Annotated in this window: 75 protein-coding genes and 2 pseudogenes (1 of these 77 only partly in view); 43 read left to right on the top strand and 34 right to left on the bottom strand. The window is 62.6% G+C overall.

The window, feature by feature from the left end; genetic code table 11:
• The 6 genes and pseudogenes from K288_RS49470 to K288_RS0106235 all read right to left on the bottom strand — a co-directional run.
• Positions 1–233 (bottom strand): annotated as a pseudogene (locus K288_RS49470) (IS110 family transposase); the annotation flags it as partial.
• A 49-nt stretch (positions 234–282) separates the two neighbouring features.
• Positions 283–456 carry a hypothetical protein gene (locus K288_RS53535; protein ID WP_160168941.1) on the bottom strand — a complete coding sequence of 58 codons (174 nt, stop codon included), beginning with the start codon at positions 454–456 and terminating at the stop codon, positions 283–285.
• Positions 457–548: 92 nt separating this feature from the next.
• On the bottom strand, positions 549–1,529 hold the full coding sequence (locus K288_RS0106250) for a tripartite tricarboxylate transporter substrate binding protein (protein WP_027578752.1): 981 nt from the start codon (positions 1,527–1,529) through the stop codon (positions 549–551).
• A 92-nt stretch (positions 1,530–1,621) separates the two neighbouring features.
• Positions 1,622–2,572 (bottom strand): DMT family transporter, encoded by a 951-nt coding sequence (locus tag K288_RS0106245; protein WP_027578751.1) that lies wholly within the window; start codon positions 2,570–2,572, stop codon positions 1,622–1,624.
• Positions 2,573–2,664: 92 nt separating this feature from the next.
• A complete protein-coding gene (locus K288_RS0106240; RefSeq protein ID WP_027578750.1) occupies positions 2,665–3,510 on the bottom strand; it encodes a hypothetical protein in 846 nt (281 codons plus the stop codon).
• A 213-nt stretch (positions 3,511–3,723) separates the two neighbouring features.
• On the bottom strand, positions 3,724–4,530 hold the full coding sequence (locus K288_RS0106235; protein WP_027578749.1) for an MlaD family protein: 807 nt from the start codon (positions 4,528–4,530) through the stop codon (positions 3,724–3,726).
• A gap of 288 nt (positions 4,531–4,818) precedes the next feature.
• On the opposite strand from K288_RS0106235, the gene K288_RS44860 reads away from it, so the two are divergent.
• Positions 4,819–6,462, top strand: coding sequence for a GMC family oxidoreductase N-terminal domain-containing protein (locus K288_RS44860; protein WP_051334384.1), 1,644 nt, complete (start codon positions 4,819–4,821; stop codon positions 6,460–6,462).
• Between the two features lie 148 nt (positions 6,463–6,610).
• Positions 6,611–7,972, top strand: a complete 1,362-nt coding sequence (locus K288_RS44855; protein WP_152535413.1) for an FAD-binding protein — start codon at positions 6,611–6,613, stop codon at positions 7,970–7,972.
• 51 nt (positions 7,973–8,023) lie between these two features.
• On the opposite strand, the gene K288_RS0106220 is transcribed toward K288_RS44855, so the two are convergent.
• From K288_RS0106220 to K288_RS44850, 3 genes are all read right to left on the bottom strand, one after another.
• A complete protein-coding gene (locus tag K288_RS0106220) occupies positions 8,024–11,392 on the bottom strand; it encodes an adenylate/guanylate cyclase domain-containing protein (RefSeq protein WP_027578748.1) in 3,369 nt (1,122 codons plus the stop codon).
• A gap of 417 nt (positions 11,393–11,809) precedes the next feature.
• The gene (locus tag K288_RS0106215) at positions 11,810–12,664 is read right to left on the bottom strand and encodes a DUF2066 domain-containing protein (protein ID WP_244443075.1); all 855 of its coding nucleotides are present in this window, start codon (positions 12,662–12,664) and stop codon (positions 11,810–11,812) included.
• A 24-nt stretch (positions 12,665–12,688) separates the two neighbouring features.
• Complete coding sequence (locus tag K288_RS44850; RefSeq protein ID WP_244443074.1) at positions 12,689–13,567, bottom strand: IclR family transcriptional regulator; 879 nt, start codon at positions 13,565–13,567, stop codon at positions 12,689–12,691.
• Between the two features lie 216 nt (positions 13,568–13,783).
• Here K288_RS44850 and K288_RS0106205 point away from each other — a divergent pair, with 216 nt between their 5' ends.
• Positions 13,784–14,518, top strand: coding sequence for a response regulator (locus K288_RS0106205; protein WP_027578746.1), 735 nt, complete (start codon positions 13,784–13,786; stop codon positions 14,516–14,518).
• A gap of 53 nt (positions 14,519–14,571) precedes the next feature.
• On the opposite strand, the gene K288_RS0106200 is transcribed toward K288_RS0106205, so the two are convergent.
• The 3 genes from K288_RS0106200 to K288_RS0106190 form a co-directional block, all read right to left on the bottom strand.
• The gene (locus tag K288_RS0106200; RefSeq protein ID WP_027578745.1) at positions 14,572–15,501 is read right to left on the bottom strand and encodes a DMT family transporter; all 930 of its coding nucleotides are present in this window, start codon (positions 15,499–15,501) and stop codon (positions 14,572–14,574) included.
• Between the two features lie 204 nt (positions 15,502–15,705).
• Complete coding sequence (locus K288_RS0106195) at positions 15,706–16,110, bottom strand: helix-turn-helix transcriptional regulator (RefSeq protein ID WP_027578744.1); 405 nt, start codon at positions 16,108–16,110, stop codon at positions 15,706–15,708.
• A gap of 6 nt (positions 16,111–16,116) precedes the next feature.
• Positions 16,117–17,166 (bottom strand): LysR family transcriptional regulator, encoded by a 1,050-nt coding sequence (locus K288_RS0106190; RefSeq protein WP_027578743.1) that lies wholly within the window; start codon positions 17,164–17,166, stop codon positions 16,117–16,119.
• Between the two features lie 94 nt (positions 17,167–17,260).
• On the opposite strand from K288_RS0106190, the gene K288_RS54620 reads away from it, so the two are divergent.
• From K288_RS54620 to K288_RS0106170, 4 genes are read left to right on the top strand one after another with little or no spacing between them, the layout of a single operon-like run.
• Positions 17,261–18,478 carry a GNAT family N-acetyltransferase gene (locus K288_RS54620; protein ID WP_244443073.1) on the top strand — a complete coding sequence of 406 codons (1,218 nt, stop codon included), beginning with the start codon at positions 17,261–17,263 and terminating at the stop codon, positions 18,476–18,478.
• A 5-nt stretch (positions 18,479–18,483) separates the two neighbouring features.
• The gene (locus K288_RS44840; protein ID WP_051334382.1) at positions 18,484–19,092 is read left to right on the top strand and encodes an isochorismatase family protein; all 609 of its coding nucleotides are present in this window, start codon (positions 18,484–18,486) and stop codon (positions 19,090–19,092) included.
• The gene (locus K288_RS44835) at positions 19,085–19,303 is read left to right on the top strand and encodes a hypothetical protein (protein ID WP_051334381.1); all 219 of its coding nucleotides are present in this window, start codon (positions 19,085–19,087) and stop codon (positions 19,301–19,303) included. Before K288_RS44840 ends, K288_RS44835 begins: the two co-directional genes overlap by 8 nt.
• Positions 19,304–19,308: 5 nt before the next feature.
• On the top strand, positions 19,309–20,490 hold the full coding sequence (locus K288_RS0106170) for an MFS transporter (protein WP_027578742.1): 1,182 nt from the start codon (positions 19,309–19,311) through the stop codon (positions 20,488–20,490).
• A gap of 90 nt (positions 20,491–20,580) precedes the next feature.
• Here K288_RS0106170 and ybaK read toward each other — a convergent pair whose 3' ends face one another.
• The gene (ybaK, locus tag K288_RS0106165) at positions 20,581–21,054 is read right to left on the bottom strand and encodes a Cys-tRNA(Pro) deacylase (protein WP_027578741.1); all 474 of its coding nucleotides are present in this window, start codon (positions 21,052–21,054) and stop codon (positions 20,581–20,583) included.
• A gap of 287 nt (positions 21,055–21,341) precedes the next feature.
• Here ybaK and K288_RS0106160 point away from each other — a divergent pair, with 287 nt between their 5' ends.
• The 3 genes from K288_RS0106160 (at position 21,342) to K288_RS0106150 (ending at position 24,871) form a co-directional block, all read left to right on the top strand.
• Complete coding sequence (locus tag K288_RS0106160) at positions 21,342–22,634, top strand: adenylosuccinate synthase (RefSeq protein ID WP_027578740.1); 1,293 nt, start codon at positions 21,342–21,344, stop codon at positions 22,632–22,634.
• A 36-nt stretch (positions 22,635–22,670) separates the two neighbouring features.
• Positions 22,671–24,248: a hypothetical protein gene (locus K288_RS0106155; RefSeq protein ID WP_027578739.1), complete on the top strand. Its 1,578-nt coding sequence runs from the start codon at positions 22,671–22,673 to the stop codon at positions 24,246–24,248.
• Between the two features lie 203 nt (positions 24,249–24,451).
• The gene (locus K288_RS0106150; RefSeq protein WP_027578738.1) at positions 24,452–24,871 is read left to right on the top strand and encodes a DUF5413 family protein; all 420 of its coding nucleotides are present in this window, start codon (positions 24,452–24,454) and stop codon (positions 24,869–24,871) included.
• Between the two features lie 59 nt (positions 24,872–24,930).
• On the opposite strand, the gene K288_RS0106145 is transcribed toward K288_RS0106150, so the two are convergent.
• On the bottom strand, positions 24,931–25,209 hold the full coding sequence (locus K288_RS0106145) for a hypothetical protein (protein ID WP_027578737.1): 279 nt from the start codon (positions 25,207–25,209) through the stop codon (positions 24,931–24,933).
• 111 nt (positions 25,210–25,320) lie between these two features.
• Between K288_RS0106145 and K288_RS0106140 the strand changes: the two genes are divergently transcribed.
• Entirely contained in the window at positions 25,321–25,848 is a 528-nt protein-coding gene (locus tag K288_RS0106140) for a DUF4112 domain-containing protein (RefSeq protein ID WP_027578736.1), read from the top strand.
• 148 nt (positions 25,849–25,996) lie between these two features.
• Here K288_RS0106140 and K288_RS0106135 read toward each other — a convergent pair whose 3' ends face one another.
• A complete protein-coding gene (locus K288_RS0106135; protein WP_027578735.1) occupies positions 25,997–26,287 on the bottom strand; it encodes a hypothetical protein in 291 nt (96 codons plus the stop codon).
• 271 nt (positions 26,288–26,558) lie between these two features.
• Here K288_RS0106135 and K288_RS53530 point away from each other — a divergent pair, with 271 nt between their 5' ends.
• Entirely contained in the window at positions 26,559–26,711 is a 153-nt protein-coding gene (locus tag K288_RS53530) for a hypothetical protein (protein WP_160168940.1), read from the top strand.
• Between the two features lie 125 nt (positions 26,712–26,836).
• Entirely contained in the window at positions 26,837–28,447 is a 1,611-nt protein-coding gene (locus tag K288_RS0106125; protein WP_027578734.1) for an acyl-CoA synthetase, read from the top strand.
• 108 nt (positions 28,448–28,555) lie between these two features.
• Here the strand turns inward: K288_RS0106125 and K288_RS0106120 are convergent, their stop codons facing one another.
• Genes K288_RS0106120 through K288_RS0106105 form a run of 4 tightly spaced genes read right to left on the bottom strand, consistent with a single transcriptional unit; the run spans position 28,556 to position 30,355 of the window.
• Complete coding sequence (locus K288_RS0106120) at positions 28,556–29,068, bottom strand: SRPBCC family protein (RefSeq protein WP_027578733.1); 513 nt, start codon at positions 29,066–29,068, stop codon at positions 28,556–28,558.
• A 32-nt stretch (positions 29,069–29,100) separates the two neighbouring features.
• Positions 29,101–29,568, bottom strand: a complete 468-nt coding sequence (locus K288_RS0106115; RefSeq protein ID WP_027578732.1) for an SRPBCC family protein — start codon at positions 29,566–29,568, stop codon at positions 29,101–29,103.
• 18 nt (positions 29,569–29,586) lie between these two features.
• A complete protein-coding gene (locus K288_RS0106110; protein WP_027578731.1) occupies positions 29,587–30,048 on the bottom strand; it encodes an SRPBCC family protein in 462 nt (153 codons plus the stop codon).
• A complete protein-coding gene (locus K288_RS0106105; RefSeq protein WP_027578730.1) occupies positions 30,041–30,355 on the bottom strand; it encodes a metalloregulator ArsR/SmtB family transcription factor in 315 nt (104 codons plus the stop codon). The genes K288_RS0106110 and K288_RS0106105 overlap by 8 nt, the downstream gene beginning before the upstream one ends.
• 227 nt (positions 30,356–30,582) lie before the next feature.
• Here K288_RS0106105 and K288_RS0106100 point away from each other — a divergent pair, with 227 nt between their 5' ends.
• The 9 genes from K288_RS0106100 to K288_RS0106060 all read left to right on the top strand — a co-directional run bounded on the left by K288_RS0106100 (position 30,583) and on the right by K288_RS0106060 (position 44,685).
• Complete coding sequence (locus K288_RS0106100; protein ID WP_244443072.1) at positions 30,583–31,917, top strand: hypothetical protein; 1,335 nt, start codon at positions 30,583–30,585, stop codon at positions 31,915–31,917.
• A gap of 7 nt (positions 31,918–31,924) precedes the next feature.
• Complete coding sequence (locus K288_RS0106095) at positions 31,925–32,464, top strand: hypothetical protein (protein WP_027578728.1); 540 nt, start codon at positions 31,925–31,927, stop codon at positions 32,462–32,464.
• Positions 32,465–32,539: 75 nt separating this feature from the next.
• Complete coding sequence (locus K288_RS0106090; protein WP_027578727.1) at positions 32,540–33,157, top strand: LysE family translocator; 618 nt, start codon at positions 32,540–32,542, stop codon at positions 33,155–33,157.
• Between the two features lie 231 nt (positions 33,158–33,388).
• A complete protein-coding gene (locus K288_RS0106085) occupies positions 33,389–36,247 on the top strand; it encodes a winged helix-turn-helix domain-containing protein (protein ID WP_027578726.1) in 2,859 nt (952 codons plus the stop codon).
• A 187-nt stretch (positions 36,248–36,434) separates the two neighbouring features.
• Positions 36,435–36,902 carry a DUF1348 family protein gene (locus K288_RS0106080; RefSeq protein WP_027578725.1) on the top strand — a complete coding sequence of 156 codons (468 nt, stop codon included), beginning with the start codon at positions 36,435–36,437 and terminating at the stop codon, positions 36,900–36,902.
• Positions 36,903–36,981: 79 nt separating this feature from the next.
• Entirely contained in the window at positions 36,982–38,037 is a 1,056-nt protein-coding gene (locus K288_RS44830; protein ID WP_084799489.1) for a LysR family transcriptional regulator, read from the top strand.
• Between the two features lie 227 nt (positions 38,038–38,264).
• Positions 38,265–40,448 carry an alkaline phosphatase family protein gene (locus K288_RS0106070; RefSeq protein ID WP_244443071.1) on the top strand — a complete coding sequence of 728 codons (2,184 nt, stop codon included), beginning with the start codon at positions 38,265–38,267 and terminating at the stop codon, positions 40,446–40,448.
• Positions 40,449–41,186: 738 nt separating this feature from the next.
• Positions 41,187–43,370: an ATP-binding protein gene (locus K288_RS0106065; protein ID WP_027578723.1), complete on the top strand. Its 2,184-nt coding sequence runs from the start codon at positions 41,187–41,189 to the stop codon at positions 43,368–43,370.
• Positions 43,371–43,485: 115 nt separating this feature from the next.
• Positions 43,486–44,685: an adenylate/guanylate cyclase domain-containing protein gene (locus K288_RS0106060; protein ID WP_027578722.1), complete on the top strand. Its 1,200-nt coding sequence runs from the start codon at positions 43,486–43,488 to the stop codon at positions 44,683–44,685.
• A gap of 209 nt (positions 44,686–44,894) precedes the next feature.
• Here K288_RS0106060 and K288_RS53525 read toward each other — a convergent pair whose 3' ends face one another.
• Entirely contained in the window at positions 44,895–45,263 is a 369-nt protein-coding gene (locus tag K288_RS53525; protein WP_027578721.1) for a hypothetical protein, read from the bottom strand.
• 1,077 nt (positions 45,264–46,340) lie between these two features.
• Here K288_RS53525 and K288_RS0106050 point away from each other — a divergent pair.
• Positions 46,341–51,536, top strand: a complete 5,196-nt coding sequence (locus tag K288_RS0106050; protein ID WP_244443070.1) for a DUF4082 domain-containing protein — start codon at positions 46,341–46,343, stop codon at positions 51,534–51,536.
• Positions 51,537–51,545: 9 nt separating this feature from the next.
• Here K288_RS0106050 and K288_RS44825 read toward each other — a convergent pair whose 3' ends face one another.
• From K288_RS44825 to K288_RS0106035, 3 genes are all read right to left on the bottom strand, one after another.
• Positions 51,546–52,880: a DUF5107 domain-containing protein gene (locus K288_RS44825; RefSeq protein WP_160168939.1), complete on the bottom strand. Its 1,335-nt coding sequence runs from the start codon at positions 52,878–52,880 to the stop codon at positions 51,546–51,548.
• A gap of 332 nt (positions 52,881–53,212) precedes the next feature.
• Complete coding sequence (locus tag K288_RS50395; protein WP_084799486.1) at positions 53,213–53,428, bottom strand: hypothetical protein; 216 nt, start codon at positions 53,426–53,428, stop codon at positions 53,213–53,215.
• Between the two features lie 453 nt (positions 53,429–53,881).
• Positions 53,882–54,724, bottom strand: coding sequence for an alpha/beta hydrolase (locus tag K288_RS0106035; RefSeq protein ID WP_027578718.1), 843 nt, complete (start codon positions 54,722–54,724; stop codon positions 53,882–53,884).
• A 322-nt stretch (positions 54,725–55,046) separates the two neighbouring features.
• Between K288_RS0106035 and K288_RS0106030 the strand changes: the two genes are divergently transcribed.
• Both K288_RS0106030 and K288_RS0106025 read left to right on the top strand, forming a co-directional pair.
• Complete coding sequence (locus K288_RS0106030; protein WP_027578717.1) at positions 55,047–56,660, top strand: B12-binding domain-containing radical SAM protein; 1,614 nt, start codon at positions 55,047–55,049, stop codon at positions 56,658–56,660.
• 334 nt (positions 56,661–56,994) lie between these two features.
• Positions 56,995–58,272, top strand: a complete 1,278-nt coding sequence (locus K288_RS0106025; RefSeq protein ID WP_244443069.1) for a patatin-like phospholipase family protein — start codon at positions 56,995–56,997, stop codon at positions 58,270–58,272.
• Positions 58,273–58,340: 68 nt separating this feature from the next.
• Here the strand turns inward: K288_RS0106025 and K288_RS0106020 are convergent, their stop codons facing one another.
• The 3 genes from K288_RS0106020 to K288_RS0106010 all read right to left on the bottom strand — a co-directional run bounded on the left by K288_RS0106020 (position 58,341) and on the right by K288_RS0106010 (position 64,241).
• On the bottom strand, positions 58,341–61,700 hold the full coding sequence (locus K288_RS0106020) for an adenylate/guanylate cyclase domain-containing protein (RefSeq protein WP_027578715.1): 3,360 nt from the start codon (positions 61,698–61,700) through the stop codon (positions 58,341–58,343).
• A gap of 359 nt (positions 61,701–62,059) precedes the next feature.
• Entirely contained in the window at positions 62,060–62,389 is a 330-nt protein-coding gene (locus K288_RS0106015) for a hypothetical protein (protein WP_027578714.1), read from the bottom strand.
• Between the two features lie 190 nt (positions 62,390–62,579).
• Positions 62,580–64,241, bottom strand: a complete 1,662-nt coding sequence (locus K288_RS0106010; protein WP_043159384.1) for an arylsulfatase — start codon at positions 64,239–64,241, stop codon at positions 62,580–62,582.
• A gap of 457 nt (positions 64,242–64,698) precedes the next feature.
• Between K288_RS0106010 and K288_RS0106005 the strand changes: the two genes are divergently transcribed.
• Positions 64,699–65,325 (top strand): nucleoside deaminase, encoded by a 627-nt coding sequence (locus K288_RS0106005; RefSeq protein ID WP_027578712.1) that lies wholly within the window; start codon positions 64,699–64,701, stop codon positions 65,323–65,325.
• A 9-nt stretch (positions 65,326–65,334) separates the two neighbouring features.
• Here K288_RS0106005 and K288_RS0106000 read toward each other — a convergent pair whose 3' ends face one another.
• Positions 65,335–66,132, bottom strand: coding sequence for an N-formylglutamate amidohydrolase (locus tag K288_RS0106000; RefSeq protein WP_027578711.1), 798 nt, complete (start codon positions 66,130–66,132; stop codon positions 65,335–65,337).
• Positions 66,133–66,235: 103 nt separating this feature from the next.
• Between K288_RS0106000 and K288_RS0105995 the strand changes: the two genes are divergently transcribed.
• From K288_RS0105995 to K288_RS0105985, 3 genes are read left to right on the top strand one after another with little or no spacing between them, the layout of a single operon-like run.
• Positions 66,236–67,132: a transglutaminase family protein gene (locus K288_RS0105995; RefSeq protein WP_027578710.1), complete on the top strand. Its 897-nt coding sequence runs from the start codon at positions 66,236–66,238 to the stop codon at positions 67,130–67,132.
• Entirely contained in the window at positions 67,132–67,944 is an 813-nt protein-coding gene (locus tag K288_RS0105990) for a transglutaminase family protein (RefSeq protein ID WP_027578709.1), read from the top strand. The genes K288_RS0105995 and K288_RS0105990 overlap by 1 nt, the downstream gene beginning before the upstream one ends.
• Positions 67,945–67,976: 32 nt before the next feature.
• Positions 67,977–68,375: a gamma-glutamylcyclotransferase family protein gene (locus K288_RS0105985; RefSeq protein ID WP_027578708.1), complete on the top strand. Its 399-nt coding sequence runs from the start codon at positions 67,977–67,979 to the stop codon at positions 68,373–68,375.
• A gap of 6 nt (positions 68,376–68,381) precedes the next feature.
• Here K288_RS0105985 and K288_RS0105980 read toward each other — a convergent pair whose 3' ends face one another.
• Positions 68,382–68,936, bottom strand: coding sequence for a chlorite dismutase family protein (locus K288_RS0105980; RefSeq protein WP_027578707.1), 555 nt, complete (start codon positions 68,934–68,936; stop codon positions 68,382–68,384).
• 168 nt (positions 68,937–69,104) lie between these two features.
• Here K288_RS0105980 and dnaG point away from each other — a divergent pair, with 168 nt between their 5' ends.
• The 3 genes from dnaG to K288_RS0105965 all read left to right on the top strand — a co-directional run bounded on the left by dnaG (position 69,105) and on the right by K288_RS0105965 (position 73,967).
• Entirely contained in the window at positions 69,105–71,096 is a 1,992-nt protein-coding gene (dnaG, locus tag K288_RS0105975; RefSeq protein ID WP_027578706.1) for a DNA primase, read from the top strand.
• A 350-nt stretch (positions 71,097–71,446) separates the two neighbouring features.
• Entirely contained in the window at positions 71,447–73,579 is a 2,133-nt protein-coding gene (gene rpoD / locus K288_RS0105970; protein ID WP_027578705.1) for an RNA polymerase sigma factor RpoD, read from the top strand.
• Positions 73,580–73,586: 7 nt separating this feature from the next.
• Complete coding sequence (locus tag K288_RS0105965) at positions 73,587–73,967, top strand: DCC1-like thiol-disulfide oxidoreductase family protein (protein ID WP_027578704.1); 381 nt, start codon at positions 73,587–73,589, stop codon at positions 73,965–73,967.
• Between the two features lie 106 nt (positions 73,968–74,073).
• Here the strand turns inward: K288_RS0105965 and K288_RS0105960 are convergent, their stop codons facing one another.
• Positions 74,074–74,310 (bottom strand): hypothetical protein, encoded by a 237-nt coding sequence (locus tag K288_RS0105960; RefSeq protein WP_027578703.1) that lies wholly within the window; start codon positions 74,308–74,310, stop codon positions 74,074–74,076.
• A 219-nt stretch (positions 74,311–74,529) separates the two neighbouring features.
• On the opposite strand from K288_RS0105960, the gene K288_RS49465 reads away from it, so the two are divergent.
• Positions 74,530–75,003, top strand: coding sequence for a hypothetical protein (locus K288_RS49465; protein ID WP_152535411.1), 474 nt, complete (start codon positions 74,530–74,532; stop codon positions 75,001–75,003).
• 122 nt (positions 75,004–75,125) lie between these two features.
• Here K288_RS49465 and K288_RS44810 read toward each other — a convergent pair whose 3' ends face one another.
• Both K288_RS44810 and K288_RS0105945 read right to left on the bottom strand, forming a co-directional pair.
• On the bottom strand, positions 75,126–75,497 hold the full coding sequence (locus K288_RS44810; protein ID WP_043159381.1) for a hypothetical protein: 372 nt from the start codon (positions 75,495–75,497) through the stop codon (positions 75,126–75,128).
• Positions 75,498–75,774: 277 nt separating this feature from the next.
• On the bottom strand, positions 75,775–76,290 hold the full coding sequence (locus K288_RS0105945) for a hypothetical protein (protein WP_027578701.1): 516 nt from the start codon (positions 76,288–76,290) through the stop codon (positions 75,775–75,777).
• 156 nt (positions 76,291–76,446) lie between these two features.
• On the opposite strand from K288_RS0105945, the gene K288_RS0105940 reads away from it, so the two are divergent.
• The gene (locus tag K288_RS0105940; protein ID WP_027578700.1) at positions 76,447–77,253 is read left to right on the top strand and encodes a lytic murein transglycosylase; all 807 of its coding nucleotides are present in this window, start codon (positions 76,447–76,449) and stop codon (positions 77,251–77,253) included.
• Between the two features lie 804 nt (positions 77,254–78,057).
• On the opposite strand, the gene K288_RS44805 is transcribed toward K288_RS0105940, so the two are convergent.
• The 3 genes and pseudogenes from K288_RS44805 to K288_RS44800 all read right to left on the bottom strand — a co-directional run bounded on the left by K288_RS44805 (position 78,058) and on the right by K288_RS44800 (position 81,698).
• The gene (locus K288_RS44805; protein WP_244443068.1) at positions 78,058–78,996 is read right to left on the bottom strand and encodes a hypothetical protein; all 939 of its coding nucleotides are present in this window, start codon (positions 78,994–78,996) and stop codon (positions 78,058–78,060) included.
• A 146-nt stretch (positions 78,997–79,142) separates the two neighbouring features.
• The gene (locus K288_RS0105930; protein WP_084799484.1) at positions 79,143–79,676 is read right to left on the bottom strand and encodes a tetratricopeptide repeat protein; all 534 of its coding nucleotides are present in this window, start codon (positions 79,674–79,676) and stop codon (positions 79,143–79,145) included.
• 13 nt (positions 79,677–79,689) lie between these two features.
• A pseudogene (locus K288_RS44800) lies at positions 79,690–81,698 on the bottom strand (secretin N-terminal domain-containing protein).
• A 210-nt stretch (positions 81,699–81,908) separates the two neighbouring features.
• Between K288_RS44800 and K288_RS0105920 the strand changes: the two are divergent.
• The 9 genes in view from K288_RS0105920 to gspM are tightly spaced (at most 16 nt apart) and all read left to right on the top strand, a layout consistent with a single transcriptional unit that may run on beyond the window.
• The gene (locus K288_RS0105920) at positions 81,909–83,588 is read left to right on the top strand and encodes a GspE/PulE family protein (protein WP_027578698.1); all 1,680 of its coding nucleotides are present in this window, start codon (positions 81,909–81,911) and stop codon (positions 83,586–83,588) included.
• Between the two features lie 4 nt (positions 83,589–83,592).
• Positions 83,593–84,804 (top strand): type II secretion system F family protein, encoded by a 1,212-nt coding sequence (locus K288_RS0105915; RefSeq protein ID WP_027578697.1) that lies wholly within the window; start codon positions 83,593–83,595, stop codon positions 84,802–84,804.
• 16 nt (positions 84,805–84,820) lie between these two features.
• On the top strand, positions 84,821–85,336 hold the full coding sequence (gene gspG / locus K288_RS0105910; RefSeq protein WP_027578696.1) for a type II secretion system major pseudopilin GspG: 516 nt from the start codon (positions 84,821–84,823) through the stop codon (positions 85,334–85,336).
• On the top strand, positions 85,329–85,793 hold the full coding sequence (locus K288_RS0105905; protein WP_027578695.1) for a prepilin-type N-terminal cleavage/methylation domain-containing protein: 465 nt from the start codon (positions 85,329–85,331) through the stop codon (positions 85,791–85,793). Before gspG ends, K288_RS0105905 begins: the two co-directional genes overlap by 8 nt.
• A complete protein-coding gene (locus K288_RS0105900) occupies positions 85,774–86,178 on the top strand; it encodes a prepilin-type N-terminal cleavage/methylation domain-containing protein (protein ID WP_244443067.1) in 405 nt (134 codons plus the stop codon). The genes K288_RS0105905 and K288_RS0105900 overlap by 20 nt, the downstream gene beginning before the upstream one ends.
• Positions 86,175–86,885 (top strand): prepilin-type N-terminal cleavage/methylation domain-containing protein, encoded by a 711-nt coding sequence (locus K288_RS0105895; protein ID WP_027578693.1) that lies wholly within the window; start codon positions 86,175–86,177, stop codon positions 86,883–86,885. The genes K288_RS0105900 and K288_RS0105895 overlap by 4 nt, the downstream gene beginning before the upstream one ends.
• Complete coding sequence (locus tag K288_RS0105890; protein WP_027578692.1) at positions 86,885–87,799, top strand: type II secretion system protein GspK; 915 nt, start codon at positions 86,885–86,887, stop codon at positions 87,797–87,799. The genes K288_RS0105895 and K288_RS0105890 overlap by 1 nt, the downstream gene beginning before the upstream one ends.
• Positions 87,799–88,872: a PilN domain-containing protein gene (locus tag K288_RS0105885; RefSeq protein WP_027578691.1), complete on the top strand. Its 1,074-nt coding sequence runs from the start codon at positions 87,799–87,801 to the stop codon at positions 88,870–88,872. Before K288_RS0105890 ends, K288_RS0105885 begins: the two co-directional genes overlap by 1 nt.
• A protein-coding gene (gene gspM, locus K288_RS0105880) for a type II secretion system protein GspM (protein WP_027578690.1) crosses the window boundary here: on the top strand, positions 88,869–88,966 show its 5' end (the start). The gene runs 466 nt beyond the window's last position; the window shows 98 of its 564 coding nt (coding positions 1–98); the start codon lies at positions 88,869–88,871; the stop codon falls past the right edge of the window. The genes K288_RS0105885 and gspM overlap by 4 nt, the downstream gene beginning before the upstream one ends.

Genomic DNA, 88,966 nt, shown 5'->3' with positions numbered 1-88,966 from the left:
TCCTCCGCGGCCTCGCTCGGCACCCGGACGATCCGCACCACCCGCGGCTCGCCCCGCAAATAGGCCATCAAGGTGCGCAGCAGAAGCTCGCCGTCGATCCGGTCCGTCTTCGCCCGCCGCGACCGTTGCTCCACCGCGATGCTTGCAGGATCGAAGATGACGTTTGTGATCCCAACCGCCTCGAGCAGCCGGTGCAGCCAGAAGCCGTCATAGCCGGCCTCGTAGCAGCTCACCACACGCGGCGCCGAGCCAAGCTTCGAAGTCGCCCGTGCCTTGACCTTCTCAATCAGCGCCAGCAGCCCGGCCTGATCGCCCCCCTTCCAGCTTGTAGCGCGATATCCGATCCAGGTCCGGGCTGTGCAGCGTCACCAGCCACGTCTTCTGACTGAGTTCGATCGCAACGAAAATTGTGCCATTATGGCCGGTGGTGGGCGTGTCTACGGTCGATGCTTGCATCTGACTCTCCGAGGGTTCGAGTGTGGAAACCCAAACCTATCGGAAAGGCCACGCTCACCGCCCCATGGAATCTACAACGACGGAATACACCGCTACTGCTTCTCGATCCCGGCGTCCGTGATCAGCTTTTCCCAGAGCACGAGCTGTTCTTTCAGGAAGGCGTCGAATTCCTCGGGCGTGCCGGAGAACGCTTCCATGCCGCGTTCGGCGAGCTGGCTCTTGATGTCCGGCCGCTCGACGACCTTGCGGATCTCGGCGTTCAGCTTCACGACGATATCCTTCGGCATATTGGCCGGGCCGAGATAGCCCTGCCACGAGGTGATGTCGAAGCCCTTCACCGTGTCATCCATGGTCGGCAGCTCCGGCAGCAGTGCCGAACGCCGCTTGGTGGTGACGGCCAGCGCCTTCAGCGCCTTGGCGTTGACGTGCGGCAGCCCGGTCGGGACGTCGACGAACATCATGGAGACGCGGCCGGCGATGACGTCGGTCAGCGCAGGCGGCGAGCTCTTGTAGGGCACGTGCAACAGATCGATGCCGGCGAGGCGGGCAAAGGTCGCGCCCGACACGATCGCCGACGAGCTGCCGCTGGCGTAGGAGTATTTGCCCGGCTCCTTCTTGGCGAGCGCGATCAGCTCGGCCACCGAATTCGCCGGGATTTCCGGATTGATCACCAGCATGAACGGCAGGTCGCCGGTTCGCGCGATCGGCGTGAAGTCCTTGACCGGGTCGTAGCTCATGGTCTTGAGCAGGTAGGGATTGGCCGAATGCGTGGTGTTGGTCGTCACGAACAGGGTGTAGCCGTCGGGCGCGGAGCGCGCGACGTAACTCGCCGCGATCGAACCGTTGGCGCCCGCTTTGTTGTCGACCACCATGGTGACGCCGAGTGCGGTGCCGACCTCTTTCGAGATCAGGCGCGTTGTGGTGTCGGTGCCGCTGCCGGCGGCAAACGGCAGCACCAGCGTGATGTTGCGGTTCGGGTAGCCCGGCGTCTGCGCAGTCGCCGCGCCGGACAGCAGCGCGAGTCCCACGCATGCCGCCGCGATGCGCCAATGGTGTCTCAGTCCCGAAATCATGTCGTCGTTTCCCCCGCTATGTGTTTGGGCAGTTGGTTTCCGGGGAAACTAGCTGGTCACGGCTGAAAGCGGAAGGCGTTGCCGTGCCGCATTCACCGTTTGGCCGAGCCCTGCCGTGATGCGATCACGACGCCGGCCAGCACGAGCCCGTAACCGATCAGGTGAAACGGCTGCAGTGCCTCGCCGAGCAGGAAGATCGCCATCGCCGAGCCGAACACCGGCACCAAATGGAAGAATGGCGCGGCCCGGTTCGGTCCGATCAGCGCGATGCCGCGGTTGAAGAACAGATACGCCAGTGCCGAGGGGAAGATGAGGACGTAGCCCACCGCTCCCAGCGTCAGCGCGTCGAACTTGAGCGTGGCGCCCGTCAGATATTCCCAGATCGAGCCGGGCACCAGCATCAAGGCGCCGCAACCGGTGGTGAACGCGATCAGCGAGAGCTGGTGCGTCACCGGGCGCCGCATCATCAGCGCGGAATAGAGCCCGAACGACAACAGCGCGGAGGTAAGCATCACATCACCGCGGTTGAAGCTGATGGAGGCGAGCGCGCCGAGATTGCCGCGCAGGATGATGGTGAGAACGCCGGCCAGCGAGAGCGTGATGCCGGCGAGTTGCGCTCCGGTCAGCCGCACGCCGAACAGCACCAGGGCCCAGAGCGCCACGAACAGCGGCCCCGCCGACTGGATCAGAAGCGCGTTGAGCGCCTCGGTGTATTGCAGCCCCCAATACGAGATCGCGTTGTTGAAGGCGAAGCCGGTCAGCGAGAGCAACAGCAGCAGTGGCAGACGGGCACGCAGCGCCGGCCAGTCCTTGCGCAGGTGCGGCCAGGCAAACGGTAGCAAGATCAGGCAGGTGCCGGACCAGCGCAGGCAGGACAGCGTCAGCGGCGGCACGTGATTGCCGACATATCGCCCGATCACGATATTGCCGGCCCAGAACAGCGATGTCAGGCTGAGCAGCAGATAAGGCTGGTTGTTGAGCCAGGCGATCGCGGAGCGGCGTGTGGGAGCTGATGCGGACGGCAAGGCACGGAGGTCGGTCATGGCTGCCCGACCTTTTTGCCGGATTCTCCCCGAGCGACAAGACGCTCCGGAAGAATGCAGCCATGCGCCGCTCGGCGGCGCATATGAGAAGGCTATTTCTGCGGTCCCGACAGCGAGATGTCGCGCTCGGCGCGGAAGACGTTGCTGTAGAGATTGGCAATCCACTGACGCCCGCTGGAGGTGACGTTCAGGTAACGGATCGCCGTCTGCACATGCGGCGCCACGCTATTCCAGTAGAATTGCGGATACAGGTTGATGAGATCGGCCGGCGAATTGTAACCGAGCTGCCGGTTGAGCCCGGTCTCCTCGAACTCGTGATAGAGCGCATTGGCCTTGCGGATATAATGGGGGTCGCCGAGTTGCCCGATCAGGTCGGCCGCGCGCAACAGCGCGGCTTCCTCGTCGACTTCCTCGTCCTCGCTTGGAAAGCTCGACGGGAAGCGTGTGCCCTCGACGGCGCGCGCGATGCGGCGCTTGTCGAGCTGCGCCATGCCATCGATCCGCTCCATCACATACATTTTCGAGCGATCGACGTGATAGGGCATCAGCGCCGCGTCGGAGGAGCCGCGCGGCAGCGTGACCTTGCGGCCGCTGGGGTCGACGAGATAGCCGTCATTGTCGTCCTCGCGAAACAGACCGCGGACATAGCCGATGTCATGGGTCACGCAGGCGATGATGATATGCGCATAGTCCTCCGCGGGCATGTGGGTATGCAGCGCGCGTCCGCGCATGATGTCATGTCCGGCGAGCGTGACCAGCATGGTGTGCTCGATATTGTGGTAGAGCGCGTCGCTGTTGCCGATGCATTCGATGGCGATCCGCGCGATCGAGGGCACCATTTCCACCAGATGCGCCTGCGAGGAGCCGAACCGGCGCCGCATGTAGTTCGCGATGAATTTGCCCAGCGCGTCGGCCGCAAGCTCCGGAACGGTAATCATGCCTCTGTCCCAATCCGCAAGACCAGCCGGAAATATGCCAGCTTCGCCGGCTCGAACACAATATACCAGCTTAGCCCCGGCATGTGACGCAGTCGTTGCAGATCGACGCCTCGTAGCCCGGGTGGAGCGCCAGCGTAACCCGGGACCGCTCGCAGATGTTGGGGCAGAGATCCCGGGTTGCGCTTCCGTTCCACCCGGGCTACGAGGCGCTGCCTAGCGGCCGCCAGTTCCGCCAAATTTCCGGTTCGCCTGGTTCACGGACTGGCTGATATCGCCGAGCATCTTCCTTGTATCGGCCATCAGCGCGCCGGACTTCTTGTCGAAGCTCTCGATCAGTTCGCGCAGCGAGATGACGGTCGGCAGCAATTCGCCGCCATATTTGTCGCTGCCGAGGCTCTTCAGGAACGCTTCGGTCCGGCTCATGCCGTCGTCAACGGCATTGACGCTCGCTTCAGCCGTGCTGATGACGCTGCTGATCTTCTCGCCATTGCTCGACAGCGAGGCGGTGAAGGTCTCGAATCCCCGCAGCGTGTCCTTGATCGCATCCTCATTGTCGTTGATCACCGTGTCGACATTGCGCAGCACGACTCGGATCTTTTCCTGGATGCCCATCGTGCCCAACGGGTCGGCGGTCAGTTCCGGAATGCCGTCGGGGCCGGTCGGCGGAGGCGGCGCCGCGTCGGTGCCGCCGGTGAACGAGATCGCGGCAATGCCGGTCAGGCCCTGGAATTCGAGGCCGACCTGGGTGTCCTTCTTGATCGGCGTTGTTTTCTCGATCCAAATCATCGCGATCACGCGGTGACGGTCGAGCCTGATGGACTCCACCTCGCCGATGCGCACACCGGCGAAATTCACGCTGCCGCCTCGGCGCAGGCCCGAGGCCGGGCCCTCGAAGATCACCCGGAACGGCACCTGTCGCTGGATTCCGGCATATTTGCGGTAGCCGAGCCAGCCGCCGAGCGCGCCGGCGATCAGCGCCAGCGCCAACGTCCCGATCATTACATTGCTGGCGCGCACCATGTTTCGACCTTCGCGAAGCGGACGGCGAAAATAGCGGATTTGCGGCGGCCAGTCACCGCGGCGATCGAGCAATTCGGCAAAATGGTCGCGGCGATTTGAACTCGTAAACCCCTAGGCGTTGGCGTACTTCCGCTCTTATGCATCTTGCGGCCTCGCGGATATCGAGGAGCGTCATCAGCCCAGCGCGTGTTACGTCGGGAACCACTTTGCGCCGGCGGGAAAGAAAAGCGTAATATAGAAGCGCAACCAAGCGATCTGTGAAGGTCAACTGGCAGTGGGGGGTGACCAATGATCTCCGGCGATCGCAGGGGCGGCTTCACAAGCGGGCAGGTCGATCGCCGCAGGGCCCTGGCGGCAACGGTTGGCGGCGGCTTGGCGTTGTCGAGTCTGGCTCGGTCCGCCGGTGCCGCATCCGGCGTCCGCACGCTCCAATCGCCCGAGCAGCTTCGTTCGTCCTACGACTACGTCATTGTCGGTGCGGGCTCATCCGGTTGCGTTGTGGCGCACCGGCTCGCTCTTGCTGGACGACGGGTGCTTCTTGTCGAGGCCGGCGGCGAAGGGACGCTGGCGGCCATCAGAGATCCGCAGCAATGGCCCAAGCTGCAGGGCAGTGAGTTTGATTGGCGCTATTTGACAACCCCTCAACCGGGGTTGGGAGGCCGCATCATCCGCTGTCCGCGCGGCAAGGTCGTGGGCGGCTCAAGTACGATCAATGCTCTGGCCTATCAGCGGGGCCACCCGGCTGCTTACGATCGCTGGGCCGAGGGGTGGCGCGCGGCCGACCTCCTGCCGTACTTCAAGCGCGCCGAAACTTTTTCCGGCGGTGCCAGCGCATGGCGGGGTGGCGGTGGTCCGCTCCACGTCCTGTCGCTCGCGGACGTCCCGGATCGCAATCCGGTGGCAACGGCCTTCGTCGAGGCCTCGCAAGACCTCGGATACCGGATGTCATCAGATATCGGAGGGGAGGTCACGACCGGCGTCGGCTGGAATCAGCTCAGCATCAAGGAAGGATCTCGCGACGATGCGGCGACGGCCTATCTCGGAAGTCTGGAGGCCGTGACCCTTGATCTGCTGACGAACACCGAAGTGCTGGGTCTCGTGATCGAAGGTGGACGGTGCATCGGCGTGCGGCTTGCCGAACGCTCGGTGCGCGCTGAGAGCGAGGTCCTGCTTTGTGCCGGTGCGATCGATTCGCCACGCCTTCTGATGCTCTCGGGAATCGGCCCGGCCGATCAACTCCGGTCGTTCGGCATTCCCGTTGTCGTGGACCAGCCGGATGTGGGCCGCCATCTTGAAGACCACCTATTGGTCGCGGGCGTGGCGTATGCCGCTCGGCGCGAGGTGCCGCGCTCCCACTACAATCATGCCGACGCTCTGCTGTACGCGCCGCACACCGATCCGGGTGACAGCCCGGATCACCTCGTGATGTGTCTTTCGTTGCCGTTCGTCCTGCCGAGTGTTGGCCCGTTGCCTCCACCGGCTTACGTTCTGGTGTCTTGCCTGATGCGCCCCCGGAGCCGCGGCAACGTGAAACTTGCCTCGGGCAATCCGCGGGTTCCTGCTCTGATTGATCCGAACTACCTCTCCGATCCGGCCGATCTGGACCTTCTTGTCGAGGGCGTTTCGCTCGCCCGCGAGATCGGGGCCGGTGCTGCCTTTGCCGACTGGCGCGCGCACGAAGTCTATCCGGGGCCCGAGGCAAAGACCGCCAGCGACCTGCGCACGTTCGCCATTAGCGCGGCGGATTCATTCCATCACCCTGTTGGCACTTGCCGCATCGGGGCGGTCGTCGACGAGGCTTTGCGCGTCAAGGGCGTGGCAGGTCTGCGCGTCATCGATGCCTCGGTGTTCCCCGGGATCCCGCAGGCGATGACCAATGCGGCCACAATCGCGGTCGCCGAGAAGGCGAGCGATCTGGTGCTCGCGGGGTAAAGCAATCTCAGATGGACACTTGTGTTCGGATCAGGCGGTCATCGCTTGCACTACGATCGTAACGCGCTTGTTCCGCGCTGAAATCACGCTGTAACCCGTTCGTCTCTTCATAGCGCGAGACCGCTGCGTGGACGAGGAGAGGACTGCGATGGTAGGCAGAGTGATCGGTAAACAGGTCGTAGTGATCGGTGCGGGCATGGCCGGCTTGGCCGCAGCGGGCGCGCTGGCCGATCACTTCGAACGGGTGATCGTGCTTGAGCGCGACCGCCTGCCGGATCAGGCGGTGCCGCGACTGGGCACGGCACAAGCCCGGCATCTGCACGCTTTGCTGCCAGGCGGCCAGCGGGCGCTGAGCGATCTGTTTCCGCATTTCGAGCGAGATCTGGTAGAGGCCGGCTCGGTGCCGCTTCGAATGTCGCGCGACATACGCATGGAGATCCCGGGTCTCGGTCCACTTCCGTCACGCGATTTCGGCTGGTTCCTCTACTGCGCATCCCGTCCGCTGATCGAGTTGATCACGCGCCGACAGGTCGGGCGGCTGACCAATGTGACGATGCGGCCGGGATGCCGCGTGCTCGAGATCACCGCTTCGCCCGATGGCACCATGGTCACAGGCGTCGTGTGTGAAACCGCGGATGGGCGGCAGGAAACCCTCACAGCCGATCTCGTTGTCGACGCTTCCGGACGCGCTGCGCCAACCTTGGCACTTCTCCGTTCGTCTGGCCTGCCGACCCCGGATGAAATCGCCATTGGTATTGATCTCCACTATACGACCACCACCTTCGCCATTCCCGAGGATGCACCCACCGATTGGAGAGGCATAGCCACTCACCCGCACGCGCCGGAACGCAACCGCGGCGGCTTTATGTTGCCGGCCGAAGGCAACCGTTGGGTTCTAACGCTCTCGGGACGGCTCGGCGAACGGCCGCCGGACGAGCCGGAAGGATTCATGGACTATGCGCGGGGGCTTGAGACGCAGACGATCTACAACGCCATCAAGCACGCCAAGCGAGAGAGCGGATTCGAACGCTATGCTTTCCCGGCCAGTGTATGGCGTCGTTTCGACCGGCTCGGCGAATTCCCGCGCGGCTTGCTGCCGATCGGCGATTCACTCTGCCGCTTCAACCCCGTCTATGGCCAGGGCATGAGCGCGGCGGCGCAGCAAGCTCGCCTTCTGAAGCAGCTTCTGCAGGGGCGCGTGACCAAGGCCGATCCACTTGCCCGACTGGCGCCCGCGTTCTTTTCCGAAAGCCTGCCGTTGGTCGAGGCTCCCTGGAACATGTCGGCGATCCCGGATCTGGTCTATCCCGAGACGCGCGGCGACCGCCCGGCAGATTTCGAGAGCCGGCTCCAATACAACGGAGCCCTGCTTCGGGCCGCGATGCACGATCCCGCTGTCCACCGCCTGCTCGCGGAGGTTCAGCAATTGCTCAAGCCGCCAAGCGCACTCCAGGATCCGGCCGTCGATCGGCTCGTTCAGCTTGAACTGTCCCAAATGGCTGCTGAATAACTCAGACCTCGCGAGGTCTGAAAACGGCGAAGCTTCGTTGCGGCAGGGTCGTCAACGAAGCTCGCCAAGCAGGGCGCTGGCGTTTCGCAAATCGCGTGTGTCGAAACCTTCGGTGAACCAATCGTAGACCGGGGCGAGAACGTCACGGGCCGCCTGTCGGTTGCCCTGTTCAGCCAAGAGCCCTGCCAGGCTCATGGCTGCGCGCAGTTCCCACGATTTGGCGTGCTGGGCTCGCGCAACGGTCAGGGATCGCTCGAAATGCGCTTGCGCTTTCGCCACATCCCGCTGCGGCGATTTGAGCGCGATTTCGCCGGCAACGCGATGCGCCTCGGCTTCGCACCACCTTTCCTTGGTAGCTTTCATCGCCGTCATTGCCTTGTCGATGCAGCGCCAGGCATCATCGAATTGGCCAGCATCCGCATGCGCGATTGCCAACATGAACTGGTGCTCCGGCGTGAATATGGTCGATCCGGCCGACCGCCATAGATCAATACCGCACGTGACCGTATTGACTGCCTCCGTGGCCTTCCCCATGAGGGTGAGGATATAGCCCCGCCGCAATACCCCTTCCGCCTTTCGGAATGGGGCACGCTTCTCCTCCGCCAGGATGACGAGTTCCTTGAGATGCTCGTTCGCCACGTCGTAATTCCCACAATAGGTGTTGACGAGGATCGGGAAATTCAGCGTGAACATCAAAGTGGCGGCATGTTCAATCTGGCGTGCTTCCATCAGCGCGCAGTCTGCATCTTTCAGCGCGGCGTCGGGATAGCCAAGCAGCCACAAGGCCATTGAACGAAAGCCCAGGCACGTCACCCGGAGGTCCTGGCCAAATCGCGTCATCAATCGCCGGTGCTCGGCCGGGCGGTAAAGCGCCAGCGCCTCGTTGTAGTGCGCCAGAGCCTTGACCGGGTCCCCCATGAACGCAAGCGTGCTCGCCATGGTGCGGTGGCCGACCATGAGCGGTACCGTCGTCCCCTCCTTCTCGCCGAGCGCAAGAAACCGCGCGGCGAGCTCTCGCGCAACCTCGCCATCGAAGCTGATGAAATTGACCAGCCACTGCCCGAACAGCGCCGAGAGCAGCAATGACGCGTCGTCGGGAGATTCTCCGAGCCGCTCCGCCTGCTCGATCAGCGCTCTCACCTGAGCCACGGCCGCCTTGGTCTCGGGCGCGCCATATCCTTTGACATGCATCAGCGTGTTCACGAGCGCAGTTTGCCAAACGATCTGCTCGCGCCGCAGGTCGGGCGTGCTGGGCAAGGTCGCGGCTTGCGCCAGGGCGTGGGTCAGTTGTTCTGCGGCTTCGGCCAGCGCCGAGCGCTCCTGTGAGCGCTGACCCGCCTTGCCCCACAGGCGCGCCGATTTCTCGATCAGGTCGGCGTTCATGTAATGGCGCGCCAGCAGCTCGGGCTGGCTCTCGGAGATTTCCGGGAACTCGTTTTCGAGGACCTGGGCGATACGCGCATGCAGCGCGCGCCGCGGCTCGCGCAACAGCGTGCTGTAGGCTGCGTCCTGCACCAGCGCGTGCTTGAACAAATAGCTTGCATGCGGCGGGTTGCCCTCTCGAAACAACAAACCCGCCGCCACGAGCCGGTCAAGCTCGGCGTCCAATTCCGCCGGCGGCTTTCGCGCCACGGCGGCCAGCAGCAGGTGAGGAAATTCCCGGCCGATTGCCGCGCCAACCTGCGCTATGTCTTTCGCCGAGCCGAGCCGGTCGAGCCGCGACATCAGCGAGGCCTGCAGGCTCGCCGGGACCGGCACCACCGACTTCGGCTTTCCTGCGGCAGCCCGGCGCGCTTCGTTCTCACCCTCCGCATCCAGCACCGCCTTGGTCATTTCCTCGGCGAACAGTGGAACGCCGTCGCTGCGCTCGATGATGTCCTGACGGATGCCTGCCGGCAGCGACCGGATGCCGACGACTTCCTTGATGAGGCAATCGATGTCGCACCGCGTCAGCCGATTGAGCGTCAGCGCAGCCACATGTGAGCGCCCGGTCCAGGGCGGGCTGAATTCCGGCCTGAAAGTGACGAGCATCAAGAGCCGGTGTCTTGCGGCCAGATCCACCACCCGGGTGAACAATTCGAGGCTGGTCGGATCGGTCCAATGCGCATCTTCGACAATCATCAGCACGGGACTGATCTGTGCCAGCGCCTCAAGCTGCGAACAGAGAGCGGCCAGCGTCTTCTGACGACGCAACTGCGGCTCGACCTCAACCGGAGGGTAGCGCCCATCGTTGGGCAGCGACAGCAACTCGGCGATCAGGGACGCATCCTCAGGCGAGGTCGAGTTCTGCGCCAGCAGCGCATCGAGCTTGTCCAATTTCGATTGCGGGCCGTCATCGTCTTCCAATGCAGCGACGCGCATCAACTGGCTGATGATCGGATGAAGCGCGCTATCGGTATGCTGCGGCGAACAGACGTAACGCAGGCGTATGTGCGGCTCGCGGGCAAGCGGCTCCGACAGGCCGAAGGTGAGCCGTGATTTGCCGATCCCTGCTTCACCGGAAATCAGCACCACCTGACCTTCTCCGGCCTTGGCCTTTGACCAGTGCCGAAGCAGCAACTCGATTTCCTCTTCCCGGCCCACCAGCGGCGTCAGCGCGCCCGCGTGCAGCGCCTCGAAGCGGCTCGCGACCGAGCTGGGGCGCAGCGCCGCCCACACGCGCACGTCGCCTTGTATGCCCTTGAGGTCTCTTCTCCCGAGATCCTGCAGCTCGAACAGATTGCCGACCAGCCTCCGGGTGCCGTCAGCAATGACCACCATGTTGGGCAACGCGATCTGTTGCAGCCGCGAGGCCAGGTTTGGAGTTTCACCGACGATGCCGCGTTCCTCGGCGTCGCCCGACCCGTTGAAATCTCCCACGATCACCACCCCGGTCGCGATGCCGACGCGGATTTGCAGCGTGGCCGGAACCTTGATGGCGGATACTGCCGGGATCAGCTCCAGTCCGGCCCGCACCGCGCGCTCCGGGTCATCCTCGTGAGCCTCGGGATAACCGAAATAGATGAGAACGCCGTCGCCCATATATTTGGCCACGAAGCCGTCGAAGCGCCGCACGGTTTCCGTGACACGCTTCAGGTAGGTCGAAATGATGGCCAGCAAGTCCTCAGGATCCATGCGCGCTGAAAGTTCCGTCGAACCGACCAGGTCGGCAAACATAACGGTGACCTGACGGCGCTCCGCAGTATCCGGTGTCTTCGGCTCGATCGGCGCCGCGGGGCGTTCGGAGGCGCCTTGGGCGAGGGCTGCAGGCTCGTTGATGGCTGCAAGGATTTTCCGTCGGTGCCCGAGCGGAACCGCGATGTCCTTCAGGTCTTCATCTGTCAGGTGGGGCAGAACGGAGACGTCGATCTCGTGTTCGGCAAAACGCTGCGCGTATTGCCCGAGACCAATTCGATCAAGCCACTCGGCAATCTCCTGCACGTCGCCTCCCGGCTTAGCTGCTGTCGATCATGGCCTTGCCGGCCGACCTGTGTTCCCGCACGGCAACGGGACAAAAAGCTGCGCGCTTGCCACGCCGCTATCGATCGGAACGGTGCACTTGCGGGGCAGGCGGCCCATTCGCCGCGCCTCCGAAAGGAAAATGTGCTCTGCATCCGGGCTCATCAGAGCCCAGGCTGGATTACCGCAGATTACATCGATTGAGAGTGAAATGCCGCACAGATCAGACGCGCCAACGGCGATTGCGCCGAATATTCGGCTAGCGGTCAAAAGCGGCGTCTTGACCTATGACGGGTCGCTTCCGGTTCTTTCCGGGCACCAGAGGCCAGCGGCGGCGTCCAACACTTGGCGTTTGGGCCAGAACCCTGACCGCACCATCGCGCAGACTACCGCGCCCGCCTATCCTGGGTCGCCGTTACCCGACAGGATTCGAGCTGCGCCGCCGATGCCGCGGCGGAAGGCTTCGTCAAATGTGACGCCGCGAAGCTGCCATCGGTGCATCCGGCCATTCCAGTCCATGCGCCACTCGGTCGCCCATCCGAGTTCCGATTCGTCCCATGCCAGCCGTCCGACCAAGGCGACTTCGCCACCCCGATCGGCCGCCACGGACGCCAATGTCGCGGACGGTGTCGTCAGGAGCTCTGCGGCATTGATGCTGGCTTTCGTCAATGCTGCGACATCAGGCAGCACGATCATCATGCCTCGCTTCAAGGCAGCGGCGAGGAGTGAGTCACGTTGCAGGTCGGACTGCTTTGCGTCTGATGTGACGACATATTGTCTTGAGCCCTGCTCCATCTCGACAAGAACGCCAAGGATCGGGCGGCGTGCAAGCCAGGGTTTGACGCCGAGCGAGTTAAGAACATCGTTGATCTTCTTGTCGTTGAAATCGACGATCAAATCGTACGGCCGATCGCGGGTGCCCTGCTCGTCGTGCTTCGGCTTGCCGGACATCTGGTCGTGGTAGCGATAGGCGCTAACGAAATCAGCCGAATGCGATTTGTAGGCGTCTAGTCGAGGATCGCTCTGAAGTTCGAGAGCTCCGGACACCTTGATGAGAACGTCCTCGAGACAGTCGGCGAAGCCGATGATGCGATTGGCTTCGCCCTGTCCAGTGACGATTGTCTGTGCCTGATAGAGATTCTCCGCCGCGGCCGCAAACGTACTGGGCCAGTTCGCCAAGGCAGCAATCAGCGATATCCTGATGATGACAGCGACCACACCCGGACATCGCTTTGTCAGGTGCCGAGTAAGCACGATCGTCTCTCCCGATTGTCCGGATCAGATTTCGTGGGGGTGAAACTGGTGCGGTGAAACGGCGTCCTTCATTGCGGCGGGCTGCTCCTTCTCAAACCCCAGCAGAGCCGAAATTTGCTGTCCGGCTTTGCGGACCAGCTCCGAATATTCGAGAAGCTTCTGTTCGTCGACGCGCGCGCTTGGGCCGAAGATGGCCACCGAGCCGACGACGCTCCCGTGATGATCGAAGTAGGGCGCGGAGACAGCGACCGCGCCGACGATGATCTCACCGCTGCTCGTCGCATAGCCGCGCTCTCGGGCCAGTCTGATCTCTTCTTCCAATCGCGAACGCTCGGCGCCTCTGGGGATCGTCGAGAGAATTTCAGATTGGCATTGTGGCTCCATGAACCCCAGCAGGACTTTGCCGCTCGAGCCCTTCGTGAGGCTCAGGGAGTCGCCGACGCCACGGCTGATCGAGAGCACGTGCCGGCTTTGGCATTCCAGGATGCAGATGCCGCGATCGCCCTGCAATTTGAAGAGGGCCGCGGTCTCGCCGGTGAGATCACGAAGGCCTTCGACGATGGGCCGCGCCAGCGTGACGACATCAACGCCCTTCAGCCACACGTGCGACAGCTTCATCACGCCGTGCGAAAGCCGGAAACGTTGGGGATCGCCCTCGGCAAGAATGAGATCGCGCTGCGCCAGCGTTTGTAGGAGCCGGTAGAGGGTAGGTCGGCTTAGGCCGACGCGCTTCTGGATCTCTATGACGCTCAGCGCTGGCTGATCCGGCGTGAAACATTGCAGGATGGCGATGGCGCGGTCGACCGCGCGCACACTGGCGGCACCGCTCTCCGCGCCCGTCGGTTCGGCCGTCGTGGCTGCCGTCGCGGTTCCCGTCATAGTTCCCTTGGGCTTCTTCCTCATCAATATGCATCCGATTTTTGCATAGCAAGCTGCGTCCAGCGCGCTTGACCCTCTTGGGGTTAGGGACGAAATACTACGCAGAAATGAAAACGATGTCCACCTAATGGACACGATCACTCTTCGAGCTCGGGGACTTTGATGAGATCAGCGCGCTCTCTGGCGAGAGTCGTGGTGGATGAGTTCTTTGCTTCTGATGCCCTCGACGCTCCTCGCGGCGTGAACGGCAACTCAAGCAAGAAGGAACACATCATCGTTGTCGATGATGACGAGGGGATCCGGTTCACGGTCACGGATTTTCTCGTGGAACGGGATCTCTCTGCCAGTGCTGCGTCCAATCGCAGCGAATTCAATCGTCAGTTCGCAAGAATACGGCCCAGTTTGATCCTGCTCGACTTGCAGTTGGGGCGCGACGACGGGCTCGATCTCTTGAGGGAGATCCGGTCGTATTCGGATGTTCCGATCATCATTATGACCGGTCACCGGCTCGATGAAATCGATCGCGTTCTGGGTCTTGAACTCGGCGCGGACGACTATATCGCCAAGCCTTTCAGCCTCAGGGAATTGCTCGCGCGGGTCCGCGCCGTGCTGCGGCGACACGAGATGGGGCGCGCCGCGCGCGTCCATGATCTCGAGCACGGCGGATACCGGTTCGGCGGCTGGCAGCTTGAGCGTCGCAAGCGACGGCTCGTCGCCCCCAGCGGGAAGCAGGTCCTGCTGAGCAAAGGCGAGTATGCGCTGCTGCTCGCTTTTCTCGAAGCGCCGCAGCGCCCGCTGACACGCGAGTTCTTGCTGCAAGCGACCCGCATTCACGAGGACATCTTCGATCGCAGTATCGATGTCCAGGTTTTGCGGCTGCGACGCAAACTGGACGGCGATCCGAACGCGCCAGACATGATCCAGACGGAACGAGGTGTCGGCTACGTATTTGCGCTGCCGGTCGAACCATATTGACGGCCCGCGTCACTTTGGCGGCGATGCCGAACTCTGCAACGGAGCACTATGCCCTACGCCGGTTTCGGCTTGCGCGATGCGACGAACACGCCTGACAGCACCAGCGCAAAGCCGATGAAGTGGAACGGTTGCGGGTGCTCGCCAAGGAAGATGATCGACAGCACGGTTCCGAACACCGGCACCACATGGAAGAACGGCGCGGCGCGGTTGGCGCCGATCAACTGGACGCCGCGGTTGAAGCAGAGATAGGCCAGCGTCGAGGGGAACACCGCGACATAGATCAGCGAGAGCAGGTTGCTCACGTTAAGCTGCATCACCGGGCGCGTCAGCAATTCCCAGATCAGGAACGGCGTCAGCCATGCCGCGCCGCAGCCGAAGGTGAAGGCGACGAACGATAGGCCATGGATGTCCGGCCGCTTCAGCGACAGCACCGAATAGATCCCGAAGATCGTGAGCGCAGTGAGGAAGATCAGGTCGCCCTTGTTGAACTCGACCTTCGACAGCGCGGTGAGGTCGCCATGCAGGATGATCACCAGCACGCCCACAAGCGACAGCAGGACGCCGAAGGCCTGCGCCACAGTCAGCCGCACGCCGAGCAGGGCCAGGGACCACACCGCGATGATCAGCGGTGCCGCCGATTGCAGCAGCAGCGTATTCAGCGCCTGGGTATATTCGAGCGCCCAGTACTGCATGGTGTTGAAGACGCCGATCCCCGTCAGCGAGAGCAGCACCATGAGGCCGAAACGGCTGCGGATCGCCGGCCAGTCCTGCTTCAGATGCGGCCAGGCCCAGGGCAGGATCAGCAGGAACGCCAGCGACCAGCGCAGGAAGGAGAGCGTCACCGGCGGAATATGGCCGGCGGCGAGGCGGCCGACGATGGCGTTACCCGCCCAGAAGAGCGCGGTGAAGCTGAGCAGGAGGTAGGGCTGGTTGGCCAGCCAGTTGCCGGAGCCGGCAGGGGAGGTGGTGTCGGAAGCAGACATTCGTCGGGCCCGGTTCATGGCGCCGTGGCCCGCCCGGCGGGGTTCACGCGCCGGGCCGGAATGTGAGAGGACCCGGCAGAGGTGACAGACACGGATTCTGCGGCGACGGCAATGGTGTTGGCTGCATCGCGACCATGCGCCGGCCCGGTCGCGACCAACGTGTCACCTGCGCCGGCGACTGCTTCGCGCGGCGCCGGCGTGGTGTCAGCCGGCCTCGCCGGAAGGTTCGTCCTGGCGCTTGACGATTTGTGCGGTCAGGTCGATGAGGATCCGTTTCGTATCGACGTCGTGCAATTCGCGAAACAACCGCAACAGGCGCAGTTCGAGCAACGACTGCAACGATGCGGAGCCCGGCTCCGGCAGCCGCCGTGCCCGGGCGGCAGCGCTGCTGGCGCGGCCGTTGAAGAGGTCGACGGAGACGCCGAGCGCGCTCGCCACCTGGCGCAAGCGCTCGATATCAACCCCATCCCGGCCGTTTGTGCGTTCCGTCCGTTGTGGGGGTGGGGGCGTTGCTCCCAGTACTTCTGCAAGGTCGGACTGCGATAATCCGATCTCGCGCCACTTGGCCTGCACCAATTGATCGATGTGCCCGTCGGTCGATTTGCTCATTGTTGCTCAGCCGATCTTGGAGCGTGTTTCGTTCACGAAACCTGCAAACAGATTTACCAGTGGCTCCCCCTTGTAGGTTTTCTGCAAATCATTGGGATGCACGAACTCGTCGCGGAACCACGGATACTTCCGGCCGTCGAAGGCCTGGATGGTCCAGTCGATCAACTGCTTGACGCGCGGAATCCGCTTGGCGTCGGGGTGATAGGCAAGCCAGATGTCCAGTGAGAAGTTGATGCCGATGTCGAGTGGGATCAAAGGCCCCGCGACCGCAGGCACGTAGGTCGGCAGCCAGCCGATGCCGGCGCCCTTGGCAACCGCCCAGACATGGGCGCTGCTGACATTGTTGCGCATGGCGACGAAGCCGACCTGCTCGCGGCCGGCATATTGCTCGTACATCTGCTGCGCGCGGGTCTGGTCGGCGTCCTGCAGCACGATGCGGTGGTTCTGCCGGATGTCGTCCTGGTCCTTGGGCATGCCGTAAATCTCGACATAGGACGGGCTGACGAACGGCATGACGTGGAGGCGGCCGATCTTGACGCGCTTCAGGTCGGGCTTGTCGGGCTCCTCGAGCTGCACCGCAACGTCCGCCTCGAGCCTGAGCACGTCGGCCGAACGCATCTCGCATTTGAGATCGACCAAGAGCCCCGGATAGACGCGCTGGAACTCGATCAGCCGCGGCGCGACCCAGAAGGTGCCGAGACCTTCGGTGATGGCAAAGCGGACCTCGCCCGAGAGCTCCGGCGTGGTCTGGCTCAGCGCGCGGTCGAGGCCGAAGGCGGCTTCTTCCATCCGCCGCGCCGCCTCCAGCACCTTTTCGCCTTCCGGCGTCAGCCGCACGCCATCGACATGGCGGGTAATCAATGTCGTTTTATAGGCACTCTCTAGTTGCAATATCTGCTTCCGCAGGAAGTTGGCCGAAGCGTTCAGCTCGAGGGCTGCAGCGCGGAAGCTGCCGATCCGTGCAACCTCAAGGAATATCCGCACCGAATCCCATTGGGCGATGCGGCCCGGGGGGTGTGCACGGTGGTGAACACCCCTGCGCTCAGGTGAGTGCATACAAATCGCCTCGTTTGTCGCCTTTTACCTTAACGGGAACACTCGTCTATTCTTGGCAGAAACGCGGCGAAACCACAACCGCGAGAGATGATCGATGACTGCTCTGGATCTCGATTTAATTCGCAAGGCCGCCACCAGGCGTCAGGGGGCGGGTCCCGCCCGTTCGCTCGACAAGATGACCATGCTGCAACTGGCGAAACGCACGGTGATTTTCACCGTCGATGCCGCCGGGATTGCGGCGCTGATGGATGCGGCCAGGGAAGATATTCCCGGGCTGACCACCAACCGTATCGTTCAGACCGTCGCCAACCATAATCCGGATGCGTTCTGGGCGATCGCGCGACGGGACCAATTCGACATTGCTGCGCCCAAGGGCGAGGGGTTCCTCGCGGTGCTGCCGCTGACGCATGAAGGTACGCGTCGCCTGATCGACGGTCGGCTCGACACCAAGAATCCCGATCTCGCCTTCGTCACGCGGCAATCGGAGCGGCCGGCGGGCATCTACGTCTGGTGCATCCACGCCAAGGGGCCGACAGTTGCCGCGATCCCGCTGGTGCTGCAGAAATTCTCGAGTCCGCTGTACCAGGGCATCAACATCTATTCGCGCCCGATCACCAAGGAAGGGCTGCGCGTGCTCGAGCCGCTCGGGTTCACACCCGGCGCCCGCTACGACGGATTGCTCGCGCCGCACCTGCAGATGCTCGATCGCTCGCACGAGATGCCGCCGCCGAAGCCGGTGCCGCCGGACCCGATCTCGGTGCGGGTGGTGCGCTCGATGGACGAGATGGCGCGCGTGATGGCGATCCGCAGTGCTGTCTACATGGGCGAGCAGCATTGCCCGTTCGAGGAAGAATTCGACGGCAATGATTTCTCCGCGACCCATCTGATCTGTCATCAGGGCCGCGAGCCGGTCGGCTGCATGCGAATCCGCTACTTCGCCGATTTCGCCAAGCTGGAGCGGCTGGCGGTGCGCAGCGAAAGCCGCAGCGCCGGCATTGCCGGCCGCATCGTCGACTCCGCGATCGAGCTCTGCTGCAAGAAGGGTTACAACGTTCTCTATGCGCATGCGCAGAAGCGATTGCTCGGCTTCTGGGAGCAGCGCGGCTTCGAGCGCATGCAGGGCTCGCGCGAATTCGTGTTCTCCGATTTCGACTATGTCGAGGTCAAGCTGGAGGCCGAACGGCATCCGCAGCGCATCACCCTTGGCGAGGATCCTTACGTCCTGATCCGCCCGGAGGGACAGTGGGACGTTCCCGGCATCCTCGAAATGTCCGCTGGCCGCGGCCCCGCGGCACAGCCGGCCGCGATGTGATCGCCATGGCCCCGGTGATCGACCTCAAACCCTATGTTGGCGCTTCCAACAGCCGACTGCTGGTCATGGTCGACCTGCAGGAGGAGGCTTATTACCGCGCGGCGTCCGGTTGCGCTGACGACATCGAGCGCTCGCTGGAAAGCTGCCGGGCGGCGATCCAGCACGCCCGCAGTGCCGGGATGCCGATCGCCTTCACGCGGCGGGCCGAAGGCCTGGATATCGCAGGCTTCGATCTCGCCGACAGGAAGGCGCAGTCGCCCTGGATCATGGGCCTCGAGCCGAAGCGTGCGGACATGGTGTTCGAGCGCAGGCAGCCCTCCTGCTACGCCAATCCGCTGTTCGAGGACGTCGTCTCGAGGTTCGGCAGCTTCGCGATCGGCGGTCTGGCGGCGGAAGAGGTCTGCCTCGCCACCGCCATCGACGCTTCACACCGCGGCCATCGCGTCACCTTCCTCACCGATGCAGCCGCGAGCCGGCAGCGGCGCGATGCCGATCCTGGCTCGGTGCACCTTGTTGCGACCAAGGCGATCGAATTGTTCGCCGACGTCGCCACCACCGCCCACTGGCTGGTCGCGACCGCGCAGCGGCCTCTGAGAGGGCATCGATATGGATGAATTGAGGGCCCGTCGCTTGCGTAACGTGATTCCGGTACTGACCGAGCAACGTAATATTCTGGTTTCCGGCGGGCTGTCCTTTGCGGGCCACCTTGTCGACCTGGCGATCATGCAGCTTCAGCTGTCGTTGCACGAGATTTCCGAGGATGAACTGTCCGAATTCTCCAACGCGGTCAGCCTCCATCTCGTTGGTAGCGACCTCCAGGATTGATCGGGATGCCCCGCAGATGGATCGTCCTCGCTGTGCTGTTCGCGGCGCGCGCGGTGACCGGGTTTCAGTTCCAGTCGGTCGGATCCACGACCAGCTTCCTGATGCATGATCTGGCGCTCGGCTACGCCCAACTCGGCATGCTGCTCGGTGCTTATCTGTTGCCCGGTATCGTCGTCGCCTTTCCGGCCGGCCTGATCGGCCAGCGTGTGCGTGAGACGACGCTCGGGCTCGGCGGGCTGGCGCTGATGGTGGTGTCGGGCATCGCTCTGTCCTATTGCGATGGCTTCGCCGCCGCGCTGGTCGCGCGCGTGATCGGTGGCATCGGCGCCACCATCGTGATCCTGGTCGCCACCAAGATGACGACCGACTGGTTCGCCGGCCGCGAGATCGTGCTGGCGATGTCGCTGTTGCAGATGAGCTGGCCGTTCGGCGCGATGGTCGCGCTGCCGGCACAGACGTACCTCGCACAATCGCTGGGGTGGCCGGCGGTGATGGCGTCGAGCGCGATGTTGGCCCTGGTCGTGCTCGGCGCCTTCGCATTCCTGCCGCGGAGTCCTGTTCAGGCAGAGGCCGCGGCGGCAGTGCGCACCAGCCTGCCGGTCAGGATCCTGGTCCCGGTCTTGGTCGCGGGTGCCATCTGGGGCGCGATGAATCTCGCCTGCGTGCTGTTCTTCAGCTATGCGCCGCCATTGATGGTGGCGCAGGGATCGAGCCCGACGGGCGCGGCCTCGCTGGTCAGCCTCGCAATCTGGTTCACCATCATTGCCATTCCCGTCGGCGGCTATCTGGTCGAGCGGTCGGGGCGGCCGGTCGCGGCGATCATCGCTTGCGGGCTCATGGCGGCGCTGGCGCTGGCTCTGTTCGTCGCAAACATCCATCCAACGATCGCCTGCCTCGTCTTCGGCGTCGCCATCGGCCCATTGTCGGGCGCGATCCTGTCGCTGCCGACGCGCGTGCTCGAGCCGCGCAACCGCTCGCTCGGCTTCGGCCTGTTCTTCACCTGCTTCTACATCCTGATGGCGATCGGGCCTTCCGCCGCCGGCCGGCTGCAGGATGCCTGGGGCAATCCGTCGGCCGCGCTGATCGCGGGCGCCGTGCTGCTGGCCGCGATGGCGCCGCTGTCGCTGGCGTTCTCGCTGCTTTCGAAGCGTGGCGAAGTGCTGGCGCTCAAGCCCGCGACGGTCTGAGCCTCACCTCTTTGTTTGAGCATGACCTCCGCGCAAACGCTTCGCGTTTGTCGCGAGGGAAAACCGGTTTCCACTTTTCCGGATCATGCTCTACGCCGTCAGCGGTCGCATGATCGCGCCGACGGCCTTCACCGCATCGTCGGGCGCGAGCTCGATCTGCAGGCCGCGCTGGCCGCCATTGACGAACACGCTCGCCTCGTTGAGCGCCGCCTGCTCGATCGCGACAGGCACGCGCTTCTTCTGCCCGAACGGACTGATGCCGCCGACATGGTAGCCGGTTAGCCGCTCGGCATCGGCTGGCCGCATCATCTTTGCGGTCTTGCCGCCGAAGGCGGCGGCCAGCTTCTTCATGCTGACCTCGCAGTCAGATGGCACCACGGCGCAGACCGCCTTGCCGTCGACCTCCGCCATCAGCGTCTTCAGCATCCGTTTTGGCGCCACCCCCAGCGCCTCGGCGGCCTGCAGGCCGATGCTCTCGGCGTCAGGATCATAGTCATAAGCGTGCAGGGTGAACTTTACGCCGAGCTTTGCCAGTGTCTCGGTGGCGCGCGTGGTCTTGGACATCTGGCTGCCTGTTCCCCTTAAACCTTGTCCATGATCAGCCCCTGCCTTTCCGCGGCCACAAATTTTCCGGGGATATCAAAGGCTTGGAGATCATCGAAACGAAGCAAAAACTACCCTTCTTGCTTGCTTAAGCGTAGCGCTTCCTTTATCGGGTTAGCGACCTGTGTGCGAGCGGCCATCGCCGTGATATCGGCCGGGCGGCTTAAACCATGATCCGGAAAGTGCGGCACCGCTTTTCCGCTGTGATCATGATCGAACCTTGAAGTGTTGCAGGGAACGCTTGCGAAATGGCCAATGTTGTCGTGGTCGGCGCCCAATGGGGCGACGAAGGGAAGGGCAAGATCGTCGACTGGTTGTCGGAGCAGGCCGACATCGTCGTGCGCTTCCAGGGCGGCCACAATGCCGGCCATACGCTTGTGATCAACGGCGCAACCTACAAGCTCGCGCTGTTGCCTTCGGGCGTGCTGCGGCCGTCCAAACTGGCCGTGATCGGCAATGGCGTCGTGTTCGATCCGCAGGCTTTCCTGGACGAGGTCGAGCGGCTGAGAGGGCAGGGCGTCGCGGTCAGCCCGGACAATCTGCGGATCGCCGAGAACGTCACGCTGATCCTGCCCCTGCATCGCGATCTCGATGCGCTTCGCGAATCATCCAATGCGGTGACCGCGATCGGCACCACCCGCCGCGGCATCGGCCCGGCCTATGAGGACAAGGTCGGCCGCCGCGCCATCCGTCTGATGGACCTCGCCGATCTCGACACCTTGCCGCACAAGATCGACCGCCTGCTGGCGCACCACAATGCGCTGCGCCGCGGCCTCAATCTCGAGGAGGTCGACGGCAAGGGCATCCTGAAGGAGCTGACGGCGCTGGCGCCGAAGATCCTGCCCTATGCGGAAACCGTCTGGCGGCTGCTCGATCTCAAGCGCCGCGAGGGCAAGCGCATCCTGTTCGAGGGCGCGCAAGGAGCGCTCCTGGACGTCGACCACGGCACCTATCCCTACGTTACCTCGTCCAACACGGTGGCGGCGCAGGCGGCGACCGGCGCAGGGCTGGGCCCCGGTGCGGTCGGCTACGTCCTGGGGATCTGCAAGGCCTACACCACACGCGTCGGGCAGGGCCCGTTTCCGACCGAGCTGACGGACGAGATCGGCGAGGAAATCGGCCGCCGCGGCAAGGAATTCGGCGTCAACACCGGCCGCAAGCGCCGCACCGGCTGGTTCGACGCGGTGCTGGTGCGGCAGACGGTGCGCACCTGTGGCATCGCGGGACTGGCGCTGACAAAGCTCGATATTCTGGATGGATTCGATACCATAAAGGTCTGCACCGGCTACAAGCTTGACGGCAAGGAAATCGATCACCTGCCGGCGGGCGAGGGTGCACAGGCCCGCGTGGTGCCGATCTATGAGACTATCGAAGGGTGGAAGCAGCCGACGGCGAACGCCCGCTCCTGGGCCGACCTGCCGGCGCAGGCCATCAAGTATGTCCGCCGGGTGGAAGAATTGGTAGGCTGTCCGATCGCGCTTCTTTCCACCAGCCCGGAACGCGAAGATACTATTCTGGTACAAAATCCGTTCGAGGCTTAACGGGATATTACCTATATCCCAGCAATTTGACTGGAAATGGCTGATTACTACCCGCTGATTGCCCGCGCCATCGCCGGATTGGATCCCAATGCTCCCGGTGAGAGCCGCCGCGCGCTTTACGAGCGCGCGCGGGCCGCACTGATTCAGCAGCTCCGCAGCGTCCAGCCGCCGCTTTCCGAGTCCGAGATCACCCGTGAGCGGCTGGCGCTCGAAGAGGCCGTTCGCAAGGTCGAATCGGAGGCCGCCCAGCGCGCCCGCGATGCCAGCCGTCCCAGCGGCGGTTCCCGCAGTGGCGACGCCTTCCGCCGCGCCACTGCCAACGCCACCGCCCGCCCGCCGGAAGGCGCTCCGGCCCCAGCCACCCCGCCGCGTCCGCGCACTCCGGCGCCGCCGGCGCGTCCTCCCGGTGGCGAGGACCGCCCGGCGCGCAACCTTCGTGGCGAGGCGCCGCCGGTTACCCCGCGTCCCTCGGCGCCACCGCCGCCCGATCAGCAGCGGCCTCCCGCCGCGCGCCGCGGGCCGGACAACAATGGTGGCGCGGATAATGGCGCGCAGCCGCCGGCACCGCCACCGCCGGCCCTGCGCGGCTTCCGCGATCTCGCCGCCGACGCCGACGATCTCGGCCGCGCCGCCGCGCAGGCGAACCGCAACGCGCGCAAGACCTACGCCAACGTGCCGTCGCCCTCGCCGGAATTCGACCGGCTCGAGCCGAACATGGAGAACCGCGGCGCCGATCCGGACGCTCCCTATGACGAGTCGAGCGAGGAGGCCGAGCGCTACGAGGCGCAGGGGTCTCAGCCGCGGGCGCGGATCGGCAATGGCGGCGATCGCGACGTCAAGAAGAGCGCGCGGCTCGGCTCGGCATTCCCGTTCAAGACCGCGATCGCGGTCGGTATCGTCCTGATCCTGATCGGTGCCGGCATCCTCTGGGGCAAGCAGGGCGTCACGGTCGTGAGTGGCCTGCTCAAGTCGTCACCCTCGGTAGAGGCGCCAAAGGATGCTGCGGCGCCGGCGACCAAGCCGAAGATCCCGGACCGCGTCGGCCAGCCGTCGTCCACCGAGCCGGTCGCGCCGGTGGCGCAGCGTGTCGTGCTCTATGACGAGGATCCCAGCGATCCCAAGGGCAAGCAATATGTGGGCTCGGTGATCTGGCGCACCGAACCGATCAAGGGTTCCGGCAACGCGGCGCCCGACATCGCCGTGCGCGCCGACATCGAGATTCCCGACCGCAAGTTCAAGATGACGATGTCGTTCCGCCGCAACACCGACTCGTCCTTGCCGGCGAGCCACACCGCCGAGCTGACCTTCATCCTGCCGCAGGATTTCCCGAACGGCGGTGTCGGCAATGTGCCGGGCATCCTGATGAAGTCCAACGAGCAGGCCCGCGGCACTCCGCTTGCGGGGCTCGCGGTGAAGGTCACCGACGGCTTCTTCCTGGTCGGCCTCTCCAACGTCGATGCCGACCGCTCGCGCAACCTGCAGCTCCTGAAGGAGCGCTCCTGGTTCGACCTGCCGCTCGTCTACACCAACCAGCGCCGCGCCATCATCGCGATCGAAAAGGGCGCCCCAGGCGAGCGCGCCTTCAACGAAGCCTTCGCGGCGTGGGGGGAGTGAGGGGAGTTCTTTCCTCTCGTCGGCAATTGCCGCCGTCGTAAGACAGCAGCGGCATCGCTGAGCGTGATCCGGAAAAGTGGATCCCGGTTTTGCCTTGCGACAAACGCGAAGCGTTTGCGCGGAGATCATGGTCAAACAGGAAAAATGAGATCATGATCCGGATTCATCTGATCGGCTCATGATCCCATGCAGTGACAGGCGCTATGAAACGCTATTTGATCTTCGCCGCTATCGGCCCGCTCATCGGTGGTTTCATTCTGCTGTTCGCGACCAGTTATCAGTCCGGCTATTGGAACGAGACAGGCGCGCACGAGGTCGGAAAATTCTTCCTGGCCTTCGCCAAGACGCTGCAATACGCCTATCTGTTCGGCATCGTGCCGTCGCTGATGCTGGCGGCGATCGACGATATCCTGATGCATGTGCGGAAGATCAATCCGTTCACGCGGACGCTGATCATCGGCGTCATCGCATTCATCGCGTCCGAACTGCTCTACGGCTCGCGCGGTCCGGACTCCGGCGTGGTGCAGTTCATCCTCTATGGACTCGTCGGCTTCGTGCCGACGACACTGTCGTCCTGGCTGGCGCACAAATACGCGGAAGAGCCGGAGCCGGCGACGACCTAGAAACGTCGGGTGCGCCTTTGCCCACCTACAGCTCTGTCGTCCTGGCCGGCGCACATGCTTTATTGCAGGCCGTGCTTATGCAGGGTGACGATCATGACGCGGATGATGCAGTCTGAGATCGTTTCACCTCGCAGCCGCATTTGCTGCAGCCGCTCCAGGGTTATTTCGTTGATCGGTATGAGCCAGTTGCCGTTTGGCAAGCGCCGTCCGGTGGGGGGCTCGATCGCGCTCTCAATCAGGGCGCGGCACTCCTCAGTGATCTCAATGTTCGGCATTGCTTTGATGGAAGCCTCGCGGGATTGAAGTGCCCGGTGTTGGCGCGAGCCGACGAGATCCACCAGTTAAATCGCGGCAATGCTTCTCTTGCCCAATCTGCGAGGCGGACGGTCGCGAGGTGACAGAGCGGTAATGTGACGCAACTTGTACCGCGCGCCTGCGTTACCATCTCAATGCGCATGCCCGACGACATCATCACGCCCAACCGCGCCCGCTCGCAAGGCCCGTTCCGCGACGCCAGGCCGCAGGGGAAAATCATCGATCAGGACGGACGCGAGATTCCGGAGGCCGCGCTGCACCCGCAGTTCGAGGCGTTCCGGTTCGATTTCGACAGCGCCAAGCCGTTCGGCAAGCTCAGCCGCGAGCAGCGGTTGGCACGGCTCGAGGTGATCGCCAAACTGCTCGACGTCGCCTTCATCGTGCCCGGCACCAAGATCCGCTACGGCATCGACGGTCTGATCGGCCTGATCCCCGTGGTCGGCGACATCATCACCACGGCGATCTCGCTGTGGCTGGTGCGGGAAGCGCGTGCGCTGGGCGCGCCCTGGCACATCACCGCGCGGATGCTTGCCAACGTTGCGCTCGATGGCGCGGTCGGCATGGTCCCGCTCGCGGGCGACGCGTTCGACGTCATGTTCCGCGCCAATGTCCGGAACGTGCGCATGCTCAAGCGCTGGCTGGACAAGCAGCCGCCGCTATGAGCGCTGCCTTGTTTGAGCATGATCTCCGCGCAAACGCTTCGCGCTTGTCGCAAGGGAAAACCGGTTCCCACTTTCCCGGATCATGCTCCAAAAGAGAAGGCCCCCGGAATCATCCGAAGGGCCTTTCGCTTGGTAGGGACGGATTGTTCTAGGCGGCGTCGGCGTCGGTATTAGCCTGTACCGGGCGCGGGCGACGCGGCAGCGGGAACGCCTCGCTCTCATAGAGCGAGCGGATGCCGTTCTGGTCGAAACGGGCCTCCTCGACCTGCAGGTAGGCGCCGTTCAGGGAATCCGCCGGCAACTCTTCCATGGCATACCGCACGGCTTCCGCCGCGGTGCCAAAGCGCCGATAAGCGAAACCGGCCCGCTTCTTCTTGCGAATGGCGGCGGGAAACAGTTCGGCGGAGGTGTTAAAGTTGAACGGACGCATAGGACGCATGGTCGACGACCTCTTACTCTTCTCGGCGATATAGCGCGATTGGGGGTTGGGGACGGCGGGCCACAACCGGCGGCGCGCCGCACATGTCATTTCGCTCCCTAATATAGGCTTATTTGACAAAATTGCGACCCCTGAACGGCGCCGACAGACCTCATGCTGAATCCGCGCATGGCAGTAAGGAAATCGGAATAAGTTAAGTTGAATCAATTGGTTGCCTGAGTTCCTGTCGGCCCGGGCTTGCCGGAAAGGAAGAATCCGGGGTGATCGGCCGATGTCTCGTCCGCGCATCATTCCGCGGCGCGGCGAAGTCAGGGACGGAATGACGGCCGGGAAGGATTTCACGCATCGCGACGTGTTGACGCGGCTTGCGCCGTATCAATTTCTGCCCTCGTCGATCAGCCGTGCGCGCAGCGGCAGCGCATAAGGCCCGAGGCGCAGCGGCGCGAAGGCTTGTACGGGGCGCGCGGGGCTTTAAAACTGACGGCAACAACAGAGCAACCGGTCATCGCGAGCCGGTTCGTGAGGAAACGTCAGGAACGCCCGAGGATCATGCTCAAGGAAGCCGCAACCTACGACGAGCTCTACCGCAACTTCCGCTGGGACGTTCCGGCGCGCTTCAACATGGCGACCGCCTGCTGCGACCGCCACGCCGACGGCACCAAGCGGCTCGCGCTTGTCTATGTCGACGAAGACGGCACCGAGAGACGCACGACCTTTGACGAGGTCGCGGAGATGTCGCGCCGCTTCGCCAATGTGCTGAAGGCGGACGGCCTTAAGCGCGGGGACCGCGTCGCAGTGTTCCTGTCGCAATCGCTGGAATTGCCGATCGCGCACCTTGCCGCCTTCCGCTCCGGGATGATTTCGATCCCGCTGTTCGCGCTGTTCGGCGAGGATGCGCTGGAGTTTCGCCTGTCGAACTCCGAAGCGAAGGCGATCGTGACCGACGCTGCCGGATGGGAGAAGCTCGCGAAGATCCGCGACCGCCTGCCGGAATTGAAGAACGTCTATGTGGTCGGCGACGAAGCGCCGGCAGGCACCAGGCCGTTCCGGCCCTCGCTGCAAGCGGCCTCGCCGGAGTTCACGAGCGTCGACACTTCGGCCGATGATCCCGCGCTCATCATCTATACGTCTGGCACCACAGGAAATCCAAAGGGCGCGCTGCACGCGCACCGCGTCGTGCTCGGCCACCTGCCCAATGTCGAGATGTGCCACAATTTCCTGCCGCGGCCGGGCGACCTCATGTGGACGCCGGCGGATTGGGCCTGGATCGGCGGCCTGATCAACGGCCTGTTCGCGTTCTGGTACCACGGCATTCCGATGGTCGGCCATCGCGCGCGCAAGTTCGAGCCGCAGGCGGCGATGCAGATGATGGCCGACCTTGGAATCCGCAACGTGTTCCTGCCGCCGACCGCGTTGAAACTGATGCGGCAGGCGGGCGTCAAGAACCCTGGCGTGAAGCTGCGCAGCATCTTCACCGGCGGCGAGTCGCTCGGCGGTGAATTGCTGGGCTGGGTGCGTGACACCTTCGGCGTCGACGCCCATGAGGTGTTCGGCCAGACCGAATGCAACCTCGTGATCGGCAGCAATTCGAACCTGTTTCAGATCCGCCCGGGTTCGATGGGCCGGGCGACACCCGGCTTCGACGTGCGCATCGTCAACGACAGAGGCGAGGAACTGCCGCGGGGCACGCGCGGCATCATCGGCGTGCGGCAGCCGTGCCCGTGCACCATGATCGAATATTGGCGCAATCCGGAAGCGACGGCGAAGAAATATGCCGGTGATTTCCTCCTGACGGGCGATCTCGGCGTGCAGGATGAAGACGGCTATTTCTGGTACGTCAGCCGCGAGGACGACGTCATCACCACCGCCGGCTATCGCGTCGGCCCCTCCGAGATCGAGCACACGCTGATGAAGCATCCCGCGGTAGCGATGTCAGCCGTGGTCGGCATACCCGATCCGATCAGGACCGAGTCGATCAAGGCCTGGATCGTGCTCCGCCCCGGCTATGCCCCGAGCGACACGCTCGCTCGCGAGATCCAGGATTTTGTGAAAGTGCAACTCGCTGCCCACGAATACCCGCGCTTCGTTGAGTTCGCGGACGCGTTGCCGATGACCGCGACCGGCAAGGTGCTGCGGCGCGAGTTGAGGGCGCGGGGATAAAGGTTCGTAGCCCGGGTGGAGCGAAGCGCAACCCGGGACTCCTGCTTCGGCCTTGCGAGTGGCCCCGGGTTACGCTGGCGCTTCACCCGGGCTACGGGACCGTCGCCTTTACGGCGTCGCGATACCCAGCTCCTTCAGCGCCGCCATCATTCGCGCCGGCGGCTGCATCTTGATGACCATCGCCTCGCCGGTCTCCAGCAGGCTCTTGAGGCTGGAGAGGATCGCGGGCCAGCCGGCCCGCCCGCCGGAGAGGATATCGTCGCTGAGCGGCCGGTCGTGCGATTGCAGCAGCGTCAGCTTGACCGCGTCGCCGGCCGGTTCGATCTCATAGGTCACAAGCGTCGGTCCCAGCTTTTCCACCAGCGCCGGCCAGTTGACGTTGAAGGTCACCGTCAGCTTCCGCGCCGGCTCGCATTCGATCACCTCGCCGGTGATGTGCGGCGCGCCGTCTGGCGTGCGCACCATGAATGCGCCGCCGACACGGAGATCGACCTCGACGGCGTTGCCGGAAAAATACTTCCGGCTGAACTCGGCACTGGTCAGTGCCTCCCAGACCTTCTCCGGTGTGGACGCGATATAGATCGTGTAGACGATCGCCGGCTTGAATTTATCGATGTTCATATCCTCTCGAATCCTCCGATAGATCTTCATCTTTATTCGAACCCTTCGATCTCAAGCGCACGATGCGGGATCGCGAACACTTTGCCGGTCTCGAGCAGGGTCTTGAGTCCGGACAGGATCGCCGGCCATCCCTTGGAGATGCCGTCGAGCAGCCTGCTGCCTGCGACGAAGCCTTCATGCGTCAGGGTCAGCTTCACGAGGTCGCCGTGGGGCTCGATGGTGAAGGTGACCTTGGTCGGCGGCTCCTTGCGCACTTTCTCATCAAGCTGGTGCTTGAAGGTGTAAGCGAGGCGCCGCGGCCGGTCCGCCTCGAGGATTTCGCCCACGTCCGTCGTGGTGCCGTTCATGACCAGCGCGAACGGGGAGCCCACCTTCCAGTCGGATTTCACTTCCGTGTTGAACCAGTAACGCGTGGTGAACTCGCTATTGGTCAGCGCCTCCCACAATTTCTCCGGCGTGGTCTCGATATAGGTGACGTATACGAATTCCGGCTTGGACATGTTGAACTCCCTGCGAAACTACTTGCCGCTTTTCCAGCGTCGGCGCGTCATCGGCATTGACGCGCCTGTCTCCAGCAGCGTTTTCATGCTCGACAGGATCGGGGGCCAGCCGGCGCTGACGCCGCGCAGCATCTCGTCGTCGAGTTCGCTGTGCACGACCGTCAGCCTGGTCGAGCCGAACTGCTCCTCGATTGTGAAGGTGACGCGGGACACCTTGTCGGGATTAGCGAGATTCGCCGGCTGCGCCCAGCTGAGCACGAGTCGGTGCGGGCGTTCGCTCTCGATGACGGTGCCGGCGATGGCGACGTTGGAAGGATCGTCGTAATCCTCATGCTGCCACTTCGCGCCCTTGCTCCAATCGGAGGTGTTGCGATGCCTGCCCCAATAATCCTTGGTCATCTCCGGATCGATCAGCGCATCCCAGACCTTTTCGCAAGAAGCCTCGATGTAGATCACATAGACGAATTCCGGCTTACTCATCACGCTGCTCCAATTGCCGTTTCAACTCGCCGAGCGCGACCAGCTTGGCGCGCTCGAATTTCCTGATCCATCGTTCGCCGATCTGATGGATCGGCACCGGGTTGAGGTAGTGCAGCTTCTCGCGGCCATGCTTGAACGTGCTGACGAGGTTGGCCTCTTCAAGAATCGCAAGGTGCTTGGTGACCGCCTGCCGCGTCATGGCGAGGCCCTCGCACAGTTCGTTCAGTGTCTGTCCGTTTCTGGCGTGAAGCCTATCCAGCAGCGACCGCCGCGATGCGTCCGCAAGCGCTTTGAAGACTTCGTCCATGCGCTGGACAATAGGCAACCAAATGGTTGCATGTCAAGGGCGTGTTTTGGCACGGCATTCAGCCGTGTTATCGTGCAGCCAGCCAACGCAGATTGGCTTTGCAACAATGGGAGTGACGCATGAAGGGTGGCGGCAAACTTGCGCTGTGTGTGGCAATTGCATTTCTCGGGGGCGCGGGCGCTTATGCGGAGCAGCAAAAGATTGGAGCCCCGCCCGAAGCATCCAACATGAGATTGGTGGGAACCAACGACCTGCAGGCGCGCAGCGCCTACCAGCCTACCATCCATCATCAGGGCGACCGCTGGATCGCCTATATCGGCCATCACGGCGGCACTGACGAGATCCCCGATCCCGTCAATCCGATGACCGGCAAGCCGGAACCCAACGGCACGTCGATCGTCGATGTCACCGATCCCGCGCATCCGAAATATCTGCGTCACATTCCGGGGCAGGAGGGCAAATATGAATCCGGTGGCGGGCAGATGGTGCGCATCTGCGACGGCAAGGACCTGCCGAAGGGGGATCGCAACGCGGTCTATATGCTGCGTACCTTCGGCAGCGAGGCGCATGAGATCTGGAATGTCGCCGATCCCGCCAATCCCGCGCTGATCACGCGGATCGGGGGATTGAAGGACACGCACAAGAGCTGGTGGGAGTGCGACACCGGCATCGCCTTCCTGGTGTCGGGCGCGCCGGACTGGCGCACCCGTCGCATGACGCAGATCTACGATCTCAGCGATCCCGCGCATCCCGCCAAGATCAGGGATTTCGGCCTGCCGGGCCAGGAGCCAGGTTCGACCGGCGCCGTGCCGACCGAACTGCACGGGCCGATCTCGACGGGGCCATCCGGCAACCGCGTCTATCTCGGCTATGGCACCAACAAGGGCGGCTTCCTGCAGATCGTCGACCGGGAGAAATTGCTCAACGGGCCGAAGGAGCCGATCGCCGTAAATCTCCGCTATCCCGAAATATCGCGCATGCCTCTGTCGGCGCTCAACGGCGCGCACACGACGTTCCCGATGCCGGGCATGCCAGTCGCGGAATTCGCGCATGACAAGGACGGCAAGACCCGTGACATCGTGATGATCGTCGACGAGGCGATTTTGAACGAATGCGGCGAGGCGCGGCAGATGGTGTGGTTTGCCGACGTCACCACCGAGACGCGGCCAATGATGATCTCGAGTTACACCGTGCCGGAGGCGAGCGGCTCGTTCTGCGAGCGCGGTGGGCGGTTCGGCTCGCATTCCTCCAACGAGAGCATGGCGCCGGTCTACTACAAGAAAATGGCCTTCATCGCGTTCTTCAATGCCGGAGTGCGTGCGCTCGATATCCGCGATCCCTATCACCCCAGGGAGGTCGGCTACTTCATCCCGTCGATCACACCGGCAACTGACAAACGCTGTGTCCCCATCGAGGGCAAGGATCGCTGCAAGGTCGCGATCCAGACCAACAATGTCGAAACCGACGACCGTGGCTATATCTATGCGGTTGACCGCGCCAATACCGGACTGCACATCCTTGAATTGACCGGCGAGGCGCGCGCCATCGCTGGCCTGCCGTGAGGGACGAATGCGTGCCTGGCTGGTGGTCGCGATTGCAGCACTTGTCCTCGGCGCCCTCGCGGGCGTCCCGGCCTACGAGGCTTCGACGCCGCACGCGATATGGCAAGAGATCGCCTGGCCGTTTGCGCGCGACGGCTGGCCCGCCGGTCGTGCATTCCGCTGCAATGCGGCGGCCTGTGGCGGCGATATCGAGGTCTACATCCGGCCAAAGCTCGGCTTCTGCAACTGCGCGACCGGCGTCGCCGACGACGATGAGGTCGACCGCGTCGCGGATGTCGACCTGATCAGTCCGCATTTTGTGCCGCTGCAGGCAGGAAAAGCAGTGCGCGTTGCGGATATGCCCGGACGCATCAGGGCCTACGAGCTGAAGACCGGCGATGGCGCGCCGCATGGAGCGATCGGCATCGCCGTCTCGCACCGTTGCGATCTCCTGGTGGCAGCGGCGCAGGGCAGGGGAGATGCGGCGGTGGTGCAGCGCGCGGCACTGGAATTGCTGGCGTCGGCAGAGACGGCGCGATGGGTAAAATTAGCGATGAACACGCAGTAGGAATGCTCATGCCCGGGCTTGTCCCGGGCATCGACGTCTTTATTATGCAACGAACGCCTCCAGCCGAGTCCTTCCATGTCCCTGCAAGCCTATCTCGCCTACGTCGCCGCCTGCATTGCGCTCGCTTTGTTGCCCGGCCCGATCGTCACGCTGGTGATCGCCAACGGCCTGCGCCATGGCACCCGCGCCGCGCTGACCAATGTGCTGGGCGCGCAGGCGGGGCTGGCGATCGTGATCGGCATCGTCGCCGTCGGCCTCACCTCGCTGATGGCGACGATGGGCTACTGGTTCGACTGGGTGCGCGTCGCCGGCGCGGCTTACCTAATCTGGCTCGGGATCAAGCTGATCCGCTCTCCGGTCCAGGAACTGAGCGCGGATGCGCCGCCACCGCCGCCGCGCGGCGGATTTTTCCTTCAAGGATTTCTGGTGCTGCTGTCGAATCCGAAAGTGCTGGTGTTCTTCGGCGCTTTCATTCCGCAGTTCGTGGACCTGAACAAGGATCACTTCCCGCAAGTCGCGCTGCTTGGCGTGACCTTCATGGTGACGGCGGCAATGAGCGACATGGTCTACGCACTGCTCGCGGGCCGCGCGCGAAAGTTCTTTTCCAAGCAGCGGACCCGCCTGGTTTCGCGCGTCTCCGGCGGCTTCATGATCGGTGGCGGCATCTGGCTCGCGCTGACACGGGCGCGCTAGGCGTCGTTGGATTCGTCGAACTCGATCCCGGAAGCAGGTTCGGGGCACGAGTGAAGCGGTTCCGAGCTTCGCGCGGAGCTCTCGCTGGCGAATTGAGGCAGGCGACGGCTCTTGCGTGCCCTGATTTACATTGTCGTATACTTGTTCTCGTGGGCGGTTAGTTCCATCGGTCTAGGGCACGCCGCCAGGTGTGCGTGAGCAACTGCTCTACCGAAGGTCGAGGTCGCTACCTTGCAACAACGCGCTAACGAAGGTGAGGCATTCGAGTTCGGGCCGTTTCGTCTGGCCGTGTCTGAACGGCTGCTGATGAACGGGGACGTGGAGGTGTCGCTGGGCAGCCGCGCCCTTGATGTCCTGATTGCCTTGGTCGAACGGGCAGGGGAGGTCGTGAGCCACCGGGACTTGATCAAGCGGGTCTGGCCGGATGTCATCGTCGAGGAGGCCAGCCTGCGGGTTTCCGTTGCGGGGCTGCGCAGAGCGCTCGGTGATGGTCGCGACGGTGCACGCTACATCACCAACGTTCCCGGACGCGGTTATTGTTTTGTTGCACCGGTCCAGCACTCGGTGAAAGGCGGCCAGTCGACGGTCACTCCTGTGGAGCGCAGCAAGATCCAGACGCTACCTGCGCGTTTGCAGCGAATCGTTGGTCGCGACGAGACTGTCGAAGCTTTGTGCCTCGAAGTAACGTCGCGGCGGTTCGTGAGCATCGTCGGGCCGGGCGGGGTGGGCAAGACGACGGTGGCTGTCGCTGTCGCGCATGGGCTGGCGGACGAGTTCCGCGATGCGGTCTATTTCGTGGACCTCAGCGCGCTGCAGGAGCGCGCGCTTGTTGTTCCGGCCATCGCTTCAGCGGTTGGATGCCTCGGGCATACGCAGGACTCGCTATCACGCCTGATCGCATTTCTCGCCGATAAGCGTCTTCTGCTGGTTCTCGATAGCTGCGAGCATGTGATTGAGGCAGTCGCCGTTCTGGCGGAGGGCCTGTTCCGCGACGCGCCGTTCGTCCATATCATCGCGACCAGCCGCGAATCCCTCCGCGTCGAAGGCGAGAACGTTCATCCGCTTCGCTCTCTCGACAGTCCGGCAAGCGGGGAGGCGCTGACGGCGGCCAAAGCCCTGGCCTCTCCTGCCGTACAGCTCTTCATGGACCGGGCCGCTGCCGGCGGATATCGGGACGAGCTCACCGATGAGGACGCGCCCCTCGTCGCCGATATCTGTCGCCAGCTTGACGGGATGCCGCTGGCAATCGAGCTGACGGCCAGCAGGGCGAGCACTTACGGCATCGGCGGACTGGCAGAACTGATCGGTGACCGCTTGATGCTGCTTTGGCAGGGGCGGCGCAGCGTGCCACGGCACCAGACGCTGCAGGCCATGCTCGACTGGAGCTACGATCTCCTGTCGGATCGTGAGAAAGCGATCTTGTGCGCGCTATCCGTGTTTGTCGGTGCATTCACGCTGGAAATGGCGCAGACCGTCGTAGCAGAGGCCGACCGAGATGAACTGCAGTTTGCGACCATCGCAAGCCTGGTCGACAAATCGTTGATCTCAGTCTCGCTGACGGGAAGCGCAAGCTCATATCGGCTGCTTGATACGACGCGGGCCTATGCCGTGGTCAAGTTGAAGGAGCAGGGAGCCGCGAATGCAGCAGCAAGACGGCATGCGCTCTATTACGCCGAACGCCTCGTGGGGCTTCGGACCAGCACCGTGCGGGATCGCGATCTAACGCCTTACTCGCGACAGACCGGTGACGTCAGAGCGGCACTCGAGTGGAGTTTTTCGCCGTCAGGCGACAGGTCCGTCGGTGTGGCGCTGGGCGCCGGGGCGGTGCCCTTGTTCCTTGGAATGTCGATGCTGAGCGAGTGCCGCCGATGGTGCCTGCAAACTCTGCACGCGCTATCTGAGGAGGATCGCGGGACAAAGCTCGAAATGGGGCTGCAACTGGCATTGGCCACTTCATCGAACCACGGTCATAGCGACAGCGGGGAGGTGGGAACGGCACTGGAGCGTGGACTGAGCCTTGCCGATTCGATGGGAGACGCTGCGTACCAATTGGAATTTCTCACCGGTCTCAATCTTTATCGCGCGCGGCTCGCGGATTTTGGCGGCTCGCTGGCGACAGCGCAGCGTCACGCTGCCATAGCCGGCAAACTGGGCCGGCCCCGGGAAATCGTGATGGCCGAGTGGATGCTTGGTGCGAGTTATCACCTGGTGGGAGACCAGGCGGCTGCACAGCTCAGCTATAAAAAGGGCTTCGAGCTCGCAGCGGCAGCCGGCGTGAGCGAGCTGCATGCCTTCGGATATGATCACCAGGTGCGAGCCTTGGTCGGCTACGCGCGGACATTGTGGGACCGCGGCCTTCCCGATCAGGCGGCTCAAGCCGCATATAGAGCCATCGACGTCGCCGAAAGGCAGGAGCATCCTGTCTCGCTTTGCATCTGCCTGGTCTATACCGCCCCGGTGTTCCTGTGGCGTGGAGATCGGCAGATCGCGGAAGACCTCGTAGAACGGCTGATTGCCTACGCTGGCAGGTACTCGCTCGCCATGTACAAGGCGGGCGGCCTGGGCTTGCGAGGAACGCTAATGCTGGCAAGGGGCGACACGGAGCTTGGCATCGAGACTTTGCGTGAAGCGTTGTCCACCTTGCGAACCGAGCAGCGAAATATCCTCCTGCCGTCCAATTCGCGCGCCTTGGCCGAAGGTCTCGCCCGCACCGGCAACTCGGCAGAAGCCACCAGCATCATCGATGCGGCCGTGGCCAACGCCATGCACGGTTCCGGAACCTTCGAACTGCCGGATTTGCTGCGGGCTCGCGCGACCGTGCTGCTCGCGGCCTCGCCTGCGAACTGGCCGGAGGCGGAGGCCTCGCTCAAGGACTCGCTTGACCGCGCCAGGCAACAGCACGCCCTTGGATGGGAACTGCGTTCAGCGACGGCATTGGCGGGCCTGTGGATGGAGCATGGGCGCGTCGACGAAGCACGAGCGCTGCTGGGCGACGTGTACGGACAATTCACGGAAGGATTCGAAACGGCTGACCTCAAAGAGGCAGAACGTCAGCTTCGCGCGGTCGGCGCCGAGACCTCTCGTCCCTGACATACCCGGTTTTTGCGGGCCAGCCACGTCCGCACAGGCTTGGCACGTTCAAGGCGCAGATTTCAGCCGATGCTGCAGCGCATCATCGTCGCCAAATGTGAGCCTTTACACTCCCTTACACCATTAAACTCGCAGCCGGTCCGGTGTTGCTCCACTCTGCGTTGCTGTCGCCCGCGGAGCACCGGCCATGTCACCACGCTTCCCCTTGCCACCCTTCACCTGGGACACCGCAATCGAGAAGGTCCGAGCTATCGAGGACTGCTGGAATAGCCGCGAGCCGGTTCGGGTGGCACTGGGCTACACGGTCGACAGCTTCTGGCGGGATCATCTCGAGTTTTTCTCCGGACGCGCCGCCATCGAGTGGTTCTTGGCGCGCAAATGGGCAACGCAGTTGCAGTACCGGCTGATCAATGAGGTCTGGGCCTTTACCGACAATCGGATCGCGGTGCGGTCCGCCTATGAATACTGCGACAGCGAAGGAAATTGGTTCAGGGCCTATGGAAACGAAAACTGGGAGCTCGATCCGGATGGGCTGATACGACGGCGTCTCGCCAGTATCAACGAACAGCCGATCGCCGAGACCGAGCGGATGTTCCTGTGGCAGCTGGGACGCAGGCCGGATGACCATCCCGAACTCAGCGATTTCGACTTTTGAGATGCTTGAGCGCAGGGCTGCATCGCCTACTTTCCGACAACAGGGCGGATCCTCAAGCAATCATCCGGGTGGTTTACCGATGACGACACAGTTCAACCGGCTAGACCTGAACCTCTTGCGCGTCTTCGACGCCGTCATGGAGGAACGAAGCGTGTTGCGCGCGGGTCAGAGGATTTGCCTTAGTCAGTCGGCCGTCAGTCACGCCCTCGCTCGATTGCGGGACATGCTGGGTGACGAATTGTTTGTCCGCACGGCAAGCGGAATGCAGCCGACCGCACGCGCGCTCGCCATGGCTCCCTTGATCCGGGAAGCATGGAAATCGCTGGAAACGGCGATCGGCCTGCCGGGATTCGAGCCCGACACATCGGCGAGGCGGTTCACGATCGCGGTGAGCGATTTTGTGACCATGGTTATGGCACCTGATCTCGTCCGCTTGTTGACGCAAGAGGCGCCGTTTGTCGATCTCGTCATCCGTCCGGACTGTCGGATCGACTTGACCGAGCAGATCGATCTCGGACTGATCGACGCCGCCATCGGAACTTTCCCGGACGTTCCCGCGCGCTTCCGGTCGAACTCGCTGTTCGCATATGACGACGTTCTCATCGCCCATTCTTCGCGAAAGCTTGGCAGGCTTTCGCTCGAAGCGCTGTCCGGCCTATCCATCGCCGTGGTGTCGCTGCACGGCAAGCACGAAGGGCTCGTGAACGGCTTTGTATCCGAACGTGGATTGGCTCGCCGATCCGAAATGTACGATCGAACGGCGCTCGAACAGGCCTTCGCCGGACCGCAGCGAGGTCCGCGTATCGCGATTTTTCTGTCGCATTGTCTCGCGCTGCCCGCCCTGCTCGAGGATACCGAACTTGCCGCGATCGTACCGCGACCGCTTGCGAGGTCATTGGCCCGCATCCATCCATTGTCGACGTACGAGCTGCCCTACAACACGAGCTTGGTGGATGTTGGCGTTCTCTGGCATGAACGCAACACGAACGATGCGCCGCAGCAGTGGCTGCGCGGGATGCTGGGGCGGGCAACCGGGGCGCTGCGCGCAAGTCCTGCTCGTTTCCCGTCGTCAATCATGGAAAGGTTGTCCTCGAGCCGTTCGTGCCAGAGCCATTTGAGGGGAGTCGTCGCGTAACCGAATTCGTACGTTGAGAATTTTGCGCTTGGTCGGCTTCGGGCCGCGAGTCGACATCCTCGCGGTGTTGTCGTTGCGACGTTACACGTGTCGCCGAAGCGTCACATGCGCGTCGTCAGCCAACCCCGATAATCATTTCCTCGTTTCCGACCAAACCCGCGCAGATTGCGCAGCGAAAATGGGGCGTTCATATGAACTTGAAGAGTTTTCTCTGCTTGATATCGGCAATGTCGCTCGCAGCATCACTGGCCGGCGTTGCGTCGCCGGCGCGCGCCGACAACGATGGCGGCAACCGCGACCATGGCTCCGGCGACAACCGCGACCACGATCACGACGGGAACGGTCATGGCCGCAAGTCGCCGCGGGTGGTGCTGATCTCGCTCGACGGAGCCAAGCCCGATTTCATCCAGAAATTCATCGATGAGGGCGTTCTGCCGCATGACGGCGGCCTGGCGCGGTTGAGCCGCCGCGGCGCGGTGGCGGTGCAGAACGTGACGGCGTCGCCGTCGCTCACCGCGGTGTCGCACATCGAGATTGCGACCGGCTCGACGGCGGTCCACAACGACATCCCGTCGAACACCTTCCAGGCGATCGTCGCGCCGATCTCATCGAGCATCAGCGGCTTCGCGGCGCCGATCGGCGGCTATCGCGAGAGCCCGCTCGGGCCTACGCCGCGGCCGACAGCGTTGCCGCTGTGGGTGCAGCTGCGCCAACAGGGCAAGAAGGTGGTCACCGCGACGTGGCCGGGCGGCGACGGCGCCGACATCTCCATCAACAACACGGTGGTGCAGCCGGCCCAGCCGATCCGCGTGACGGACTTCACCGTGCCGTTCGGGGCGTTCGGCGGCATCGGGGCCCAGGGCTTCTCGCTGTCCCGCGGGGACTTCACGTCCGACCCGGCGATCGTCACGGCGCTCCAGGCGGCCGGCCACTTCTCGTTCAGCCCTGTGCTGGTGACGTCAGCGCCGATCGAGACGTTCTCATGCTCCTCCGCGCCGACAACGACCTGCGCCAACGGGGCGACGCTCGACGTCAAATATGCGATCCGGGTGGCGGCGCTCGACACCACCAATGACCGCAAGGTGAATTACGACACCCTGGTGTTCTTCGACGCGACGCGCGGCATCACGGCGGGCCCATTCCACGCGCCGTCGACCGGACCGGCCTACGTCAAGCTGGGCGGCGAGAATGCGCCGTTCTTCTTCGAAGGCAGCGGGGCCAAGGTCGGCGCCGCGTACTACGTCTCGGCGCTGTCGCCCGATCTTTCGGTGGTGCGCTTTGCCCGTTACGGTGCGAATTTCATCCCGCGCAACGCGGCGGTGCTGGCCGACGTCGACGACATCAACAACAATGTCGGGTTCTGGCGTCCGCAGGCTGACTTCCGCATTCCGGAGCGGCTGAGCCCGGGCTTCACCAACTTTCCCGACATCGAGATCGAAACCATGTTCGAGGACATGGTGAAGACCTTCGTGCGCTACCAGGCTGATGTCGCCGAGCGCGCGATCCGCAACCATCCCGACGCTGATCTCGTAATGGCCTATATCGAGCAGCCCGACGGCTCCGAGCATCAGTTCCTGCTCACTGACCGCCGCCAGGGCACCAACCCGACCGATCCGAACTCGATCGGCGCCAACCAGGATCCTGCCAAGGTCGCGCGGTACGCTTCGTACATCCGCTTCGCCTACCAGACGGCCGACAAGGCGGTGAAGCAGATCGCCGACGCGGCGGGCCGTGACAGCAACGTCATCGTGGTGTCGGACCACGGCTTCGCGCCGTTCCACACCTCGGTCAGCCTGACCAACATCCTGCGCAACGCCGGCATCGACACCACCAAGATCGCGATCCGCACCTCGGGTCCGGCGGCCAACATCTACGTCAACCTGCAGAACCGCGAGTTGGGCGGCACCGTCGATCTGGCGGCCTACAAGGCGCTGGTGACGCAGATCACCGACGCCGTGAAGAACGCGGTCGATTCCAACCCGAAGTTCAACTTCTCGCTCAAGGACGGGCGGATCTTCACCGTGATCGAGACCCGGCCGTTGCAGTGCGAAGAGGGAACCGGGGAGTGCACCAGCAAGACCATCGGCCAGGATTTCGGCGATGTGTTCGCGCTGATGGCCCCGGGCTACAACTTCGACGGCATCCAGAACCCCGGCGTTGCCCGCCTCGGCGATGCGCCGTTCAATGCGGCAACGACCATGCTGTCGATGCCTAACTTCTACGGCGCCCATGGCCACGATCCCGAACTGCCGGTGATGAGCGCGACCTTCATCGCCGCCGGCCCGCAAATCCGCAAGGACGCCACGATCCGCCGCATGCGTAACACCGACGTGGCGCCGACCATCATGCAGATCCTGGGCGTCACACCCCACCGCGTCGATGGCGAGGTGCTGCGCGAGATCCTGCGCTGAAAACCAGGATCCCTGGAACTCTCCGATGGGCGCCGACCGGCGCCCATCGGAACCGGCCCGGTTATGCAGTTTAGCCTTGTTCTGCGCCCTCCGAGCCTCCGCGCGAGATCCCTGGAACAAGTTCCCCGATGCAGCGCGTCGTGGCTTCTCTTTGCCGACTTTTGGGGCGCTCGCCTACAACCGCAATCGTTTCCCGACGGAATGAAACAGCCCTGTAATGCGGCCGGTTCAGCCTTTACGGCAGAAGATTGGTAGCGGGACAGAAGTTCAATGAGAATCTCTCTATCGGCGCTTTGACGTGCCAAGCGCAAATTCAACCGATAGTTCGGCCTTCCTGGTCCGCGCGGAGCCGTGGACCTGTGGGGCCAGTCGACGACCATCAAAACTCCAGCGATGTCGAGCGCCCGGTCCGAGGACGATGCATTCGGCCGCAGGGCTCAATGGTTCGTGAGGCTGTTGAATGCTACCCGTGCCGCCATAGGCTCACCTGCCGCCGGTCTTCCCGTCGCTCTGCCATCCTTGGCATCGACATGAGCCAGCCTTGTCCTCACGGCCACGGGTGTCACCTCCGGGCCACTTCTCTGCGATGAGCTGGTCAATCAAGGGTCGGAATAACGCCGCCGCTTAATGGCAGTCATTTCCGATCGCAGCTCGGAGAACGCTTCATGCAACGGCGCTTCCCGGTGGACTGGACACGGTCGATCTGACGCCACCGATCATTCGCAGGAAAAGGTCGAAATGAGCAGCCTGTTATCACGCCTATTCGCGCTGGTGGCAGCCGCCATATTGCCGGCAATCGCGATACAGGCGTACAACGAGATCGACCTTCGTCGCACACGCCAAGTTGAAGTACAGGACGAAGCACTCGGCCTCGCGAGGCTTGCTGCCGCTGAGCAGCAGCAGATCGTCCAGGGCGTTCGTCAGGCCATGGTCGCGCTTTCCGAGGTTCCCGCGATCAAGGACAAGGACGTCCAGGGATGCAACGCGTACCTTTCCAGGGTCAAGGAACGATACCCGGAATTCATCATCTTTATCGTCGTCGACATCGATGGCAACTCCTTCTGCGACTCGACCAGAGACCATAACCCATCCACCGCCGCTGGACGTAGCTACTTCGCTCGCGTCTTAAGAACCGGACAATTCACAGTCGGAGAGTTCGCGGTTGGCCGAAACACCGGTCGCAACGTCCTCCAGTTTGCGCTGCCATTCTACGACGACGGGGGCCGCATGGGCGGCATCGTCGTAGCGGCTCTCAGCCTCGATTGGCTTGCCACCTACATTGAGAAAAAGGGCGTTCCCGCGGGAGCCGCGCTTGCCATCACGGACCGAAACGGCACCTGTCTCGCTCGCTATCCTGATAATGCCCTGTACGTCGGCAAGAAGCTGCCCGCAGGCAAGGATCCGACGCTCTACAACGGCACCGTAGCGGACATGGTCAACATTGACGGCGTGCGAAGAATCGTCGGATTCGCCGCCGTGGGCGAGGATCTACTTGTCAGCTACGGCCTCGGCAAGGCGCAGACTTTCACCAAGATCGAGCGTCGCACACAGCGCGACGTGTTGTTCATCCTTACGAGCGCCCTGATCGTTTTGATCCTGACGGCGTGGGGCGCCCAACGGTTCATCCAGCGCCCGTTTGCACAATTGGTTGACGCTGCGAACCGATGGCGGCTCGGCGAGTTCGGCCGTCCTGTGGACATCCCGGGCAATTCGGAAATCGCACGGGTCGCCACCGCATTCAACGCCATGGCCGATGCAATGAAGCACCGTGAGCACGAATTGTCCGAAGCGAGGGAGCAGTTCCATCAGAGCCAGAAGATGGAGAGCGTCGGCCAGCTCACCGGTGGCGTCGCGCACGACTTCAACAATCTGCTCACGGTGGTCTCCGCGAACCTCGAGCTCATCGAGGCGGATGATGATATTGGCAGAATCCGGCACTTCGCCGCGGCTGCACGGCGTGCTGTCGATCGGGGGGCAAAGCTGACGGCGCAGCTTCTTGCCTTCTCGCGACGGCAGATATTGAATCCAAGGCCGGTCAACGCAAACCAGCTTGTTTCCGAGTTCCAGGGGATCATTCGCAAAGCCGTTGGGGAAGCATGCCGGGTCAAGGTGTGGACCAGTGAAGGGTTGTGGCTGTGCCATGTCGACCCGGCGCGGTTGGAGACCGCTCTCCTCAATCTCGCCCTGAACGCGCGCGACGCCATGCCCAATGGCGGTGTGCTCGACATCGAGATGAGAAATGTCGTCGTCAACGAAGGAGCCGTGGCCGGGTGCTTGCCCGGATCGTATGTCAGACTGTCTGTAAGGGACACTGGTTCTGGAATGCCGCCCGAGGTGCGGAACCGGGTGTTCGAGCCCTTCTTCACAACGAAGGAGGTCGGCAAGGGTAGCGGCCTCGGCCTTAGCATGGTCTACGGCTTTGTCCGTCAGTCCGGGGGGCACATTGCCATCGAAAGCGCATTGGGAAAGGGGACCACTGTCGCTCTTTACTTGCCCAGAGCCACGCAAACGCCTGACGTCGAAATGGACGACGTCCGATCCCAGGCATTTCCGGCCGGCTCGGAGCGAATCCTGGTTGTCGAGGACAACGACGATCTTCTGGAGCTCACCTCGGCGATGCTGACCAGGTCGGGCTATCAGGTTCGTTGCGCCCGAAACGGCACGGAAGCGCTTCGGCTGCTCCGGAGCGAAGAATTCGACGTTTTGCTGAGTGACATCGTGATGCCAAACGGGATCAACGGCATTGAGGTTGCCCGCGAAGCGAGGAAATTGAACAAGGGCATCAAGATCCTGCTTGCGTCGGGCTATGCGGGTGACGCGCTGGACCGACATCAGGCGGTGGGGGAATTTCAGATTATCGACAAACCGTTCCGTATGTCGGAATTGGCGGCGCGCTTGCGGTCAATCGTGCACGAAGCTTGACCCCCCTTCTCGCCGTTGCGCGGCAGGCAAATTACGGCGGACTTCGTTGACGTCGTCGAGCCGGGACACGACATATCCTGTACCGTCGGTCCAAGTCACCATCGAGGAACAAGATATGAACGCGCCGCCAAAGGTCGATACCGACACCGCGTATTCCGACAACGACGTCGTACACTGGCTGACCAACGACGCGCGCGATGAGCGTTTCATCGACAATATTTTCGCCGAGCTGTGTCTCCGCCTCCAGCGAGCGGGCATTCCTGTCAAGCGGGCGTCGCTTCACATCCTGATCCACCATCCTCAATGGCTTGGCGCCCGGATCATGTGGGCCGATGGAATGCGCGAAGCCGAGATTGAGAGAGTCGACTACGATGTCATGGGGCGATCTGAATACATCGGCAGTCCAGCAAACGAAATCCGCGATGGCGCCCTCGAGTTGCGCGAAAATCTCGAACGCGATCCCGCGCTGGGCCGCAAGCACGCCGTCTATGACGAGATGCGGGCCAAAGGCCTGACCGATTATGTGGCGTGGCCGCTGTATCATACGCTCGGCAAGCAGCACATCGTGACCTTTGCGACCGACCGGCCCGGAGGATTCGACGATGCGCATATTGCGAGCCTGCTAAAACTGTTGCCGATTCTGGCGCTGGTCAGCGAAATCCGTATCAAGAACCGACTGGCGCGAACGCTGCTCGAGACCTATGTTGGGGCGCATGCCGGCGAGATGATTCTGGCCGGCGCCACCAGGCGCGGAAGCGGGACGACGGTACGCGCTGCCATCATGATCTGCGATCTGCGTGATTTCACCAGGATCTCTGATAACTGGCCGCGCGATGACGTCATTGATCTTCTGAACGGGTATTTCGACGCGATGTCGGAGCCGATCACGCGACATGGCGGGGAAATCCTGAAGTTCATCGGCGACGGTCTGCTCGCCATTTTTCCGCTCAGCCAGCCGTCGGCCTGCGCAAATCTGCTGCGTGCCGTGGCCGAAGCCCGTCAGGCCGTGATTGCCCTGAACGAAAAGAACGGCGAAACCGGTCGTGAGCCGCTGAATTACGGTATCGGCGTCCATGTCGGAGATGTCATGTACGGAAATATCGGGTCGCGCACCCGGCTTGACTTCACCGTCATCGGTCCCGCGGTCAACATGGCTTCGCGTCTCGAAACCCTGACCAAACAATTGGGTCGAAAGGTACTGCTGTCCCGCGCCTTCGCCGACTTCGTCCGAAGCGATTTCGATCTCGAACGCGTTGGCGAATATCCGGTGCGAGGCTTCAGCGAGCCAATCGAGCTGTTTGCGTATCATGGCTGAATACGCAGCTATCGCCTGTCAAGCCTCAAAGACTACGATCACGGAACTGGTGAGCCAGTTCATACTGCCCCCGATCAGCGTGTGTTAGATATATTTCATGCAGAGCCCGACCATGCGTGCCATCATAGTATTAGCTATTCTTTTCGTGATCGTGGCTGCAACACATCACGGAGCTTATCGACCGTATCCAACTGCTCCAATGCCAGCGGTTAATGTTCCTTGACCGGATTCGCCTCGGCTCGTAAAACATGGGCCCATTGAAGGGGAGTCGTAATGGCGAAGAAAAAGAAAGCCGCACGGGTATTATGGTCGAAAGACGATCTAAAAACGCTCAAGACCATGGCGAAAGCGAAGCGTGGTCGAGACAAAATCGCAAAGACCCTTAAGCGGTCGCCCGCGGCGGTAACCGTGAAGGCATCGGCCCTCGGCATTTCACTCAGCACTAGGTAGCTTGCCGTCCCTGCCTGCGAGCTCACGACGGAAAATGCGTAGGCTGCTTTCGTCTCCTCGCGGTTCGGATCATATCTCAGCTGCACATCTTCATCGCGTCGATCCAAGGCCTTCGCGTCAGCGCGCATCGGCCTTGCCTCGAGAGCGGTCAGCTCGATCTGGATTCCGCGCGCATGACCCGCGAGGCGCGACGACGTTGTCTCGCGCGTCGACTGGTTAGGTCAGACCGAACTGCTTAGAGCGTTTTCGAGCGAAGTGGACACCAATTCGCGTGAAGAAAACGCGTCGAAACAAGAATCTGGAGCTTCGGCTCTGATACGATCAGAACCGAAGCTTTAGTCTAAAGAGATACGCGCTGGTTCGCGCAGCAATAGTTGTGCGACACTGCGGCGCATGCCGCTCTATGCAATTCACATGCGAGCAGCCTTGCTGGCTTCACTCAAGCGACAATTGAATATCCGCCGATTTGAAATCAATTTGTGCGCGGAAGAGAAGTCCCGTCGGATTCAACCCATTATAAAATCACGGCTATCCACCGTTCTGCTTTGACGCAAAATCGATATTTGCTTGTTTGGCGTGGAATGGGTGCGACACAACAGCAAATTGAATTAAATCGATATTAATATTTAGTTCGATGCAAATTAAATATTTTCAGGTGGTGCCGTGCCATGAGGTCGTCGTTATACGGATATTTTGATTTGGGCCGTATGGCTCTCGGATTGCAGACGTGGCCACGCGCTCTCCTGCGAAGGAATGTCCGATCTTCAGACATCGAAGACGAGTCACAGTCGCTGCTCGCCACGCGGAATTTGGGAGAAAGTCTGGGCCTGACCGCCCCAGGCGCCACGGCGTCGGCATCCACTGAAACTTCGTACGCCGGATCTGCAGGGTTGACGACAGAAGTGCGAACGCCAACCCCTGCGGCGGCCGAACAAGCGATGACAAATCCCGTAGTTATCCTTGGGCATGTGCCTTCGACCGTGACCCCGAATATTTTCGGATCGTCCACACCTCCAGCAGTCGCGCAGATTTGTGGCTGCGGCTATTTCATTGCTCCAACACGATTGCTCGATCAGAGAGCAGCCGATGCGGCGCCGGCGCAATTGGGTGGCCAGTTGCACGGCAGCCGAGTGTCTGGCGGAGCAGATTTCGTGTTGACCGGCCACGCCGGAGTCATGGGCGCTTCCACCAGTGTTGATATGTCCTTGGCGAACGTTGCGCCGCTCGCGAATTGGAATGCGCTGTCAGGCGGAGCGCCGATCAGAAATTGGGGCATGCTGCCGGGCGGGCAGACCGGTACCGGCACGGGGAAGGGTGAAATCGGAATTCTCTCCGGCGCGGTGACGACTGCGGAGCTTTCTCCTGCCGCGCGGCAGGCCGACACACCCGCGTCGCCCGACCCGCTCGCGGCCGCCCCGACTTCCATAAACCCGATCGTGCTCGAGAATCAGAAGCCGGGAAATCCGCAAAGCGAATGGGATATCGTCGGCGCCGGCAGCTCGAATATCGAAGGTTTTGCCACCGACATCAGCGTGAACGCTGGCGATCAGATCGATTTCAAGATCAATACGGATTCATCGGACTACCGGATCGACATCTACCGCCTCGGCTACTATGGCGGCATGGGTGCGCGAAAGGTCCACACCATCGAGCACACCGGCGTGCAGAACCAGCCTGCGCCGCTGCGCGACGCAACGACCGGCCTTGTCGATGCCGGCAACTGGTCCGTTTCGGCTTCCTGGGAAGTTCCGGAAGATGCCGTGTCGGGCGTCTATATCGCAAAACTCGTACGCGAGGACGGCGTTGAGGGCGCCAATCACATCCCGTTCATTGTCAGGGACGACGGCAGCACCAGCGATGTCGTCTTTCAGACCTCCGATACGACCTGGCAGGCCTACAACGGCTGGGGCGGGGCCAATTTCTATGGCGGCGACGGCCCCGCGACAGGTCAAGGTACGGGGCGCGCTTACGCCGTGAGCTACAACCGGCCGATCGCTACCCGCGGCAGCATCGGGGCCGCTTCAGGTCCGCAGGACTATCTGTTCGGCGCGGAATATGCGGCGATCTACTGGCTGGAGCAGAACGGCTACGACGTCTCCTACATGTCGGGCGTTGACGTAGATCGTTACGGCAGTCTGCTCCTCAACCACAAGCTCTACCTCGATGCTGGTCACGACGAGTATTGGTCGGGGCAACAACGCGCCAATGTCGAGGCGGCTCGCGATGCCGGCGTCAATCTCGCGTTCTGGAGCGGCAACGAGATGTATTGGCGCACGCGTTGGGGCGACAGCATCAGCGGTGACGCCACGGCCTATCGCACCTTGATCTCGTACAAGGAGACCTGGTCGCCGGGAGCATCGATCGATCCGAGCAACGAGTGGACCGGCACGTTCCGTGATCCCCGCCTCAGCCCGCCCGCGCTCGGCGGTGGGCTGCCGGAAAATGCGTTGATCGGACAGATGTTCCAGGTCGATGATGTCGGCCAGGGCAGCGGCCTGGAGGAAATCACGATTTCCTACGACTTCGCCAATCTGCGGTTTTGGCGCAACACCAGCGTTGCCGATCTTAACGAGGGAGAGATAGCGAAGCTGACCAGGAACTATCTCGGCTATGAGTGGGACGAAGCAGTCGATAATGGATTCGCTCCCGCCGGGTTGGTCCGGCTCTCCTCGACGACGGTTCCTGTCAGCACCTATCTGCTCGACTACGGCAACACGACCGGAAGCGGCATCTCAACCCATGCCCTGACGCTCTATCGCGCGGCAAGCAAGGCGCTGGTCTTCGCCGCCGGAACGGTCTACTGGGCCTGGGGTCTGAGCGACAATCACGATCTGGCGCCAACGCCCACCGATTCGCGCGTGCAACAGGCGATGGTCAACCTGCTCGCCGACATGGGCATTCAGCCGGGAACGCTCCAGCCGGACTTGATCGCCGCTACCCCTTCCACGGACACCACGGCTCCAACCTCGACCATCAATGCGGTGGCCGACTTCAGTGCCGGCAACGTGGTCACGATTTCCGGCACTGCAGAAGATTTCGGCGGCGGCGAGATCGCTGGCGTCGAAGTATCGACAGACGGCGGCCTGACCTGGCGCGCGGCGACCGGCGACGAGACGTGGACCTATAGCTGGTCGCCGCAGGTTGCCGGGACCTACACCATCCTGTCGCGCGCGATCGATGACAGCGTCAATCTTGAAACGCCTTCCGTGGGTCGGTCGGTGATCGTCACGGCTCCGAACTACATCACGCTGTTTTCGGGCTCGGCCACCCCCGACACCGTCAACACCATCGATGCAGGCGCTGTAGAACTGGGTGTGAGGTTCCAGGCGTCGATTGCCGGCACCGTGACCGGCGTCCGCTTCTACAAGAGCAGCCTGGATACGGGTATCCACACCGGCCAGCTCTGGTCAAGCACCGGCACCCTGCTGGCAACCGCCACCTTCGTGAACGAAACAGCGAGCGGCTGGCAGAGCGTGATCTTCTCCAACCCGATCACGCTGACGCCCGGCGCGACCTATGTCGCCTCCTATCACACGAATGTCGGCTATTACTCCTCCAGCGTGAACTACTTCACGAGCAACGTGACGAGCGGTCCGCTGACCGCTTTCGCCAATGGCAACGGCGTCTACACCTACAGCAGCGATGTCGCGTTCCCGACCGGCACGTTCTCGTCGACGAACTTCTGGGTTGACGTCATGTTCAATCCGTCGGTCGCCAACAGCGCGCCGGTGGCCGCGAATGACGATGGGCCGACCGCGATACGCGATCTGGCCATGACGATCGCGGCGTCGGCCTTGATCGCGAACGACAGTGATCCCGATGGCGATGCGGTCAGCATCATCGGGGTGAGCGCGGCGACGCATGGCACCGTGGTCCTCAACACGCAATCCAATCCGCAGAACAACACCATCACGTTTACGCCCGATGCCGGCTACACCGGTCCGGCCAGCTTCACTTACACGATCGCCGACGGCCGCGGCGGTACGGCGTCGGCCACCGTCAGCTTCACCGTGGCCCCGCCAGGAGCGGCTCCCGTCAGCCTGTTCAGCCCGTCAAGCACGCCGGAACTGACCAATCTCAATGATGGGTCTCAGGTCGAACTCGGGATGAAGTTCACATCCTCGGTCGCCGGGCAGATCACGGCGCTCAGATTCTATCGCAGCGCCAGCGATACCGGCATCAACGTACTCGATCTTTGGACGGAGACGGGCACTCGCCTGGCGACCGCCACCTTTACCAATACGTCAGCCAGCGGCTGGCAGACCGTCATGCTGTCGTCGGCGGTTTCGATCGCCGCCAACACGACCTATGTTGCCTCCTATCACACCACCGGCGCCTATGTGGCGACCAACAACTACTTCACCACGGCGATCACAAACGGCCCGTTGACTGCACCTTCCACCACTGCCGCCGGCGGCAATGGTGTCTATTCCCATGGCGGCACCAGCACCTCCGGAATCTTCCCGACCAGCACCTACAACGCCGCCAACTATTGGGTCGATGTCGTGTTCGCGCCGTCCGGCGGCGTCAGCAACCAGCCGCCGGTTGCCAACAACGACGGCGGCTACACTGCCACGCAGAACACCGCGCTGGCGATTGCGGCGGCGGCGCTGCTCGCCAACGACACCGATCCGGATGGCGGTGCGCTGACGATCACCGGCGTGAGCGGCGCCGTCAACGGCACGGTCAGCTTCAACAGCCAGACCAATACGATCACGTTCACCCCGACCACCGGCTATACCGGACCCGCTTCCTTCAGCTACGCCATCGCCGACGGACAGGGCGGCACGGCGACTGCGACGGTCAGCCTGACCGTGAATCCGCCTGCGAACCAGCCGCCGGTGGCCAACAACGACGGCGGCTACAGCACCACGCCGAATACGGCTCTGGCCATTGCCGCGTCAGCGCTGCTTGCCAACGACACTGATCCGAACGGCGATCCGCTGGTCATCACCGGCGTGAGCGGCGCCGTCAACGGCAGCGTCAGCTTCGACAGCCAGACCAATATGGTCACCTTCACGCCGATCGCCGGCTATACCGGCGCTGCATCCTTCAGCTACAGCATCTCCGATGGACACGGCGGCACCGCGACTGCGACTGCCAATCTGATCGTGACGCCGCCGTCGGTGAGCTTTTTCTCGAGCTCCGATACGCCGGCGGTTCTCTCGGACTCCGACGCGACCCCGGTCAATCTGGGGATACAGTTCACGTCCTCCGCGGACGGCACCATCAACGGCATCAAATACTACAAGAGCGCCGGCGACACCGGCACCCATACAGGTTCATTGTGGAGCAGCAGCGGCACACTGCTGGCGACCGCCACATTCGTGAACGAGACCAGCAGTGGGTGGCAGACGGTGACCTTCAGCAATCCCGTCTCGATCACGGCCGGCACGACGTACGTGGCAAGCTTCCAGAGCAACGGCCGCTACGCGTCGACCAGCAACTACTTCACCACGGCGCGTGTCAATGGCCCGCTCACGGCATCCGGCGGGAACAATGGCGTCTACACCTACGGCGCGGACAACCTGTTCCCGACCAGCACCTTCAATGCCACCAACTACTGGGTGGACGTGCTGTTCAGCCCGGCGAGCGGTGTTGCCAACGGGGCGCCGGTCGCGGCAAACGACGCGAGCTTCAGCGCCACTCAAAACTCGCCGATCGCGATTGCAGCTTCCGCGTTGCTTGCCAACGACACCGATCCGGATGGCGATGCGCTGAGCATCACGGGCGTAAGCAACGGCGTCAACGGCACCGCAAGCTTCAACGCCCAGACCAACACCGTTACCTTCACACCCGACTCCGGCTATACCGGGCCGGCGTCGTTCAGCTACGCCGTCTCCGACGGCCGGGGCGGGACGACGAACGCATCCGCCTCGCTGACCGTCAACGCAGCATCTGCGAGCGTCGTAAGCCTGTTCGGCTCCGATCCGACGCCGAGCGTGGAGTCAGTCAATGATCCGAATTCGGTGGAGCTCGGGTTCAAATTCCAGTCCTCCAGCGCCGGCGACATCACCGGGCTGCGCTTCTACAAGGGCGCATCGAATACCGGCACCCATACCGCGAATCTGTGGAGCAGCACCGGCACCCTGCTTGCCACCGCCACGTTCAACAATGAGACGGCCAGCGGTTGGCAGCAGGTCAACTTCGCTGCGCCGGTCACGATCACTGCGGGGACGACGTATGTTGCGTCCTATCACACCACCTCAGGAAACTACTCCGCCGATCCCAACCTGTTCGACTCGGCGGTCAGCAACGGGCCGCTGACCGCACCATCATCGGCTTCGATCGGAGGCAATGGGGTGTATGCGTATGGATCAGGCAGCCTGTTCCCGACCAACACCTACAATGCAACGAGTTACGGCGTCGACGTGCTGTTCCGTCCGCAACTCGCGGCATGAGGCGAGGAGTCAATTCATTGTCGTCTCGGCCGCGATCAGCTCTTTTCCGTCCGTGGTTCTGATCGTCAGCTTCACCTGTTCGCCGCTGCGGCGATCAGGGATCGCTGCCGAAACGCGATTTCCATTTTTCGCATCGGCCTTCACGATTTCGTCGAACAGAGCCATGTCGCCGCGTGTCAACGTTACGCGCAACGGGATGGCCGGTTCGATACCGAAGAACTGAAGAACCACGCCAGACGCTTCGGCCGACAGATTGATCAGGATATTCTCATTCGCCTGCGTCACGTTGCTCATGCCGACAGTCGGGCTGTAGGTTTCCGGAATCGTGACCTCGCCCAGCGCGGGAAAGGTAGCGCTATGGAAAAATTGATCCGACACGCCCGCCCATAATTCGACATATGGTCGCCACTCGTTCGGCTCCTTGCGGGGATCGGTCTCGCCGGTGAACGAGTGAAATCCCCACGTCCACATCTTCAAGCCCGGCGTGCGCGTGTTGTCCGCGATGCGAATAATTCCTTCTTCGTTGTCGTGGTTGATCACGCCCCAGAAATTCCCGCCCTGCATATCCGGCGCCGCGTAGGCGATGCCCATCGTCGGCCAGTTCTTGAAGAAGCGCAGGTTTTCGAAGCGCCGCTTACCCACGCCCGCGCTCTCATCGCGGTCTGCCAGATTGGCCGACCAGGCGGGCGTGGTGTAAGTTCGGATCGGCGCGATGATCTCGGCGCCGGCGGTCGTCTTGGGGTTTTGCGGGTCCGATCCCGGCGCGAGCGTCGTGCATATCCAGTACTCGTACGAGATCGCCTTGTCCTGCGGATTCTTCAGCACCATGCGCGCATCGAGTGCGGCCCGATCGGCCCTCAGCGTGACATAATAGGTCGCCTCGATCCCGGTTGAAGGCCTGAATTTGCCAGGTCGCGCGGAATAGTCGAAATTGTCCTTGAGCGACATTGCGACCGTCACTTCGTCGGCACTCTCTCTCACCACCTCGAAAGCCCATGGATTCAGCCATGTTTTGCCGTGCTCGGGACCTGGGAATGTGGGGAAGATGCCGCCGTACACCATCAGCCAGTCGTAGTAGAAATTTCCGGCCTTGATCCCGTAGGGCACGCCGACTTCGGTGCGATAGAGTTGTTCGTGCCCGGTCGGCTTGTAGATGATGGAAAGAATGCGCCCGCCGAATTCGGGCACGAGCGTTACCTTCAGATATCGGTTCTCGAGCACGTGGGCCCTGAACGTGTGGTCGATGATGGTGTTCTTGTCGAGCGAGCCGCTGATAAATCCGTTCTCCGCATCGGTCGCGTACCTGACGGTACTCCACGTAATCGCCGTCTGTGTGAGAGACACCCTGTCGGGCACCAGCGAGTCTGCACGCACGGTTTGAAACGCACAGAGCGCCGAAAGTATTGCTGTTCCGAAGCAAGCGAGAGGACGCGAGGCAACCTCAACCGGCATCTACGTCGCCTTTGAGTGAGCACCAGGCAAAGTCCTAGTATGCGTCGCCTCGAAACGGAACGCCAGCGGCAACGGTCCCGGCTAGGGGCGAGCCGGGACCGTTTAGCGGGCCGCAGGGGGAGGATGCTAATTGCCCGCCATTAATGACGTGCGATCGTCCGGCCTTGGTCCCAAGTGTCCGCGATGTCACGATCGGTCACATCGACGACATCAAGGGCGTCAGGTCATGGACGCCACTCGCGTTCAGCATTGGCAGCCGAACGAACCAGCGCCTTGGCGGCATCAACATGCGAAGCTTTCTCAGCTCGCTGCTGATAGTCATCGGCCAGCGCCCTAAGCTGGCTCGCAATCGCTCGGTCGGTCATGGTTTGGGCAGCGCGGAGCAACGTCTGAGCCGTTTCCAGGTATTCCTTGCCGCGTTGTGAGATCTGGAACGTCATAGAGCCCTCTCACGGTTCTCCGGCGCCGGTTCCAAGGCGATTTGGAGCCAGGACAGCCAATTGCGGTCGCTTGCCCGGCGAGTTCTGAAGCGATCGAGACACTTCCTGGAACAAAGCGGCGTTCGCCACGAGTAGTACCGGACGAGACCAAACTTGCCATCACAGACTGCGCATCGCGCGGCCCTGCCAGATCTAAGACTATCGGAGCAATTGGGCATCGTGGTCTCCTCTTGGTCCTACCGTTGCTCTTCCTCGATCATCCTCTTTCACTGTCGCACTTCAACTCATGCAGCCTAGGGCGAACCCCACCGGCCGCTCAATTGAACGTAGGTCATCGTCGGGCATCCAAAAGGGCCACGGAATGATACGAAGGTTTAGGGCGCGCCCTTACGACCGGCGATTTCGCAATGGGTCCCGGACGTCGGCGCTTGGGATCGACTGGCGCTATCGCCGTCAGGTCTTCGCAATGAAGTCCTCAAGATCATCAAAGAACCGCTGCTCAAGCCCCAGCATGCGATGGGGATGATGGCCGCATTGTTCGTATTGGACAATCTCAAGGTGGGGGTTGGTCGCCAGCAGACTGCCGACGTGTTCATCCGCGAATGCTCCTCCGAACCGTTCTTCGCCTCGAACGAGTTTCGCCGGGCACAGGAACGGTCGCTCGGTTGATATCGACGACAACGCTTCTTTCAAGCAATCATCGCGAAGACAACGCGGGTCGACGCGCTGTATTGCGGAAGCGTGGCTGAGCAAATGCCGGGCCGATATATGGTCCTTGGCCACACCTCCCAAGCGGTCAGGCCCATTGGAAAGAAATTCAACATAGGTTGAAAACGGCGGAGGCTCCTGCTGCCATTTCGTCAGCCGCAACAGCAGGAGCGAGAACAACTTCAAGAGTAGCGACTTGCCCCATTCCTCCGGATGTCCCAGGAACCACGGCGGGTCCTCAAGGAACACTGCCCGAATGTTCGGATTGGTTTGGCTGAGCACACCGGCCACGCATGCGCCCAGCGAATGCCCAACGACGATCGCCGGCCGGCCTATGGCCGCCAGAGCGGTCTCGGCATCGGAAAGATAACCCGCGAGGTCGTAGTCCGGCACGCGATCGGAGTGGCCGTGACCACGAAAATCGAGCGTCCAAACGCAATACCGATTCATCAATTGTTGCCTGGCTTCGTCCCACGTATCGCGACTTGCGCTTGCCCCATGCAGGAACAGCACAGGCACCGCATCCATCGGGCCATCGACTGATGCGGCAAGTCGTACATTGCCGTTCGCCAGGGTCAGGTCAGTCATGCATTACGCTCCGCGACGCGGCTCATGGAGGCAGATTGCCGCCGGACAGTGCGAGTTCCAAAACACACTGCGAGTTCCGAAATTGAGTCTCAAGGGCTGCTGTATCACTCCTGCGCGAACATAAAAATCGCTCACTTGCGTGCCATTTCTGTCACTTCCTTGGAAAAAGGATCATACCCAATTACTGGCTCCGGGCCCCCTTGTTGCGCCCGTAAGGCTCATCGGGTTAGCTCTGGTACGCCCTTGCCGGGGCCAGGTTCGTCTCGTCAGGCGGAACGAATCAAAGACATGGGGCCACTTACATGAGGCCATCTTAAGACACATGGATACGTCGCATCCCTGCAACGTGCTTATGCTCTATCCGCGCTTCGCTGCGGACTCGTTCTGGAGCTTTGGTGAATCCTGCAAGTTGATGGGCGTTCGCCGCCCCGCGGCTCCCCTTGGCCTGATTTCCGTCGCCGCGATGTTGCCGGGCGGCTGGACGGTGCGGCTGGTCGACTGCAATACGGCGTCGCTCACCGACGATGATCTTGCCTGGGCTGATGTCGTCTTCACGGGCGGAATGTTGCCGCAACAGGCTGACACGCTGCGGCTGATCGAGCTTTGTCGCTCACGGGGCAAGCCCGTGGTCGTCGGCGGCCCCGACCCAACCTCCAGTCCGCACATCTATGCCGCAGCCGACTTCCAGGTGCTCGGTGAGGCTGAAGGCGTCATTGATGAGTTCGTTGCGGCATGGGAGAGCGGTGCCAGGTCGGGCGTCTTCACCGCGCCCAAGTTCCAGGCCGACGTCACCAAGACGCCGGTGCCACGTTTCGACCTGCTCAACTTTCAGGACTATCTTTATCTCGGCGTGCAGTATTCGCGCGGCTGCCCCTTCACCTGCGAGTTTTGCGATATTATCGAACTGTACGGACGGGTGCCGCGGACCAAGACGACCCCGCAGATGCTGGCCGAGCTCGATGCGCTCTACGAGATGGGCTATCGCGGCCATCTCGACTTCGTCGACGATAACTTCATCGGCAACAAGAAGTCGCTCAAGCTGTTTCTTCCCGAACTCGCGGCCTGGCAACGCGCGCACGATTATCCATTCGAGCTCTCGACCGAAGCCTCGATCAATCTGGCCGATGATCCGGAACTGCTGCGGATGATGGCCGCGGCCAACTTCTTCGGCATTTTCGTCGGCATCGAAAGTCCGGACCCGGCGACCCTGGCCGCGACGAAGAAGAAGCAGAACACCCGGCGCAATATCGCGGAGAGCATCCACAGGATATATGGCGCCGGGATCCTCGTCACTGCGGGCTTCATCGTGGGCTTCGACAGCGAGAAGGTCTCGATCGCGGATGCCATGATCGATTTCATCGAGGAGGCAGCCATCCCCGTCTGCATGGTTGGCCTGCTCTATGCCTTGCCAAACACGCAGCTCACGCGCCGTCTTGCCCGCGAGGGGCGGCTGCACCCCAATCATGACATGGGGCCGACCATCGGCGGCGATCAGTGCACCGACGGCATCAATTTCGATCCGACGCGTCCGATGCGCGACATCCTGATGGACTACAGGCAGATTCTGGAGAGGGTCTATCACCCTGCCGCGTATGCGAGCCGTGTCGACCGATTGATGACGATGCTTGATCGTTCGGGGCAACGCCAGGAACTGCCTGTCGGTGACATCCGTGGCAAGGTGCGGGCGCTGGAGACCGTGCATCGCGTCGTCACCGCCATTCCGGAAGCGCACGATCCGTTTTGGCGTACCTTCCTCAGCAGTGCCAAGCGAGACTCGTCCTCGGCACGAATCGCAGTATCCATGATTGCGGCCTATGCGCATCTCGGACCTTTTTCACGCCAGGTCATCAGCGCAATCGACCGTCGCCTCGCCGCTCTGGACGGGCTGCCAGCACATTCGACGGCTAACGTCGAGATGGTCGAGAGCCGGGCCTAAGTCGCGATTATCGTCAACGATAGATTCTTACGTGAACTGGTTCACAGATGGACCGGCCAGACCGCGATACGCTAACGCGGGCTATCGGCTGACGTGCGCCAAAGCGATCAGCATGTTCGAGAACGCGTAGAACATCGACGTCCACCGCTCCGTCGCACGTATCGTGTCTGGCAATGCTGGCTCTATGAGCCTGTCCAATTGGGTTCAATGGCGTTCCGCGTGACTGAGAGTCTGCGCATGCTTTCCCATAATCCAAGAACGACCAAACCCTTCTATGCGCAATTCAGAAATTTGATCGGAGACTAAGCTAACGACAGATTAGATGGAGGAACCAATGGTGAAGAGGGCGATTGCGCTCGGCGGCGGCGGTCCGGCGGCAGGGCTGCACATTGGGGTTCTGGAAGCTCTTGCCAACGCAGGCATAACCTTTGATGTGTGGGCATTGTCCTGCATCGGCGCCTGGGTTGGCATCGTCTACAATCAGTTTGATGGAGTTGAAAATAAAGATAGGGCGGAAAAGACCTATCAATTCTTCAAGAATGGCGTGTTTCGAGACAATGAAGGCTATAAACGCTTTCCCATAAACACCGTGTTCGGTCCGGATTGGGAGAGCATTGGCCAGGCTGTGACCAACTTCGCCATGGATCCCAAGACCTATAGAGATTTATGGGACCCATCCAGCATCATGAATGCCTACAGGGAGTCGATGTCGCTCTGGTTCGGCCAGCAGGACTGCGGGAAGCAGTTCGCGAACCTGGATCGGGGAGACGTAAACAGATGGATTCTTAATCAGGTGCTGGCACCTAATCCGTTCGTTCGCTATTTCACGTCGATGATGTATCTGTCCCATGTCACTGGCCTCTCCAGGATCAACTATCCGCATAGCCAGTTCATGAAGAGCATAAATTTCGAGGCACTGAAAAAGACCGAGAAGCCATTCATATTTCACAACGCCTGGAATCTTGACGAGCATAAGCTCGCGCTGTTTTCCAATCGTCCAATGACCCAGAGAGCCGAAGACAAAGAGTACAAGGGGTCTATCAGCGCATCCAGCCTGTGTGCGTGTTCAGCCCTTCCCTTCGTCGAAGAGACCGTACGGATAGACGGAGTTACATACTGCGAAGGAGCGCTGGTCGACACGGTCAATTTCGAGAGCTTGCTCGAGGAGCACCATAGGCCACCACACGATCCGCTGCACCAAATATGGGTGAGCAGGATCGTCGATGCCAAGCAAGTGCGCAAACCGGAAAATCTTCACGACGCCCTGGCAAATCTTTGCCAATTGTTCGCAGCGACCGTTGGCGAAGATGACGTCAAGCTCTTCAAATACCACGTGCGGTACGACAAACCAAAATCCGAGAAGGATCGGTGGGAAGGCACCATCGTCGAGATTCGGGTGCCAGGGCACATCAGTTTCAAATGGAATCACAGCAACCTGGACATGGGGCGGAAGTTGGGGAAGGCCGCTGCGGAGCAAGCAATCAAGGCATATGAAGACCATGAAAAACGTCCGGCGCATGACGGGCCTCATTTCATAAATGAGGATCCGGCGAAAGACCACCCGCAGGGATGGCAAAAGGTGCTGGATACGTATCATGACTGTCGAAAGTGAACGGCTGCGTAACGCCACGGCAAAGTAGCTTTACGACCAACTTTCCGAGCCAGGTTGTCCAGGCAGAATTACCGCAATCGGTCGAGCAACGCCTTTGCCTGCCTGAGATCCTGCGTTTCCAGGCCCTCGGTAAACCAGGCATGGATGGGAGCGAGCAACTCGAGCGCTTCCTCGCGCCTGCCCTGATCAATCCACAAGGCGGCAAGATCGGCTGCAACGCGAAGTTCAAGGGCCTTGGCGTGTTGGTTTCTTGCGGTTGTCAATGCGTGATCGAGCAGTGATTGCGCCTCGGTGCCAGCGTCCGGTGCGCCATGAAATAGCAACACGCGCGCTTTCAGCCGATACAGCTCGGCCTCGAATATCCGTTCGCTATTGCGGCTGGTCGTCGCGAGGCCCTGTTCGATAAGCTCTAGCGTGGCTTCGGATTGATGGCTCGACAACAAGGCCGGACACAGAAGCACGTAGAGTGCTGTGATGCCGAGCTGATAGCCCGCGCGGCGATATTCGTTCATAGCAGTCTGGATTTCCGCGAGTGCAGCGGACGAAGGATCAAGAAAGGTGGCGCTTATCCCCCGGACGGCGCGCGCCAATCCTCGCCATTGCCTGAATCCGTGTTCCTCCGACAAGGCGAGACAGCGTTCGGCATAGCGGTGTGCAATCGAGAACTCGCCCCGAAGAGCGTGGAGAATGGACGCATAATAGCATCCATAGGCCTGCGAGTGCGGATGATTGATATCGTCGGCACGCCGAATGGCGGCATTCAAACGCGCGAGTGCCGTATCGGCGCGGCCCAGCAGCCAGAGCGCCCATGACATCAGGGCAAGGTCGGCCACGCCCGCATCCTGGCCGGCGGCGCCGGCCGCCAACCTGTCCTGCTCGCTGCTCGCCTCGAACGCTTCGAAGGCCCGTTCGATCACTTCGTGAGCGCCTGTGAGATGTCCCATGAAAAGGCGAATCATCCCTTGTCCACGCATCGCGTTGAGCAAGGTTGGCCGATCGCCGCGTGCCTCCGCGAGATCGAGCAGCGCCGAGATCATTTCCTCGGCGACCGGCAACTCACCACGAATGACGCTCGCGGTGGTCAACCAGAACATGATCTGGAGCTGCTCGGGGGGATCTCCGAGGCGCTGGCACAACTCGCGCGCACGAGCGAAGGTCGCCGCCGCATGTGGCGAGGCCGGCCCCTGGGTAGCGATCAGGCAGGGTCCGAGCGCAAATTGGAAATCAAGCTCCCGTCTGTCCTTCCGTGCGCCCTTGGCCGAATGGGCCAGGATCTCGATGCCTTTCCGCAAGTGTGCGATGGCTTCGAGGTTGGCCGAGCGCATGGCCGCTTTCTTGCCTGCCTGGAGCCAATATTCTCCCGCCTTTTCGAAAAGTCCCGCCTCCGTCAGGTGGAGTGCGAGAGTCTCGGGTTGAGTCTCCACAATTTCCGGGAATCGTTGTTCGAAGACGTCTGCGATGGTGGCATGCAGCGCTGCACGTCGGCTCTTCAGAAGTCCCGCTTCGGCAGCGTCCCGGACGAGCGCATGCTTGAAGGTGTAGACCGCGCGGGGTATCTCGCCCCGGCAGAATATCAGCTCCGCCCGAACCAGCTGGGCAAGCGCTTCCTCGAGCCTCTGCCTTGGCAACCCGGTAACGGCGCTCAGCAGTTCGTAAGAGAACTCGCGGCCCACGACTGCGCCGATCTGAGCCACGTCCTTCACCGGAGCCAACCGGTCGAGTCTGGCCATCAGGGATGCGTTCAATGTCGTTGGGATCGCCATCGAAGGCAGCGGACGGCTGAGCATGTAATGGTCGTCCCGCTCCTGCAACAGCCCGGTTTCGAGCACGGCCTTGGTCAGTTCCTCGACGAACAGGGGCACGCCATCGGTACGGGCCAGGATTTGATCCATGACCTCCTCCGGGAGCGTCTTGCCGGCCGTGACGCGCTCGACCAATGCCGCCCCGTTGCGCCGGTTCAGCCGTGTGAGCGAGACCGTCGTCACATGTGCATGACCCGGCCAGGGTGGCGTGAACTCCGGTCTCGCGGTGATGAGCAGCAGCACGCGGAGTCGCGGCAGACTTTCCAGTGCCACCGTGAGCAGCTCCAGCGAAGTCGGGTCTGCCCAATGGGCATCCTCAAAGATGACAAAAACTGGCTGCCGCGCCGCCAGTGCGTGGAGCTGGGCCATGAACGCCGCCAGCGTTATCTCTTTGCGCTTCTGCGGACTCAACTCGGGGAGGCGGTAGCGGTCGCTGAGCGGCAGCGACAGAAGGTTGGCCAGCGCCGGCACCACACGGTCCGCGTCAGCGCCAGATCGCAGGAGCAGAGCTTCAAGCTTGGCAAACTTTTCCGTCGGCGTCTCGCCCCGCTCGAACCGGGCAGCACGTTCGAGGTCGGCGATAAATGGATACAGTGCACTGTTGGTGTGGTGCGCCGAGCAGAAATGCCGCAACGTAATGTGTGGTTCGGCCCGGAGTCGCTCTTGAAGCGCCAGCGCGATGTGCGACTTGCCGATACCTGGCTCTCCAGTCAGAACCACCACGCAGCCTTCGCCTGACGCGGCATGCTGCCAGCGCCGCAACAGCAGCTCGATCTCCTCGTCACGCCCGATGAGCGGTGTTAATCGGGTCTTGTGCCGCGCCTCGAAGCGGCTTTCCACTCCGCTTATCCCGAGCACCTGCCAGGCAGGTATTAGCTCTGCCCATCCCTTGAGCGCGATAGAGCCGAGATCGGCATATTCGAAATATCCCGCGGTGAGCTGGTGCGTGTTCTCGGAAATCAGCACCATGCCGGGCTCGGCGTACTGCTGCAGGCGAGCAGCCAGGTTCGGTGTCTCACCAATGACCGCGTGCTCCTTGGCGGCACCTTCGCCGATCAAATCGCCCACCACCACCATGCCGGTGGCGATGCCAATGCGGACCTGCAGCTTGGTGCCGATATCTGTCTGGAGGTGGGCTACGGCATCGACCAGTGCCAGCCCCGCGCGTGTCGCCTGCTCGGCATCGTCCTCGTGCGCCTGGGGATAGCCAAAATAGGCGAGCGCGCCATCTCCCATGTACCGCGCGATGACGCCCTCATTCCGGGAGATAACCTCCGCGATGCAGTCGTGATAGGCGCCGATGACCAAGCGCAAATCCTCCGGATCCAGTCGGGCCGCAAGTGCCGACGAGTCCACCAGATCGCAAAACATGACCGTGAGTTGGCGCCGCTCGGCGCCGTCCCGCGGCGTTGGTTTGGCGCCCGTTTGGGCTGCTACAACGACTTCACTCTTGAGTTCTGCAATCGCGCGGAGAATCTTGCGCCGGTGCCCGAGCAGGACGCCGAGGTCCTTGAGGTCCTGCTCCGTGAGATCGCCGACGACCGAAAGGTCGATGGCGTTCTCGGCGAAACGCTGGGCGTACTCCCCCAAACCTATCGATGCTAGCCACTCTGCAATACCCGTCATGGTATACCTATGGCCTATGCAACCAGAATAGCACATTGCAGAGACCTGCGAAGGCACATCTGTCGACGGAAGCGCCGATCGCCGGACTTCTCACACAATTTAACGCAGCGGCCCGGGCGAAAGGGGGACGCTGCAACGCGATGTCTATCGGGAGGTCAAAAGGCGAAATTCGCGGTGACCGGGGCTCGTTGTTGCCGACCGCGAGGTCGCCCTCGCCGCGCGAACGTATCAGCAGCAGCGGCAACACGGCGGCGCGGTGATCGAGCGTGCCGATATGCCAGGGGCGCGCGATCCCGGCATAAACAGGCGCGAAGCCGTGTCCGGACCGTGGCGACTGGCAGCGCAGCTATCCGTACAGATCACCTTCGCGGCGGCGGCAAGCCTCGGTGCCAGATGGTCCCATTGTCGAACTGAATGAGCATGCCATCCGGGGAGTAAACCGCGCCTTCGTTGAAAGCATCAATCCAGATCCGGCTGGTCGGCGAAAACCAGTCCGGCCATGCGCGGGCAGGCACGCCTGCCTCGGTCAGGAGATTCAGGTCATATCCGTTCTGCGTGACATGGGCAGGCAGACTTCCCCGACACCTGTCAACGCACGTATAGATGCCGGTCAGATTGATCGATTGAGCCGATGCGCTGGGAGCCGCGAGGGCGGCCAGCATGCCGATAACCAATGATAGACGTTTCATAGGATTCTCCCTTCGTTCGATCAGCCATCCCAACCCGGGGGCTTCCAGTCTCGCGCCCAAGCACGGCCAACCAGCTAGCGTCTGCTTCGCCGAAGGCATTGTACGGGAAGCATATGCATCGCTTCGCCTGTCGGGAGCGGACCCCCGTGGGGGCGCCTGCGTGGGTTACGTCCGTGCTCATCATGACGGGCTAATCACCCGGATGGCTCTCGTGCGCTTTCCTGACCTCCTGCAAGACCTGACTTAGGTTGTAGGTTTCAGGCGACTGCAGCGGCGGATACGTCGCGTAGGACTCCAGCTCCTTCAGCCACAACAGTTGACCGAGAGGCATCATGGCAAGCCCGTCGTACATAAAGGCGGTGCTTGGGGCGGCCAGTGATCCGCCGAAGTACAGCAGCGACTTGGTGTCCTCGGGGGAAACGTTCTGCTCGAACGGGTCACGCTTGATGTTCTGGATCAGGGGGAAGTGCCAGTCGGTGAGCGGCTCGAGCCAGCCGGCAGCCCCATGTCTCGCTATCTTGTAATAGATCTTCCAGTTGCCGAAGCGGACTGCCGACGGCGTTGATCCCGAGTAGTAGAAAAAGTAGTTGCGCGCCGATCTCTCCGACCTGCCGGTCAGGTAGTCGATCTGGTTGACGCCGTCGAGCGTGGTCTTGACGATGCCGGGGTACTGGCCGGCCTCGATCTGCTTTTTCAGTCCGTCGCCTTTCGGACCGCCGGCGATCTCGACCAAGGTTGGCAGCCAGTCGAGCGCCGCGAACAGTTGGTTCTTGATCGTGCCAGGCTTGATGACGCCGGGCCAACGGATCACACAGGGGGCGCGGTAGCCGCCCTCCCAGGCTTCGCCCTTTTGGCCTCTGAAGGGCGTGATGCCACCATCGGGAAAGGTGAGTGTCTCGGCGCCGTTGTCGGTGGTGAAGACGACGATGGTGTTATTGGTCTGTCCCATGTCGTCGATCTTCTTGAGCACGTAGCCGATGTTGTCGTCCATCTGCTTCATGCCGGCTTCGTTGATCCCCCAATCCTTGCCGCCCACCTCGCCCAGCATGGCCAAATACTTGTCCGACAATACGGTCGTGACGTGCATGCGCGCCGGGTTGTACCAGACGAAGAATGGCTTGTTGGTCTTGCGGGGATCGTTGCGGTCGAGGAAGTCGATGACCTTGGCGGAGATTTCCTCATCCACGGTCTTCGAGCGCTCGAGCGTCAGCGGCCCTTCGTCGCTGCATTTCTGATTCTGCTGAGTGCCATCGGAGGATTTGCACCAGATGACCGGGCGCGGCGGTGTCACGCAGACAGTGGTCTTCGGGTCCACGCCGGGAACCTCGGGCAGGCCGGGGATCGGCGTGTTTTTGCAGGGCGGAGCAAAGCTCTGGTTCGTCGGGGTCTTGTTGATGTCAGGAAAGCTGACCGCCTGCATGGCATCGAGGTGATAGAGGTAGCCCCAGTATTCCTGGAAGCCGTGCGCGGTCGGCAGCGCCTCGGTGTGATCGCCGAGATGGTTCTTGCCGAACTCGCCGGTGGTGTAGCCGAGATCGAGCAGGAACTTGGCGAGTGCCGGTGTGCCGGGCCGCAGGTAAGACGGGCTACCCGGGAGCTGCGGCGGGATCATGCCGGTGCGCAGCGGATACATGCCGGTGAAGAAGGCGTTGCGGCCGGAGGTGCAGCTCTGCATGGCGACGTAGTCCATGAACTTCGCACCCTCCTGCCCGATGCGATCGATGTTCGGCGTTTCGCCGACCATCAGGCCTTGATGATAGATGCTCGGCTGCATCCAGCCGATGTCGTCGCCCATGATGAAGACAATGTTGGGTTGCTGTCCCTGCTGGGCGGAGGCAGGAATGCTCGCCATTGTCGTGGCGGTACACAGCACGACAAGAGCGCCCCAGAACGTTCTGGACATGCTCATGTTCGCTTTCCTCAATATGGGCTGCTGAAGCTCCGGCCGCAGCCTTCGCCGAGCGCCACCCACCGGCCGTGTTCGCCTTGCCGATCCACGCACGGGCTGTTTCAGGCAATCGGCCGGACGCCTCGCGGCTGGGAAATTGCTCGAAACGCCCTGCACGCGCTATGCACCTTCGGCAGGATTTGCGAAGCAGCGAGACAGCCGCTTCCGGACCACCGCGGCGCGAGCGCGCTGATCTGGCGGGTCGTTTCTGGAGGGTCTTTTCGCCGTCGGCTCGGAAGTTGCCGATTATGCATAGTCAGCACAACTGAACCTCCATTAACTTGGTCGAAACGCGCGCTGATCGTGCACCGGCTTGGTTCGGGAGACTCGGAATCCGAGCCGTTAAGCGAAGGGCAGGAGCATGCTTGATTCGGAGGCGTCCGATGCGATCATGATGCGTCGCTGCGTTACTCTCGCGCAATCGGCGCGCCGGAGTGGGGAGTATCCGTTCGCGGCTGTGATCGCTCGACGAGGCGAACTCGTTTGCGAATCCCTCAACATGGTCAAAGCCGAACGAGACGTTACGCGACACGCCGAGATGGTTGCGATTGCGTTAGCCCAGAAGAAGCTCCGCGCGACCAGCCTTGACGATTGCACGCTCTATTCAACCATCGAACCCTGCGCGATGTGTTCTTACGCCATCCGCGAAACCAGGATCGGGCGAGTGGTGTTCAGCTTGCGATCGCCGGTCATGGGCGGCAACTCGCGATGGAACGTTCTGACCGACACGCATTTGTCGTCGGTATTGCCCGAAGTGTTTGCTCCGCCGCCCGTTGTCCTGTCCGGATATCTGCAAGAGCATGTCCAGAAAGTCTTTCAGGATCGAAATCCGCTTGCTTGGCGTTTCATGAAGGCTCGAAAGATCTTCGTACATGGTTCCGACGCAGAGCACGCAGCCAGTTCGAACACTGGTCTGCGGCTTGGTCCTTGGTCCAGTCTCGCAAACTGGGCCAGGGCTGTGGCTATCGATCGCCTTTGGCGCAGCTAGGGATGCGCGCTAGATCAGCTTCTCCGCGCTTAGCGTCGCTTCGATCTCGGCAAGGATGCGCGCCAGCCTGTCCGCCCACGCTTTCTGTCCAGCCTGATCGGTGATCAGGTCCTGGCGGATTTCGATTCCCGTGTTCATCAGGCCGCGCCTCTCGCCGTGGACGGGGATCGTGTAGTCGGTCTCGTCGCTGACCGCATAGGGCTCGTTGTTGCCGACCACGAGGTCGCCCTCGCTGCGCAAACGCTTCAGCAGCAGCGGCGGCAGCAGGGTGTCGCGGTGATAGAGCGTGCCGATATGCCAGGGACGCGCGATCCCGGCATAGACCGGCGTGAAGCTGTGCAGCGACACCAGCACCGTCGGCTTGCCCGCATGCAGCCGCTGGTCGATGATCTCGTCGATCCGCCGGTGATAGGGATCGAAGATCGCCCGCCGCCGCGCCTCCGCGGCTTCGCGCGTCAAACCCTCATTGCCGGGGACCATGGTGGATTCGCTGATCAGGGGGATCGAGCTTGCGACATGCGGGGGGCGGTTGCAGTCGATCACGAGCCGCGAATAGCGCTGGGCGACCAGATGCGCGCCGAGCTGGGTCGCAAGCTGCTCGGCGACTTCGGCGATGCCGATGTCCCAGGCGATGTGCCGTGTCAGCTCGGTCTCGGAGAGGCCGAGATCGCCGAGCACGCCCGGGATCAGCCGGCCATAATGGTCGCAGGTCAAGAGGAACGCCGAGCGGCCATCGGCATTATGTTCGTGGACCGGCGGGACGTTGTCGTCCGTGAGCAGGAACGTCGAGCCGGCCGTGGTGTCCAAGATTTTATCCTCAACTTTGCCTAACGAAGCGGCACGCCGATCTTAAGAATGAGCAGCGTCCACTATAGATTCGACCGCCGAAAGTCACGATGATTGCTGAACGATGCCGATACTCAAGATTCATCACAAGACCGTATATCGCTACACCCATCGGGTAACGTTCGGCGAGCATCGCATCATGCTCAGCCCGCGCGACAGCCATGACCTGCGCGTGGTCGAGAGCGATCTGAGAATCGAGCCGCAGCCGATATCGCTGCGCTGGATCCACGATGTGTTCGGCAACAGTGTGGCGATCGCAGCTTTTGACCAGCGGGCGGACACGCTGTCGTTCATCTCGACAGCCACCGTTGACCATCATCCTGCCGAGGAGTTCGCGCTGACGCCGGATGACCCCGCTTATTTCTATCCATTCCTCTATGACGAGGAGGAATTTCCGGACCTCTCGCAATATGTCAGGCCGCAATATGCCGATCCGGACGGCGCGCTTTTGGCCTGGGCGCGGCAATTCCTCGATGCGGAAGCGCCGATGCCGACATTCAGGATCCTGAGCGGCATGACGCATGGCATCCGGGAAAGTTTTAATTATCGCAGGCGCCATGAGCACGGCACGCAGCATCCGCTCGACACCCTTCAGACCGGCTCCGGCTCCTGCCGCGACTATGCGCTGTTCATGATCGAGGCGCTGCGGCGGCTTGGTATCGCCGCGCGTTTCGTGTCCGGCTATCTCGCGACGCCTTCGGACGGCGGCCATGTCGGCGACGGCTCGACGCATGCCTGGGTCCAGGTCTATCTGCCGAGCGCAGGCTGGATCGAGTTCGATCCGACCAACGGCATCGTCGGCACGCGCGATCTGATCCGCGTCGCGGTGGCGCGCGATCCGCGCCAGGCGATCCCGCTGCACGGCGTCTATATCGGCGCGGCGGACGCCTACGTGAGCATGGAAGTCGCGATCAGGGTCGAGCCGGCCGGCGAAGAGGAGAGGGAGCGCGAACCGGCATGATTGAGATCAGGGTCGGCTTCGAGATTGCCTATGCGGCCGCGCAGCCGACGCCGATGGTGATGATGCTCTCGATCCATCCCTCGCGCGTCCAGGACATCGTCGGCACCGAGACCATCATCGCCGAGCCCAATGCCCCGATCGGCTTCTACCGCGACAGTTTCGGCAATGTCTGCGGCAGGCTGCTGGCGCCGGCCGGCGGCGTGACCTTGCGCGGCAACGCGCTGGTGCGCGATTCCGGCCTGCCGGATGCCGTCAATCCGGCCGCGCAGCAGATTCCGATCGAGCAACTGCCGGACGAGGTGCTGCTCTATCTGATGCCGAGCCGCTATTGCGAGACCGACAAGCTCACCGACATCGCCTGGTCGCTGTTCGGCAACACGCCGCCCGGCTGGGCGCGGGTGCAGGCGATCGTCGAGTTCGTGCACCACCACGTCACCTTCGGCTATGAGCACGCCCATCACATGAAGTCGGCGCATGATGTCTACGAGCGACGCAGCGGCGTCTGTCGCGACTTCGCCCATCTCGCGCTCACCTTCTGTCGCTGCATGGGCATCCCCGCGCGCTACTGCACCGGCTATATGGGCGACATCGGCGTGCCGCCGGACCCCGCGCCGATGGATTTCTCGGGCTGGTTCCAGGTCTATCTCTCCGGGGCGTGGTACACCTTCGATGCCCGCCACAACGTGCCGCGCATCGGACGCATCTTGATGGGCACGGGCCGCGACGCCGCCGACGTCGCGCTCACCACGAGTTTTGGCCGCATGACGCTGACCAAATTCATCGTGATCAGCGAAGAGGTGGTGGCGGCTTGATCCGGCCGCGGGCTGCAGGATAACAAGCTCGGATGATCTCCGACCGTCTCTTCGTCTATGGCACGCTGATGCGCGGCTTCGACCACCCGATGGCGCGGCTGCTGTCGGGCAATGCCGATTTCATCGGTGAGGCGCACTGCCGGGGCCAGCTCTATTTGGTGAAGCATTATCCCGGGCTCGTACTGTCCGACGATCCCGCCGACCTCGTGCATGGCGAATTGTTTCGCCTGCGCTCCTGCGACGAACTCTTACGCGAGTTCGACATGTATGAAGCCTGCGGCGAGGGTTTTCCGCAGCCGACCGAATATATCCGCCAGATGCTGCCGCTCACCCTGGCCGACGGCACCACGGCGGAGGCGTGGACCTATGTCTACAACTGGCCGGTCGCGCGCCTGCCGCGCATCGCCTCGGGCCGGTTCTTGGAGGCGTAGGCCGCCTCACTCCTCCCGCACCACGCGGATATCGACCTCGCGTTCGACATAGCTCCACTCTTCGGTCGCGCGCAGCATCGCCACCATTTCGTCGAACAGTGCGGTGTGCTCGGGCGCGAATTCGAACCAGGTGAGGAAATCGAAGGGCTCGCCGAGGTCGCGGCTGTGGAAGAGCTGGCGCGCGATCGCGGGCAGATATTTCAGCGTGCCGGCGATATGGTGCGACTTGTCCTCGAAGATCTCGCGCCGTTCTTCCGGCGTCAGGTTCCACCACGCGACCGTCTTGCGGATCGGGATCAGCGCCGCGCAGCTCGCCTCGCGCCGGCCGAGCTCGGCCTGCTGCGCGTCGAGCTGATCCTTCTCCGCGCGGTTGGTGTAGCGCAGATGACTGGTGACGCCGGCGAGCCGCCAGGCCGTGGTCGACGGCAACAGCGGCAGCGCGATCGCCTCGCTCGCAATGATCGACACCGCCGCCACGCGCGGCAGCGTCTCGCCCTTCACCTTGGAGATCGAGGTGACGCGCCAGCCGCCGCTTTGTCCGCCTCTGAAAGTCGTAAACATGCCACTATCCAACAGCGGAACCGGGTTGGGTTCAAGATGCCAGTACCATCCATGACCCAACAGAGCCCGACGGGCCTGTGAATTCCGGGCGAATCGCCACAATCCTGATACTTTGAGCCCGCGCTCACTATATCGGTGACCCTTCACGCTGGCCCCAAAATCTGCCCCATGCGCTTCACTCCGCAATTCCTCGATGAGCTGCGCGCCCGGCTTCCGGTCTCGGAAGTCGTGGGCAAGCGCGTGCGGCTGAAGAGGGCGGGCAAGGAGTGGAAGGGGCTGTCGCCGTTCCAGCAGGAGAAGACGCCGTCGTTCACGGTCAACGACCAGAAGGGCTTTTACCACGACTTTTCCTCGGGAAAGCACGGCAACATCTTCGATTTCGTGATGGAGACCGAGGGCGTCTCCTTTCCGGAAGCGGTCGAGCGGCTGGCCGCGATGGCCGGCATGCCGCTGCCGGCGGTGACGCCGGATGCCGCCCGCCACGAGCAGCGCCGCAAGACACTGCATGACGTGATGGAACTCGCGGCAAAATTCTTCGCCGACACGCTGGCCTCGCGGAACGGGGCAAAGGCGCGCGGCTATCTCGCCGACCGCGCGCTCTCGCCGGCGACGCAATTGCAGTTCCGCCTCGGCTATGCGCCGCCGGACCGCTTTGCGCTGAAGGAATTCCTGGGCTCCCAGGGCATTTCGACCGAGGACATGGTGGAAGCCGGTCTCCTGGTCGCCGGCGACGATATCCCCGTGCCTTACGACCGCTTCCGCGACCGCGTGATGTTTCCGATCACCGACCTCCGCGGCCGCGTGATCGCCTTCGGCGGCCGCGCGCTGGAGAAGGACGTCCCCGCCAAATACCTGAATTCACCGGAAACCCCGCTCTTCCACAAGGGCGACAATCTCTACAATCTCGCGGCCGCGCGCCAGGCCGCCTATGACGGCGCTGCGCTGATCGTGGTCGAGGGTTATGTCGACGTCATCGCCATGGTCACCTCGGGTTTTTCGGGCGCGGTAGCGCCGCTCGGCACCGCGCTCACCGAGAATCAGCTCGCGCTGCTCTGGAAGATGGCGGACGAACCAATCCTTTGCTTCGATGGCGATCGGGCTGGCCAGAAGGCTGCGTATCGCGCCGCGGACTTGGCGCTGCCCCATCTCAAGCCAGGCAAAAGCCTGCGCTTTGCGCTGCTGCCGGAAGGGCAGGACCCCGACGATCTCGCTCGCTCGGGCGGGCGCGGCGCGATCGAGGAGGTGGTCTCGGCGGCTCGCGGCCTGGCCGACGTGCTCTGGTCGCGCGAGGTCGAGGGCGGCAATTTCGCCACCCCCGAGCGTCGTGCTGCCCTGGAGGCCCGCATCGGCGAGCTCACCAATGCCGTCCGCGATGAGGTCGTCCGCCGCTACTACCGGCAGGATTTTGCTGAGCGGCTGCAGCGCAATTTCGCCCCCGAGGCCGCCCGCGGCGGCTATGGCCGCGGCCCGTTCCGCGCGCAGAAGGGCGGCGAATCACCCCGTCGATTCACGTCTCGCGCCCCCGGCGGCGGCCGGTTCGGCCCGCCAGCCGGCCCGGCTCAGGGACTTCTCCGCGGCCCCTACCAGGCGGCGAGCCCGCAGCTCGCAAATAGCCCGATCATGCGCAGCCAGCGCAGCGCGCTGTCGCGCCGCGAGGCCCTGATCCTGCAGACCCTGATCAACCATCCCTGGCTATTGCACGACCATCTGGAGGAGGTCGCGGCCCTCGAGCTGGCCCACCCCGAGGCGCACAAGCTCCGCGCCGGCATCATCGCCGCTTTCGCCAACGATCATCACCATTCTCCCGACGAGGAAGAGCAGGCCGAAAAAATGCGGGCCGACCTTACGGCAGGCGGATTTTCACAAATCCTTCAAAGGGTTGAGAGGGCGATCACGACCCAGGCGGTGTGGGGCGTCCAGGTCGGCGCCGCGCGCGAGGATGTTCTTTCCACTTGGCGGCAACTCGTTGCCTTGCATCAGAAAACACATGCATTACTTAGGGAAAGGAAGGACGCCGAGCAGGCTTACGCCGAGGATTCCAGCGAGGCGAACTGGGCGTGGCTGCGGGACATCCAGGCACGAATGGCAGAAGCCGAAGGCACCGAGGCCCTGATCGAGGGATTTGGTGAGTTGTCGGGCCGGTTCCAGCGCAGCGTCTGACGAAAGATTCATGCGGACGGCTCGGGCCGGGGCCGCAAAAAGACTCGCCAAACCCATGGTTTGGCTGCAAAAACAGGGTTAAGCGAAACTTAATAGGCACACCCTTATTTGGTGTGCAGACCGTCAGGGCGGAGTAAGCGGAACACGGGGTGGCGACAGGTTGCGCCGCCCTTTCCGTATCATGAGTATGGTCGGGGACGACGTAACGGCTTTCCCGATCGTGCTCAAGCGAAGAGATGAAGTGCGAACGCTTCTCCGAAGGGAAGCTGCCGTGCTTGTGACGTCAGTGGATCATGAGAGGCGCGTCGTAACGCCAGCCTCACGTGAAGCGCGTTTCGGGAGCTTGATGAATGGCCACCAAGGCAAAGACGCTGCAGGTTAAGGACAAGGAAAAAGACGACAAGGCAGCGGATGCCCCCGAGAAGGAACAGGCGGATGCGCCGTCGCCCTTGCTTGACCTCTCGGATGCTGCCGTCAAGAAGATGATCAAGCAGGCCAAGAAGCGCGGCTTCGTGACCTTTGATCAGCTCAACGAAGTGCTTCCCTCCGACACCACCTCGCCGGAGCAGATCGAGGACATCATGTCGATGCTCTCGGACATGGGCATCAACGTCACCGAGGCCGACGACGTCGACGGCGAGGAAGAGGACAAGGACACCGACGACGAGACCGACAACGAGCTTGTCGAGGTCACGCAGAAGGCCGTCACCGAGGTCAAGAAATCCGAGCCGGGCGAGCGCACCGACGATCCCGTGCGCATGTATCTGCGCGAGATGGGCACCGTCGAGCTGCTCTCTCGCGAGGGCGAAATCGCGATTGCAAAACGCATCGAGGCCGGCCGCGAGGCGATGATCGCAGGCCTCTGCGAAAGCCCGCTGACCTTCCAGGCCATCATCATCTGGCGCGACGAATTGAACGAAGGCAAGATCTTCCTTCGCGACATCATCGATCTCGAAGCAACTTACGCCGGCCCTGAGGCCAAGGGCGGCATGAACGCGGCGATGATCGCCGCGCCGGTGGGTGATGGGGCGCCAGCCGCCGAGGGCGAGGAAGAGACTGGGCAGGCCTCGGTCGCCCATGTTGCCCCGCCGGCCGCGCCGCCGTCGCCGACCCCCTTCCGCACTGCGCCCGCCGGCGGCGAGGCTGATGTCGAGGAGAAGGATCCGGGCGAGGCCGCCGCCGAAGCCGACATGGACGACGACGAGTTCGAGAACCAGATGTCGCTCGCGGCCATCGAGGCCGAGCTGAAGCCGAAGGTGGTCGAGACCTTCGACAAGATCGCGTCCGAATACAAGAAGCTGCGCCGCCTGCAGGAGCAGGACATTGCGAACCAGCTGCAGAGCGAGTCGCTCTCGCCTTCGCAGGAGCGCAAGTACAAGAAGCTGAAGGACGAGATCATCGTCGAGGTGAAGTCGCTGCGCCTGAACCAGGCCCGCATCGATTCGCTGGTCGAGCAGCTCTACGACATCAACAAGCGGCTGGTCTCGTTCGAGAGCCGGATGATGCGGCTTGCCGACAGCCACGGCGTCGCGCGCGAGGATTTCCTGCGCAACTACCAGGGCTCCGAGCTCGATCCGCGCTGGCTCAACCGTGTCTCGAAACTCTCCGCCAAGGGCTGGAAGAATTTCGTCCATCACGAGAAGGACCGCATCAAGGACCTGCGCCACGACATCCAGCAGCTCGCAGCGCTCACCGGCCTCGAGATCGGCGAATTCCGCAAGATCGTGCATTCGGTGCAGAAGGGCGAGCGCGAAGCGCGCCAGGCCAAGAAGGAGATGGTGGAAGCCAACCTCCGCCTCGTGATCTCGATCGCGAAGAAATACACCAACCGCGGTCTGCAGTTCCTCGACCTGATCCAGGAAGGCAACATCGGCCTGATGAAGGCCGTCGACAAATTCGAGTACCGCCGCGGCTACAAGTTTTCGACCTATGCCACCTGGTGGATCCGGCAGGCGATCACCCGCAGCATTGCGGACCAGGCCCGCACCATCCGCATCCCCGTGCACATGATCGAGACGATCAACAAGATCGTGCGCACCTCGCGCCAGATGCTGAACGAGATCGGCCGCGAGCCGACGCCGGAAGAGCTCGCCGAGAAGCTCGGCATGCCCTTGGAGAAGGTGCGCAAGGTCCTGAAGATCGCCAAGGAGCCGTTGTCGCTCGAGACGCCGGTCGGCGACGAAGAGGATTCACACCTCGGCGATTTCATCGAGGACAAGAACGCGATCCTCCCCATCGACGCCGCGATCCAGTCCAACCTGCGCGAGACCACCACGCGCGTGCTGGCCTCGCTCACCCCGCGCGAAGAACGCGTGCTCCGCATGCGCTTCGGCATCGGCATGAACACCGACCACACGCTGGAAGAAGTCGGCCAGCAGTTCTCGGTGACGAGAGAGCGCATCCGCCAGATCGAAGCCAAGGCGCTGCGCAAGCTGAAGCATCCGTCGAGGTCAAGGAAGCTGCGGAGCTTCTTGGATAACTGACCAAGCCATGACGGGGCAGCGCCTTGTTGTCTGGTACAACACGCGCTGCCCCGTTTGCGACGCCGGCATCGACTGGCAGCGCAACAAGCTCCTCGCCGCCGTCCGCGCCGGCACCATCTCCTTCAAGGACATCAACGAACAACCAGACGCGCTCGCGTTATACGGCGCGACCGTTGACGACGTGCGCCGTCGGCTGCATGCAACCGACGAAGCCGACCGCCTGATTGTCGGCGTCGACGTCGCGATCGCGATCTGGCGGCTCACTCCCGGCGAAGGTTGGATCGCGACGCTGCTCGGCAATCGCGCCATGTTGCCGGTGACACGGTTTGCCTATGATCGGTTCGCGGATGTGCTGTTCGCCTGGAATAGGCGAAACGAGCGCTGGTGAACGCCGACGATTGCTTTTTTATGGAATAGCGATCCGAACGTTCTCGATCATTTCCGCCGTATTTCCTTGCTTCGTACGGTCATTGGGATGATCGACCGGCCGCGGATTATTTCTTCTTCACCCCGACCCGCTCGATTTTCTTGATCGCCAGCGGAGGCCGGCCGGATTTTTCGCCGATCTCGCGGTCCTGCTCGAGGATGTAGCCGCGCGCCGGCTCGTCGCCGTCGAGGCCGCCGAGCAGCTCGGCGGGCACGCGACGGTTGGAGCGTTGCGAGCCGTCTTCATAGAAGACATTGAAAAAGGCGAACTCGCCTTTGGGATTGGTTCCGGGTTTTTTGGCCATGGCGGCTTGTCGTCGATCAGGACACCGCTGTCAAAGAAAATGACGGCCTTCCCGCGGCTGGCTGCCCTGCGCGAACAATGCAGGCTTCGCCGAAATAAGTTCACAATCCGCAGCGGTAACCACGTTTCGATATTTCCCGGCAAACCCGGCCGCAGTTACCAACTGTCAGGAATTACGGCCTTTGCTCTGGTCACATCAGCATGGTGGCAAGAGATGGTTATGCCTATCGGACGATACATCGCCTGGGTTAGCGCTTCGCTTCTTGCGTTAATGTACATCGCTGACTGGTGCGCGCCACAATCCTTAACAGAGGAGGCGGGTGACCAGGTCGAGCGGCCGGTCATCCGGATTGCTTCGCTCGAGCGGCCGCCCGAGCTTGTCGTCATGGACACCAGCCTGCCGACGATTGTGCCGCCGCCGACGCTGGCCGAACCCGTAGCGCCAAGCGAACCGCCGCCGGTGCGCGTGCTCGCCGCAGCGCCACCGCCTCCGCCGGCGGTCGAGATCGAGAAAAAGACCAAGAAGGTCGTCAAGCGGCAGGCGCCGAAGGTTGCGGCGATCCAGCCGCCGTTACCGCTGGCTCCCGCGGTCGCGCCCGCCAGCCCGGCGCCGCCGGCCGCGCCGGAGATCAAATTGTCCTTTGCGGATATCGTGTCCGGGCAACTGGTGAAGAACCTGCTCAACCTGCATTGAAGCGTGGCCTTTGTCGGTAGCCTCGTAGCCCGGGTGGAGCGGAACGCGCAACCCGGGACGGCTGCATCAATACTCACCGGAGATCCCGGGTTACGCTGGCGCTCCACCCGGGCTACGGCGCCCTAGTTGCCGGACGCCGGCTTGCCCTGGGTTTGCGCCATGGCAGCGACCGTCTGCGCGACCAGTTGGCCACGCCCACGCCGCGGGCCGCCGTCGGTCTGCTGCTGTCCCATCGCCATGATCGCGGTGCCCATCGCGCTCGAGCCCAGCGTGACGATGAAGCCGAACAGGAGCAGCCCGAGCGCGACGCCGGGCGTATGATCGGCCAGGATCAGATCACGCAGGTGGCCGGGATTGAGCAGCAGCAGGCCGCCGACGAGCAGCACTGCAACCAGGACACCTGCGGCGAGATTGATCGCGAGCAGCCGGAATAGCGGCGCTCCGAGAACGAGGGACTGGCGCGGCGAGGGCGCCTCTTCCGGGATGTCGTTCATGGTGGAAGCCTATCGCATTTCGAGAGCGTTTTCGAGCGAAGTGGACACCGGTTCGCGTAGCAATCAAGTTTACGCAGATTGCGTAGACTTATCTGCGCAGAAAACGCGTCAAAACAAGAATCTATAGCTTCGGTTCTGATTCAATCAGAACCGAAGCTATAGGCGACAGGGACGGCGGCTCAGCCAACAAACGGGCAAAATTGAAAAGCCGGAGCCCGGTGCTCACGCATAACCGGGATCGCTCCAGCTTCGTTCCTAAATCCGGCGTGCTTCGCCTCTACGCCGCAGGTGCGAAGTCCGCTCCCTCGGCCGCCTGATGGCTGGCGGCCATGTTCTGCCAGAGCGTGGCGATGCTCTGCTGCGTCTGCGGCGGGATCAGGCAATGGCCTGCCTCGTCGAAATCGCAGAACCGTGCTGCGGGATCGCGGCGTGCATCGGTCAGCGCCTGGTTGATCAGTTGCAGGCACGCCATCACCTGCCCGACATTCTGCAGGCGCGTGTGGTGCATGATGTCGAGCAGGCGGAAGACCATCACCGGCGGCTGGCCGTAGGAGACCACGGGGCGGCCAAGCTCGAAGAACACGTTCACCGCCGGCAGTACGCCTTCGATCCGCGCCAGGATCGCTTGCGCCTCCTCCACGCTGCAGGCAACCAGATGAGCGGCCTGCGGCGGTGGCGCCGGCGGTTGTGCCGCGGCGATACCGAGGCCGGACATCACCTCATGCTCGATCCATTGGCGCACCTCGCGCGGCGCATTGCGGATCTGGTCGGCGGTCAGCGTAATTCCGATCATGGCGGCTCTCCTTTTTTCGTCACCCTAGGCGAGGGCCGGTCTGGCGGGTTGATCCGGATCAACCGAGGCGGTGGCAGCGGTCTTTTGACGTGCCTGAGTTTCCCGGGCATGATCGCACCTCCCGCCCGCCGCATTCTCTCTTGAAGGAAATCCGATATGCCAAGGCTTGTTCTGGCCGTCCTGTTGCTTGCGCTCATTGCGTCCGGCCCGGCCAGGGCTGCCCGCTGCGGCGGCGACTTCCACACGTTCATCGGCGGCATTTCGCAGGAAGCGGCCTCGGCGGGCATCTCGCAAAGCGTGATCTCGCAGGCGCTCGATGGCGTGCAGCAGGATGCAGGCGTGCTCGCCTTCGACCGGCGACAGCGCGGCACGTTCCGCAAGAGTTTTGAGCAATATGTCGCGACCCGCGTCGGGCCCGGGCGGATCAATACCGGGCGCGCGATGCTGCAGCGTCACGCGGCGCTGCTTGCGAGCGTCGAGCAGAAGTATGGTGTGCCGCGCCAGATCCTGGTCGCGATCTGGGGATTGGAGACCGATTTCGGCAAGGGCGACATGGGCAAGCTGCCGGTCTTCCGCGTGCTCGCCACGCTCGCGCATGATTGCCGCCGCACCGAGCTGTTCCAGAACGAACTGCTCTCGGCGCTGCAGATCGTGCAGCGCGGCGATCTCCGCCTCAACGACATGATCGGCGCCTATGCCGGCGAGATCGGCCAGACACAATTCCTGCCGTCGTCCTACATCAAGTACGGCGTCGATTTCGACGGCAACGGCCATGTCGACCTGCGCCACAGTGTGCCCGACGTGCTCGCCTCCACCGCGAACCTCCTGCACACCAACGGCTTCAAGATGGGAGCCTCCTACGAGGAAGGCAGCGCCAATTTCGAAGCAATGCGCGAGTGGAACAGAGCGGTCGTGTACCGCAAGACCATCGCTTATTTCGCCGATCAACTCATGGGCCGATGACGGCTTCGTAGGGTGGGTTAGCGAAGCGTAACCCACCGTGTTTTCTCGCAGCAACGACCGCCGTCATTGCGAGCGCAGCGAAGCAATCCATGTCTCCGCGTGTGGGCGCTATGGATTGCTTCGCTCCGCTCGCAATGACGATGTGGCTGCTTTAGGTGCGACATAACAACCCGTCGGGCAAATCACCAAAAGTCTGTCCACCCCTCGCCGAAAAAACATTCCGCTTCCGTCGTCGGGCAAATCAGTGATTTAACTCCGCGCGTCTCACCCGAATGAGGGGCGGATCGCGATCGTCACGAACGTTGCGGTGAGATGCGGTGGACGTGAGTGTCACGACTGACGAGCGTGGCGCTCACGGACGGCGAAGTCGTGTGGTCCTGGCGCCCCGACGCTGGCGCTAAGCTCGCGAGCAGCAAGAGCTGCCGCGGGTGACGGTGGCAAAAGAGCCCGGTCACCGGGGAGAGCACGAAGTAAGCCGTAACACCATCGCGCAGGGAAAGCCGGAATGCTTCGGTTGAACCTGTGGTCCTACCCCCGTGCTTTTTGTTGCACGGGACCCACGGGTGCAACCAGCACCCGGCTTTCCCTGCGCCCTCTGCTATCGAAGAGGGCGGAAAGGTACGCAAACCTCGGACGCATCGCGTCGCGAGAACGCGAACTCACATCCTCACGCTGTTTGATAGTTAAATCCGAAATCGTAGGATGGGTAGAGCGTAGCGAAACCCATCATTGTCTCGGCTTGCTCAATCGCGATGGGTTTCGCTGCGCTCTACCCATCCTACGGGAGCTCCTGCGTTGCCGGCCTCACCTTGGCGCGTAGGCCATGCGAAAATATCCGTCATCGCGGGCACCTTGCGGCAGGCCGCAAACCGCTGCAGAGCAATTCGCGGCGGCCGCCTCGGTGCGATATTGCGGCAGGTGACCGTCGAGCGAATAGACCACGCAAAGCGCGAGGCTTGCCCAGACGGCCGCGCTGAAATAGAGCGACATCCAGGCAATCTCGTCCTTCCAGTGCTCAAAGTCGTGCGTCACGACCCAGCGCGTGCTCACGTCATGGAGTCCCTCGAGAAGGCCCAGGAGCTTGCTGCCATCGGCAAGACCCACCCGCCACCGGCTCAAATACATCGGGACATCGATCGTAATGAGAAAAGCCAGATAGCCCGCAATTCCGACGATCGCGACGATGAGGGCGAGGCGAACCGGACCGTTGAATTCAGGCAGGAGCCTGCAAAGGCCAACGCCGACCACGAAGAAGGCGATGGCCCATATCGAGTTCTCGATGGCGTTGCCCAGATAGTTGGTGGACACCACCGCGTACCAGGAAAAGCACTCGGCAATCAGGATCAAGGGCACGATCAACCGCGCGGCGTTCAACGTCGTGTCCGCTCCAGTCATCCCGCCGAGCTGGTCCAGGAGGATCGCCCATTGCACCGCAAAGCAGATCTCGGCCACCGTTGCCACGGACCGGCCAACGAAGACGCTCGATAGCCAAGTATCGACCAGGCAGATCCGCTGAACATCCGCGCGCGGAAGGAGCGACCTGAATGCGCAGCCAAAGACATAGGCCGCGGAAAGCAGGAACATCGACTGGGTGCTCGCGCCGTCGCTCAAGCTGCCCGAGGGAAGTTTGTGGAACTCGCCGTACAGCAAGAACCACAGCGCGATGTTGGCGCCACTGATCAGGGCCAACAGACCCCACCAACGAACCACTGGATTTGGCCGTGCCCGCCACTCCATACTCATGGGGCCCTGCTCCCGCGTAGTCGAACTGACATTCGACGGTAGCAATTCCGTCACAAATCGCAACTGATTGCGATGGGCCGGACGGAGGATTGACGCTTCTGTGACGCCGGCGGGCGGGTTCAGCCAACCGTAATGTGACGGGGATGCTACCTGCCCAGCAGTTGCACGCCGGGCACGGGAAAGGCTGGCGACCAGTTCAACGCCAGCCGCTGGCCGACCACGATCTCATCGGTCGACATTTTTGAAGCGACGGCGTTGCGGAACCTTGCATAGGTGTCCCGCTCGCGCCCGCTGGTCCGGGCCGCCGCGAGATTGAGCCACTTGTAGGCGAGGACGAAATCCTGCGGGACGCCGTGGCCCTTGTCGTACAACAGGCCGAGCATGGCCTGCGCGAATGGATTGCCCTGGATGGCCGCGCGGCAATAGAGATCGGCGGCGGCATCATAGGCTTGCGGCACGCCGAAGCCATGCTCATACATGAACCCGAGCAGGCCGAGCGCGGTCGCATTCTCGCGTGCGGCCAGCGGTGAAAGCTCCTGGAACGCGCGAATGTAGTCACCGCGATGGAATGCAGCGGACCCGCGCGACAGGCTGCTGGCCGCAACCGGCGTAGCGGCGGCCGCAAGAGCAACGGCCAGCAGCGCGAGGAGAAATCGACGCGCGGCACGGACGCTCAGCATTCTGTTGTCCTGCTCAATGGAAGCTGGTCGTGATCGGGGCGTTGGTCGGGGTCGTGGCAATGCTGCCGCGCAATTTCGATCGCAGTTCTTCGGCCACGACGTGAGCGTCGGAGCCGTCGCGAATGATCTGCGGGCGGATGAAGATGATCAGCTCGGTGCGCTGGGTGCTGTTGCTCTGGTGTCCGAACGCATCGCCGAGGCCCGGAATCTGGTCGAACACCGGGAGGGCACTGCGGGTGCCGTTCTGCTGTTCGCTGATCAGGCCGGCCAGCAGCACGGTCTGACCGTTTGCCACCGAGATCTGGCTCTTGACCCGCCGCTCCGACACCGTCGGCGTCAGGCTGTTCGCACTGGCCGCGGGCACGTTGCTGATCTCCTGCTCGACGTCCAGCCGCACATTGCCATTGACGCTGATGCGCGGCGAAACCCGCAGGATGATGCCGGTGTTGCGATAGTCGATCGTGTTGACGACGGTGTTGTTCGTCGTCAGCACCGTCGCACTCCCGGTCGACACCGGCACAACGTCGCCAACCTGCAGCGTCGCCACCTGGTTGTTGATCACCACTAGCGACGGGTTGGAGAGCACCTTGACGCTGGTGACCGCATGCAGCGCATCCAGGATCAGGCTGGGCTGGGTTTCAGAGCCGATCAGGAAATTGAAGCCGGGGAAGGCCCGATTGATGAAGGCGTTGGTGACCGACCCGGCGACGGTGGCGGCGCCTGTCGTCGGGTCGGTAACCGTCGCGGGCGCCGTGAGGGCCTGGGTGTTGAGGATGGAGCCGGTGTTCGGCTTCAACCCGACATTCCGGCTCGTCAGGTAGGCCTGCACGCCATAGGATAACGTGTTGTTCAGCGTGACTTCGGCAATCGTCGCATCGATCGCGACCTGCAGCTGCGGCTGGTCGATCTGCACCAGCGTGGATTCGATGATCCGGTAGTTGGCCTGGTCAGCGTAGATCAGCAGCGTGTTGTTGACGGTGTCGGGCGTGATCCGCACGTCCTGCATCATCGGCTGGCCGTTTCCGGAGCTGCGGCCGCCGCTGTCGAGCGGAGCGCCGCCGCCGTTCGGGTTGGCACCGGCGGGTTGCGCGCCAAGCCCACCAGCTCCACCGAGACCGGGCGTGCCGTTCGTGCCTAGATTGCCGCGGGAGGCAAAGCCGCCGCCACCACCACCGTTGGATCCCATATTGCCGTTGAGCGAGAGCCGGTCGGCAGCACTCGAGCTCGACGCCAGCCCGGATCCCGGCGCGATCTGGCTGTCGGCACTGTCGGTCAGGCTAGACGACGAGCCGCCGCCGAGGAACATGTCGGTCAGCACCCGCGATATCTGGCGGGCATCGCCGAACTTGACGCGATAGACGTGGACGGTGGTTCTGGCGGTATCGTTTCGATCAAGCCGCTTTGTAAGGGCACGACCGAGACGCCAAACCCGGGCTCGGGATTGCCGCTCGCCGTATCGACCCGGCCGCCGCCGACCGCGTCGCCGAGCGGCGTGAGCCGGTAGCCGGTCGTATCGCGAAGCAGCACGACGCCGCTCAATCTCAAGGCATTTTCCAGCACGAACACGATGTCCGACTTCGGCACCGGACGGACCGACACCAGGCTCACCGTGCCCTGTACCCGCGGATCGATGGTGTAGCCCACATGCAATATGTCGCCGAGCACGACCTTGGCGACCGTGCCGACTGGCGTGTTCTCAAAGTTCAGATCGAAGCCGTTGCCGCTCGCTACCGGCTGCGGCCGGTCGTCCGACACGGCCGTGACTTCGGATCCCTCATACATGGCCGCACGAACGCTGCCGCCTTGACCGCCACCAGCGCCCGACGCGTTCACCGGTTGCGATTGCTTCGGCAACAGATCAAGCGAGCGTACCTTGTCGGAGATGTCGAGCTGCGCGTTGTCCACGCCTCCAACCGTTGCGGAATTGCAGGACGCCAATAGCCCCAGCGACAACAAAACAAACGCGGCGCCAATGCCGCCACGAATCCGTTGGTAGCGGCCCAGCTTGCCTACGCGCACCATTAGTCCTTGCCGTGTCCGACTGGAGGATGTTCGACAATCCGCCCCTGTCCCTTCGAACTGTTAGCGAGCGAACATGACAAACTGGTTACGTGACTGTTACGATGACTGCCATTCTGCGATGGAAGCCGAAGCGTATGCCTGTCATACTTCGGGCCGATAATGCGGCTGATGTCTGCGCTACTCGAAACCAATGTGACGGAAAAAGACGAAATGGCCAGCGATCGGTCCTCGCAGTTCGTCGACTACCTCCGTCAGAACAGGCATTTGACGCCGGTCGATGGGGAGGCGGACCCGGCCGGACAGAGCGGCCCCGATCGTCGTCACCACAAGCTTTGGGAAATCACTGATCTCTCGCCCGCAGAATTTGCCGACGAGGCCGCCCGTTTTTTCGGGCTCGGCCGTGTGACCCTGCAGGAGATGATGTCGGCCGCGCCGCTCGCGGCGTCGTTCTCGCAGCGCTTCCTGCGCGAGACCATGGTCTATCCGTGCACCACATCCGATGGCGCGATGACGCTCGCGGTCGTCGATCCGACCGATCAGGCGACGCAACGCGCGGCGCAGATCGTGCTCGGAACCGCCGTCACGATCAAGATCGCAACATCCGAGGACGTTGCCGTCGTCCTCGATCAACGGCTGAATGTCGACGACACGGATGCAGCCGGACCGGCGGCGGCACTGCCACGCGAGGACGACATCGAGAGCCTGCGCGATCTTGCGAGCGGCGCGCCGGTGGTCCGCGCGGTCAATGATCTGGTTGAAAAAGCTGTCGAACTTCGCGCCAGTGATATCCACATCGAGCCGTTCCTTTCCGGCCTCGTGGTGCGTCTGCGCATCGACGGCCTGCTCCGGCCGGTGGCGGCGCTGTCCGGTGTGCTGCCGCAAGCCGTCATTTCCCGCATCAAGATCATCGCCAATCTCAACATCGCCGAGCGCCGGCTGCCGCAGGATGGTGCGGCGCGGTTGCGGGCAGGGCGTTCCGACATCGATATCCGCGTCGCGATCATGCCAACGCAGCACGGCGAATCGGCCGTCATTCGCATCCTGCCGAAGGATCGCGGGCTGCTGGTCGTGGAAAAACTGGGATTTTCCGCTCCGGACGAAAGCAAGCTGCGGCGGCTGCTCGCACTGCCGCACGGCATGATCGTCATCACCGGTCCGACCGGCAGCGGCAAGACGACGACACTTGCGACGATCCTCTCAATCCTCAACGAGCCGACACGCAAGATCCTGACCATCGAAGATCCGGTCGAGTACGAAATCCCCGGCGTCAATCAATCCCAGATCAAGCCCGCGATCGGCCTGACCTTTGCCACCGCGTTGCGCTCGTTCGTGCGCCAGGACCCGGACGTGATCATGGTCGGCGAAATCAGAGATTCCGAGACCGCGCATGTCGCGATCCATGCGGCTCTCACCGGCCATCTGGTGCTGACGACGTTGCATACCGAGACCGCAGCTGCGGCGGTGCCGCGCCTGCTCGACCTCGGGGTCGAAGGTTATCTCTTGCGCTCGGTCCTGCGCGGCGTGATCGCGCAGCGTCTTGTCCGGCAGCTGTGTGAACGCTGCAAATCAGGACGGACGCTCGGACCCGCCGATTTCGCCGAGGATCCGCGGCTTGTCGCATTCGGGTTCCGAGCCGGCGAAACGATCCAGGAACCGTGCGGGTGTGAACGCTGCAGCGGCACCGGCTATCGCGGCCGGCTCGGCGTTTTCGAGCTGCTCGAAATTTCCAACGAGCTGCGTGAACTGATCGGGGAGAAAACCGACGGGCTGAAGATCGATACCATGGTGATCCATGCGGGGATGACGACAATGCTTGACGACGGCATCGCCAAATGCCGCGCCGGGCTGACATCGCCTGCCGAAATTCTCCGCGTCACGACCATGCGGTGACCACGTGCCGAATTTCCGCTACCGCGCTCTGACCCAGAACGGCGAGATCGTGAACGGCACGATCAGCGCACCGACGGCCGCCGAGGTCGCGCGCCGGATCGAATATCTGCGGCTCCTGCCGATCGAAACCATCGAAGACAAGCGAGCTTCCCACAGTTCCGGAGGTCACGGCCTGTTCGGCCGGCCGAGCGCCGCCGAGATCACCACTTTCACGCGCGACCTCGCGCTGCTGCTCAAGGCCGGCGCGCGCCTCGACGATGCCCTCGAACTGCTGTCGGGCGATGCCGATGTCGGGCGGATGCGTCCCATCGTGGCGAAGATCCGGGCGGCCCTGCTTGCCAGCGAGAGTTTCGCCGATGCGGTGGCGGATCATCCGAACCTGTTTCCGCCGATGTATGGTGCCTTGGTGCGCGTCGGCGAAGTCTCCGGCACGCTCGATTCCGTGCTCGAAATGCTCGGCGCGGAGCGCGCGCGTTCCGAACAGATGCGGCGGAAACTCACCGACGCCATGCAGTATCCCGCTTTCGTTCTGGTCGCAGCTTCCGGCGTGATGCTGTTCTTTCTTCTGTTCGTACTGCCGCAGTTCTCGACCGTGCTCGGGGATTTCGGCGCGAAGTCCGATACAGCGCTCGCCAGCTTCATCAAGTTGTCGGATTTCCTGCGCGCCAATGCGACGGCAGCCATGTTGATCGCGGCTGCGGTCATTGCGATGGTCTGGTGGCTGTTTCGCCAGGCTGGCGTGCGCGCGGCAATGGTGAACGGGTTGTCGCAGCTGCCGCTTATCGGCAACATCTTTCAGTTCTACCGCGCCAGCCTGTTCTGCCGCAATCTTGGTGTCCTGCTCGGCAGCGGTGTCAATCTCACGGCCACCTTGCGTATCCTGGTCGACATCATGGCGGTGACAGGAAGCGAAGCAAGCTGGACGGCCGCTTCCGATCGCGTCCGGCATGGCGGGAAATTGTCGGAAGCGCTCGCTGTTGCCAACAGCCTGCCGCCGATGGCGGTCCGCATGCTTCGGCTCGGTGAAGAAACGGGGCAGTTGCCGATCCTGTCGGGACGGGTCGCCGAATTCTACGAAGCGAAATTGCAGCGCAGCCTTGACCGTATCGTCGGCATCGTCGGACCGCTCGCAATCATCACGATCAGCACGGTCGTCGGCGGATTGATCGTATCGGTCATGACCGCGCTGCTGTCCGTCACGCAACTTGTCGGTTAAGAGCAAGGGTTACATCATGATTTCGCTCAAGAGTATCGCTGGATCGCTTGCCACCCGTTTCGGGCATGTGGGTGCCCGCGAGAGAAAAGAGGGCGCCTATCGCGGCCAGGAGGGCTTCACGCTGGTCGAAATGTTGGTCGTGATCGCCATCATCGGCCTTATCATGGGCTTGATTGGCCCGCGTGTGCTCAATTATCTCAGCGAGTCCAAGGTCAAGGCCGCGCGCATCCAGCTGCAGAGCTTCTCGAGCGCACTCGACCTGTTCTATCTCGATGCCGGCCGGTTTCCTTCGTCTGCTGAAGGTCTTGCCGCGCTGGTGCAGCGGACGCCGGGGCTTGCCGCGTGGAATGGCCCGTATCTGAAGGGCGGCAATGTCCCGAAGGATCCCTGGAATCACGCTTACATCTATCGGTCGCCCGGCGAGCATGGGCCCTATGACATCGTCTCCTTTGGAGCGGATGGCCAGGAGGGTGGCAGTGGCAATTCCGCCGACATTTCTCTCGAAAAGACGACTGCCTCCCGAGATGAATGACGTCACGCAACGCGGGTTCACCCTGCTGGAGATGGTGTGTGTGCTCGCCATCATCGCATTGCTGGCTGCCGTGCTGCTGCCGTTCATTCCACGCCAGACGTCGCGGTCGCGGCTGCAAGCCTATGCGCTGCAGACCGCGACGCTCCTCAAAGCGGACCGCAACGCCGCCATCAACCGCAATACCAGCATCGCGACGCTGGTCGACGCGACCAGCCGCGTGATCCATTCCGGTTCGTCGCGGTCGACCGTCCGTGTTCCCGACGACGTGCGCTTCGATGCGCTGTTGCCGCAGACCTGCCAGCGGCAGGCGGCGCTGTCGACCATTCGCTTCTTCGCCAACGGCAGTTCGTGCGGCGGATCCATCGCGCTGACGCGGTTCGACGCCGGCTATGAAATCCGCGTCAACTGGCTCACCGGAAGGGTCGAGGTTGTTTCCCGTGCCACCGCCACCAACTAATCGCCCCGACGCGGGTTTCACGATCATCGAAGTGCTGGTGGCGCTGGCGGTGGTAGCCGTTTCCATTATCGCGATCGGTGCCGTCATGGCCGGCAACATGCGCGGCGTGCGCGCATTGGAACAGCATGTGGCGCTGATGCAGTCGGCGCGCACCTTGATGACGGTGGGCGTTCCGCCGCGCGCGGAATTGCAGCAGGGCACCTCGACGGGCCAAGCCGAGGGTTATCGCTGGACGATCGACGTCAGTCCGCTTGGCGACGATTGGAATGTTCCTGGCGCCAATGTGCCATGGACGCCTGAACTGGTGAGGATTCGCGTCAGGTCGCCCACCGGTGCACTATCCGATGTTCGGACCGTGCGCTTGATGCCGAGGCTATCAGAATGAGCCCGGCATCGGTAACGCAGCGCGCGCATGAGCGCGGATTTACGCTGATCGAAACCATCATCGCGCTGGCGCTGATGGGGCTGCTGCTGTCGGCGCTCGCGACCATCACCGCGCAGTGGCTGTCGAACTGGAACACGGGATTTGGCCGGATCCAGCGCAGTGAACTGACCGGCATAGCGCTCGAGCGGATTGCCGCGGACCTGGCCGCAGCCGAATTCGTTCCTGCCAACCGCGATTCGCGCCGTCCGCTGTTCGACGGATCGGAATTGTCTGTCACGTTCGTGCGGACGGCGGTGGGGCCGAACGCCGGGACGGGGCTGGACGTGGTACGTCTCGGTGAAACCAGGGAGCGCGGCGAGTTCGTCACGGTCCGCTCGCGAACGCGCTTCACACCGCTGCCGGTTGGAGTGTCGCTATCGGAACAAACGCATCTCGGCGATCCGGTGGTGCTGCTTCGCGCGCCCTTTCGACTGTCATTCGCCTATGCCGGCCCCGATCATGTCTGGAAAGGCACGTGGCGAAACGTCGACCGGCTGCCGGCAATGATCAAGCTGACGATGCGCGATGCCGCGAGCCAACGCGTGCTGTCGGTCTCGACGATCGCGCCGGTTCATGTCCAATTGCCGAGCGATTGCATGAAACCGGACGGAAAATGCGACGACAACAAGGACGGCGCGCAAGGCTCCGCCGAGCCGGGGAAGACGTGATGACAGTGATCGACGCACGCAAATCCTCCGGCCAGCGCGGCTTCGTCATCGTCGCCGTGCTGTGGATCCTCGCGGCGCTGTCATCGCTCGCGATAGTCTTTGCCGCCTATCTATCGGCGTCCACGCGTGCGATCGCGGTCAACGAGACGGCGCTGCAGACCGAAGCGCTGGTATCAGCGAGTCTCGAGTTGACCTCCTACCAACTGGCGCTGGCGGACGAACGTGCCAAGCCTCCGCGCGGCGGCTTTCACTTCCGCATGGATGATGCGAGCGTCCAGGTCGCCTTCACGTCCGAGGCTGCCCGCATCGATCTGAATTTCGCTTCCAAGGAAATGTTGGCCGGCCTGTTTACCACACTGGGCGCCGGCAAGGATGCGGCCATCGAATATGCGGATCGAGTCGTCGGCTGGCGAACCCGGCCCGTTCCCGGCAGCGCGAACGAGGAGGAGGCGCGTTACAATTCGGCCGGCTACTCGCCGCGGCAGGCCCCGTTTGTCCATGTCAATGAATTGTCCTTGGTCGTAGGCCTCCCGGCTGCGCTGGTGGAGCGTGCACTGCCTTTCGTTACGGTGTTCAACGGATCTCCCGATGTCGATCCGGAGATCGCGGCGCCGGAGGTCATCGAGGCCATGCCCGATAAACCTGCGAACAAGCAAGATCCGTTCGGGGGGAACTTAGCCTCGCTGAACGCCGCCCGACCGGCGTCGCAGCCGTCCGATTCGGCGAAGAAAGATGCTTCGACCACGACGAGTCCTTGTTATCGCGTTGAGACCACGATCCGTTTTCGCAATGGTCGCCATACCGCCTCGGAGGTCGTGATCGCCATGGGCGACAAGGTCGAGCCCTATCGGGTGCTGTCATGGCAGGATGACATAGCACCGCGAAACGTCGTTTCCCGCCGCGGGAGCACGTGATGGCGATGATCGCGCAGAGCAGAGAATTTTTCGGACAATGGATTGCGGCGATTGCCGGCGCGATCGACAGCATCGCCGACAGGCTGGTGCGTCAGCGGCGTATCCAGCTTGACGAGAATGCAGATGGCACATTCACCGCGCGCATGGCTGCATCGAAAGACAATCATGCTCCGACAACTCTCTCCTTCCGGATGCAACACGGCACGCCGGAGCCGCCGTTGCCGGCGCAGTGGAGTGCAGCCTTCAAGGGCAGCCGTGTCGAGGTGCAATTGCCGCCCGACCATGTCATGACTCGTCCGCTCGACTTCCCGATGCGGGCAGCCGATTTTCTCGATGGCATGATTCGCTCCCAGGTCGACCGTCTGACGCCATGGTCCGCGAGCGAGGCTGTCTTCGGCTGGAGCTCGCCGGTTCCAGTCGCTGACGATCGGATCGAAGTTGCCTTCAGCGCGACCTCGGCGTCGAAGGTCGACCCATTGGTGCAGCTGGCCGAGAGGCTGGGCGCCGCATCCGTTGCCATCCATGCGCCGGCCGTCGGCAGCGGCGAAGCGCCGGTTCGGGTGACGCTGCTCGACAAGCGGCTTCACAGTGTGGTGGGGCCGGATGTCCCGCGCCTGTTGCGCGTCGTCCTGGTCTCAACGGGCGTTGCCGCCGCTGCGTCGTTGTTCCTGAGCATTTATCTGGGCGGATCGCTGCAATCTGAACAGGAGGATATTCAGCGGCAGATTTCGCAGCGCCGCGCGGCGTTGCGGGTTGACGCCAATGGCATGGCAACCGGGATCGGGCTATTGGCAAAGCGCAAGCAGACCACGCCGTCGAGCGTGATGGTGCTGGAAGCGCTCTCGCGCGTGCTGCCTGACACGACCTATGTGACCGAGCTGCGCATCGAAGGCAACAAGGTGCAAGTTGTCGGCATGACCCAGGACGCTCCAGCGCTCATCCGACTGATGGAACAGTCGCCGCAGTTCACCCGCGCCACATTTTTCGCCCCCACCACCCGTGCGGCGAACGAGTCGGGCGAGCGCTTTCACGTCGAAGCCAATATCACTGCGTATTTTGGATCCGGCTCATGAACGCATCCGCCCGGTCACTGAAGGCAATCAGCACCTCGCCTTTCGTGGCAGCTGCAACCTATGTCGGGCTGCTGATCCTGTTGCTGTTCGTCGC

The sequence above is a fragment of the Bradyrhizobium sp. Ai1a-2 genome (assembly GCF_000426245.1).
In the GTDB taxonomy this organism is placed as follows: domain Bacteria; phylum Pseudomonadota; class Alphaproteobacteria; order Rhizobiales; family Xanthobacteraceae; genus Bradyrhizobium.
The sequence above is the reverse complement of the archived record's forward strand: the minus strand, read 5'-3'. Positions and strand labels throughout refer to the sequence as shown.

What these genes read in the sequence shown, in the direction of transcription:
- K288_RS0106030 (WP_027578717.1), top strand. Translation starts at nt 55,047, where the DNA reads ATGGATACGTCGCATCCCTGCAACGTGCTTATGCTCTATCCGCGCTTC.
- K288_RS0106020 (WP_027578715.1), bottom strand. Translation starts at nt 61,700, where the DNA reads ATGACGGGTATTGCAGAGTGGCTAGCATCGATAGGTTTGGGGGAGTAC.
- K288_RS0106235 (WP_027578749.1), bottom strand. Translation starts at nt 4,530, where the DNA reads ATGGTGCGCGCCAGCAATGTAATGATCGGGACGTTGGCGCTGGCGCTG.
- K288_RS0106005 (WP_027578712.1), top strand. Translation starts at nt 64,699, where the DNA reads ATGCTTGATTCGGAGGCGTCCGATGCGATCATGATGCGTCGCTGCGTT.
- K288_RS0106250 (WP_027578752.1), bottom strand. Translation starts at nt 1,529, where the DNA reads ATGATTTCGGGACTGAGACACCATTGGCGCATCGCGGCGGCATGCGTG.
- K288_RS0106070 (WP_244443071.1), top strand. Translation starts at nt 38,265, where the DNA reads ATGTCGCTCGCAGCATCACTGGCCGGCGTTGCGTCGCCGGCGCGCGCC.
- K288_RS0106240 (WP_027578750.1), bottom strand. Translation starts at nt 3,510, where the DNA reads ATGATTACCGTTCCGGAGCTTGCGGCCGACGCGCTGGGCAAATTCATC.
- K288_RS0105960 (WP_027578703.1), bottom strand. Translation starts at nt 74,310, where the DNA reads ATGGCCAAAAAACCCGGAACCAATCCCAAAGGCGAGTTCGCCTTTTTC.
- K288_RS0106170 (WP_027578742.1), top strand. Translation starts at nt 19,309, where the DNA reads ATGCCCCGCAGATGGATCGTCCTCGCTGTGCTGTTCGCGGCGCGCGCG.
- K288_RS0105890 (WP_027578692.1), top strand. Translation starts at nt 86,885, where the DNA reads ATGACAGTGATCGACGCACGCAAATCCTCCGGCCAGCGCGGCTTCGTC.
- K288_RS0105985 (WP_027578708.1), top strand. Translation starts at nt 67,977, where the DNA reads ATGATCTCCGACCGTCTCTTCGTCTATGGCACGCTGATGCGCGGCTTC.
- dnaG (WP_027578706.1), top strand. Translation starts at nt 69,105, where the DNA reads ATGCGCTTCACTCCGCAATTCCTCGATGAGCTGCGCGCCCGGCTTCCG.
- K288_RS0106245 (WP_027578751.1), bottom strand. Translation starts at nt 2,572, where the DNA reads ATGACCGACCTCCGTGCCTTGCCGTCCGCATCAGCTCCCACACGCCGC.
- K288_RS0106015 (WP_027578714.1), bottom strand. Translation starts at nt 62,389, where the DNA reads ATGAAACGTCTATCATTGGTTATCGGCATGCTGGCCGCCCTCGCGGCT.
- K288_RS0105940 (WP_027578700.1), top strand. Translation starts at nt 76,447, where the DNA reads ATGCCAAGGCTTGTTCTGGCCGTCCTGTTGCTTGCGCTCATTGCGTCC.
- K288_RS0105980 (WP_027578707.1), bottom strand. Translation starts at nt 68,936, where the DNA reads ATGTTTACGACTTTCAGAGGCGGACAAAGCGGCGGCTGGCGCGTCACC.
- K288_RS0106140 (WP_027578736.1), top strand. Translation starts at nt 25,321, where the DNA reads ATGCGCATGCCCGACGACATCATCACGCCCAACCGCGCCCGCTCGCAA.
- K288_RS0105885 (WP_027578691.1), top strand. Translation starts at nt 87,799, where the DNA reads ATGGCGATGATCGCGCAGAGCAGAGAATTTTTCGGACAATGGATTGCG.
- K288_RS0106135 (WP_027578735.1), bottom strand. Translation starts at nt 26,287, where the DNA reads ATGCGTCCTATGCGTCCGTTCAACTTTAACACCTCCGCCGAACTGTTT.
- K288_RS0106090 (WP_027578727.1), top strand. Translation starts at nt 32,540, where the DNA reads ATGTCCCTGCAAGCCTATCTCGCCTACGTCGCCGCCTGCATTGCGCTC.
- K288_RS0106195 (WP_027578744.1), bottom strand. Translation starts at nt 16,110, where the DNA reads ATGAGCAAATCGACCGACGGGCACATCGATCAATTGGTGCAGGCCAAG.
- K288_RS0106120 (WP_027578733.1), bottom strand. Translation starts at nt 29,068, where the DNA reads ATGAACATCGATAAATTCAAGCCGGCGATCGTCTACACGATCTATATC.
- K288_RS44830 (WP_084799489.1), top strand. Translation starts at nt 36,982, where the DNA reads ATGACGACACAGTTCAACCGGCTAGACCTGAACCTCTTGCGCGTCTTC.
- K288_RS53525 (WP_027578721.1), bottom strand. Translation starts at nt 45,263, where the DNA reads ATGCGCGCTGACGCGAAGGCCTTGGATCGACGCGATGAAGATGTGCAG.
- K288_RS0105930 (WP_084799484.1), bottom strand. Translation starts at nt 79,676, where the DNA reads ATGCTGAGCGTCCGTGCCGCGCGTCGATTTCTCCTCGCGCTGCTGGCC.
- K288_RS0106160 (WP_027578740.1), top strand. Translation starts at nt 21,342, where the DNA reads ATGGCCAATGTTGTCGTGGTCGGCGCCCAATGGGGCGACGAAGGGAAG.
- K288_RS44855 (WP_152535413.1), top strand. Translation starts at nt 6,611, where the DNA reads ATGGTAGGCAGAGTGATCGGTAAACAGGTCGTAGTGATCGGTGCGGGC.
- K288_RS0106100 (WP_244443072.1), top strand. Translation starts at nt 30,583, where the DNA reads ATGAGATTGGTGGGAACCAACGACCTGCAGGCGCGCAGCGCCTACCAG.
- K288_RS44860 (WP_051334384.1), top strand. Translation starts at nt 4,819, where the DNA reads ATGATCTCCGGCGATCGCAGGGGCGGCTTCACAAGCGGGCAGGTCGAT.
- K288_RS0106035 (WP_027578718.1), bottom strand. Translation starts at nt 54,724, where the DNA reads ATGACTGACCTGACCCTGGCGAACGGCAATGTACGACTTGCCGCATCA.
- ybaK (WP_027578741.1), bottom strand. Translation starts at nt 21,054, where the DNA reads ATGTCCAAGACCACGCGCGCCACCGAGACACTGGCAAAGCTCGGCGTA.
- K288_RS0105895 (WP_027578693.1), top strand. Translation starts at nt 86,175, where the DNA reads ATGAGCCCGGCATCGGTAACGCAGCGCGCGCATGAGCGCGGATTTACG.
- K288_RS0105905 (WP_027578695.1), top strand. Translation starts at nt 85,329, where the DNA reads ATGAATGACGTCACGCAACGCGGGTTCACCCTGCTGGAGATGGTGTGT.
- K288_RS53535 (WP_160168941.1), bottom strand. Translation starts at nt 456, where the DNA reads ATGCAAGCATCGACCGTAGACACGCCCACCACCGGCCATAATGGCACA.
- K288_RS50395 (WP_084799486.1), bottom strand. Translation starts at nt 53,428, where the DNA reads ATGACGTTCCAGATCTCACAACGCGGCAAGGAATACCTGGAAACGGCT.
- K288_RS53530 (WP_160168940.1), top strand. Translation starts at nt 26,559, where the DNA reads ATGTCTCGTCCGCGCATCATTCCGCGGCGCGGCGAAGTCAGGGACGGA.
- K288_RS44850 (WP_244443074.1), bottom strand. Translation starts at nt 13,567, where the DNA reads ATGAGGAAGAAGCCCAAGGGAACTATGACGGGAACCGCGACGGCAGCC.
- K288_RS44840 (WP_051334382.1), top strand. Translation starts at nt 18,484, where the DNA reads ATGGCCCCGGTGATCGACCTCAAACCCTATGTTGGCGCTTCCAACAGC.
- K288_RS0106105 (WP_027578730.1), bottom strand. Translation starts at nt 30,355, where the DNA reads ATGGACGAAGTCTTCAAAGCGCTTGCGGACGCATCGCGGCGGTCGCTG.
- K288_RS0106190 (WP_027578743.1), bottom strand. Translation starts at nt 17,166, where the DNA reads ATGCACTCACCTGAGCGCAGGGGTGTTCACCACCGTGCACACCCCCCG.
- K288_RS44810 (WP_043159381.1), bottom strand. Translation starts at nt 75,497, where the DNA reads ATGAACGACATCCCGGAAGAGGCGCCCTCGCCGCGCCAGTCCCTCGTT.
- K288_RS0106080 (WP_027578725.1), top strand. Translation starts at nt 36,435, where the DNA reads ATGTCACCACGCTTCCCCTTGCCACCCTTCACCTGGGACACCGCAATC.
- K288_RS0106150 (WP_027578738.1), top strand. Translation starts at nt 24,452, where the DNA reads ATGAAACGCTATTTGATCTTCGCCGCTATCGGCCCGCTCATCGGTGGT.
- rpoD (WP_027578705.1), top strand. Translation starts at nt 71,447, where the DNA reads ATGGCCACCAAGGCAAAGACGCTGCAGGTTAAGGACAAGGAAAAAGAC.
- K288_RS0106155 (WP_027578739.1), top strand. Translation starts at nt 22,671, where the DNA reads ATGGCTGATTACTACCCGCTGATTGCCCGCGCCATCGCCGGATTGGAT.
- K288_RS44835 (WP_051334381.1), top strand. Translation starts at nt 19,085, where the DNA reads ATGGATGAATTGAGGGCCCGTCGCTTGCGTAACGTGATTCCGGTACTG.
- gspG (WP_027578696.1), top strand. Translation starts at nt 84,821, where the DNA reads ATGATTTCGCTCAAGAGTATCGCTGGATCGCTTGCCACCCGTTTCGGG.
- K288_RS0105995 (WP_027578710.1), top strand. Translation starts at nt 66,236, where the DNA reads ATGCCGATACTCAAGATTCATCACAAGACCGTATATCGCTACACCCAT.
- K288_RS49465 (WP_152535411.1), top strand. Translation starts at nt 74,530, where the DNA reads ATGCCTATCGGACGATACATCGCCTGGGTTAGCGCTTCGCTTCTTGCG.
- K288_RS54620 (WP_244443073.1), top strand. Translation starts at nt 17,261, where the DNA reads ATGACTGCTCTGGATCTCGATTTAATTCGCAAGGCCGCCACCAGGCGT.
- K288_RS0106115 (WP_027578732.1), bottom strand. Translation starts at nt 29,568, where the DNA reads ATGTCCAAGCCGGAATTCGTATACGTCACCTATATCGAGACCACGCCG.
- K288_RS0106010 (WP_043159384.1), bottom strand. Translation starts at nt 64,241, where the DNA reads ATGGCGAGCATTCCTGCCTCCGCCCAGCAGGGACAGCAACCCAACATT.
- K288_RS0105945 (WP_027578701.1), bottom strand. Translation starts at nt 76,290, where the DNA reads ATGATCGGAATTACGCTGACCGCCGACCAGATCCGCAATGCGCCGCGC.
- K288_RS0106060 (WP_027578722.1), top strand. Translation starts at nt 43,486, where the DNA reads ATGAACGCGCCGCCAAAGGTCGATACCGACACCGCGTATTCCGACAAC.
- K288_RS0106025 (WP_244443069.1), top strand. Translation starts at nt 56,995, where the DNA reads ATGGTGAAGAGGGCGATTGCGCTCGGCGGCGGCGGTCCGGCGGCAGGG.
- K288_RS0106125 (WP_027578734.1), top strand. Translation starts at nt 26,837, where the DNA reads ATGCTCAAGGAAGCCGCAACCTACGACGAGCTCTACCGCAACTTCCGC.
- K288_RS0105920 (WP_027578698.1), top strand. Translation starts at nt 81,909, where the DNA reads ATGGCCAGCGATCGGTCCTCGCAGTTCGTCGACTACCTCCGTCAGAAC.
- K288_RS0106110 (WP_027578731.1), bottom strand. Translation starts at nt 30,048, where the DNA reads ATGAGTAAGCCGGAATTCGTCTATGTGATCTACATCGAGGCTTCTTGC.
- K288_RS44805 (WP_244443068.1), bottom strand. Translation starts at nt 78,996, where the DNA reads ATGAGTATGGAGTGGCGGGCACGGCCAAATCCAGTGGTTCGTTGGTGG.
- K288_RS0106065 (WP_027578723.1), top strand. Translation starts at nt 41,187, where the DNA reads ATGAGCAGCCTGTTATCACGCCTATTCGCGCTGGTGGCAGCCGCCATA.
- K288_RS0106095 (WP_027578728.1), top strand. Translation starts at nt 31,925, where the DNA reads ATGCGTGCCTGGCTGGTGGTCGCGATTGCAGCACTTGTCCTCGGCGCC.
- K288_RS0106200 (WP_027578745.1), bottom strand. Translation starts at nt 15,501, where the DNA reads ATGTCTGCTTCCGACACCACCTCCCCTGCCGGCTCCGGCAACTGGCTG.
- K288_RS0105965 (WP_027578704.1), top strand. Translation starts at nt 73,587, where the DNA reads ATGACGGGGCAGCGCCTTGTTGTCTGGTACAACACGCGCTGCCCCGTT.